This is a genomic window from Nocardia sp. NPDC046473 (assembly GCF_040645995.1).
In the GTDB taxonomy this organism is placed as follows: Bacteria; Actinomycetota; Actinomycetes; order Mycobacteriales; family Mycobacteriaceae; genus Nocardia.
On sequence record NZ_JBEYZJ010000006.1, the window covers coordinates 285,152 to 397,183 of the forward strand.

Annotated in this window: 115 protein-coding genes and 1 riboswitch (2 of these 116 only partly in view); of the genes, 55 read left to right on the forward strand and 60 right to left on the reverse strand. The window is 67.0% G+C overall.

What is annotated here, in order from left to right; genetic code table 11:
• Both ABZ942_RS22785 and ABZ942_RS22790 read right to left on the reverse strand, forming a co-directional pair.
• On the reverse strand, window positions 1–454 hold the 5' portion of the coding sequence (locus tag ABZ942_RS22785; protein ID WP_357385056.1) for an SDR family NAD(P)-dependent oxidoreductase. The gene continues 395 nt to the left of window position 1, outside the view; the window shows 454 of its 849 coding nt (coding positions 1–454); the start codon lies at window positions 452–454; its stop codon lies off the left edge, out of view.
• Window positions 451–2,040, reverse strand: coding sequence for an NAD(P)/FAD-dependent oxidoreductase (locus tag ABZ942_RS22790; RefSeq protein ID WP_357385058.1), 1,590 nt, complete (start codon window positions 2,038–2,040; stop codon window positions 451–453). Before ABZ942_RS22790 ends, ABZ942_RS22785 begins: the two co-directional genes overlap by 4 nt.
• A 141-nt stretch (window positions 2,041–2,181) precedes the next feature.
• Between ABZ942_RS22790 and ABZ942_RS22795 the strand changes: the two genes are divergently transcribed.
• Entirely contained in the window at window positions 2,182–2,904 is a 723-nt protein-coding gene (locus ABZ942_RS22795; protein WP_357385863.1) for a TetR/AcrR family transcriptional regulator, read from the forward strand.
• Between the two features lie 201 nt (window positions 2,905–3,105).
• Here ABZ942_RS22795 and thiD read toward each other — a convergent pair whose 3' ends face one another.
• Window positions 3,106–3,951, reverse strand: coding sequence for a bifunctional hydroxymethylpyrimidine kinase/phosphomethylpyrimidine kinase (gene thiD, locus ABZ942_RS22800; protein WP_357385060.1), 846 nt, complete (start codon window positions 3,949–3,951; stop codon window positions 3,106–3,108).
• Window positions 3,952–4,042: 91 nt separating this feature from the next.
• Between thiD and ABZ942_RS22805 the strand changes: the two genes are divergently transcribed.
• Window positions 4,043–5,191, forward strand: coding sequence for a GTP-binding protein (locus ABZ942_RS22805; protein WP_357385062.1), 1,149 nt, complete (start codon window positions 4,043–4,045; stop codon window positions 5,189–5,191).
• A 72-nt stretch (window positions 5,192–5,263) separates the two neighbouring features.
• Here ABZ942_RS22805 and ABZ942_RS22810 read toward each other — a convergent pair whose 3' ends face one another.
• Together ABZ942_RS22810 and ABZ942_RS22815 are read right to left on the reverse strand one after the other, a co-directional pair.
• The gene (locus ABZ942_RS22810) at window positions 5,264–5,887 is read right to left on the reverse strand and encodes an SDR family oxidoreductase (protein ID WP_357385064.1); all 624 of its coding nucleotides are present in this window, start codon (window positions 5,885–5,887) and stop codon (window positions 5,264–5,266) included.
• A 113-nt stretch (window positions 5,888–6,000) separates the two neighbouring features.
• Entirely contained in the window at window positions 6,001–7,110 is a 1,110-nt protein-coding gene (locus ABZ942_RS22815; protein ID WP_357385066.1) for an epoxide hydrolase, read from the reverse strand.
• Between the two features lie 85 nt (window positions 7,111–7,195).
• Here ABZ942_RS22815 and ABZ942_RS22820 point away from each other — a divergent pair, with 85 nt between their 5' ends.
• Entirely contained in the window at window positions 7,196–7,843 is a 648-nt protein-coding gene (locus tag ABZ942_RS22820; RefSeq protein WP_357385068.1) for a TetR/AcrR family transcriptional regulator, read from the forward strand.
• An 82-nt stretch (window positions 7,844–7,925) separates the two neighbouring features.
• The gene (locus ABZ942_RS22825) at window positions 7,926–8,333 is read left to right on the forward strand and encodes a VOC family protein (protein WP_357385070.1); all 408 of its coding nucleotides are present in this window, start codon (window positions 7,926–7,928) and stop codon (window positions 8,331–8,333) included.
• 4 nt (window positions 8,334–8,337) lie between these two features.
• Here the strand turns inward: ABZ942_RS22825 and ABZ942_RS22830 are convergent, their stop codons facing one another.
• Entirely contained in the window at window positions 8,338–9,132 is a 795-nt protein-coding gene (locus tag ABZ942_RS22830) for a thioesterase family protein (RefSeq protein ID WP_357385072.1), read from the reverse strand.
• 112 nt (window positions 9,133–9,244) lie between these two features.
• Window positions 9,245–10,489: a KasA/KasB family beta-ketoacyl-ACP synthase gene (locus ABZ942_RS22835; RefSeq protein ID WP_357385074.1), complete on the reverse strand. Its 1,245-nt coding sequence runs from the start codon at window positions 10,487–10,489 to the stop codon at window positions 9,245–9,247.
• A 39-nt stretch (window positions 10,490–10,528) separates the two neighbouring features.
• Between ABZ942_RS22835 and ABZ942_RS22840 the strand changes: the two genes are divergently transcribed.
• Complete coding sequence (locus tag ABZ942_RS22840; RefSeq protein WP_357385076.1) at window positions 10,529–11,086, forward strand: TetR/AcrR family transcriptional regulator; 558 nt, start codon at window positions 10,529–10,531, stop codon at window positions 11,084–11,086.
• 74 nt (window positions 11,087–11,160) lie between these two features.
• Window positions 11,161–12,699: an MFS transporter gene (locus ABZ942_RS22845; protein WP_357385078.1), complete on the forward strand. Its 1,539-nt coding sequence runs from the start codon at window positions 11,161–11,163 to the stop codon at window positions 12,697–12,699.
• Here the strand turns inward: ABZ942_RS22845 and ABZ942_RS22850 are convergent.
• Complete coding sequence (locus ABZ942_RS22850; protein ID WP_357385080.1) at window positions 12,696–13,151, reverse strand: MarR family winged helix-turn-helix transcriptional regulator; 456 nt, start codon at window positions 13,149–13,151, stop codon at window positions 12,696–12,698. The two genes, ABZ942_RS22845 and ABZ942_RS22850, sit on opposite strands and share 4 nt — an antisense overlap.
• A gap of 56 nt (window positions 13,152–13,207) precedes the next feature.
• Between ABZ942_RS22850 and ABZ942_RS22855 the strand changes: the two genes are divergently transcribed.
• Complete coding sequence (locus ABZ942_RS22855; protein WP_357385082.1) at window positions 13,208–13,615, forward strand: VOC family protein; 408 nt, start codon at window positions 13,208–13,210, stop codon at window positions 13,613–13,615.
• A gap of 74 nt (window positions 13,616–13,689) precedes the next feature.
• On the opposite strand, the gene ABZ942_RS22860 is transcribed toward ABZ942_RS22855, so the two are convergent.
• On the reverse strand, window positions 13,690–13,920 hold the full coding sequence (locus tag ABZ942_RS22860; protein WP_357385084.1) for a DUF2510 domain-containing protein: 231 nt from the start codon (window positions 13,918–13,920) through the stop codon (window positions 13,690–13,692).
• An 86-nt stretch (window positions 13,921–14,006) separates the two neighbouring features.
• Between ABZ942_RS22860 and ABZ942_RS22865 the strand changes: the two genes are divergently transcribed.
• Complete coding sequence (locus tag ABZ942_RS22865; protein WP_357385086.1) at window positions 14,007–14,498, forward strand: tetratricopeptide repeat protein; 492 nt, start codon at window positions 14,007–14,009, stop codon at window positions 14,496–14,498.
• 10 nt (window positions 14,499–14,508) lie between these two features.
• Here ABZ942_RS22865 and ABZ942_RS22870 read toward each other — a convergent pair whose 3' ends face one another.
• Window positions 14,509–14,640 (reverse strand): hypothetical protein, encoded by a 132-nt coding sequence (locus ABZ942_RS22870; protein ID WP_357385088.1) that lies wholly within the window; start codon window positions 14,638–14,640, stop codon window positions 14,509–14,511.
• Between the two features lie 46 nt (window positions 14,641–14,686).
• Window positions 14,687–15,097, reverse strand: a complete 411-nt coding sequence (locus ABZ942_RS22875) for a hypothetical protein (protein WP_357385090.1) — start codon at window positions 15,095–15,097, stop codon at window positions 14,687–14,689.
• A 212-nt stretch (window positions 15,098–15,309) separates the two neighbouring features.
• On the opposite strand from ABZ942_RS22875, the gene ABZ942_RS22880 reads away from it, so the two are divergent.
• Window positions 15,310–15,981, forward strand: a complete 672-nt coding sequence (locus tag ABZ942_RS22880; RefSeq protein WP_357385092.1) for an SDR family NAD(P)-dependent oxidoreductase — start codon at window positions 15,310–15,312, stop codon at window positions 15,979–15,981.
• Here ABZ942_RS22880 and ABZ942_RS22885 read toward each other — a convergent pair.
• Complete coding sequence (locus tag ABZ942_RS22885; protein ID WP_357385094.1) at window positions 15,959–16,360, reverse strand: hypothetical protein; 402 nt, start codon at window positions 16,358–16,360, stop codon at window positions 15,959–15,961. The genes ABZ942_RS22880 and ABZ942_RS22885 overlap by 23 nt on opposite strands.
• Before the next feature lie 204 nt (window positions 16,361–16,564).
• On the opposite strand from ABZ942_RS22885, the gene ABZ942_RS22890 reads away from it, so the two are divergent.
• Complete coding sequence (locus tag ABZ942_RS22890; RefSeq protein WP_357385096.1) at window positions 16,565–17,362, forward strand: LLM class flavin-dependent oxidoreductase; 798 nt, start codon at window positions 16,565–16,567, stop codon at window positions 17,360–17,362.
• A gap of 140 nt (window positions 17,363–17,502) precedes the next feature.
• Window positions 17,503–18,366 carry a hypothetical protein gene (locus ABZ942_RS22895; RefSeq protein ID WP_357385098.1) on the forward strand — a complete coding sequence of 288 codons (864 nt, stop codon included), beginning with the start codon at window positions 17,503–17,505 and terminating at the stop codon, window positions 18,364–18,366.
• A 60-nt stretch (window positions 18,367–18,426) separates the two neighbouring features.
• On the opposite strand, the gene thiC is transcribed toward ABZ942_RS22895, so the two are convergent.
• Together thiC and ABZ942_RS22905 are read right to left on the reverse strand one after the other, a co-directional pair.
• Complete coding sequence (gene thiC, locus ABZ942_RS22900) at window positions 18,427–20,076, reverse strand: phosphomethylpyrimidine synthase ThiC (protein ID WP_357385100.1); 1,650 nt, start codon at window positions 20,074–20,076, stop codon at window positions 18,427–18,429.
• Window positions 20,069–20,177, reverse strand: a riboswitch (TPP riboswitch). Its footprint overlaps the gene before it by 8 nt.
• Before the next feature lie 131 nt (window positions 20,178–20,308).
• Window positions 20,309–21,712, reverse strand: a complete 1,404-nt coding sequence (locus ABZ942_RS22905) for a lipase family protein (protein ID WP_357385102.1) — start codon at window positions 21,710–21,712, stop codon at window positions 20,309–20,311.
• A 97-nt stretch (window positions 21,713–21,809) separates the two neighbouring features.
• On the opposite strand from ABZ942_RS22905, the gene ABZ942_RS22910 reads away from it, so the two are divergent.
• Complete coding sequence (locus ABZ942_RS22910) at window positions 21,810–22,499, forward strand: TetR/AcrR family transcriptional regulator (RefSeq protein WP_357385104.1); 690 nt, start codon at window positions 21,810–21,812, stop codon at window positions 22,497–22,499.
• A gap of 65 nt (window positions 22,500–22,564) precedes the next feature.
• Here ABZ942_RS22910 and fahA read toward each other — a convergent pair whose 3' ends face one another.
• From fahA to ABZ942_RS22925, 3 genes are all read right to left on the reverse strand, one after another.
• Window positions 22,565–23,746: a fumarylacetoacetase gene (fahA, locus tag ABZ942_RS22915; protein WP_357385106.1), complete on the reverse strand. Its 1,182-nt coding sequence runs from the start codon at window positions 23,744–23,746 to the stop codon at window positions 22,565–22,567.
• Window positions 23,743–24,939 (reverse strand): homogentisate 1,2-dioxygenase domain-containing protein, encoded by a 1,197-nt coding sequence (locus ABZ942_RS22920; protein ID WP_357385107.1) that lies wholly within the window; start codon window positions 24,937–24,939, stop codon window positions 23,743–23,745. Before ABZ942_RS22920 ends, fahA begins: the two co-directional genes overlap by 4 nt.
• Window positions 24,940–25,245: 306 nt before the next feature.
• The gene (locus tag ABZ942_RS22925; RefSeq protein ID WP_357385109.1) at window positions 25,246–25,872 is read right to left on the reverse strand and encodes a TetR/AcrR family transcriptional regulator; all 627 of its coding nucleotides are present in this window, start codon (window positions 25,870–25,872) and stop codon (window positions 25,246–25,248) included.
• A 183-nt stretch (window positions 25,873–26,055) separates the two neighbouring features.
• On the opposite strand from ABZ942_RS22925, the gene ABZ942_RS22930 reads away from it, so the two are divergent.
• Window positions 26,056–27,978 carry an acyl-CoA dehydrogenase family protein gene (locus ABZ942_RS22930; RefSeq protein ID WP_357385111.1) on the forward strand — a complete coding sequence of 641 codons (1,923 nt, stop codon included), beginning with the start codon at window positions 26,056–26,058 and terminating at the stop codon, window positions 27,976–27,978.
• A gap of 172 nt (window positions 27,979–28,150) precedes the next feature.
• Window positions 28,151–28,750, forward strand: a complete 600-nt coding sequence (locus ABZ942_RS22935) for a Uma2 family endonuclease (RefSeq protein ID WP_357385113.1) — start codon at window positions 28,151–28,153, stop codon at window positions 28,748–28,750.
• An 18-nt stretch (window positions 28,751–28,768) separates the two neighbouring features.
• On the opposite strand, the gene ABZ942_RS22940 is transcribed toward ABZ942_RS22935, so the two are convergent.
• Genes ABZ942_RS22940 through ABZ942_RS22950 form a run of 3 tightly spaced genes read right to left on the reverse strand, consistent with a single transcriptional unit; the run spans window position 28,769 to window position 31,202 of the window.
• Entirely contained in the window at window positions 28,769–29,584 is an 816-nt protein-coding gene (locus ABZ942_RS22940; RefSeq protein ID WP_357385115.1) for an exodeoxyribonuclease III, read from the reverse strand.
• A gap of 33 nt (window positions 29,585–29,617) precedes the next feature.
• On the reverse strand, window positions 29,618–30,622 hold the full coding sequence (locus tag ABZ942_RS22945) for a GNAT family N-acetyltransferase (protein ID WP_357385117.1): 1,005 nt from the start codon (window positions 30,620–30,622) through the stop codon (window positions 29,618–29,620).
• On the reverse strand, window positions 30,612–31,202 hold the full coding sequence (locus ABZ942_RS22950; RefSeq protein WP_357385119.1) for a peptide deformylase: 591 nt from the start codon (window positions 31,200–31,202) through the stop codon (window positions 30,612–30,614). Before ABZ942_RS22950 ends, ABZ942_RS22945 begins: the two co-directional genes overlap by 11 nt.
• A 188-nt stretch (window positions 31,203–31,390) precedes the next feature.
• On the opposite strand from ABZ942_RS22950, the gene ABZ942_RS22955 reads away from it, so the two are divergent.
• From ABZ942_RS22955 to ABZ942_RS22975, 5 genes are all read left to right on the forward strand, one after another.
• Complete coding sequence (locus ABZ942_RS22955) at window positions 31,391–31,735, forward strand: DUF3263 domain-containing protein (RefSeq protein WP_357385121.1); 345 nt, start codon at window positions 31,391–31,393, stop codon at window positions 31,733–31,735.
• Window positions 31,736–31,754: 19 nt separating this feature from the next.
• Complete coding sequence (locus ABZ942_RS22960) at window positions 31,755–32,336, forward strand: LytR C-terminal domain-containing protein (RefSeq protein ID WP_357385123.1); 582 nt, start codon at window positions 31,755–31,757, stop codon at window positions 32,334–32,336.
• Window positions 32,337–32,495: 159 nt separating this feature from the next.
• Window positions 32,496–33,182: a superoxide dismutase family protein gene (locus ABZ942_RS22965; protein ID WP_357385125.1), complete on the forward strand. Its 687-nt coding sequence runs from the start codon at window positions 32,496–32,498 to the stop codon at window positions 33,180–33,182.
• 13 nt (window positions 33,183–33,195) lie between these two features.
• Window positions 33,196–34,341 (forward strand): glutamate--cysteine ligase, encoded by a 1,146-nt coding sequence (locus ABZ942_RS22970; protein WP_357385127.1) that lies wholly within the window; start codon window positions 33,196–33,198, stop codon window positions 34,339–34,341.
• A gap of 163 nt (window positions 34,342–34,504) precedes the next feature.
• A complete protein-coding gene (locus tag ABZ942_RS22975; RefSeq protein WP_357385865.1) occupies window positions 34,505–35,809 on the forward strand; it encodes a DUF5933 domain-containing protein in 1,305 nt (434 codons plus the stop codon).
• A gap of 41 nt (window positions 35,810–35,850) precedes the next feature.
• On the opposite strand, the gene ABZ942_RS22980 is transcribed toward ABZ942_RS22975, so the two are convergent.
• The 14 genes from ABZ942_RS22980 to ABZ942_RS23045 form a co-directional block, all read right to left on the reverse strand.
• Window positions 35,851–36,132 (reverse strand): type II toxin-antitoxin system prevent-host-death family antitoxin, encoded by a 282-nt coding sequence (locus tag ABZ942_RS22980; protein WP_357385129.1) that lies wholly within the window; start codon window positions 36,130–36,132, stop codon window positions 35,851–35,853.
• A 56-nt stretch (window positions 36,133–36,188) separates the two neighbouring features.
• Complete coding sequence (gene mnhG / locus ABZ942_RS22985) at window positions 36,189–36,521, reverse strand: monovalent cation/H(+) antiporter subunit G (RefSeq protein ID WP_357385131.1); 333 nt, start codon at window positions 36,519–36,521, stop codon at window positions 36,189–36,191.
• A 46-nt stretch (window positions 36,522–36,567) separates the two neighbouring features.
• Window positions 36,568–36,828 (reverse strand): monovalent cation/H+ antiporter complex subunit F, encoded by a 261-nt coding sequence (locus ABZ942_RS22990; protein ID WP_357385133.1) that lies wholly within the window; start codon window positions 36,826–36,828, stop codon window positions 36,568–36,570.
• Entirely contained in the window at window positions 36,825–37,370 is a 546-nt protein-coding gene (locus ABZ942_RS22995) for a Na+/H+ antiporter subunit E (protein ID WP_357385867.1), read from the reverse strand. The genes ABZ942_RS22990 and ABZ942_RS22995 overlap by 4 nt, the downstream gene beginning before the upstream one ends.
• Window positions 37,371–37,375: 5 nt before the next feature.
• Complete coding sequence (locus tag ABZ942_RS23000; RefSeq protein WP_357385135.1) at window positions 37,376–38,989, reverse strand: Na+/H+ antiporter subunit D; 1,614 nt, start codon at window positions 38,987–38,989, stop codon at window positions 37,376–37,378.
• Window positions 38,986–39,369, reverse strand: coding sequence for a Na(+)/H(+) antiporter subunit C (locus ABZ942_RS23005; RefSeq protein ID WP_357385137.1), 384 nt, complete (start codon window positions 39,367–39,369; stop codon window positions 38,986–38,988). The genes ABZ942_RS23000 and ABZ942_RS23005 overlap by 4 nt, the downstream gene beginning before the upstream one ends.
• Complete coding sequence (locus ABZ942_RS23010) at window positions 39,366–42,296, reverse strand: Na+/H+ antiporter subunit A (protein ID WP_357385139.1); 2,931 nt, start codon at window positions 42,294–42,296, stop codon at window positions 39,366–39,368. Before ABZ942_RS23010 ends, ABZ942_RS23005 begins: the two co-directional genes overlap by 4 nt.
• Window positions 42,297–42,408: 112 nt before the next feature.
• Window positions 42,409–43,758, reverse strand: coding sequence for a hypothetical protein (locus tag ABZ942_RS23015; RefSeq protein ID WP_357385141.1), 1,350 nt, complete (start codon window positions 43,756–43,758; stop codon window positions 42,409–42,411).
• Between the two features lie 81 nt (window positions 43,759–43,839).
• Window positions 43,840–46,140 (reverse strand): AAA family ATPase, encoded by a 2,301-nt coding sequence (locus ABZ942_RS23020; RefSeq protein WP_357385143.1) that lies wholly within the window; start codon window positions 46,138–46,140, stop codon window positions 43,840–43,842.
• A 53-nt stretch (window positions 46,141–46,193) separates the two neighbouring features.
• On the reverse strand, window positions 46,194–46,631 hold the full coding sequence (locus ABZ942_RS23025; protein ID WP_357385145.1) for a hypothetical protein: 438 nt from the start codon (window positions 46,629–46,631) through the stop codon (window positions 46,194–46,196).
• Window positions 46,632–46,715: 84 nt separating this feature from the next.
• A complete protein-coding gene (locus ABZ942_RS23030; protein ID WP_357385147.1) occupies window positions 46,716–47,069 on the reverse strand; it encodes a UBP-type zinc finger domain-containing protein in 354 nt (117 codons plus the stop codon).
• Window positions 47,066–48,577 carry an ATP-binding protein gene (locus ABZ942_RS23035; protein ID WP_357385149.1) on the reverse strand — a complete coding sequence of 504 codons (1,512 nt, stop codon included), beginning with the start codon at window positions 48,575–48,577 and terminating at the stop codon, window positions 47,066–47,068. The genes ABZ942_RS23030 and ABZ942_RS23035 overlap by 4 nt, the downstream gene beginning before the upstream one ends.
• Before the next feature lie 15 nt (window positions 48,578–48,592).
• Window positions 48,593–50,260, reverse strand: a complete 1,668-nt coding sequence (locus ABZ942_RS23040; protein ID WP_357385151.1) for an FAD-dependent oxidoreductase — start codon at window positions 50,258–50,260, stop codon at window positions 48,593–48,595.
• Between the two features lie 65 nt (window positions 50,261–50,325).
• Window positions 50,326–50,490 (reverse strand): hypothetical protein, encoded by a 165-nt coding sequence (locus ABZ942_RS23045; RefSeq protein ID WP_357385153.1) that lies wholly within the window; start codon window positions 50,488–50,490, stop codon window positions 50,326–50,328.
• A gap of 206 nt (window positions 50,491–50,696) precedes the next feature.
• On the opposite strand from ABZ942_RS23045, the gene ABZ942_RS23050 reads away from it, so the two are divergent.
• The gene (locus tag ABZ942_RS23050; RefSeq protein WP_357385869.1) at window positions 50,697–51,152 is read left to right on the forward strand and encodes an SRPBCC family protein; all 456 of its coding nucleotides are present in this window, start codon (window positions 50,697–50,699) and stop codon (window positions 51,150–51,152) included.
• Between the two features lie 49 nt (window positions 51,153–51,201).
• Window positions 51,202–51,909, forward strand: coding sequence for an SIMPL domain-containing protein (locus tag ABZ942_RS23055; RefSeq protein ID WP_357385155.1), 708 nt, complete (start codon window positions 51,202–51,204; stop codon window positions 51,907–51,909).
• Between the two features lie 111 nt (window positions 51,910–52,020).
• Here ABZ942_RS23055 and ABZ942_RS23060 read toward each other — a convergent pair whose 3' ends face one another.
• Window positions 52,021–53,058 carry a beta-ketoacyl-ACP synthase III gene (locus ABZ942_RS23060; RefSeq protein WP_357385157.1) on the reverse strand — a complete coding sequence of 346 codons (1,038 nt, stop codon included), beginning with the start codon at window positions 53,056–53,058 and terminating at the stop codon, window positions 52,021–52,023.
• Window positions 53,059–53,319: 261 nt separating this feature from the next.
• Here ABZ942_RS23060 and ABZ942_RS23065 point away from each other — a divergent pair, with 261 nt between their 5' ends.
• The 6 genes from ABZ942_RS23065 to ABZ942_RS23090 all read left to right on the forward strand — a co-directional run bounded on the left by ABZ942_RS23065 (window position 53,320) and on the right by ABZ942_RS23090 (window position 58,500).
• Window positions 53,320–53,592 (forward strand): GlsB/YeaQ/YmgE family stress response membrane protein, encoded by a 273-nt coding sequence (locus tag ABZ942_RS23065; protein WP_357385871.1) that lies wholly within the window; start codon window positions 53,320–53,322, stop codon window positions 53,590–53,592.
• 102 nt (window positions 53,593–53,694) lie between these two features.
• Window positions 53,695–54,429, forward strand: coding sequence for a phosphatidylserine decarboxylase (locus tag ABZ942_RS23070; protein ID WP_357385158.1), 735 nt, complete (start codon window positions 53,695–53,697; stop codon window positions 54,427–54,429).
• Window positions 54,429–55,331, forward strand: a complete 903-nt coding sequence (locus ABZ942_RS23075; protein ID WP_357385873.1) for a phosphatidylcholine/phosphatidylserine synthase — start codon at window positions 54,429–54,431, stop codon at window positions 55,329–55,331. Before ABZ942_RS23070 ends, ABZ942_RS23075 begins: the two co-directional genes overlap by 1 nt.
• A gap of 62 nt (window positions 55,332–55,393) precedes the next feature.
• Entirely contained in the window at window positions 55,394–56,473 is a 1,080-nt protein-coding gene (locus ABZ942_RS23080) for an RNA polymerase sigma-70 factor (RefSeq protein WP_357385160.1), read from the forward strand.
• 98 nt (window positions 56,474–56,571) lie between these two features.
• The gene (locus ABZ942_RS23085; RefSeq protein ID WP_357385162.1) at window positions 56,572–57,660 is read left to right on the forward strand and encodes an FAD-dependent oxidoreductase; all 1,089 of its coding nucleotides are present in this window, start codon (window positions 56,572–56,574) and stop codon (window positions 57,658–57,660) included.
• 111 nt (window positions 57,661–57,771) lie between these two features.
• Window positions 57,772–58,500 (forward strand): Clp protease N-terminal domain-containing protein, encoded by a 729-nt coding sequence (locus ABZ942_RS23090; protein WP_357385164.1) that lies wholly within the window; start codon window positions 57,772–57,774, stop codon window positions 58,498–58,500.
• Between the two features lie 166 nt (window positions 58,501–58,666).
• Here the strand turns inward: ABZ942_RS23090 and ABZ942_RS23095 are convergent, their stop codons facing one another.
• Entirely contained in the window at window positions 58,667–59,341 is a 675-nt protein-coding gene (locus ABZ942_RS23095) for a suppressor of fused domain protein (RefSeq protein ID WP_357385166.1), read from the reverse strand.
• Window positions 59,342–59,468: 127 nt separating this feature from the next.
• The gene (locus ABZ942_RS23100) at window positions 59,469–61,526 is read right to left on the reverse strand and encodes an NAD(+) synthase (protein WP_357385168.1); all 2,058 of its coding nucleotides are present in this window, start codon (window positions 61,524–61,526) and stop codon (window positions 59,469–59,471) included.
• Between the two features lie 89 nt (window positions 61,527–61,615).
• Between ABZ942_RS23100 and ABZ942_RS23105 the strand changes: the two genes are divergently transcribed.
• Both ABZ942_RS23105 and groL read left to right on the forward strand, forming a co-directional pair.
• Window positions 61,616–61,909, forward strand: a complete 294-nt coding sequence (locus ABZ942_RS23105; protein ID WP_357385170.1) for a hypothetical protein — start codon at window positions 61,616–61,618, stop codon at window positions 61,907–61,909.
• 212 nt (window positions 61,910–62,121) lie between these two features.
• On the forward strand, window positions 62,122–63,747 hold the full coding sequence (gene groL, locus ABZ942_RS23110; RefSeq protein ID WP_357385171.1) for a chaperonin GroEL: 1,626 nt from the start codon (window positions 62,122–62,124) through the stop codon (window positions 63,745–63,747).
• Between the two features lie 94 nt (window positions 63,748–63,841).
• Here groL and ABZ942_RS23115 read toward each other — a convergent pair whose 3' ends face one another.
• The gene (locus ABZ942_RS23115; protein WP_357385173.1) at window positions 63,842–64,870 is read right to left on the reverse strand and encodes a superoxide dismutase; all 1,029 of its coding nucleotides are present in this window, start codon (window positions 64,868–64,870) and stop codon (window positions 63,842–63,844) included.
• Window positions 64,871–64,988: 118 nt separating this feature from the next.
• On the opposite strand from ABZ942_RS23115, the gene ABZ942_RS23120 reads away from it, so the two are divergent.
• From ABZ942_RS23120 to ABZ942_RS23130, 3 genes are all read left to right on the forward strand, one after another.
• On the forward strand, window positions 64,989–65,453 hold the full coding sequence (locus ABZ942_RS23120; RefSeq protein ID WP_357385175.1) for a MarR family transcriptional regulator: 465 nt from the start codon (window positions 64,989–64,991) through the stop codon (window positions 65,451–65,453).
• Between the two features lie 683 nt (window positions 65,454–66,136).
• Complete coding sequence (locus ABZ942_RS23125; RefSeq protein ID WP_357385177.1) at window positions 66,137–66,769, forward strand: TetR/AcrR family transcriptional regulator; 633 nt, start codon at window positions 66,137–66,139, stop codon at window positions 66,767–66,769.
• A gap of 50 nt (window positions 66,770–66,819) precedes the next feature.
• Window positions 66,820–67,680 carry an alpha/beta fold hydrolase gene (locus tag ABZ942_RS23130; RefSeq protein WP_357385179.1) on the forward strand — a complete coding sequence of 287 codons (861 nt, stop codon included), beginning with the start codon at window positions 66,820–66,822 and terminating at the stop codon, window positions 67,678–67,680.
• On the opposite strand, the gene ABZ942_RS23135 is transcribed toward ABZ942_RS23130, so the two are convergent.
• Together ABZ942_RS23135 and ABZ942_RS23140 are read right to left on the reverse strand one after the other, a co-directional pair.
• Window positions 67,677–68,333: a TetR/AcrR family transcriptional regulator C-terminal domain-containing protein gene (locus ABZ942_RS23135; RefSeq protein ID WP_357385181.1), complete on the reverse strand. Its 657-nt coding sequence runs from the start codon at window positions 68,331–68,333 to the stop codon at window positions 67,677–67,679. The two genes, ABZ942_RS23130 and ABZ942_RS23135, sit on opposite strands and share 4 nt — an antisense overlap.
• Before the next feature lie 77 nt (window positions 68,334–68,410).
• The gene (locus tag ABZ942_RS23140; protein WP_357385183.1) at window positions 68,411–70,468 is read right to left on the reverse strand and encodes a prolyl oligopeptidase family serine peptidase; all 2,058 of its coding nucleotides are present in this window, start codon (window positions 70,466–70,468) and stop codon (window positions 68,411–68,413) included.
• A 180-nt stretch (window positions 70,469–70,648) separates the two neighbouring features.
• Here ABZ942_RS23140 and ABZ942_RS23145 point away from each other — a divergent pair, with 180 nt between their 5' ends.
• Window positions 70,649–71,623 carry a membrane dipeptidase gene (locus ABZ942_RS23145; RefSeq protein ID WP_357385185.1) on the forward strand — a complete coding sequence of 325 codons (975 nt, stop codon included), beginning with the start codon at window positions 70,649–70,651 and terminating at the stop codon, window positions 71,621–71,623.
• Here the strand turns inward: ABZ942_RS23145 and ABZ942_RS23150 are convergent.
• Window positions 71,620–71,958, reverse strand: coding sequence for an MmcQ/YjbR family DNA-binding protein (locus ABZ942_RS23150; protein ID WP_357385187.1), 339 nt, complete (start codon window positions 71,956–71,958; stop codon window positions 71,620–71,622). The genes ABZ942_RS23145 and ABZ942_RS23150 overlap by 4 nt on opposite strands.
• A 242-nt stretch (window positions 71,959–72,200) precedes the next feature.
• Between ABZ942_RS23150 and lpdA the strand changes: the two genes are divergently transcribed.
• Together lpdA and ABZ942_RS23160 are read left to right on the forward strand one after the other, a co-directional pair.
• Window positions 72,201–73,604: a dihydrolipoyl dehydrogenase gene (gene lpdA / locus ABZ942_RS23155; protein WP_357385189.1), complete on the forward strand. Its 1,404-nt coding sequence runs from the start codon at window positions 72,201–72,203 to the stop codon at window positions 73,602–73,604.
• Window positions 73,605–73,711: 107 nt separating this feature from the next.
• A complete protein-coding gene (locus ABZ942_RS23160; protein ID WP_357385191.1) occupies window positions 73,712–74,440 on the forward strand; it encodes a polysaccharide deacetylase family protein in 729 nt (242 codons plus the stop codon).
• Here ABZ942_RS23160 and ABZ942_RS23165 read toward each other — a convergent pair.
• Complete coding sequence (locus ABZ942_RS23165; protein ID WP_357385193.1) at window positions 74,417–74,833, reverse strand: PPOX class F420-dependent oxidoreductase; 417 nt, start codon at window positions 74,831–74,833, stop codon at window positions 74,417–74,419. The two genes, ABZ942_RS23160 and ABZ942_RS23165, sit on opposite strands and share 24 nt — an antisense overlap.
• Window positions 74,834–74,879: 46 nt before the next feature.
• Window positions 74,880–75,278, reverse strand: coding sequence for a helix-turn-helix domain-containing protein (locus ABZ942_RS23170; protein WP_357385195.1), 399 nt, complete (start codon window positions 75,276–75,278; stop codon window positions 74,880–74,882).
• Between the two features lie 99 nt (window positions 75,279–75,377).
• Here ABZ942_RS23170 and ABZ942_RS23175 point away from each other — a divergent pair, with 99 nt between their 5' ends.
• Window positions 75,378–76,226 carry an SDR family oxidoreductase gene (locus ABZ942_RS23175; protein ID WP_357385197.1) on the forward strand — a complete coding sequence of 283 codons (849 nt, stop codon included), beginning with the start codon at window positions 75,378–75,380 and terminating at the stop codon, window positions 76,224–76,226.
• A gap of 67 nt (window positions 76,227–76,293) precedes the next feature.
• Here ABZ942_RS23175 and ABZ942_RS23180 read toward each other — a convergent pair whose 3' ends face one another.
• Window positions 76,294–76,671 carry a VOC family protein gene (locus tag ABZ942_RS23180; protein WP_357385199.1) on the reverse strand — a complete coding sequence of 126 codons (378 nt, stop codon included), beginning with the start codon at window positions 76,669–76,671 and terminating at the stop codon, window positions 76,294–76,296.
• Between the two features lie 124 nt (window positions 76,672–76,795).
• Between ABZ942_RS23180 and ABZ942_RS23185 the strand changes: the two genes are divergently transcribed.
• A complete protein-coding gene (locus ABZ942_RS23185; RefSeq protein WP_357385201.1) occupies window positions 76,796–77,584 on the forward strand; it encodes a TetR/AcrR family transcriptional regulator in 789 nt (262 codons plus the stop codon).
• Between the two features lie 92 nt (window positions 77,585–77,676).
• Here ABZ942_RS23185 and ABZ942_RS23190 read toward each other — a convergent pair whose 3' ends face one another.
• Complete coding sequence (locus ABZ942_RS23190) at window positions 77,677–78,210, reverse strand: carboxymuconolactone decarboxylase family protein (RefSeq protein ID WP_357385875.1); 534 nt, start codon at window positions 78,208–78,210, stop codon at window positions 77,677–77,679.
• Between the two features lie 317 nt (window positions 78,211–78,527).
• Between ABZ942_RS23190 and ABZ942_RS23195 the strand changes: the two genes are divergently transcribed.
• A complete protein-coding gene (locus ABZ942_RS23195; protein WP_357385203.1) occupies window positions 78,528–79,397 on the forward strand; it encodes a nuclease-related domain-containing protein in 870 nt (289 codons plus the stop codon).
• An 87-nt stretch (window positions 79,398–79,484) separates the two neighbouring features.
• Here the strand turns inward: ABZ942_RS23195 and ABZ942_RS23200 are convergent, their stop codons facing one another.
• The 6 genes from ABZ942_RS23200 to urtA form a co-directional block, all read right to left on the reverse strand.
• Window positions 79,485–80,189: a GntR family transcriptional regulator gene (locus ABZ942_RS23200; protein WP_357385205.1), complete on the reverse strand. Its 705-nt coding sequence runs from the start codon at window positions 80,187–80,189 to the stop codon at window positions 79,485–79,487.
• Window positions 80,190–80,199: 10 nt separating this feature from the next.
• On the reverse strand, window positions 80,200–80,892 hold the full coding sequence (urtE, locus tag ABZ942_RS23205; RefSeq protein ID WP_357385207.1) for an urea ABC transporter ATP-binding subunit UrtE: 693 nt from the start codon (window positions 80,890–80,892) through the stop codon (window positions 80,200–80,202).
• Window positions 80,892–81,719: an urea ABC transporter ATP-binding protein UrtD gene (urtD, locus tag ABZ942_RS23210; RefSeq protein WP_357385209.1), complete on the reverse strand. Its 828-nt coding sequence runs from the start codon at window positions 81,717–81,719 to the stop codon at window positions 80,892–80,894. Before urtD ends, urtE begins: the two co-directional genes overlap by 1 nt.
• Window positions 81,716–82,864, reverse strand: a complete 1,149-nt coding sequence (gene urtC / locus ABZ942_RS23215; RefSeq protein WP_357385211.1) for an urea ABC transporter permease subunit UrtC — start codon at window positions 82,862–82,864, stop codon at window positions 81,716–81,718. Before urtC ends, urtD begins: the two co-directional genes overlap by 4 nt.
• The gene (gene urtB, locus ABZ942_RS23220) at window positions 82,861–83,745 is read right to left on the reverse strand and encodes an urea ABC transporter permease subunit UrtB (RefSeq protein ID WP_357385213.1); all 885 of its coding nucleotides are present in this window, start codon (window positions 83,743–83,745) and stop codon (window positions 82,861–82,863) included. Before urtB ends, urtC begins: the two co-directional genes overlap by 4 nt.
• Window positions 83,746–83,945: 200 nt before the next feature.
• Window positions 83,946–85,226: an urea ABC transporter substrate-binding protein gene (gene urtA / locus ABZ942_RS23225; protein WP_357385215.1), complete on the reverse strand. Its 1,281-nt coding sequence runs from the start codon at window positions 85,224–85,226 to the stop codon at window positions 83,946–83,948.
• 327 nt (window positions 85,227–85,553) lie between these two features.
• On the opposite strand from urtA, the gene ABZ942_RS23230 reads away from it, so the two are divergent.
• Window positions 85,554–87,380 carry an acyl-CoA dehydrogenase gene (locus ABZ942_RS23230; RefSeq protein ID WP_357385217.1) on the forward strand — a complete coding sequence of 609 codons (1,827 nt, stop codon included), beginning with the start codon at window positions 85,554–85,556 and terminating at the stop codon, window positions 87,378–87,380.
• A 90-nt stretch (window positions 87,381–87,470) separates the two neighbouring features.
• Here the strand turns inward: ABZ942_RS23230 and ABZ942_RS23235 are convergent, their stop codons facing one another.
• A complete protein-coding gene (locus ABZ942_RS23235) occupies window positions 87,471–88,313 on the reverse strand; it encodes a TetR/AcrR family transcriptional regulator (RefSeq protein WP_357385218.1) in 843 nt (280 codons plus the stop codon).
• A gap of 75 nt (window positions 88,314–88,388) precedes the next feature.
• Between ABZ942_RS23235 and ABZ942_RS23240 the strand changes: the two genes are divergently transcribed.
• Entirely contained in the window at window positions 88,389–89,624 is a 1,236-nt protein-coding gene (locus tag ABZ942_RS23240) for an MFS transporter (protein WP_357385220.1), read from the forward strand.
• 73 nt (window positions 89,625–89,697) lie between these two features.
• Here ABZ942_RS23240 and ramB read toward each other — a convergent pair whose 3' ends face one another.
• Window positions 89,698–91,104 (reverse strand): acetate metabolism transcriptional regulator RamB, encoded by a 1,407-nt coding sequence (gene ramB, locus ABZ942_RS23245; RefSeq protein ID WP_357385222.1) that lies wholly within the window; start codon window positions 91,102–91,104, stop codon window positions 89,698–89,700.
• Between the two features lie 93 nt (window positions 91,105–91,197).
• Between ramB and ABZ942_RS23250 the strand changes: the two genes are divergently transcribed.
• From ABZ942_RS23250 to ABZ942_RS23275, 6 genes are all read left to right on the forward strand, one after another.
• Window positions 91,198–92,709 (forward strand): ATP-dependent DNA ligase, encoded by a 1,512-nt coding sequence (locus ABZ942_RS23250; RefSeq protein WP_357385224.1) that lies wholly within the window; start codon window positions 91,198–91,200, stop codon window positions 92,707–92,709.
• A gap of 189 nt (window positions 92,710–92,898) precedes the next feature.
• Entirely contained in the window at window positions 92,899–94,134 is a 1,236-nt protein-coding gene (locus tag ABZ942_RS23255; RefSeq protein WP_357385876.1) for a lipase family protein, read from the forward strand.
• Between the two features lie 113 nt (window positions 94,135–94,247).
• Complete coding sequence (locus ABZ942_RS23260) at window positions 94,248–95,513, forward strand: inorganic phosphate transporter (protein ID WP_357385226.1); 1,266 nt, start codon at window positions 94,248–94,250, stop codon at window positions 95,511–95,513.
• Between the two features lie 11 nt (window positions 95,514–95,524).
• Window positions 95,525–95,809 (forward strand): hypothetical protein, encoded by a 285-nt coding sequence (locus tag ABZ942_RS23265; protein WP_357385228.1) that lies wholly within the window; start codon window positions 95,525–95,527, stop codon window positions 95,807–95,809.
• A 10-nt stretch (window positions 95,810–95,819) separates the two neighbouring features.
• Window positions 95,820–96,155, forward strand: coding sequence for a DUF3349 domain-containing protein (locus ABZ942_RS23270; RefSeq protein WP_357385230.1), 336 nt, complete (start codon window positions 95,820–95,822; stop codon window positions 96,153–96,155).
• Between the two features lie 16 nt (window positions 96,156–96,171).
• Window positions 96,172–96,486, forward strand: coding sequence for a DUF3349 domain-containing protein (locus ABZ942_RS23275; RefSeq protein ID WP_357385232.1), 315 nt, complete (start codon window positions 96,172–96,174; stop codon window positions 96,484–96,486).
• Here ABZ942_RS23275 and ABZ942_RS23280 read toward each other — a convergent pair.
• On the reverse strand, window positions 96,483–96,929 hold the full coding sequence (locus tag ABZ942_RS23280; protein ID WP_357385234.1) for a DUF4254 domain-containing protein: 447 nt from the start codon (window positions 96,927–96,929) through the stop codon (window positions 96,483–96,485). The two genes, ABZ942_RS23275 and ABZ942_RS23280, sit on opposite strands and share 4 nt — an antisense overlap.
• A 75-nt stretch (window positions 96,930–97,004) precedes the next feature.
• Window positions 97,005–97,307: a hypothetical protein gene (locus ABZ942_RS23285; protein ID WP_357385236.1), complete on the reverse strand. Its 303-nt coding sequence runs from the start codon at window positions 97,305–97,307 to the stop codon at window positions 97,005–97,007.
• 142 nt (window positions 97,308–97,449) lie between these two features.
• On the opposite strand from ABZ942_RS23285, the gene ABZ942_RS23290 reads away from it, so the two are divergent.
• Both ABZ942_RS23290 and ABZ942_RS23295 read left to right on the forward strand, forming a co-directional pair.
• A complete protein-coding gene (locus tag ABZ942_RS23290; RefSeq protein WP_357385238.1) occupies window positions 97,450–98,328 on the forward strand; it encodes a helix-turn-helix transcriptional regulator in 879 nt (292 codons plus the stop codon).
• On the forward strand, window positions 98,325–98,519 hold the full coding sequence (locus ABZ942_RS23295) for a DUF397 domain-containing protein (protein ID WP_357385240.1): 195 nt from the start codon (window positions 98,325–98,327) through the stop codon (window positions 98,517–98,519). The genes ABZ942_RS23290 and ABZ942_RS23295 overlap by 4 nt, the downstream gene beginning before the upstream one ends.
• Window positions 98,520–99,009: 490 nt before the next feature.
• Here ABZ942_RS23295 and ABZ942_RS23300 read toward each other — a convergent pair whose 3' ends face one another.
• From ABZ942_RS23300 to ABZ942_RS23320, 5 genes are all read right to left on the reverse strand, one after another.
• Window positions 99,010–99,837, reverse strand: a complete 828-nt coding sequence (locus ABZ942_RS23300; protein ID WP_357385242.1) for a class II fructose-bisphosphate aldolase — start codon at window positions 99,835–99,837, stop codon at window positions 99,010–99,012.
• Window positions 99,838–99,882: 45 nt separating this feature from the next.
• The gene (locus ABZ942_RS23305; protein WP_357385244.1) at window positions 99,883–100,836 is read right to left on the reverse strand and encodes a hexose kinase; all 954 of its coding nucleotides are present in this window, start codon (window positions 100,834–100,836) and stop codon (window positions 99,883–99,885) included.
• Window positions 100,833–101,987, reverse strand: coding sequence for an amidohydrolase family protein (locus ABZ942_RS23310; protein ID WP_357385246.1), 1,155 nt, complete (start codon window positions 101,985–101,987; stop codon window positions 100,833–100,835). The genes ABZ942_RS23305 and ABZ942_RS23310 overlap by 4 nt, the downstream gene beginning before the upstream one ends.
• A gap of 88 nt (window positions 101,988–102,075) precedes the next feature.
• On the reverse strand, window positions 102,076–103,137 hold the full coding sequence (locus ABZ942_RS23315; protein WP_357385248.1) for an ROK family protein: 1,062 nt from the start codon (window positions 103,135–103,137) through the stop codon (window positions 102,076–102,078).
• Window positions 103,138–103,216: 79 nt separating this feature from the next.
• The gene (locus ABZ942_RS23320) at window positions 103,217–104,131 is read right to left on the reverse strand and encodes a sugar isomerase (protein ID WP_357385249.1); all 915 of its coding nucleotides are present in this window, start codon (window positions 104,129–104,131) and stop codon (window positions 103,217–103,219) included.
• A 158-nt stretch (window positions 104,132–104,289) separates the two neighbouring features.
• Here ABZ942_RS23320 and ABZ942_RS23325 point away from each other — a divergent pair, with 158 nt between their 5' ends.
• From ABZ942_RS23325 to ABZ942_RS23355, 7 genes are all read left to right on the forward strand, one after another.
• The gene (locus tag ABZ942_RS23325; RefSeq protein ID WP_357385251.1) at window positions 104,290–105,540 is read left to right on the forward strand and encodes an extracellular solute-binding protein; all 1,251 of its coding nucleotides are present in this window, start codon (window positions 104,290–104,292) and stop codon (window positions 105,538–105,540) included.
• A 1-nt stretch (window position 105,541) separates the two neighbouring features.
• Window positions 105,542–106,423: a sugar ABC transporter permease gene (locus ABZ942_RS23330; RefSeq protein ID WP_357385253.1), complete on the forward strand. Its 882-nt coding sequence runs from the start codon at window positions 105,542–105,544 to the stop codon at window positions 106,421–106,423.
• Window positions 106,420–107,328 (forward strand): carbohydrate ABC transporter permease, encoded by a 909-nt coding sequence (locus ABZ942_RS23335; protein ID WP_357385255.1) that lies wholly within the window; start codon window positions 106,420–106,422, stop codon window positions 107,326–107,328. The genes ABZ942_RS23330 and ABZ942_RS23335 overlap by 4 nt, the downstream gene beginning before the upstream one ends.
• 144 nt (window positions 107,329–107,472) lie before the next feature.
• On the forward strand, window positions 107,473–108,870 hold the full coding sequence (locus ABZ942_RS23340) for a lipase family protein (RefSeq protein ID WP_357385257.1): 1,398 nt from the start codon (window positions 107,473–107,475) through the stop codon (window positions 108,868–108,870).
• 68 nt (window positions 108,871–108,938) lie between these two features.
• A complete protein-coding gene (locus ABZ942_RS23345; protein WP_357385259.1) occupies window positions 108,939–109,592 on the forward strand; it encodes a TetR/AcrR family transcriptional regulator in 654 nt (217 codons plus the stop codon).
• Window positions 109,593–109,730: 138 nt separating this feature from the next.
• Window positions 109,731–111,353, forward strand: coding sequence for an AMP-binding protein (locus ABZ942_RS23350; RefSeq protein ID WP_357385261.1), 1,623 nt, complete (start codon window positions 109,731–109,733; stop codon window positions 111,351–111,353).
• A gap of 164 nt (window positions 111,354–111,517) precedes the next feature.
• A protein-coding gene (locus ABZ942_RS23355) for a CocE/NonD family hydrolase (RefSeq protein WP_357385263.1) crosses the window boundary here: on the forward strand, window positions 111,518–112,032 show its start. It continues 1,600 nt past the right edge of the window; the window shows 515 of its 2,115 coding nt (coding positions 1–515); its start codon is at window positions 111,518–111,520; its stop codon lies off the right edge, out of view.

Below are 112,032 nucleotides of genomic sequence, written 5' to 3' on the forward strand. Positions count from 1 at the left end.
GGGAGGGCACACCGACGAGGCCGAACACCGAGGACACGTTCACGATGTGGCCGTCGCCGGAGGCGATGAGGTCGGGCAGGAAGGCCTTGGTGCCGTGCGCGACGCCCCAGAAGTTGATGTTCATCAACCAGTCGAAGTCGTCCCACTCCATGTCCTCGACGTCGGCCCCGAGGGCAACGCCCGCGTTGTTGAAGACCAGGTTCACCCGCCCGAATTCGCCGCGCACATCCGCGGCGTGTGCGTACACCGCCGCCCGGTGCGCGACATCCAACTCGTACGGAATCGCTGTCGCACCGAGCTTTTCGCATCGACCGGCGGTATCGGCGACCGACTCGGTGTTGATGTCGGACAGCGCGAGCTGCGCGCCGCGCCGAGCGAGTTCCAGCGCGAGGCCACGGCCGATGCCGGAGCCCGCGCCGGTGATCACGGCGACTTTGCCGGTGAAGTTCTTCACTGAACGTCCTTGGGGTTACTGGCCGGGATCGGCCGGCCATTGGTCAGAGCTGTGGGAAACGTTTGTGCCGGACGGTCTTCCACTATCAAGGTGGGACGCGTCGGTGAACTCGGTGCGGGACTGAAGAATTCGTACTCTGCGGGGTCGAGCCTCCTGGTCTGCAGCCAGTACTGCCAGGTGAACCCGGACCACAGTGTGCGGTTGTTCCCGTGCTCGTCCAGATACCAGCTCTGGCAGCCGCCGGTGTTCCACACCGAGCGGGCCAGTCCGTCTTGCAGCCGGGCGTTGAATCGATCCTGCGCCGCCCGTCGCGGCGCCAGCGCGACCGCGCCCTGCTCGCGCACCTGCCGAATCGCCTGCAGCACATAGTGGATCTGCGCCTCGATCATGAAGATCATCGAGTTGTGGCCGAGGCCGGTGTTCGGGCCGACCAGGAAGAAGGCGTTGGGCATGTCCGCGACCGTGATCCCGCGATGCGCCTGCACCCCTTCCCTGGCCCAGCGCTCGCTCAGGTCGACGCCGTGCAGACCGACCATCGGCAGATTCTTGAACGAATCGATGACGTGAAAGCCGGTGCCGTAGATGATCACATCGACCTTGCGCTCGACACCGTCGGCGGTGACGATGCCGTCCGAGGTGAAACGTTCGATGTGCTCGGTGACCAGCTCGGTCTTGGGGTCGGCGAGCGCCGGATAGTAGGTGTCGGAGCCGAGCAATCGCTTACAGCCCGCCCGATAGCTGGGTGTAACCTGTTCTCGCAGAACAGGGTCGGCGATCTGCCGTGCGATGTGCCGCCTACCGACCCGCTCCAGCACCTTCAGCAGCGCGGGCCGCCAGTTCATCGCGTACCCGCCGACCTCGGCACCCCAGTAGATTCCATTGCGCAGTGCGGGGCGCAAGCCGGGCACCCGCGCGAGCGCCCGGCGCAATCGCGCGGAGAACTCCACATCGGCGCGCGGCAGCACCCACGGCGGGGTGCGCTGGAACACGGTCAGCTCCGCCACCTCGCCGACGATCTCCGGCACGAATTGGATTGCGCTGGCGCCTGTTCCGATCACCGCGACCCGTTTGCCCGCGAGCTCGACTCCGTGATCCCACTGCGCCGAGTGAAACGCCGGACCGGTGAAATCCGCACTGCCCCGGAACTCCGGAACGCTCGGAATATGCAGCGCCCCCACCGCGGACACGAGGAACTGCGCGACATACTCCTGGCCGTCGGCGCTGAACGCATGCCAGCGCCGCTCGGTCTCGTCCCAGTACCCGTGATCCAACTGCTGCCGGAAGCGGATCCGCGGCCGCAGCCGGTACTTGTCGGCGACTTCCTTCAGATAGTCGAAGATCTCCGGCTGCCCCGAGAACAGCCGCCGCCAATTCGTGCGTGGCTCAAAGGAATACGAATACAGGTGGGTAGGCACATCGCAGGCGCAGCCGGGATAGGTGTTGTCCCGCCAGGTGCCGCCGATCTCATCGGCCTTCTCCACGATGAGGTAGTCGTCGATGCCCGCCTGATCGAGCGCGATGCCCATGCCGAGGCCGGAGAACCCGCTGCCGACGATCAGGACGCGGGTGTGGATCGCGGACGCCATCGTCCCCACCGGCTCTCTCTGTTAAGTATCCAATACCACCGGTTCCGTGTACTTTTCCGAGTGTGTCCCACGCCTCATCCGATGTCAACGCCTCGACCCGGTCATCGGTACCGCTGGTAGCAGGTAGCATCCGGAATTGTGATGCGCAGCGGCCGGAAAACAGACGAGGTGCCACGCAAGCGCGTCGACGCACGCACGGAACGCTGGCGTGAGCACCGGCTGAAGGTACGCGAGGAGTTCGTCGACGCGGCGTTCCGTGCGCTGGACAAGTTCGGGCCCGAGGTCAGCATGGGCGATATCGCCAAGGAGGCCGGCGCGGCAAAGCCCAAGCTGTACCGGCATTTCGAGGACAAAACCGACCTCTACAACGCGATCGTCGATCGGGTCCGCGACATGCTGTGGGAGCAGCTGATCACCGGCGTCGACCTGACCAACGACTCGGCCCATGAACTGGTGCGCCGCGGTGCGGCGGAGTACGCGCTCGTGGTGTCGGAGCACCCCAACGTCTTCCGCTTCATGCTGCACAGCCATTTCGCGCAGCAGTCCGACGATTCCGAACGCGCGCTGCAATCCGCTCGTCAGTCGGCGAAGCGGGCCGCCGACCTGTTCGCCGAGCTGGCCGCCGACACTCCGGTGGACGTGGACAGTGTCGAACTGGTCATCTATTCGATCTTCGGCGCGGTGGGCTCGGCCACCGACTGGTGGCTCGGCGCGAACCGGTTGAAGACGCAGCCGATGCCGATCGAGAAGTTCGTCGCCTATCTCGCCGAAACCATCGCCGCGCTCACGGCGGCCAATGCCCGGCTCAACGGCATCGTCATCGACACTGATCTGCCACTGCACCTTGCCTTTTCCGGCGAGTAACGCCCTGTTCCGCCGACCGCGGCATGGTCGGCGCTGAAGCTGTCGTCGCATCCACCCGAACGACGCTGTTCTGGTCGGGCCGCTTCGTCGAGGCCAACCGCGTTTGCGATACGTCTATTGTCGCAGCACCCACCGACAAGAATCGGCCCATGAGGGGCATTTGAAGTGGGGAATCAGGAGGTTCAGGGGGCGCCCCGACGGTCAGTCGTTGTGCAGACGCCAGAGCGGGGACACCGGGCCGTGGCCCGCGCCCAGATCGTACGAGGCGGCTAGGCAACGGTAGGTCCAGTCCTTGGCGAATTCCACCGCTTCGGGCACCGAGTAGCCATTGGCCAGCGCGCACGCGGTCGCCGCGGCGAGGGTGTCGCCGCCGCCGTGGTCGTTGGTGGTGCTGATCCGGGGCGCGGTGAATTCCAGGAACGTCTCGCCGTCGAAAAGCAGGTCGGTGCTGTATTCCGAGGACCGGAGATGTCCGCCCTTCACGATCGCCCACTGCGGGCCGAGCTGGTGCAGGGCCCGCGCGGCCTGCCGGGCCGACGCGTCGTCGGTGACGTCGATGCCGGTGATCAGCCTGACCTCGTCGAGATTCGGTGTCACCACCGTCGCCAGCGGGAACAGCGTGTGCCGCACCGCGTCCAAGGCTTCCTCGTGCAGCAGTGGGTCGCCGTGCATGGACGCCGCGACCGGATCGACGATCAGCGGAATCCGCCCGTTGCGGCCGATGCCGACCTCCTGGCAGACGTCGACGACGGCCTCGATGATGGCGGTCGAGGCCAGCATGCCGGTCTTGACCGCGCCGACGCCGATATCGGTGACCACGGCGCGCACCTGACCGGCCACGATATGCGGCGGGATCTCGTGGAAGTCGCTGACTCCCTTCGAGTTCTGCACGGTCACCGCCGCGACGGCCACACAAGCGTGTACCCCGCACAGGGCCATGGTGCGCGAATCGGCCTGGATTCCGGCGCCTCCACCGGAATCGGTCCCGGCAATGGTGAGCACCCGGACGGGAGTCTGCCCGTCGGGGGTCAATGGCAGCAGCTTCACGAGACAAACCCTACGACCGTTCGCCCGCGCTGCCACGGGCAACCGGCAACCCCGGGTGTCAACAGTAAATGAAAACCATTATCATTAAGATATGAACCCTGCACCGACCTCCGACCTGCTCCCCGTCACCGTGCTGTCCGGTTTCCTCGGTGCGGGCAAGACGACGCTGCTCAACCACATCCTCGCCAACCGGGAGGGCCGCCGGGTCGCGGTCATCGTCAACGACATGAGCGAGGTCAATATCGATGCCGCGCTCGTCGCGGGGCAGGGTCAGCTCGACCGGACCGAGGAGAAGCTGGTCGAGCTGACCAACGGCTGCATCTGCTGCACGCTGCGCGAGGACCTGATCGAGGCGGTGGGCAGGCTGGCACGGGAGGGGCGGTTCGATCAGCTGGTCATCGAGTCGACCGGTATCTCCGAGCCGATGCCGGTGGCCGCGACCTTCGACTGGGAGTTCGAGGACGGATTCAAGCTCGGGGATATCGCGCGGCTGGACACCATGGTGACGGTGGTCGACGCGTCCACCTTCCTGGCCGAGGTAGCCAAGGGGCAGGCGCTGGCCGAGCGGAATCTACAAGCGGGCGAAGGAGATACGCGCACCATCGCCGACTTGCTGGTGGACCAGATGGAATTCGCCGATGTGCTGCTGGTGAACAAGGCCGATCTGGTCGGCGCGGCGGCCGCGGGTGCGGTGGAAGCTACTGTGCGCAAGCTCAATCCGCGTGCTCACGTACTGCGCACGTCCAACGGTGTCGTCGACTTGGCCGATGTGCTCGACACCGGTCGCTACAACCCCGTGGTCGCCGCCGAGGCCGAGGGCTGGGAGGAGGAGCTGGCAGGCGGGCACCCGCCGGAGACCGAGGAGTACGGCATCCGCAGCCTCACCTACACCGCTGACCGGCCGTTTCATCCGCAGCGTCTGTCCGACGCGCTCGGGGAACTGCGCGGGCTGTTGCGCAGCAAGGGTTTCTGCTGGATCGCCAGCCGCGCCACCTTGGCGGCCGTTTGGTCCCAGGCCGGACCCAATCTCGTCTTCGAGCCCGCCGCATGGTGGTCGGCACTGGAAGTGCCTGCCGGACAAGAGATCGTCTTCATCGGCATCAAGCTCGATCGGGACAGGGTCCGCGCCTTGCTCGACAACGCGCTGCTCACCGATGCGGAGTTCGCCGAGGGGCCCGCCGGATGGGCCGCCTATCCTGACCCGTTTCCGGCCTGGGGTGAGCTGCACGAGCACGCGTGATGGCAGAGGGTGACCCACGCTCGGTGCGGTCGGAGCGTGGGTCGCGGTCGAGGGCGGCACGGTGTCGCGCCCTCAGTTCGAGATACCCGGAGCCTGGTGCAGATAGGTTGTGTCGCTCAGCTGCTCGAGCATGAAGTCGGCGATGTCGGCGCGGGAGATCTTCAACGACAGCCCGCGCTCGTCGGCGGGGAAACCGCGGCGGAAGGCCCGGGTGCGCGGGCCGTCGGTGAAGGCGCTCGGCCGCACGATGGTCCAGTCCAGGTCGCTGGCCCGCACGTACGCCTCCTGCTGCAGGTGGTCGGCGTAGGCCTGGCGCAGCAGCATCCCGAACATCAGGTATTTCCACACGAAGTTCAGGTTGCCCCTGCTGTCGCCCGCGCCGAGCGTGGTCTGCACGATCACCCGCTTCACGCCCATCCGGGCCATCGCCTCCAGCACCGCGAGGGTGCCTTCGGCCCGGATCACGCCTTTGCGTCCCGCGCCGAGCGAGATCAGCACGGCATCCTGGCCGACGATCGCCCGGCCGACCGAATTGGTGTCCAGCACATCGCCTTCCACGATGTGCAACCGTTCGTGCCGCTGCTCGAGGCCCGCCGCGTTACGGGTGAAGGCGGTCACTTCGTGACCCTCCTCGATGGCCTGCGCGACCACCAGGCGACCGACCGTGCTGGTGGCTCCGAAGACTGCGAGTTTCATGGTGTTCTCTCCCTGTCGAAAGCTGTTGGTGAATCCAGTACAACAGCGCTGACTGAGACGAACCATGGCCCTGAGTCTCGATGACATAAGAGACTGTCTCGCCCGACCCCGGTTCAGCGGTACTGCGCGAAGAACTCGCTGATCTCGCCGGACATCAGTGCGGGCGCGACGTGGTGCAGGTAGTGCGTGTACACATCGTGGGTCCGCCACGAGACGATGTTGCTGTGATCCCGCTCGGCGAAGCGGCGGATGCCGTGGAAGTCGCCGTTGGAACCGGACAGGGACAGCGGGACGGCGATCGGCTCGGTGGGCTGGTCGGCCTTGGCCTTTTCGAAGTAGTGCCTGATCGCGGAACCTGCTGTGCCGGTGAGCCAATGGATAGCGATGTTGGTCAGCACGAAGTCGTCGTCGAGGTCCGGCCCGAGCAGTTGACTGTTCCAGCCGACGAGCCCGGCCGGTGAATCCATCAGCGCGTGCGCCAAGGTCTGCGGCTGCTGCGACTGCAAAATATTGAAGCCCATCTTGTTCTTGACGAACCAATCGAGCGTCGCCAACGACTGCGCCTCTTCCGCGGTGAGATCGGCCATTTCGGCCGGGTCGCCCGTCGGGAACGAGTAGATCTGCGAAACCTGCACGGCGACAACATGGTTCGGGTCGACGCGGCCGAGCTCCGGCGAGATCTGCGCGCCGCCGTCATTGCCGACCGCGCCGTACCTGGTGTACCCGAGTCGCGCCATCAGCTCGGCCCACGCCTTGGCGATCCTGGTGTCATTCCATCCGGCTTCTGTTGTCGGACCGGAGAATCCGTAACCCGGCACCGAGGGGATCACCAGGTCGTGCCCGGCCGCGGTGAGCGGCTCGATGACCTCGAGGAACTCGATGAACGTGCCCGGCCAGCCATGGGTCAGGATCAACGGCAGTGCCGGGGAAGTCGCCGCGCTGCCTGCGTTCTCCTGCTTCGACCGCACGTGCAGGAAGTGAATCCGCTGCCCGTCGATCACCGTGGTGAACTGCGGGTAGGTGTTGAGTTTCGCCTCGACCTCGCGCCAGTCGAACCCGTCGCGCCAGTAGTTCACCAGATGGCGGACCCGATCGACGCTCACGCCGTAGGTGTCGTCCGAGCCGGGGATCTGATCGGTCCAGCGAGTGCGGGCCAGTCGCTGCTGCAGATCGTCGAGGTCGGCCTGGGGGACGTCGATGCGGAAGGGGGTGATGGCGGTCATCTGAACTCCTTGTGAAACGGAATGCTTCGTTCTGTTTGAACCGTATCAGAACGGATCGTTCCGTTTCAAGTGTTATGCTGAAGTCATGCCGAAACCGCCCGATGCTCCAGCTCGGAAGGCCTTGCCCGGCCGGAAGGCGCAGGCGGCCCGCAACGACGGGCTGATTCTGGACGCCGCGCGCGCCGTGTTCCTGGCCGACGCCAATGCCCCGATCGCCGCCGTCGCCGAGCGGGCCGGGGTGGGGATCAGCGCGCTGTATCGCCGCTACCCGAGCAAGGAAGTGCTGCTGCGCACCCTCTGTTACGACGGGCTGCGCCGGTACAACGTGGAAGCCGATGCGGCACTGGAGGATTCGGACGGCTGGCAGGGGCTGGTCGGCTTCCTGGAACGGGTCGTCGACGCCGACGTGCACTCGCTGACGGTGCACCTCGCCGGGACCTTCACTCCGGACGAGTCGATCCTGCCCGCCGTGACGCATTCGGCCGAGGCGAACGACGAGATCGTGCGCCGTGCGCGGGCCACCGGACGGCTGCGTCCGGGTGTCACCTCGGAGGATCTCGGCCTCATCTTGGAATCGTGTGCGGCCATCTCGATGCCCGATCCGGATCGCACCGCGCAGCTGCGCCGCCGGGTGCTGGCCATGCTGGTGGCCGGGCTGTCGGTGGACGGTGAACTGCCCGGCCCCCCGCCCAAGGCGGGCGAGTTCGCCTGGCGTTGGGAGCGGCGGCAGTGAGCCGTCGCGCACCGTCGACGAATTCGCCCGCCACGCGCCGTCCGCGCTGGTAGGAATACTGCAGACGCGAAAGGACCCCGCTATGAACTGGACGCTCGAAGTAGTGATCGTCCCGGTGTCGGACATCGACCGGGCGAAGGACTTCTACTCGCGAAAACTGGGCTTCGTCATCGACCACGACGTGGTGCCCGGCGAGGGGATGCGCATCGTGCAGCTCACCCCGCCCGGCTCCGGCTGCTCCATCGTGATCGGCGAGGGTGCCGTCCCGAAAATGGTGCCCGGCTCACTGCAGGGCCTGCAACTGGTCGTGCCCGATATTCGAAAGGCGCACGCCGAGTTGGTGTCTCGTGGAGTGGAGGTGAGCGACGTGCAGATCCTCGGCGCGAACCCCGCCGACGTGGCCGATCCGCTCGACAACATCGGCTTCGTCTTCTTCGCCGATCCCGACGGCAACGGCTGGACCGTCCAGCAGATCTCCACTCGCTCCTGACCTACTACCGGGTGCTGAGGAACAGGGTCTGGGTGCTGCGGCCCAGCGGCCCCTTCTCGTCGAAGAGCGCGGATTCGGCCAGGCCGATGCCGTGCGGTTGCGGGTAGGTGACCGCGTCCAGGCAGACCCATTCGCCGGCCGGTTGCCGGTGCAGGGTGACCGTGAGGTCGGTATTGATGAAAAGGTAGTCGGACCAGTCGAGTACGGAACTGACACCGTTCCCGGAATCGGCGGCAGCCAGGGTGCGTTCCAGCGGGCTCGGGTCGCTGCCCGCGACGATCGGGTACTTCAGCCTGATCCAGCAGATCGCCGGTCCCGCTTCGACGAAAGAGCCGGTGACGAAGCGGTATTCGATGCCGGTGTGGAAGCCGACGGGCTGGTCCGACGGGAAGAGCGTCGCGCCGGGTGCGTGCTCGGGGCCGGGGCGCGCACCGGTCGGCAGAATATGTTGGGGGAGTTGGAGTTCCGGGTCTGCTCGCTTGAATCGCCATGCGTTGGCTTGCATTACCGGACCGCGATCGGTGGACAAGGTCGCCTCGACGAGCTCCACGCTGCGGCCCGCTCTGGCGACGCGAGTCTGGACGATGAGTGGCTCCAGCGGAATCGGGCCCAGGATCTCGACGGCGACACGTCCCACCTGGAATCCCTCGCGCGGCTCGCAGCGTTCGATCGCGTGGCCGAGTAGCGCCGACGGCGGACCGGCATGCTGCGCGTCCGGCGACCACGGTCCCCGGGTCAGTTCGGTCGAGACGAACCGAGTCGGGTCAGCGTCGTCCGGTAGGTAGAAAGCGTTGCTCACATCGTCGTCCGTCCGTCGGACCAGCAACGCTGCCGGTCTGCGAGTTGTTCGGTCTACGAATTCTGCAACGAGGGATTCGAGTGCGGGATTCCGGCCGGTGCCGGCGGCGGAACTAGGCCCGGCCGAAGGCCAGCGCCACGTTGTGCCCGCCGAAGCCGAACGAGTTGTTCAGTGCGTAGTCGATGCGTTGGGCACGCGGCGCGCCGCTGACGATGTCCAGGTCGATCTCCGGATCGCGGTTGTCGAGATTCAAGGTGGGCGGGACGATTTGGTCGCGCAGCGTCAGCATCGTGACCAGCGATTCGAGGGCGCCGACCGCGCCGATCGAGTGTCCCAGTGCGGATTTCGGGGCGTAGATCGACGCGTTCGGTGCCACGGCGGCGATCGCATTGGCCTCCGACGCATCGCCGATCGAGGTGGAGGTCGCGTGCGCATTGATGTGCTGAATGTCGGAAACCTGAAGTCCCGCAGTCTGTATCGCCTTGCGCATGGCCCGCGCCGCGCCCACGCCGCCTGGCTCCGAGGCGACGATGTGATAGGCGTCGGAGGTGATGCCCGCGCCGAGCACCCGGCCGTGGATCGCGGCGCCGCGGGCCCGCGCGTGCCGCTCCGATTCGAGTACCAGCAGCGCGCCCGCCTCGCCGAAGACGAACCCGTCGCGGTCTCGATCGAACGGCCGCGACGCTCGCTCCGGTTCGTCATTGCGGGTGCTCATCGCCCGCATCATGGCGAAACTCGCGATGGGTACCGCGTGGATGTGCCCCTCGACGCCGCCGGTGACCACGACATCGGCCTCGCCGGTGCTGATCAGCCGCCAGGCCTGCGCGACCGCCTCCGAGCCGGACGAGCACGCCGACACCGGCGCGAAAACACCTGCCTTGGCGCCGATTTCGAGGCCGACGGTGGCCGCGGGTCCGTTCGGCATCACCATCGGCACCGACATCGGCGATACCTTTCGATAGCCGCCGGCCCGCATCGCGTCGACCGCGTTGATCAGTGCGTCCCCGCCGCCGAGTCCGGTGCCGATGGCGACCGCGAGCCGCTCGCCATCCAGCTCCGGAGTGCCTGCGTTATGCCAGGCGGCACGGCCGAGCACCAATGCCAGCTGTTCGACATAAGACAGTCGCCGCTGCTCGACCCTGGTCAACTGCTCGCCCGGGTGCGACTTCAGTTTCCCGCCGATGCGCACCGGCAGGTCGTACTCGGCGACGAAGTCCTCGGCGAGCACGCCGATGCCGCTGTGCCCGAGCAGCAGCTCGGACCAGGTCGTATCCATGTCCTCGCCCAGCGACGTGCTGGCCGCGTAACCGGTGACGACGACGCCGGGCCGAGTTTCTGAAGCGATTGTTACAGTCACGATGTCATGAATACCTGTACCAATCGCTACAGTCAACTCATGGCTCGCCCCCTCGACCACGCGAAACGCGCCGAGTTGCTCGCCGCCGTCGTGCGCTACATCGCCGACCACGGCCTCGCGGAGCTGTCCCTGCGCCCGCTCGCCGCGGCGCTCGGCACCAGCTCACGCATGCTGATCTACTACTTCACCACCAAGGAGGAGCTGCTGGTCCAGGCGCTGGCCACCCAGCGCCCCGACCTCGCGGCACTGTTCTCGGACGTCGCCGACGCCACCGAGCTGCGGGCGCAACTGTGGGAGTTCTGGCAGGCCAACACCTCCGGCGAGGGCCGCACCAGCGTCCGGGTGATGCTGCAGGTCCTGGGAGCGTCGTGTGCCTCGCACAGCCCGTACGCGGATTACGCAAAGACGGCCATCGCGACCTTTATCGACTCGCTCGCCGACGGCCTACGTGGATTGCCTGCCATCGAAGATCCGGAACTCGTGGCGACACTGCTTGTTTCGGGCCTGCGCGGCATCCTCCAGGATCGCCTGATCACCGGCGACGTCGACCGTACCGACCGTGCCGCCCGTCTGTTGATCGACCAGGCCCTCCGCTAGCTAACCGGCGGCGCGGTTACTTGGTGTTTGCTATAGCACGGTGGATGCTGAGTTGGGGCGAGCGAGGAGGCGGGATGGCTGCGAGCGGGCCTGGGCCGGAGACCGGCACATCGACGGTGGGTGGCGTGCGGTGGGTGATGCTCGCCGTGCTCTGCGCCAGCCTGTTGCTGGTGGCGATGGATGCCACCATCCTGAATGTCGCGCTGCCGTCGCTGATCGCCGATCTGCGGGTGGGTCAGCTCGAACAGCTGTGGATCATCGACGTCTACGGGCTGGTGCTCGGCGGTCTGCTGATCACCACGGGCGCGGTGGGTGACCGGGTCGGCCGAAAGCTGTTGTTCCTGATGGGTTTCGTGCTCTTCGGCGTGGCCTCGGTGGTGGCGGCGACATCGCAGAGTTCGTGGCAGTTGATCGCCGGGCGGGTGCTGCTCGCCATCGGCGGCGCGATGGTGATGCCGTCGACGTTGTCGCTGATCAGGAACATCTTCACCGATGTGCGCGAGCGCACCCTGGCCATCGGCATCTGGGCCGCGGTGGCGGGCGCCGGCGCGACCATCGGCCCGATCGTCGGCGGTGTGGTGGTCGAACAGTTCGGCTGGGCCTCGGCGTTCTGGTTGAACGTGCCGGTCGTCGTGCTCACCGTGGCGGTCGGCGCCTGGCTGTTGCCGGAATACCGTGCGCCACAATCGGGTTCGCTCGATTGGCGGGCCGCCGTGCTGTCCATCGTCGGCATCGTCGGATTGGCGTGGGGCATCAAGCATGTCGCCAAGGGCACACCCGCACCGGTGGATTGGGTCATCCTGGTGCTCGGTGTGCTGCTGCTCGCCTGGTTCGCCCGCCGCCAGCTCGCCGCCGCCGACCCGCTGCTCGACGTGCGATTGTTCCGCAACGGCGCCTTCTCCGCCGCCGCCCTCGCCACGCTGCTCGCCATGCTCGCGATCGGCGCCGCGTTGTTCCTGATCTCGCTGTGGCTGCAGTACGTGCACGGCTACTCGCCGTCCGAGGCGGGCCTGCGCACCCTGCCGTCGGCGCTGACGCTGCTGGTCGCGTCGCTGGCGACCCCGTGGTTGATGCAGTACATCGGCGTTCGCGCCGTGCTCGCCATCGGTCTCGGCGCGCTGGCCATCGGCTTCCTCGGGCTGGCGCTGAGCCCCGAGCCGACCACGTATCCCGTTGTCGCGCTGGTGCTCGCGTCCTTCGGCCTCGGCGACGGTCTGGCGATCACCGCGGCCGCCGCCGTCCTGGTCTCCGCGGTGCCGCCCGAACGTGCCGGGCAGGCCGGTGCGGTCTCGGAGACCAACTACGAACTCGGTATCGGCCTCGGTGTCGCCTTGCTCGGCAGCATCCACGGCCGCATTTTCACCGAGAACATGGTGGGACTCCCGCTGCGTGGTGAAAACCTCGACGAGGCAAGGGAATCCATCGGTGGTGCGGTGGAAGTAGCCGGCCGCCTGGACGACGCGACCCGCGAGCAAGTCCTCGACACCGCCCGTCACGCCTTCGACACCGCCCTCACCACCACCGCCTACGTCTCGGCGGCCATCGTCATCATGGTCGCTGTGGTCGCAGTCTGGTTGGTTCCCAAAGGATTCCGAGTAACCGGCTCCCATTAGCTCTCGGGCGGGTAGGTGTGGTCGAAGAGGCGGCGCATCAGGTCGGACAGTTGGGCGCGTTCCTTCGGGCTCAGCGGGGCGAGAAGATCATCGCTGACCCGGTGCGCTTCCTTGTCGAGGGCGGTCAGGGCGGCGCGACCGGGGCGGGTGATTCGCACGGTCATCCGTCGTCGATCGTTGTCGTCCCGCGTCCGCTCGACCTGCCCGGCCGCGGCGAGCTCGTCGACGATCTTGGCCACATCGCTGGGGTGAATGGTGAGCCGCTCGGCCAGATCTCGCTGCGCGTGCGGCCCGAAGTCGGCCAGCGCGGCGAGTATCGCCATGTGCCACAGGCGAAGTCCGCGCGCCGCCAACCGGTCCGCGAACCGCCCGCGCGCGGCCTTGCCGACCCGCGACAGCAGGTAGATATCCAACCCGAGCAGGCTCGGCGGCAATGCGCGTCCAGCGTCCATCGCCTTATTGTAGGGTCAGACCTATAATAGGTCGACACCTATCAAATGAGGACATGATGGACGCCCTACATCCGAGACTGCTCGTCACTCGTTTCGCCGACTGCTTCACCTTCTACGCCGCCGTGCTGCCTGACCTGATCGGCGCCGAATTGATCAAGGGCACCGCGGCGGGCCCCTACGCCAACTGGGACGTCGACGACCAAGCCGTCCTGGTCCTGTTCGACCGCGCCGCGATGGCCGACATCGCGGGCACCACCGCCCTGCCGGCGCAATCCGCCCCCGCCCAAGACGCGGTCATGTTCGTCTGCCGCGTCAAAGACGTAGACGCCGGCCTGGACCTCTGCGTCCGATACGGCGCAATCGTGGTCGCCGCTCCCACCGACCGCGAACAGTGGGGCCCCAACCTGCGCACCGCCCACCTCCGCGACCCCGACGGCACCTTGATCGAACTGCAGTCCTACTGACGGTGCTCGGCAGGCCCCTTCGGCCGCAGCACAATTCGGCTATCAACGCGACGAGCCAACCGGATGCCGAGGGTTCACTGGCGCGGCTGGGTCTGCGCGGTCCACTGATGTCCGTCGAACCAACGCAGAATTGCCGGGTTGGCGTTGTCGGGGTACCAGCCGGGCGCGATCGCGCCGGGTGGTTGAAGTCGCGGTTGCGGGGTCGAGCCGGACTTCACCACCAGGTACGTGAACCCGCCGATCCCCGCCATGATCGCAAAGAGGACAAGCAGGATGAGAATGTGCCAGACACTGATTGCTCCCATCTGATCAGTATTCACCGGGTTGGGCCGCTGGTGGTAGGTGTCGTGATGTCGTCACCATTGCGGCAGTCTGTGCGAAAGTGGGCAGCGTGAACCGAGATTGGGAAGAGCGAGTAGCCGCGGCCTGGGCCACGTTCGACGACTACGACGAAGGCCGGGCCGGCGAGTTCCGTGCGGTGATCGACGCGTTGGTCGCCGAGTTGCCCGGCGACCACCCGCTCGGCCCCTTCGAGCAGGCGGGTGCCTGGGATTCAACGGGCCACTCCGACAAGGCGATTCCGCTGTACCGGGAGGCGTTGGCGCGCGGGCTCGACGGTAGCCCGCGGCGGCAGGCCACCATCCAGCTGTCGAGTTCGCTACGAAACATCGGTCAGGCGGAGGAGGGCGTAAAACTCTTGACCGAGGAACTCGCCGCCCGCTCCGACGAATTGGACGACGCCGTACGCGCGTTCCTGGCCTTGTGCCTGTCCACTCTCGGCCGCGACCGCGAGGCACTCTCGCTGGCGCTCGGTGCGCTCGCCCCGCACCTGCCCCGATACCAGCGCTCCACCGCGAACTACGCCCGCGAATTGGTCGAGTAGGGCCGTCCGCTCAGCCCGCCGCGTCGGGTTCCTCGCCGATCGCCTCGAGTGCGAGCCGATGCAGCGTGCGCCGCTCCTGCTCGTCGTGGCTCACCGGTGCGACCACCACCTCATTGGTCGCATCGATGTGGTTGTGGCGCACAGAAGTTGGATTGCGTCGCTGATGGGTCGTCAAGTCTGCCTGACTACTATGCGATGCCGTCGGCCGGAACCGTAGCGAACGACCCATTTTCGACGAGGTCGGACTCCGCTGAGCCCTCGGGGGGCGTGGCCTTGATGGTGATCTTGCTGCTGACCTTGTTGCCATGAGTACCGGGGCCGAGATCGGTCTTGATGGTGACGAATGTCGGTTCCCCGCTACATTTCAGGTTCTCGATCTTCCCGCTGCGCTCGGGGCCGTTCGCATAGGACACCTTGACTTCGATAGTGGCCGTATCGCCCTCGGTGCAGTCGTATGCGGCGATGACGGAACCATCGCTGTGGGACACCTTGAATACTGCGACATTCGCGTCGCCGTCGGAAGATTGAGCGTGCGCGATCGGCGCTATCATCAGCGCGGTAGCACTCGAAAGCGCGAGCGTACCGAGGAATTTCTGCACAGAAGTCTTCCCTCTCGTCGGGTGAAGTGGGCGTGCATCCCGTAGCGGTTGAGTCAGCCGGCGGCCGCGCCGTATACCCATACATTCGATGCCGCAGCGATCCCGGATGGCCATAGCCATTCCAGCACCGTGGGCGCTGTCCAGAGCCACCCGCGCTCGGGCCGGCGTGTCGATTGCTGCGCCGCAGGCCTTACATTCGGGTTCAGCGTGCAGTGCTGAGGTGCCGCAAGGCGTGGGCCGGCGGCGACGCGCGTCCGCTACTCCTCGATGTGACCGATGCGGCGAGCATCGCCGCGGCCGCGCTCGCCATCGCCGCCGTGGACGTGCTGGTCAACAATGCCGGGATCTCCGGCGAGAACGAGACACCGGACCGGGTCGACACCGACACCTTCCGCCGTGTCTACGAGACCAACGTGTTCGGCACGGCCGCCGTGACCAATGCCTTCCTGCCCGCGCTGCGCCGCTCCGCGCACCCCCGAATCGTCAACGTCTCCAGCGGTACCGGTTCGCTGACCTGGGCAGTCGGCGCACAGTTCCCGCACTTGGGCTCCTATGCCGCCTACCGATCTGCCAAGACGGCACTCAACGCCTTGACGGTCTTCTACGCCCATGCGCTGGCCGACGACGGCATCAAGGTCAATGCGTCGGCACCAGGCCTGCGTCGCACCAACCTCAATGTGAATGCGGCGGCCAGCGACGGCGATCCCGCCGAGGCCGCTGCGGGTTCGGCTGGCCCTGCTGCCGGACGACGGCCCGTCCGGCAAGTTCCTGTCCTGAGACGGCACCGAGGTTCCGTGGTAGCGCGTCGCGGGGTCCAGAGCGGACCCCGCGACCAGATGCGCTGCGCCGAGCCGGCATTCGTCAGGCGTCGAGGGCTGCGGTGATCTTGCGGGCCATCGCCGCCACGGCGGGGCTGGGCTCGCCCTTGCGGGGCTGAGCGGCGGCTTCGACGGCGACGAGAACCGTGTCGCGGAAGTTGTCGTCCTCGCCCGGGTACTGCTTGCCGAGCAGGTGCACGGCCGCAGTCAGGCTCGGCAGCACATGTTCGGCGAGCTCGGCGACCGACTTACCTTGCAGGTGAATATCTTTGGACTTGGCGGAGAGCACATGCCCGACCAGTCCGGTCGCCGAGGTCAGGGCGATGGAACCGTGGGAGGTGCCCTTGTGCGGCGCACCTGCGGCGGCCATCAGTGCGACGGCTCCGTAAGCGGCGGTGCGCAGGGTGCTCTTGTCCTGGTCGCTGAGGGTGATGGTGTTGGACATGTCGTGTACTCCTCGAAATCGGTTGTGGCACTGACTCTGTCGGTGCCGTTCGTTTTGTTCGATGTACACACTCTGGCCGGGCTCGCTGACATCGACCTGACACCCGCCTGACACCTACTGTCACCAGTCCTGGGGTGTGCCGATGAGTTTCCGGTGGCTCGGCCGTCAATATGGCTAGATGAACCTATGGAGAGGAATTCAGGCATGACACGACCGTTTCGATTCGGAGTTGTTGCCCCGCTGATGACCGACCTGCCGACGTGGCGAGATCGCGTGCGTCGCATCGCCGACAGCGGCTATTCGACGCTGCTGGTGCCGGATTTCCCGCTCACGCAACCGGCGCCCGCTCCGCTGCTGGCCACGGCCGCGTCCCTCACCGACATGCGCGTGGGCACCTGGGTGTACGCCTCGCCGTTCCGCCAGCCCTGGCTGACGGCGTGGGAAGCGCACTCGCTGTCGCTGCTGACCGACGGTCGTTTCGAGATGGGCATCGGCACGGGCAGGCCAGGAATCGAGGACGAGCTCCGCGACAAGGGGCTGCCGGTGCTCCCGCCGAGCGAGCGGCTGGCCCAGATCGGTGAAACCGTCAGGGCGCTACGCGATCTCGACGGCCCCGACCTGCACACGCCGGTGGCGATGGCCGTACTCGGTCCGAAGGCCAGGGCGCTGGCGGCCGAGGTCGCGGACACGGTCACCTTCGCGCTGGGGGATCAGTCTCGGGCCGAAGTCACGCGGTTGGCCCAGGACTTCCGCGCGGTTCCGGACATCGAGCTCGCGCTCGCCGTGCCGGTGATCGGCGACAGGGTCGCACCGCATATGGCGCCGCCCGACACCGACCCCGCAGCGCTCCGCGCGGCGGACGCGATGGCCGTGCTGCCGGACGACCCGGCCGCCGCCATCGAGGAAATCCAACGCCGACGAGAGGAGATCGGCTTCTCCTACTTCATCTTCGGTGCCGACATGGCCGAAAGGTTCGCTCCTGTCGTCGCGCAGCTCGTGTGACGGCAGGGCGTAGTCGGCACCAGCGACCGGTGCCGGTCAGAACGCGCTGATTCGGTCGCGTAGGTGCAGGAGATTCGCGCACTCTCGAACATATGTTCGATACACTGGACCTAGTGGGTATCGGACGAGAGCGAGGGGTTATGCGCGAGTCGTCCTCGGGTCTGTTGAAGTTACTGGTCAACGAGGTTGCGGTGCGGCATGGGTACGGGTGTGCGGAATCCGATGGCGAGTTCGTGCTTTCGGGGCGCGGGGCCGGTCGGATCGTGCTGCCGTGTACTCGGCTGGAGCGTCGGGTCGCCCGGGCGCCACGGCAACTCTGGGCGAACCTGGTCGGTGATCGGTTGGATATGCAGATCGCCGACCTTGCCGCAGGGCACCTCGATACGTCTCGACTGGAGTCCGTGCGGACGCTCTTGCGAACGCGGCTCTGTTCGGCGCGCACGAAAGGCCTGATCAACGATGTGCGGCGATTGGTCGCGCCCGGCCTGCTGCAACGGGTACTGATCGATTTCGGCGACATCGTGACGCCGGTGACCTACGCCAACGTACAACGTTGGGGTGCAACGGAATCCGATCTGTTCGAGATCGCCGAGCGCAACACTCGTGCCGACGGCGGGCTCGATCTGACGGCCGCCGAGATCGATGGCATGAACGACGTCGACATCCACATGCTCTACGGTGCCTCGGATTTCGTCACCGCACATGTCCGCTGGCTCGATGACTATCCGGTCGTCGGCCCCTGGGGCGCGCTGCTCGTCATCCCGGGTCATACCCACCTGCTGGTCCATCCGATCACCGGGCCCACCGTTTTCGCGGGCACCAGCCTGCTCGCCCAACTGCTTGTCGCGGGCGAGACCGATTCGAGGCCGGTCAGTCGCTCGATCTACTGGTGGCGCAACCGATTTGCCATCGATATCGCCGCCACCATCCGCGGCGGCGGCGACCGGATGGAAGTCGTGCCCACCGACCACCTCGAGTCATTGCTCGAGATCATGCGCCGGTAACGCATATCCGGCCCCCGCAGGCGCGGGGGCCGGATAGGTTGCTGGACAGGCGAACTCGACCTACGTGACGATCGGCAGGTAGACCGCGTTCCCGCTGTCGGCGAACTCGGCGGACTTCTCCGCCATCCCGGCCTCGATCGCCTCCACATCGGTGAGCTGGTTGCGCGCGGCGTACTCGCGCACGTCCGCGGAGATGCGCATCGAGCAGAACTTCGGCCCGCACATGGAGCAGAAGTGCGCGGTTTTGGCGGGCTCGGCGGGCAGGGTTTCGTCGTGGTATTCCCTGGCCGTGTCCGGATCCAGCGACAGCGCGAACTGGTCGCGCCAGCGGAATTCGAAACGCGCCTTGGACAACTCGTTGTCCCGGTCCTGCGCGTGCGGGTGCCCCTTGGCCAGGTCGGCGGCGTGCGCGGCGATCTTGTAGGTGATCACGCCGACCTTGACGTCGTCCCGATTGGGCAGCCCGAGATGCTCCTTCGGCGTGACGTAGCAGAGCATGGCCGTGCCGGCCTGCGCGATGATCGCGGCGCCGATCGCCGAGGTGATGTGGTCGTACGCGGGCGCGATATCGGTGGCGAGCGGGCCGAGGGTGTAGAACGGCGCCTCCTCGCACAACTCCTCCTCGAGCCGCACGTTCTCCACGATCTTGTGCATCGGCACGTGCCCCGGGCCCTCGATCATCACCTGCACGCCAAAGGATTTCGCGATCTTCGTCAGCTCGCCGAGGGTGCGCAGCTCGGCGAACTGCGCCTCGTCGTTGGCGTCGGCGATGGAGCCGGGCCGCAGACCGTCGCCGAGGGAGAACGTCACGTCGTACTTCGCCAGGATCTCGCACAGCTCCGCGAAGTTGGTGTACAGGAACGATTCCTGGTGATGCGCCAAACACCAAGCGGCCATGATGGATCCGCCGCGCGAGACGATGCCGGTGACCCGCTTGGCGGTGAGCGGCACATAGCGCAGCAGCACGCCCGCGTGCACGGTCATGTAGTCGACGCCCTGCTCGCACTGCTCGATCACGGTGTCGCGGTAGATCTCCCAGGTGAGCTGGGTCGGATCGCCGTTCACCTTCTCCAGCGCCTGATAGATCGGCACGGTGCCGACCGGGACGGGGGAGTTGCGCAGGATCCACTCGCGGGTCTCGTGGATGTTCTTGCCGGTGGACAGGTCCATGATGGTGTCCGCGCCCCAGCGGGTCGCCCACACCATCTTCTCCACCTCCTCGGCGATCGACGACGAGACGGCCGAGTTGCCGATGTTCGCGTTGATCTTCACCAGGAACTTCTTGCCGATAATGGTCGGCTCCAGCTCCGGATGCTTGTGGTTGGCGGGAATCACCGCGCGACCGAGCGCGACCTCATCGCGCACCAGCTCCGGTGTCACCCCTTCGCGAGCGGCGATGAAGCGCATCTCGGGCGTGATGATGCCCTGCCGAGCCCGCGCGAGCTGGGTCGGTGGCCCTTCGACCTCGGGCTTGGCCCAGGTGTCACGCAATTTCGGTAGGCCCGACTCCAGGTCGATCTGGGCTGTGTCGTCGGTGTACGGGCCGGAGGTGTCGTAGACGTCGAAATGCTCACCGTTCGTCAGGTTGACTCGACGGACAGGAATGCGCAGCCCGTCCACCTCGGTGTAGTGCTTGACACTGCCTTCGATGGGTCCGGTGGTGACGGTGTCGATGATCTCGGAGCCGTCTTTGGACGTAGCAGTAGCCATGATTGTTCCTCCCTACGCCGGCATTACCCGGTCAGGTTCATACGGTCGACGGCCCTAGCCGTCCTCTCAGCCCGCTGGTGCGAGCCCCCGTTGGCGGTGTGAAATTTTCCAGGCCGAGACTACAGCCACATCCTGTGGGTCGCCCCATGATCGGACGAGGTCCGCCCGCGGATCCGAAAAGCCCGGCCCCTGACCGGACAATCCGGTCAGGGGCCAGGCGACGGGCGGGCGATCAGCGCTCGCGGGGGCCGATCGGGAAACCCAGTGCGCCGAAGGTGGCGTTCAGGTTGATCTCGATCTGCGTGAGCAGAGCGTTGAAGTCGGCCAACATGGACACCACGTTGTCGGTGCGACAGCCGAACTGGTCGGCTGCGTTCGGCGCGAGCCGGGACTTCAGCCAGTTGAGCGTGTCGGCCATGCCGAGCGACGGCAGGGTCAGATGCTCGCTGAGGTGATCGCGCTTGTAGATGACGGACGCGCCGCCCGCACACCACTGCTGATCCAGCCGGTCATTCGTCCACACCGGCACCGCCTCGTCGAAGACGCCCTGGTACAGGAAGATCGGCGCGGTCGGAATGTTGCGGCCGAGCACCGTCTGCTCGAAGGTTTCCTTGATTTCGGGAACCTGCAGGAAGTCGGGAATCGGAATGGTCAGCAGCCGCCCGTAGTCGACGAACATCTGGGTGACCGCGTTGCGCGGCAGGCAGGTGCGCTCGGTCCGGTCCATCAGCGCCTGCCCCTCGGGCGTCAGGTACCGATCGGCCGCCTCCTTGAACTTCGGGTAGGCCTTGCGCAGCGAGGAGATGCCGATGCCGATCAGCGACGAGAACATCGACCCGTTGACGTGCAGCAGTGACACCACATCCGAGGTCGGCGCGCCGAGGGCGATGCCCTTGACGTTCAATTCGGGTGCGTAGGTCGGCTGCATTTCGGCGGCCCAGCCGGAGCCCATGCCGCCGCCGGAGTAGCCCCACATGGCGACCGGAGTGTTCGTGCCGTCCAGGCCGAGCGGCTGGAAACCCTCGGCGGCGCGGATGCCGTCGAGGGTCATATATCCGGGTTCCTTCGGCACCGTGAGGTGACCGTCGAGGCCCTCGTAGTCTGGCACCGAGATCGCCCAGCCCTGGCTGATCAGCCCGGCGATCGCGATCAGTTCGCTCTGCGAGTGGATGCCCTCGAGCCCGGCCAGGCCCGAACCCTGTTGCAGCACATACGACGGCGAGCAGTCGTTGCTGGCGCTGTCGTAGTAGAACTGCAGCGAAACCAGCGGCCGGGAGCGGTTCGGATCCGCGCCCGCGGGCAGGATGACCGTGGTGACGGCGACGGTGGGCTGTTCGTTGAGATCGGTGGTGCGGTAGAGCAGCTGCCAGGAACGCACATTCAGCGGCAGCGCGGTCAGCACCGCTAGGTGCACTTCCCGGGAGCGGAGAATCGCGCCGGGGGCCTGGGCTTCGAATCCTTCGGGCGGTTGGTAGAACGAGTCCTCGTGTGGGAGCGGCACCGCGGCGGCGGGCGCGGGCTGGACCGCGCCGTTCAGCAGCACGGTGGCCATGGCGATCGCCATCGTCACCAACACGGCCACCGTACGTTTTCCGGTCCGCGGGCGGCCGGTCGGATCACCATTGATCACTGACACCTATGCGTCCTTCCTCATCAGCGTGACAGCGATTACAACATGGGAACCTGTTACTAACAAGAACTCTTTCTAAACGCCATCGAGCTATGGTCGAGGGATGACCCGCAGCAAATCCGCCGCGCGGCCTGCCGAGGGGCCGGCGCGCCGCCGGATCCGTGGCCTCGACGCCGAACAGCGCAGCGCCCAGCGGCGCAATCAGCTGCTCGACGCGGCCACCGAACTGTTTGCCGAGCACAGCTATTCGGGAACATCGATCGAGCAGATCTGCCAGCGCGCCTATGTCGGAACCAAGGGGTTCTACGACCATTTCGACAGCAAGGAAGCGTGCTACATCGCGCTGCTCGAACAACTCACCGCGCAGATCCAGCAACGGGTGATCACCGGCGCCGTCGCGGCCGCCGAGCTGGCCTGGCCACAGCGGGCCGCGCCGGTGATCGCGGCGTTCGTGCACGCCATCGCCGACGACCCGCGCTTGGCCAAGGTGACTTTCGGTGAGGCGGGCGGTATTTCGCCGACGGTGGAGCGGATTCGGCGCAGCAACCGGCGCTGGTCGGCGGCCTTTCTGGACCGGGAGTGGTCCGGCGAACCGGCGAGCGATCCCGGTGTGCAGCGGGCGCGGCTCGCGTTGGCGCTGGCCGCCATCGGCGGCATGTTCGAGCTCGTCGCGGACTGGCTGCACCATCACGACGACGGCGGCACGCCCGACGGCAAGGACCTGCTCATCGAGGACCTGACCGGGTTCATCGGTGTGGTCTACGCGGGCCGGGGAGCCGTTGCGGGACAATAGATTTCAGAAACGAAGCGAGTCGGGCCGAGTTGATCGGCCCGACTCGCTTCGTTGTGCTGTCCTGCTTATCCGCGCAGGCGCGCGGGCCTGATACGGCCCCTGACCTCGCCGAGGCCGATGCGTCGCACATCGGCGCCCGGCGCGGACGCGGTGATGACCACCTCGTCGCCGTCCTCCAGGAAGGTGCGCTGCTGGCCGTTCACCAGTACGGGTTCGCTACCGCCCCAAGAGAGTTCGATGAACGAACCGCGCTGATCCGGTTCCGGGCCGGAGATGGTGCCGGAGGCGTACAGGTCGCCGGTGCGGGTGATGGCGCCGTTCGCGGTGAGATGGGCCAGCATCTGCGCGGGTGACCAGTACATCCGGGAGAAGGGCGGGTGTGACACCGCCTCCCCGTTCCAGGACACCGTCAGGTCGATGTCGAGACCCCACGGCTCCTTCTCCTGCAGGTAGGGCAGCGGTTCGGGGGTCTGCTCCGGCGTCGGCACCCGGGCGGGTTCCAGCGCGGCCAGCGGCGTGACCCACGGTGCGATCGAGGTCGCGAAGGACTTGCCGAGGAACGGGCCGAGCGGCTGGTACTCCCAGGCCTGGATGTCGCGGGCGGACCAGTCGTTGACCAGCACCACGCCGAAGACGCGCTCGGCGAACTCGCCGGTCTCGACGGGATCGCCGAGTTCGGAACCGACACCGACCAGGAAGCCGAGTTCGGCCTCGATATCGAGTCGTCGGGATGGTCCGAAATCCGGTGTGCCCGAATCTGTTCGGCGCTGACCATTGGGGCGGATCACCTCGGTGCCGGACACCACCACGGTGCCCGCACGACCGTGGTAGCCGACCGGCAGGTGCCGCCAATTCGGCAGCAGCGGTTCGCTGTCCGGCCGGAACAGGCGGCCGAGGTTGGTCGCGTGGTCGATGCTGGCGTAGAAGTCGACGTAGTCGCCGATCGGCACCGGCAGGCCGAGGCGCACCTCGGGCAGCGCATGTATTGCGGCACTGTCGATTTCATTGTCGACCAGCTCGCGGACTCGTTCGCGCACCTCGCGCCAGCGGCGCGGGCCCTGCGCCATGAGGGCGGCCAGGCTCGGTTCGGCGAATTCCGGGTCGCCGAGTGCGGTAGCGAGATCGATGACCGAATCGCCCAATCGCGTTCCGACGCGGTAGTTCTGGCCGTCCGGCGCGAACACGCCGTAGGGCAGGTTGTCGGTGCCGAACAGTGAATCGTCGGGTACCTCGACACGAGTCTTCACGCGGGCCCCCGACCCGACCAGGTCCAGGCGTAGGCCGGATCCTCGCAGGCGAGGGCGCCCTCGCCGAGTTCCAGTGGTCGGAAGGTGTCGACCATGACCGCCAGTTCGTCGAAGTAGTCGAGCCCGATGCTGCGCTCGTAAGCGCCGGGCTGCGGGCCGTGCGCGTAGCCGCCGGGGTGCACCGACACCGAGCCCTGCGCGATCCCGGATCCCTTGCGCGCCTCGTAGTTTCCGCCGCAGTAGAACATGATCTCGTCGGAGTCCACGTTGGAGTGGTAGTACGGCACCGGGACGGACAGCGGGTGGTAGTCCACCTTGCGCGGTACGAAATTGCACACCACGAAGTTGATCCCCTCGAAGGCTTGATGGGCGGGCGGCGGCTGATGGATGCGGCCGGTGATCGGCTCGAAGTCGCTGATATTGAAGGTGATCGGATACAGGCAACCGTCCCAGCCGACCACGTCGAACGGGTGGGTGGCGTACAGCAGCCTGGTGCCGACGACCTGGCCGCCGGGCCGGTGCTTGACCAGCACCTCCACGTCGGTGCCGGTTGCGGTCAGCGTCTCGGCCGGGCCGTGCAGGTCGCGCTCGCAGTACGGCGCGTGCTCGAGCAGCTGGCCGAACTTCGACAGGTACCGCTTCGGCGGGGTGATGTGGCTGGCCGCCTCGATCACGTACGCGCGCAAGGGTTCCGGGCCGGTGGGCAGCCAGCGGTGCGTGGTCGCGCGCGGAATGAGCACCTGATCGCCCTGCCGCGCGGGCACCGGGCCGAAGACCGTTTCGAGCACGGCGGCGCCGGATTCCACGTAGACCAGCTCGTCGCCGATCGCGTTGCGGTACAGCGGCGACGCGCCCTTGGCCACGACATAGGAGATGCGCACATCGGAGTTGCCGAGCAGCAGGCGCCGTCCGGTCACCGCGTCGGTCCTGGCGGGTGTATCGCCGGGGAACAGCTCGTGCAATCGCAGATGTCGGTGCCGCAGTGGATGATTCGGGGTGGTCGATTGATCGGGCAGCTCCCACACCGTCGAGTCGACGATCGCGGGCGGCAGCCCACGGTGGTACAGCAGTGACGAGTCGCCGGAGAAGCCCTCCTCGCCCATCAGCTCCTCGTAATAGAGCTGGCCCTGTTCATCCCGATGTTGGGTATGCCGTTTCGGCGGCACCGCTCCTACCTGTCGGTAGAACGCCATGACCGCACCTCCTTGCCTGGCTTGTGGCCTGGTTCAACTAAGTCCCCATCGTAGTGATGGCCGACCGGGCGCAGTGGCGGAATCCGCCCCCGGCAGGGCGAATTCTGCCGGAACATCGGAGTATCGGGAGGCATTTCGACTAGCTGTTCGGTTAGTAGCCGACGATTTGTCAAACACGACGGCTGACCTCGGACCGGTCGACTGATGTCGAAAGCGCATGGCTAACTCGTCAGGAGTGGATTGGCCCAGCTCTCCTATCCAGCCGGTTGCCAACGTGACTGTTGGCCGGTGAATAGGCGGGAGAGCTCAGGCGTGGCGCAACGCGCGGTATACGGCGGCGCCGACGAAGGCGCCGAGATCCTGTGGTGTCCAAGCGCCTTCGTCCGAGAGCAGGTTGCGCACTGCCCCTTCACCTGCCGATACCCAAAGCTCCACCAGCACCGGCAGTTTGCGCTCGGCGTCCGCGGTGCCCCACGCGCGCAGCGTCGGCCGCAGCAGGGCGCTGCAGCGTTCGATGGCGAGTGCGCGGCCGCGCCCGAACGAATCCGCAACGGCCGGATCGGGATTGCCGTAGAGCAGGCGCCAGGCGTCGGGCCGGGCGGCGGCCTTCTCCAGCAGTGCCCGGAAGCCTTCGATGAACACGGTCTCGCCCGCGTCGACGTCGCGGCGCCGCATCACCCCGAGCAGGTCGTCGACCAGGTAGCTTTCCTCGCGCTGGATGAGCGCCTCGATCAGTTCGACGCGATCGGCGAAGCAAGCGTAGACGACCGGACGGGTCACGTTCATGCGCTCGGCGATGGCGGCCATGGTGATCGCCGCGATGCCGTGCTCGACGGCGATGGCCAGCGCGGTGTCGAGCACCTGCGGGCGGCGGCGTTCCGGACCGAGGTGCGGCGCTCGCTGCCGCGGCTGCACGGCCGAATCGCTACCCATGGGCACCAACATAGCAGCGGAGGTTGCCGAGTTCTCGCTGGTCCCGCGCCTGTAGATCAACTTCCTACATTCGCGAATGTTAATGCTACAGTCGTGCATGAAGTCGGCGGGATGGTGCCGACCGACCTTGTCGAGCGACCTGCACGCAGGCGCCAGCGCGATGCCACGGCCGAGGAGTCAGCGATGACCGAAACCCTGTTCAACCCGAAGACCTGCGAGTTCGCCGAGTTCGACGCGGAAACCCGGCGGCTGCTGCGCGCGACCGTCGATTGGTTCGAGGGCCGCGGCAAGGCGGTGCTCAAGCAGGAGGATCGGGATCGGGTCTGGTACGCCGAATTCCTCGACTTCGTGAAGCGCGAGGGGCTCTTCGCGACCTTCCTCACACCGGCCGCCGAGGCCAACGGTGATCCGAACAAGCGCTGGGACACCGCGCGGATCGCGATGACGAGCAAGATCCTCGGCTTCTACTCCATGCAGTACTGGTACGTCTGGCAGGTCACCATCCTCGGGCTCGGCCCGATCTGGCAGAGCGACAACGCGGCGGCCAAACAGCGCGCCGCCGCCCTGCTGGACTCCGGCGAGATCTTCGCCTTCGGCCTGTCCGAGAAGGAGCACGGCGCCGACGTCTACTCGACCGACATGATGGTCGAGCCGCAGCCGGGCGGCGGCTACCACGCCACCGGCGGCAAGCACTACATCGGCAACGGCAACCAGGCCGCGCTGGTCTCGGTGTTCGGCCGCCGCTCGGACAAGCCGATCATCGACAGCTCCAAGGCGCTGGAAAGCAAACCGACGCAAGAGGATTACGAGGGCTACCTGTTCTTCGTCGCGGACAGCAAGCACGAGAACTACCACCTGCGCGGCAACGTCGTCGACAGCCAGATGTACGTGGCCGCCTTCGATCTCGACGGGTATCCCGTTGCCGAGGAAGACATCCTGCACCGCGGCGAGGCCGCCTTCCACGCGGCGATGAACACCGTCAACGTCGGCAAGTTCAACCTCGGCTTCGGTGCCGTCGGCGCGTGCGAACACGCCTACTACGAGGCGATTACGCACGCGGAGAACCGAATCCTGTTCGGGCACCGGGTGACCGAGTTCCCCCAGGTGCAGTCGCTGATGACCGACTCGTACGCGCGGTTGATCGCGATGAAGCTCTACAGCGAGCGGGCCATCGACTACCTGCGCTCCGCCTCCCCGGACGACCGGCGTTACCTGCTGTTCAACGCGATCGAGAAGATGACCGTCACCCGACAGGGCCAGCGGATCATCGAGGACCTCGCCGACGTGATCGCCGCCCGCGGCTTCGAGAAGGACATGTACTTTCCGATGGCGATGCTCGGCCTGTTCGGCCTGCCTCGGCTCGAGGGCACCGTGCACGTGAACATGGCGCTGTCACTGAAGTTCATGGCCAACTACATGTTCCACCCCGCCGACGCCGGTCTCGCGGCCCTGCAATTCCTGCCCGGCGCCGGTTCCGCGCCCAAGGGCACGGTGCGCGCCGTCTCCGGTGCACTGAGCTGGTCGAGTCGCCGCCTCGCGCCCCGTGCCGGTGCCGCGGTGCCGCGGCTGCGCGCCGAATTCGCCGGTGCCACATACACTCCCGTGCCGACCCGCCGCGACGCCGCCGACGACGCATTCCTCTTCCGGCAGGGCCCGAGCAGCGGCCTCGGCCGCATCCGCTTCAGCGACTGGCGTCAGGTCTTCGAAAAGTTCACCCACATCCCGAATGTCGCCGTCTTCCTGGAACAGGCCCTCGCCTTCCAAACCCTGCTCGCCGCCGCGGCCCCCACCGCCGCCCAGCAACGCGACGTCGACTTCCTCTTCGCCCTGGGCGAACTCTTCACCGCCCTCCCCTACGCCCAACTCATCCTCGAACAAGCCGAAATCGAAGGCACCGGCGAAGCCGTCCTCGACCAAATCTTCGACAACTTCGTCCGCGAGTTCGCCAAGAACGCCCTGACCCTGCACACCAAACCCGCAGCCACCAAAGCCCAGCAAACCCGAGCCCTCGACCTCATCCGCCGCCCGGTCGCCGACCGAGCCCGCTTCGATCAGGTACTCGCCCAGGCCAGGTCGCTGGCCGGCACCTACGAGATGAACCCGTAGAAACGGGAACATCCGGCTAGCCGTCATAGCGATCGAAGCGCCCGAGGACCGTGGGCGCGTCGATCAGCCGAATCGCTGACGATCACGGAAATGGGCGATGACCTCGACGGATTGGCGGTCGAGCCAGGTAAAATCCGTTGTAGTTGTCGGTGTGGTCCGATATCCTTCCGCTATGACTGCTGTCGAGGAGTCTCTTATGGCCGCTGAGTCTCTAATGACTGCCGAGGAGTTCGAAGAACTCGCTCGGGCGGCTGATCATATTGCGGAGGGTGTGCGGCTCGAGTTCATCGACGGACAACTGGGGGCAAAGGCAATGCCGGATGGGGATCACGCTCGGATCATTCAGTGGCTGATCCGCACCTTCATGATGTTCCGTCCTGAATTGTTCATGACCCCAGAGCAAGGACTGAAGGTGGAGCGCTACCGGAAGGGACGCGCTCGACCGGACGGTGCCTTGGCGGACGCAGATGCGTTTGTCGGCCAAGGCGAGTGGGCTGATCCCGAGCCGGTTCTCATGGTCGTCGAGGTGACGTCCGATGACCAAGACACTGAACGCCGCGATCGTCAGGAGAAGCCACGGGCCTACGCCGAGACCGGCATACCTGCATACCTCCTGATTGATCGAGATTCATGTGAGGTGACGGTGCACAGCAGTCCTCGTGGAGGCCGCTACGAGCAGGTCTTGAAGGTGCCGTTCGGTGCATCGGTGAAGATTCCCGACCCAGTGAACGTCGACCTCGACACTGAACCATTGAAGGATTGGGTGCGTTGAGCTCAGACCGGCTGATACTCAGTCGGTGAAGTCGGCGATTACGGGGGCGTGGTCGCTGGCGCCCTTGCCTTTTCGTTCTTCGCGGTCGACTACGGCGTCGGTTGCTCGGGTGGCGAGGGCGGGGGAGGCGAGGATGAAATCTATGCGCATGCCCTCTTTGCGGGGGAAGCGGAGCTGGGTGTAGTCCCAGTAGGTGTAGACGCCGGGGCCGGGGGCGTAGGGGCGCATGACGTCGGCGAAGCCGGTGTCCAGGAAGGACTGGAAGGCGTCGCGTTCGGGTTGCGAAGTGTGGGTTTTGTTTTCGAAGAACTCGGGGGACCACACGTCGTCGTCGGTGGGGGCGATATTCCAGTCGCCGACGAGGGCGATTTTGGCGCGGGGGTCCTCGGCGAGCCAGCGGGCGCCGTTGTCGCGCAGGGCGGCAAGCCATTCCAGCTTGTAGGTGTAGTGCGGGTCGTCCAGGGCACGGCCGTTGGGGACGTACAGGCTCCAGACCCGGACACCGCCGCAGGTGGCGCCGAGGGCGCGCGATTCGATGACCGGCGCGCTGATCAGCGATTCACCGGCCTCCTTGTCGAAACCGGGCTGGTTCGGGAAGGCGAACTCCACGTCCTTCAGGCCGACCCTGGACGCGATGGCGACGCCGTTCCACTGGTTGATACCGAGGTGGGCGACCTCGTAGCCGAGTTCGTCGAACCGCTCGAACGGGAACTGGTCGTCGCGGCACTTCGTCTCTTGGATGGCCAGCACGTCGATGTCCTGGCGGTCCAGAAACTCCGCCACCCGATCGAGCCGGGAGCGGATCGAATTGACGTTCCAGGTCGCGAGGCGCACAGCTGCCTTCCTTCGTAGGGATATAGGTCCGTTCTACCGGAGGCCGGCGGACCGGTGGGGATGGTTCGTCGGGGACGCGTACCGATACATGTGGTGCTCGACGAAACCCAGCTCGCGATACAGCGCGAGTGCCCCGCTGTTTCCGGCTTCGACCTGAAGGTACGCGTGCGTCGCACCGCGACTGTGACCCCACCGGATCAGCTCGGCACACACCAGCGACCCGAGCCCCTTCCTGCGATGCTCCGCGCCAACTGCGACACAGGTCAGACCGATCCACCGCCGCCCGTCCGGTGCGGTGGTGACCGCACCACGCCCGATCGCGATCGGCGTCGGCACACCGAGCGAGGCGAACCCCAGCTCGCCGTCGCGCACGGCGGTCAACACCTCGACATCCGGTTCCCGTGCCGAAAGTCGCTGCGGCGTAGGCGCTTCACCTTCGTAGCGGTTCAACTCCAGCCAGGCATCGTCTGGTGCGCTAGCGACGCGCACCATCGACGGCCCCTGCGGGAGCACGAAATTCTCGATGTCGATGGCCAACATGATGGTCTCGCGCCAGCTGTCCCAGCCCGGTGGAATGGGAGCCAGTCGATCGGGCAACGCGAGCAGCAGCGGCAACCCGTGCCCGGTGTACCACTCGCCGATGCGGTGGATCGCGTCCGGTGTCACTGCTGCGGGCCCATCGGAACCACCCAGCGGCACAGCGGAATTCGCGCGACCGGTGTACCCGTGCCCGGCCCGCACCAACCACCCGTCGATCCAGGTGTGCTCGATGCCGGGCCAGGCATCCGCCGCCGCGGCTTCCAGCGACCTGATCTCGCGAGTACGAATCGGCCTCGGCCCCAACGCTTTCAACGCGACCACCCGATCCGGTGTCACCGAAACGACCTGCCCGTCGGCCCCGCGCACGGTCGGCGGATCCAGCGAGACCAGTTCACCGATCACATCGGTGAGTGGTTGTGGATAACCGGCGGGCAGCCGATAACGCAGGACCACGCGACGGCCGAGCGGGATCTCCGGAAAATCTGGGTCAGTCGTCATGGCCGAACGGATCCGCGACAGTCCCGGGAATCCAGCTGAGTCCCGGTGTGCCCCAACCGTTGCGCTTGATCGCCTTCTTCGCCGCGCGGGCATTGCGCCCGATCAGCACGTCCACGTACAGGAAGCCGTCCAGGTGCCCGACCTCGTGCTGCAGCATGCGGGCGAAGAAATCCTTGCCCTCGATCTCGACCGGATTGCCGTGCTCATCGGTGCCGGTCACCTTGGCCCATTCGGCACGACCGGTCGGATACTGCTCGCCGGGCACCGACAGGCAGCCCTCTTCGTCGTCGTCCGGGTCCGGCATGGTCTCCGGGATCGCCGAGGTCTCCAAGACCGGGTTGATCACCGCGCCGCGGCGCCGGGTCGCGGTGCCGTCCGGCGTGACGTCGGGGCAGTCGTAGACGAACAGCCGCAGCGGCACGCCCACCTGGTTGGCGGCCAGGCCGACACCGTGCGCGGCGTCCAGCGTGTCGTACATATCCGCGATGAGCTCGGCCAATTCCTCCGGTGAATGGGTGACCCGCTCGGTCGGGTTGTGCAGAACCGGGTCGCCGACGATCACGATCGGGAGGATAGCCATGGGACCAATTATTGCCGCGCCGCCCGGTCGCCGACCGTGCGGGGGCGGCAACCTTCCCGCGACACGCCTACCGGCAGGTAGGGAACACGCCGCGCCGTACCCCCGGCGATCCCCCGCTCTCATGGTTGAATGATCCGCGACGTACAAGCACCATTTTTCGTCTGGTGGTAACTCGGCGAGGGAGCAAGATGGACGGCGCAGCGGCACGGAACTTTTCCGCGATCCAGGGCGACCCTTCCGCGAGCGACGATGTCACGGCAGCGGAAACGACCGGCGACGGCGACGGGCTGAGCCGTCGCGAACACGACATCCTGGCCTTCGAGCGCCAGTGGTGGAAGTACGCGGGGGCCAAGGAAGAAGCCATCCGGGAGCTGTTCGGCATGTCGCCCACCCGGTACTACCAGGTGCTCAACGCCGTGGTCGACCGGCAGGAGGCGCTCGCCGCCGACCCTATGCTCGTCAAGCGGCTGCGCAGGCTGCGGGCGAGCAGGCAAAAAGCCAGGGCCGCGCGACGGCTCGGTTTCCAGGTATGACCGGGCTAGGCTCGACTAGGTGAGCTACCCGAATCCCACCTCCGGTGGGCCGCCATTGCGAGCGTTGGCGATGGTGTTGATCGCACTGGCCATCGTGTTCGGTGGCCTTGGGGCGATGTCGCTGTCGAAGTCCGATGCCGACAGCTCAGGATCCGGTCCATCGGAGTCGGCCACCTCGACCAGCGCCAAGCCGGTACCGCAGGTGCCCGCGGCCACCACGGCCCCGAAGACCCCCGACGCCGCGTCGTCCACGAGCGTCGCCCCGTCGTCCGCGGCGACCACCACGCCGTCGACCACCGCCCCGGCGACCACCACGGCCGCCGCCAAGGCGGTTCCGGTGACCGTGCTGAACAACAGCATGATCGTCGGGCTGGCCGGCAAGACCGCGGGCCAGCTCACCGCCGACGGCTGGAATGTCGTCGAGACCGGCAACTACCCCGGCGCGAATATCCCGAAAACCACCGTGTACTACGGCAATTCGCCGGGCGACAAAGAGGCGGCCCAAGCCATCGCGCAGCAGCTCGGCATCGCCGCGGAACCGAAGTCGAGCGGATTGGGCGAGTCCTCGCCCGGTGTAACCGTCATCGTGACGGGTAACTGACAACTGGCGACCTGGCCGCGTCAACTGGCGACGTGCCGCTGAACGGGCCTGTCACGGCGCGACACGGCGGACGTGGCATCATCTTGTCCGGTAACGAACGTGTCCACCCAGCTTTACTCGTAAACTTCGTAAACTCGGTACTCATAAAGGAGTTCCCCGATGGCCCCGTCCACAACTCGTCGCCCGTCCTGGCGGACTGTGACCCCGGTGCTCGCGATCGCGGTCCTCGGCCTCGCAGGCTGCACCAACAGCCAGGAGTCGAGTGACGTGCAGGGGACGACCCCGCCGGTGTGGAGCGGTTCCGCCGCCCCGCCCGCGAGCGAATCCGGCAAGGAAACCGGCAGCGCCGAAGCGAACCCGGGCGTGAAGGTCGACCTGAAGGACGCCGCGGGCGCCTCGGTCGCCACCGCGAACATCGTCAAGGACGGTAACCACCTGCAGTTCACCGTCGAGGCACACGGCCTGCGCCCCGGCTTCCACGGCCTGCACGTGCACTCGATCGGCAAGTGCGAGGCCAACTCGGTCGCGCCGACCGGCGGCCCGTCCGGCGACTTCCTTTCCGCCGGTGGCCATCTGCAGGTCGGTAGCGCGAACACGCACCCGGCCAGCGGCGACCTCACCTCGCTCGAGGTCCGCTCGGACGGCACCGCCAAGCTGGTCACCACCACCGACGCACTGACGCTCGACGACCTGAAGAACAAGGCGTTGATGATCCACGCCGACGCCGACAACTTCGGCAACATCCCGAACCGATACCTCCGGGCCGACGGCGTTGCCGGCCCGGATGATACGACGCTAGCGACAGGCGACGCGGGCGGCCGCGTCGCCTGCGGTGTGATCCAGTAGCGCAGGAGCCGATATGGCCGGGGCAGGCAGAGAACACGTTCCCTTCCATGGATCGCCCCGGCCCACCATAGGCATCGAGTGGGAGATCGCACTCGTCGACAAGGTGAGCCGCGATCTGTCGAATACCGCTGCGGCGGTGTTCGATTCGCTCGGCGACCTGCATGCGCACGACGGCACCCCGCAGGTGACCAAGGAGCTGTTGCGCAACACGGTCGAACTCGTCACGGGCGTGCACGAAACCGTCGGCGACGCGGTCGAGGACCTGCACGGCACCATGACCGCGGTCCGGCGCGCCGCCGACCCGCTCGGGGTCGACCTGTTCTGCGCGGGCACCCATCCGTTCGCGCAGTGGTCGGCGCAACAGCTGACCCGCTCGGAGCATTACGACGAGCTGATCGAGCGCACCCAGTGGTGGGGCCGCCAGATGATGATCTGGGGCGTGCACGTGCACGTCGGAGTTTCGCACCGGGACAAGGTCTTTCCGATCCTGAACGCGCTGCTGATGCAGTATCCGCACCTACTATCGCTGTCCGCGTCCTCCCCGATGTGGGCGGGCTCGGACACCGGCTACGCCAGCAACCGGACGCTGATGTTCCAGCAGCTACCCACCGCCGGTCTGCCGTTCCAGTTCGAAAACTGGCGTGGCTTCGAGCATTTCGTGCACGACCAGTTCAAGACGGGGGTTTTCGAACAGCTCGGCGGCATGCACTGGGACATCAGGCCCGCGCCGAAGTGGGGCACGATCGAGGTGCGGGTGTGCGACGGGGTGTCGACCCGCGCCGAGCTGGCCGCGATGGCCGCGCTGATCCACTGCCTGATCGTCGACCTGGACCGCAGGCTGGAAGAGGGCGAGACCCTGCCCTCCTTGCCGCCGTGGCACGTGCAGGAGAACAAGTGGCGGGCCGCCCGCTACGGGCTGGACGCGATCATCATCGTCGATGACAAGAGCAACGAGCGATTGGTCACCGACGACGTGACCGACCTGCTGAACCGGTTGGAGCCGACCGCGAAACGGCTCGGCTGCGCGGACGAATTGGCGTTCGTCGCGGAGATCCCGGAGCGAGGTGCGTCATACCAGCGGCAGCGAAAAGTCGCCGCCGCGGCGCAAGGTGACCTGGTCGCGGTGGTAGACGCGCTGGTCAAGGAGCTCGAGCAGTAATTCGCCCGCTGGGTTCGGTCGCCCAGCATTCACCCACCCCGCCGGCTGCCGACCCCCAATGTTCAGTCGGCAAGTGAGATGGCGTTCACCCCCCGTTTACTATGGTCGAGTGCTTGTCGAAGACCCGGGACCCAGAGTAGGAAGTGCCGCTCCTCGGTTGCGTGTGCCGCCGACCCGGGTTTGGGTCGCGGCGGGCGTTGCCGCAGTGCCGGTACTGCTCATCGCGCTGCAAATCGTGGCGCTGCGCGAAGGGTTCCAGGGCCCGCTCGGCAGCCTCTGGCAGGACTATGTCGGCACGCCCAAGTCGATGTCGGTGCCGTGGGCGGGCTTGGTCCTTGCGCTGGTTGGCATTTCGACGCGCCGCCGGATCATCGCGCTGAGTGTGGCCGTGACCATCGACCTGGTGTGGTTGGGTGTCCGGCTGCTGGCCGGTGAGTCGTTCGCGATCGGCAACGGCCCGGTGATCGTGCTCACCGGGCTCGCGGTGTTCGCCTGGCTGCGCTGGGACGGCACCGAACGGCGCAACGCGCTGCACGCCGCCGCGCTCGGTGCGCTGCTCATCCTCGCCACCAAGGTCGGCGACGTGTGGTTGCACGTCACGGTGCTGAGCAGGCCGACGGTGCTCGACGAGTACGTGCTGCTGGCCGATCACGCGCTGGGCGATCCGTCCTGGGTGATGGGTCGGGTGCTCGACGTGCTCGGCCCGGTCGTCTACGGGGTGCTGCACTGGGTCTACATCGAGTTGCCGGTCGCGGCGATCGTGGTGGCGGTGTGGCAGCTGCGCCGGGTGGTGTCCAGCGGCCGCTGGCCGAGCCACTATCTGGTGCGCACGTTTCTGGTGCTCGGGCTGGTCGGCCCGATCGTCTATGTGATCTTCCCGGTGGTCGGGCCGATGTTCGCCTTCGGCGCGGACGGGCACGGACTGCAGCTCGGCAACTATTGGCCGAGCGTGGTGCCGCCACTGGACCGAAACCCGATGCCGATGCCGTTCGATTCGGCGACGCCGCGTAACTGCATGCCGTCCATGCACACCGCCTGGGCACTGTCGGTGTTCCTGCACACCCGCCGCGACACCGACGGCGGCCCCGCGCCCAGCCTGGTGCGCTGGGGCGGCGCGTTCTGGCTGCTGGCCACGGTCACCGCGACCCTCGGCTTCGGCTACCACTACGGCGTCGACCTCGTCGCAGGCGCGGTCCTGTGCCTGACCGTCGAATCGGCCCTGCGCGACCCCGAACGCGGCTGGGGCTGGTTCCGCATCCGCCTCGTCGCAGGCGGCACAGCAGTCCTCGCCATACTCCTGCTGTCCTACCGCTACCTACCGGTCTCCATGGCCGAATACCCGGTCCTCGCAGGCACTATCGTGCTCGCCCTACTCGCGGGCTTGGCCGCCGCCTTCCACGCCACCTGGTTCGCGGGCCAGCGCCAGACCACGGCCGCACAACGCGAGGTGGAGACCGCAGCGCGCTGAGGTTCACAGTGCGGCGGTGTTATTCGTCCACGCCGTTGTGGTTACCGAGGGTTATGCTCCGTCTCGAGGGATGCGATCGATCGCGCCAGGTGTTGCACATTAGCCGGATTGCCGAGTAGGTAAAGGGTTTCCTTCAAGGACTCGTACTCGCGAAGAGCGATTACGACGGCTGGTTCGTGTCCGGTACGGGTAATGACAACTTCCTCGAGGTCTTCGGCCGCCGAGTCGAGGACTGCGGTCAAGTCGGCGTATGCCTCGGTTATGGGTACGACTCGCATGGTTGATCCCCTTCTGCACGTCCGGGGTGTCAGGCCCCAGTGCATAGTCCACTACGACCGAGATAGATCTTCGTGTTTCGGTAGAAATCGAGTGGCTGCGCTCAGTCGATGCTGTCGCCGAGTTCGTTGACGGTGAGTAGGCCGTCGCGGTGGCTTTGTTCGCGGTAGGCGGTGCGGCTGATCAGGTGGGCCACCACCGGGGCGGTGAGCAGGGTGAAGAGGCCGACCAGGACCAGGGCCCAGACGTTGCCGTGGCCGAATAGCTCGATGCCTGCGCCTGCCAGGACCAGGATCAGGCCGATCACTTGGGGTTTGGTGGCGGCGTGCATGCGGGTGAGGGTGTCGGGGAAGCGCACGATCGCGATCGATGCGGTCAGGGCCAGGGTTGCGCCGAAGAGGATGAGTGCGCCGGAGATCCACTGCCACACGGTCATCGGTCACCTCCGGCCCGGAATGCCGGTCGTCTCAGCAGCATTGGGTTCACTGTTCGTCCTTCACGCGGAAGCGGGTGACGGCGGCCGAGCCGAGAAAGCCGACCAGGGCCAGCGCGATGATCGCCGGGATGATCGTGGTGTCCTCGCTGTAGGCGGCCCAGACGGCCAGCCCGGAGGCGGCGATCGCCATCAGCGAGTCGATGCCGACGATCCGGTCCAGGGTGCTGGGCCCGGCCAGAATGCGATAGCTGGTGATCACGGCGGCGGCCGTCAGCAGCACACCCGCGATGACGGCGACAACGGTCATGGCGACACCTCCGGCGGCCTGGTCGGGGTCGAGCGCCATTCGGAGTGGCGCTCGAACGACGAGATGAGCAGCTTCTCCAAGCGCCGGGTGGTCCGGTAGAACTTGTCCACCGCCGCGTCGCTGCTCACGTCGAGCACGTGCACGTAGACGACGCAGCGCCGTCGATCGATCTCCAGCACCATGGTGCCCGGGATCAGGTTCAGCAGGTCGGTGCACAGCACAAGCACCAGGTCGGATTTGGTGCTCAGGTAGACGCGCAGCACCCCGGAGACCGGCGGCGGCGCGGGCCGGATCGCGAACCACGCCACCTGCAGGCTGGATTCGATCGCGTAATACGAGGCCACCACGATCAATTCGATCATCGACAGCGGGTGCCAGCGCCCGTTGACCGGCACTCGCGGCAGCGGCAGCGCCACCATGATCAGCGCGCCGACCGCAAGCCCGGCCAGCACATTGGCGATGCTGAGATCGCCCCACAGCGCGATCCAGACAACGGTCAGCCAACACAGCACGCCGATCCGCACGACGGTCTCGCGACTCACCCCACTCATTTGCCCGCTCCCGGCTCCGGAGGCGAATTACCAAGTACCGCAGTGATGTACACGCCGGGATCGCGCAGATCCGCCGCCGCCCGGTCGGCGATGCGCAGGATCGGACCCGCGAGCACCGTCAGGCTGAGGCCGACCGCGACCAACGCCGCCGTCGAACCCACCATCAACAGCGGCATCCGGCCGGGGTGTGTGCGCTCGTCATAGAGCACGTCCGTCGAATCCTCGATCAGCGACGGCGTTTTCGCGGCGGTGAGGTGCCCCTCAGGCGCCTCCGCTCGTGGCCGCCAGAAGGCCTTGCTCCACACCCGCGCGATGGCATACAGCGTGAGCAGGCTGGTGAGCACCGATCCCGCCACCAGTGTCCAGGCCAGCACGCTGCCGTCCTCCGCACCCGCCTGCAACAGCGCGACCTTGCCGATGAACCCCGAGAACGGCGGAATACCACCGAGATTCAGCGCGGGAATCAGGAACAGCACGGCCAGTAGCGGACTCGCCGTCGCCAGGCCGCCGAGCCTGCGCAGCGAGGTCGAGCCCGCCTGCCGCTCGATCAGGCCGACCACCAGGAACAGCGCGGTCTGCACCAGAATGTGGTGCGCCACATAGAACACCGCGCCGGACAGCCCGGCCGTACTGGCCAGCCCGACCCCGAAAATCATGTACCCGATGTGACTGACCAGAGTGAACGACAGCAGTCGCCGGATATCGCTCTGCGCGATCGCGCCGAAGATGCCGACCAGCATGGTGAGCAACCCGCACACCAGCAGGATCGAGTCGAACTCACCGCCGGGGAACAGCAGCGAGTGCGTCCGGATGATCGCGTACACACCGACTTTGGTGAGCAGGCCGGCGAACACGGCGGTCACCGGTGCGGGCGCGGTGGGGTAGGAGTCGGGCAGCCAGTTCGACAGCGGGAACACCGCCGCCTTGATGCCGAACGCCACCAGCAGCACCGCGTAGATGGCCGTGCGGGTGCCCTCCGGCACCGCACCGATCCGCTGGGCCAGCTGCGCCAGGTTCAAGGTGCCGGTGGCCGCGTAGGTCATGCCGATGCCGGTCAGGAAGATCAGCGACGCCAGCATCGAGACCATCACATAGGACACTCCCGCGCGGATCCGTTCCTCGGTGCCGCCGACGGTGAGCAGCACGAACGACGCGGCGAGCAGGATCTCGAAGCCGACGAACAGGTTGAACAGGTCACCGGCCAGGAACGCGGCCGAGACACCGCCGGTCAGCACCAGATAGGTGGGCCGGTAGATCGAGGTCGGCTGCCGCTCGTCGCCGTCGCGAATGTTCTGGCCGGAACCGTAGAGCGCGACGGCGAGCAGCACGATCGAGGAGACCAGCAGCATCCCCGCGGACAGCCGGTCCACCACAAGCGTGATGCCGATCGGCGTCTCCCAGTTGCCGATCTGCAGCGCGGTGGTGCCGTCGCGGTCGGCCAGATACAGCAGCAGCCCGCAGATGACGACGACGGCGCTGAGCGCGCCGAGCATGAACGTGCGCTGGGTCCGTGGCCTGCGCCCGAAGACCAGGGTGCCCGCGGCCGCGAGCAGCGGCACCAGCACGGGCAGCGGCATGAGGATCGGCAGCAGGCCGGGGGAGAGGTTCAATCTTCCGGGTCCTCTCGCTCGCGCCTGCGGGCGATATCGACGTCTTCCTGGTCGTTCTCGACATCGTCGGTGGTGGTGATGGTGTAGGAGCGGTAGGCCAGCGCGAGCACGAATGCCGCGAGGCCCATGGTGATCACGATCGCGGTGAGCACCATCGCCTGCGCGAGCGGGTCGGCGGTGTCGCGATGGGTGGTGTCGGTCTGGCCCTGGATCGGCGCGCGGCCGTCCGGGCCCGCGAGGGTGATGATCAGCAGGTTCACCGCGTTGCCGAACAGGATCATGCCGAGCAGCATCTTCGACACCGCGCGCTCCAGGATCAGGTACACCCCACAGGCGACCAGGACCCCGATGACGATCAGCAGCGTGAGGTTGGCGGTCATTTGACGGAACCTCCAGCGGTCGGGGAGGTTTCGCTGACCGCGAGCTCGCTGTCGAGTCGCGCGCCGAGGCTGCGCAATACATCGAGCACCAGGCCGACGACGATCAAGTAGACGCCCAGATCGAAGAACAGCGCGGTCACCAGCTTGACGTGGCCGAGCAGCGGCAGCGTCACCTCGAAGATCGCCGAGGACAGCGGGGGCACGCCGAAAAACAGTGAGCCGACCGCGGTTCCGGCGGCCAGGGCCAGTCCGGCCCCGAGCAGATGACCCGCGTCGACCGGCAGCGCCTCGCCGAGTTCGTACCGGCCACCGGCGAGATAGCGCAGCGTCAGCGCGAGCCCGGCGGTGAGCCCGCCCGCGAAACCGCCGCCCGGCGCGTTGTGGCCGGAGAAGAAGAAGTACACCGACAGCACCATGATGGTCGGGAACACCAGCCGGGTGGTGATCTGCATGACCATCGAGCGGTCCGCGCGATCGACCAGCCGCCCGGCGGGCAGCCAGCTCACCAGATCCGGGTCGTAGTTCGGCGAATCGGCGGCGCGCGGGGCGCTGCCGAAGCGGCGGCTGCGGAACACCAGCGAGGCGACGCCGGTCGCGGCGACCACGAGCACCGAGATCTCGCCGAGCGTGTCCCAGGCGCGGACGTCGACGAGCAGCACGTTGACGGCATTCTTGCCGCCGCCGAATTGGTAAGCGGCGTCGGGGATTCGGTGCCAGATCGGTTCGGCGGTGCGGGCGGCGACGGCGAAGGCGCCGAGCACCGTGACGGCCGTGCCGACCAGCGCGGCCAGTACCGCCCGGCGTGCCTTGAACGGGGTGGCCCGGCCCGCCTCGATCTCCGCCGGAAACGCGCGCAGCACCAGCACGAAGATCACCAAAGTCAGTGTCTCGACCAGGAATTGGGTCAGTGCCAGGTCGGGCGCGCCGTGCAGTGCGAAGATCACGCCGCAGCCGTAACCGGTGACCCCGACGACGAGCACGCTGGCCAACCGGTTGCGCAGCACCGTCGCACCGAGCGCCATCGCGATCAGGATCCCGCCGATCACCGCCTGCAACGGCGAATCCCACAGGCGCAGTTGCACTCCGGTGCGGGTGCCGATGGCGAGCAGCACGGTCGGCAGGATGATCAGCGTGCCGAGGATCGTCGCCTGACTCAGCGGCAGCGACCCGCGCTGCACCGCGCCGGTCATCCGCAGCGACAGCTGATCCATGCCGCGCAGCGCCGCGTCGTAGGCCCGGTCCGCGTTGCCGAGCCGCGGCCGGGTGGGATCGCGGAGCCGATCACGCAGCCGGAACAGCGCGACGCCGCCCGCGATGATCACGACCGTCAGCGCCAACGGGACCGTAAAGCCGTGCCACAGCGACAGATAGGACAGTAGATCTTCGGAAAACGTTTCCGCGTAAGGACTCAGCAGCCGATCCGTGCCCGGTGCCGCCAGCCCCGCGGCCAGGCTCGCCACCGCGAGCACGGCGGGCGCGGCCAGGAACAACGCACTCGGCGCGTGCCAGCCGCCGTCTTCGATACTGTGCGCTGCCTCGCCGGAATCCGCTGTCGGCCCGGCGCTTTCGGTGGCATAGTCGGATACTCTGCGCACCCGGTGCGCGCCGTGCGCCGTCGGCCGCGCGACTCCGGGCTTGTCCGCGAAGGCACCCCAGACGAAGCGAATGCTGTAGCCGACGGTCAGCATCGACCCGAGCACCACGCCGACCGCAAGCGCCACCCGCGCGGGCCCGGCGAGGGTGTCGGCGTCCAGGATCGCGCCCAACGCGCTTTCCTTGCCGACGAACCCGACCAGCGGCGGAATCCCGGCCATGCTCAACGCGGCGAGTATCGCGATGGCGCACAGCACCGGGGCGCGGCGGCCGAGCCCCGAGAGCCGACGCAGGTCCCGGGTGCCCGCCCCGTGATCGATGATCCCGACGACCATGAACAGGCACGCCTTGAACATCGCGTGCGCCACGATCATCGCCACCCCGGCCAGCGCCGCGTCCGGCGTGCCGATGCCGACCAGCACGATCAGGAAGCCGAGCTGGCTCACCGTGCCGAAGGCCAGCACCAGCTTCAGATCGACCACCTCGAGCGACCGCAACCCGGCGAGCAGCATCGACGCCACGCCCAAGGTGAGCACCAGCGGATGCCAGACCGGGTTCTCCGCGAACACCGGCGCGAGCCGCGCCACCAGATACACGCCCGCCTTGACCATGGCCGCGGCGTGCAGATACGCGCTGACCGGCGTCGGCGCCGCCATCGCGCCGGGCAGCCAGAAGTGCAGTGGCACCACGGCGGACTTGCTGAGCGCGCCGATCAGGATCAACACCACCGCGACGTTCACCGCGAGCCCGTGCGGCGGATGTGCCTGCGCCAGCAGGTCGGAGAGCAGGTAGCTGTGGTTGATCTCGCCGAGGATGATCAGCCCGACCAGCATCGCCAGCCCGCCCGCGGCGGTGACCAGCAGCGCCTGGATGGCCGCGCGCCGGCTGTTCGCCTGCTCGGCATTGTGGCCGACGAGCAGGAACGACAGCACCGTTGTCACTTCCCAGAAAACGAAGAGCAACAGCATGTTGTCGCTGGTCACCAAGCCGAACATGGCTCCGGCGAAGCCGACCATCTCGGCCGCGAACACGCCGAGGCGCGGCTCGTCGTCCTCGAAGTATCTGGCGCAATAGCACAGGACCAGCGCGCCGATGCCGAGCACCAGCGCCGACATGATCGCGGCGAGCGAGTCGAACCGCAGATCGATGTTCATCTCGATGCTCGGCGCCCAGTCCAGCCGAACCCGCTGTGTGCTACCCCAATTCGCGACGACCCAGACCAGGCCGCCGAGCGGGACCAGGGCAAGCACGTAAAAAGCGTTGCGTCCCAGTGCCCTTACCCACAGCGGTGCGGCGAGCGCGGCTGCGGCGAGGGCGAGCAGGATTGCGAGCAAACTACACTCCGTCGGGTAGGGGCGGCGGGGTGGTGCGGGACAATCTTACGTGGAGCCTGGGGATTTCCGCGTCCTCGTCGAGTATGGCGTCGGGTACACGGCGCCGCCGGGGCTATATATCCGCTAACGCTTCGTCGCTGGTGGGGTCGGTCGACTGCGGTCGGCCGCGCGGCCGGAAGTGGTGCAGCACGGCGAGACCGACCGCGCTGCCGAGCACGATCGCCAGTGCGGCGCGGCCGGGTGTGGTGTCGTGCGCCGCGCCGTCGGGCACGTGCCAGCTCTTGGTGTCATCCGGCAGTACCGAAATGACCGTCGGCAGGTAGAGGGCGGCGAGCGCGAGCACGCCGCTCGGGGCGAACTGCGGCCGGGCGGTGGCGCAGCAGTAGCCCGCGGTGACCGCGAGCACCGCGCTCCCGGCGGAGAAGAGGACCCAGTTCGCCTCCGGCGGCGTGATGATCGCGAAGGCGGCGATGCCGGCCAGCAAGGCGACGGCCAGCGGCACGGAAGGCCGCCTGGTGCCGGCGAACAGGCCGACGGCGGTGAGCGCGAGCAACACCCAGACGCTCCAGCCGGGCCGGGCGGCGTACCCGAAGGCGTCGGCGGCCGCGGTCAAACTGACCGCGAGATACACGCCGTATCCGTCGCGGCCGGGCAGCAGCATGGCCGCCGCGGTCGCGGCGAACACGGTGGCGGCGGCGGTGAGCCCGATATCGACCGCGTGATTGATCGCGGGCGCGTTGGTGTACTGCCGTTGCAGCCATTCGGTGACGGCGAGGATCACCAGGGCGAGCACCATGGCCGCGAGGATCGGTGCCACCGGCAGTTCGATGGACGATCGCGCGGGCTCGGGCTCGCCCGCCTTGGTCCGATTCCGCAGGGTGCTGATGACCAGCAGCACCATCGCCAGCCCGATCAGCCAGCTGGGCGGCGTCTCCAGCACGTCGAACGGGTCGTCTTCGATGTCGAGGAAGTCCGCGAGGTCGCTGAACACGAAGAACCCGGCACAGCCGAGCGCGTAGCCGCCGGCGAGCACTGGCTTGCGCAGCGCGGCGACACCGAGCCCGCCGAGCAGGATCCCGGCGCACGCCGCGTCCACGTAGTTCTGCGTGGTGAGCATGTCGGCGGACGAAACATGGCGGCCGGCAACGTGATTGACCAGCTGCGCGATGATGCCGAGCAGGGCGACCGCCCACGCGGTGGCCGGGCGGAAGGCGGTGCCGACCAGCACCGCGACCGCGACGGCGACGATCACGCCGATGGCCGCGCCGCGCGGCACGCTGTCCCACAGGTTGGTGATCTGATACGGCGTGCTCTCCCGGATCGAGGAGAAGGTCACCGGCAGGAACAGCGTCACACCCGCGACCGCGGCTCCGAAGAAGGCCGTGACCGCGTCGAACGCATCACCCATCCGCCGCACGTGCCGAACATACCTGCGCGCGACCTGCGATTCTGTGATTGCCATCACTTCGCGGGGGTATGTCGAAATGGGTGAAATGCCAGAAAGCTGCGGTTTACAGTGCGTTTGCCGCCCGGTCGGCAAGCGTTAGAGGTACCGGCCTTCGTTGCCGGTCGGCTGGCCTCGCGTCTCCGCGTACCGGCGCAGCGACTCGACCTGTAGCGCGTCCAGCGACGGCCGGACCGTCGCGCGGGCCGCCGCCACATCGGCCGCGGTGACGTCGGCGGCGTCGAGGTCGCGGCGCATCGCCGTGAGCGCGGCCTCGCGCAGCAGCGCGGCGCAGTCGGCCGCGGAGTAGCCGTCGAGCTTGCGGGCCAGTGCGGCGAGGTCGACGTCGCGGGCCAGCGGCACCGAGCGCCCGGCCGTCCGCAGGATCTCCAGCCGGGCCGCGCCGTCCGGTGGCGGCACGAAGACCAGTCGTTCCAGCCGGCCTGGCCGCAGCAGCGCCGGATCGATCAGCTCCGGCCGGTTGGTCGCGCCGAGCACCACCACATCGCGCAGCGGTTCCACCCCGTCGAGCTCGGTGAGCAGCGCGGCGACCACCCGGTCGCCGACGCCGGAGTCGCCGCTCTGGCCGCGCCGCGGCGCCAGTGCGTCCACCTCGTCGAGGAAGATCAGCGACGGCGCGGAATCGCGTGCGCGCTGGAACAATTCGCGCACCGCGCGTTCGGAGGAGCCGACCCACTTGTCCATCAGCTCGGCGCCCTTCACTGTGTGCACGCTGAGCTGCCCGGTGCTCGCCAGGGCCCGCACCAGGAAGGTCTTGCCGCAGCCGGGCGGACCGTAGAGCAGCACGCCGCGCGGCGGGTCGATGCCGAGGCGGGCGAACGAATCCGGGTGGCGCAGTGGCCATAACACCGTTTCGGTCAGCGCCTGCTTGGTTTCCACCATGTCGCCGACCTCGTCCAAGGTGAGGCTGCCGATGGCCAGTTCGTCCATGCCCGAACGCGATAGCGGCCGAATCACTTTCAGTGCGTCGACCAGATCCGGTTGGGTCAGTTGCGGATCGGTGTGTCCCCTGCTGGCCCGTGAGGCCGCCCGCAGTGCGGCTTCCCGGCACAGCGCGGCCAGGTCGGACACCACGAATCCCGGTGTGCGCGCGGCGATCTCGTCGAGCTTCAGCTCGGCCGTGGGGACTTTGCGCAGCAACTGCTCCAACAGCGACTTGCGCACCGCGGCGGTGGGCAGCGCGAGGGCGAGTTCGCGGTCGCACAGATCGGGCGCGCGCAGCCTGGGGTCGATCCCGGCGGGGTGCGCCGTGGTGGCGAGAAAGGCGACGCACGGCTCGGCGACCGCGGCCCGCAGCTGATCGAGGATGAGGGTGGCCACCGGCTCGGCCTGCGCGGGCAGCAGTGCGTCGATATCGGTGATCAGCAGGATGCCGCCCTGGCCGGAACAGACGTCGGCCACCGCCTCGGCCACCGCGCGCAGTCGGGTGCCGCTCTCGGCGGCCCCGATCGTCGGGCCGTCCAGCTCGACCATCCGGCGCGGCGCGGTGACCGCGCGGGCCAGGGTGGCCTTGCCGACGCCGGCCGGGCCGGTGATCAGGACGCCGAGATGCGGTGTGGCGCCGAGGGTTTTGAGCAGTTCGGGCTCGTCGAGGGCGAGGCTGAGCCACTCCGCAAGCTTCGTTGCCTGGCTGTGCGCACCCGCCAGATCCTTGACGGTGATCTGCGGATCGGTATCCCGAATGGCCGCGCTCCGGCTATCCGATGCGCCGTTCGCGGCCGCCGCACCATCGAACGCGGCCGCCTCGGTCGCGGCACGGGAGGCCTCGCCCGACGGGATCGGGCTACCCGCCAGCGCCCGGTCGGCGGCGTCCCTGGCCGCGACCACCCCGGCGCCCCAGACGACCGCGGTGTTCGGCTGCACGCTGACCGGGCCGCGCAGATCGGTCGCGGTGACGGTGAGCAACTCGGTGGTCCACGCGATCCCGAAGGTGCGCGAAAGTGCTTGGGAGGCAGCGGCGGAGCTGATCTCCGGGCCGAGATCGCGGGGCAGCAGCGAGACCGTGTCACCGACGGTAACCACCTTGCCGAGCAGCGCCTGGCGCAGCGTCGCCGCCGGAATGGTGCGGGTGGCGTGCACCGAGCCGCTCACCGAGATCTGCTTGGCGCCGTACACCGTCACCGGCGCGACGACCACCGTCGCGTCCTCACGCAGGCCCGCGTTGGACAGCGTCACGTCATCGAGCAGCGCGACCCCGGCCGGGGTGTCCGCCGGGGCCACCCCGACCACCGCCGCGGTGCGCCGCGCACCGACCAGCGCGATGCCGTCCCACTCACGCAGCCCGAGCGCGGTCAGCGCCTCCGGGTGCAGCCGCACCACGCCGCGGCGGGCGTCGGCAGCGGACGGATTGAGCCGAGCGGTGAGCGCGAGTTCTGCCACCGTGCCATTCTGCCGCGCCGACGCAAGGTCGTGGCCGGGGATGGCGGGTGCTACTAGTTCTTCGGGACGATCCCGGCGGCCTGGGCGACCGTGGTATCGGCCACGCTGCCGGACAGACAGACCAGCTTGGCGGTGCCGAGCGCGACATTCGGGCTGCCCGCGAACTTGCTGTCCGGGTGGGCCGCGAGGATCTGCTCGATCACGGTCTTCTCCGCCTCGGTATCCAGCTTCTTGAACTCACCGCAGGTGGTCTTCGCCGGATCGGTGGCCGCGGGTGCGCTCGGTTGCGCGGTGGCGGGCGCGCTGTCCGGCGTGCCGATGCTCGGCGCGGCGGCCGCGGACGGCGACCGCGGCGCCGCGGTCGCGCTCGCGCTCGAGTCGCCTTTGCGTAATCCGTTCGCGTCGGCGGCATCGTTCGAGGACTGGCCGCAGCCTGCCAGCAGCAAAGCCACCGTCCCGGTGACCAGGACGATGGCGGAAGTTCGCTTCATACCGTGCTTTCCCCGGTGGATGTGTGTCTGATTAGCACCGGAGCACCCGGCACGTCGGGTGCAGCGTACCGGGTGCGCGGGGTTTCAGTGGATGTGTGCCTGCCAGTCCGCGGGCACCCGGCCGCGCGGGCCTGGCGCGCCCTGGTCGGCCGGATGGCTGGTCGGCGGCGTGAGTTCCGGTCCGTCGCCGTACATTTCCTCGGTCGTGAAGTTGTAGTACCAATCCTCGCCCGGCTCGAAGCTCTGAATGAACGGGTGGCCGGTCTCTTTCGCGTGCAGGCTGGCGTGCTGGGCGGGCGAGGTATCGCAACAGCCGATGTGGCCGCACTGCGCGCAGCGGCGCAGATGTACCCACCAGCCTTGCGCGGCATCGCATTCCACGCAGCCCGCACCGCTTGGCGGCACCGCGGTGTCGATGCCCTCGAGCTCCTGCGTCATCGTTGACCTCCTGAAGTGGTTTCCGGTTCGGGCTGATTCTGCTCCGCCAGATCGTCGGGCGTGCGGTTCAGCGGCAGCCAGACGGTGAATCTGGTGTTGCCCGGCTCGGAATCGACCTGGATGTCGCCGTCGTGCTTGTTCACCACGATCCGGAAGGAGATGTCCAGGCCGAGACCGGTGCCCTCGCCCATCGGCTTGGTGGTGAAGAACGGCTCGAAGATGCGGCTGCGCACGTCCTCCGGAATGCCGGGGCCGGTATCGCCGATTTCGATTACGGCGCAATCGTTTTCGTGCCTGGTGCGGACCGAAAGGGTGCCCTGGCCGCCCATCGCGTACACCGCGTTGTCGATCAGGTTGGTCCACACCTGGTTCAATTCCGCTGCGTAGCAAGGCACCTGGGGCAGCGAGCGGTCGTACTCCTTGACCACCTCGACTCCGTCGCCGATCTTGCGGCTGAGCATCACCAGTGTGCTGTCGAGCAGATCGTGGATGTCGACCACCTGGAACGGCGCCCGGTCCATCTGCGAATACTGTTTGGCCGCATTGACCAGTGACGAGATGCGCGTGGTGGAGTCGGCGATCTCGTTCATCATCAGCTCGGTCTCGATGGTGTAGTTCAACCAGCGGATCGCGCCCTCGAACACCTTTTCGGTACAGCCCTCGAGCGTGGCGGACACCCGCTCCAGCCAGTCGACATCGAACCCGGCCTGCACGAAGTTCGGTGCGAGGCTCCAGCCGTCGCCGATGTTGTGTTCCTCGAGCCACTCGCCGAGCACGTCCTCCCGATCGGCGGCCTCCATCGGCGTCAGCTCCGGCGCCTTGGCCACCTGGGCGGCCGCCTCTTCCTGCAGCCGCACCAGCGCGCCGAGGGAGGCGGTGTCGAACTTGCCGTCGGCCATCATGGCCAGCTTGTGCCGCATGCCCGCGACCCGCTCGCGCAGGCCGGAGGTGGCCCGCACCGCGGCGGCGGCCGGATTGTTCAGCTCATGGGTCAGACCCGCCGACAGCGAGCCGAGGGCGAGTAACCGCTCGCGCTGGCCGACCCGCGCATTGGCGTTGCGGTTGCCGAAGAACACACCCTCGAGTAGGTGCACCGCCATCGGGAACCATTCGTTCATCATCTGGGCGAAGATGGTGGCGTCGAGCACGAAGAACCGCGACGGCACCGTCACCTTCAGCGATCCGTTGTAGGTCTGGTCGACCTTGTCACCGATATAAGCCATCCAGGCGCCCGAGTAGGCGCCGTGGTGCTGGGTGCGGACCAGCTCGATCTCGGTGCCGCCGGAGAGCTTGGTCAACACGACCTCGCCCTCCATCAGCACGTAGAAGCAGGTGGCCGGTTCGCCCTCGCGGAAGACCAGGCCCGGCTCGATGGTTTCGATGCGCCCGTCTCGGCACAGCCAGTCCAGCTGTTCGTCATTGAGCTTCTCGAACAGGAACAGGGTGCGCAATTCCGCTGGGTCGCAAACCATTCGGCTGCTGCGGTCCGCGTTTTCCGTTGAATTCATTTGCCAGCCTCCTGTTTAGGCTAGGTACCGGTGCACCAGCATGACCGCCATCGCACCCTCACCGACCGCCGACGCGACGCGCTTGGCCGAATCGGCGTGCACGTCGCCCGCCACGAAAACGCCGGGCACGTTTGTCTCCAAATGGTGTGGCGGACGGGGCAATTCCCAGCCCGCCGGCCGCGCGCCGTCGATCATCAGATCGGGCCCGGCCAGCACATAACCGGCCTGGTCGCGCTTGACCATGCCGTCGAGCCAGTCGGTTTGCGGTGCGGCGCCGATGAACAGGAACAGGCGCTCGGCCTCGGCCTTTTCCTCGTTGCCGGTCTCATTGTTGCGCAACACGATCTGCTGCAGGTGCTCGTCGCCGTCGGCGGCGATCACCTCGGTATTGGTGTGCACCTTGATATTCGGCAGCTGCGCGATCTGCTGGACCAGGTAGTGCGACATCGAGTTGTCCAGTGAGCCGGCCCGCACCACCAGATGCACCGTTTTCGCGTTGCGCGACAAGAACACCGCCGCCTGGCCCGCCGAATTCGCGCCGCCGACGATATAGACGTCGCGGTCGGCGCATTCGGAGGCCTCCGTCATCGCCGAGCCGTAATACACACCGCGCCCGGTGAAGTCGTCGACGCCGCGGGCGGGGTGCCTGCGGTAGTCGACGCCGGTCGCGATGATCACCGTGTGCGCGCAGAGCTTGCCGCCGTCGGCGAAGCGCACCGTGCGCGCCGAACCGTTCACCTCCAGCGCGACCACCTCGCGGGTGGTGATCACCTCGGCGCCGAACTTCGCGGCCTGCCGCCGCGCCCGGTCGGCCAGCTGGCCGCCGGACACCCCGTCCGGGAAGCCGAGGTAGTTCTCGATGCGCGAGCTCTGCCCGGCCTGGCCGCCGGTGGCGGTGCGCTCGACCAGCACGGTGCGCAGGCCCTCGGAGGCGCCGTACACCGCGGCGCCGAGGCCGGCCGGTCCGCCGCCGACCACGATCAGGTCGTAGAAGTCGCCCGTCGCGTTGACGGTGAGCCCGACGTTCTGCGCGAGCTCGTTGTCCGACGGCTGCACCAGGGTGTCGCCCGCCGCGGTGATCACCACCGGGCAGCGCTCGGGATCGGCGCCCGCCGCCTCCAGCAGCCGCGCCCCCTCCGGCTCGTCGGCCAGGTACCAGCGGTAGGGCAGTTGATTACGGGCCAGGAACTCGCGCACCTCCGAGGAGCGCGGTGACCAGCGATTGCCGACCACCTTGGTCTCGGTGACCGGCCGGTGCTCGCTGCCGCGCCAGGCGTCGAGCAGGCCGTCCAGCACCGGATACAGCTTCTCCTCCGGCGGATCCCACGGCTTGAGCAGGTAGTGGTCCAAGTCGACCACGTTGATCGCATTGATCGCGGCGCTGGTGTCGGCGTAGGCGGTCAGCAGCACGCGGCGCGCGAACGGGTGCAGGTCCATCGCCTGCTCCAGGAATTCGATGCCGTCCATGCCCGGCATCCGGTAGTCGGCGATCAGGACGGCGACCGGCTGGCCGCGCAATTTCATCTCACGCAGTGCGTCGAGCGCCTGGGCGCCCGATTCCGCGCGCAGAATCCGGTATTCGGCGCCGTAGCGGCGCCGCAGGTCGCGCACGACCGCGCGGGAGACACCCGGATCGTCGTCGACGCTCAGGATGGCCGGTTTCGTGGCAGCGGGTGAAGTCACCTAACGAGTATGAATCCTCGGTGCAAACCGTGTCGTCGGTGTTTCACTCGTGGCGGACAAGCCGGTCACAACATGTCGTGCCGGATCAGGTCGAGTTCGTTGGGGGTGAGCAACCGCTCGAGTTTCTCGGCGGCGGGGCCGCGGGCGGGCGGGCCGCCGTCGGAGTCGTCGGCGGGCAGCAGCGGCACATGGTCGGCATGTCGCCGGTGTAAGAGGGAGCGCAGGTTCACGGCCGATCACCTCACGTTGGACGGAAGATATCTGGAGGCAGTGTCTTTGCTTCTTCTATCCGGCATTGTGCGCTGGCCATTACCGAGATCGATGGACAACATGCGGAATGTGACCCAACTGTCTTCCCGATTAAAATGTGCATTACCCATCACACGCGCTCGGCCGGACACCAGTCGGCTCGCTCGCATGGATCCCGGAGGCCGCGTTGCCGAAGAATCTCGAAGCCGTCATTGATATCGCCGCCCCGCCGGACCGCGTGTGGGCGGTGGTCTCGAACCTCAAGCGGATGCCCGAATTCAGCCCGCAGTGCGTGCGGATGCTGCCGCTCGGCGCCCCGAAGGCCGGTACCTGGGTGCTCAACCTGAACACCGACGGCAAGAAATACTGGCCGACCACCGCGCGCATCGTTCGATACGAGCCGAACCAGGTGTTCGCCTTCAAGATCAACGAAAATCGCTCGATCTGGAGTTACACGCTGGAGCCGACCGAGCACGGCACCCGGCTGATCGAGCGGCGCGACGTGCCCAATGGCGTCAGCTGGTTTTCCCGCAGGTCGATCAATGCCGCGCTCGGTGGTGAGCTGCCGTTCGAGGAGGAATTGGTCCGCGGTATGAACGAGACGCTCGGCAAGATCAAGACCGTGGTCGAGGCGCACAACTAAGTTCGCGTGTTCGCGCTCGGGTGCCCTATCAGGTGCGTAGGTTGCGAGTATGCGACGAATGACGCGCTGGCCCACGCTGGTTGCCGCACTCGCGGCGGCCACTGCGGTGGTGACCGGTTGTGGTAGCTCCGATTCGGGACCCGAGCGCGAAGTCACCGTGGTCGGCAGCGGTCAGGTGCGCGGCGCACCCGACATCCTGAATGCCGACATCGGCGTCGAGGTGACCGCCGACAACGTCTCGGCCGCGATCTCCCGCGCGAACGACCGGGCCAAGGCGATGACCGATGCCATCGTCGGCGCGGGTGCCACCAAGGAGGACGTGCGCACCACCGACGTCTCGATCCAGCCCCAATACGCGGGCGGCACGGACAGCAACACGGTCGTCGGCTACCGCGCGAACAACTCGGTCCGCGTCGTCGTGCGGGACCTGAGCAAGGCGTCCGGTGTGCTGGACAGCGCGATCAAGGCCGGTGGCAACGAAACCAGGCTGCGCTCGGTGTCTTTCGCGATCGACGACAATTCGCAGCTGCTCGCCGACGCGCGAGCCCGCGCGTTCGCGGACGCTAAGGCCCGCGCCGAGCAGTACGCGGTGCTCGCCGGGGTGAAGCTGACCAAGGTCATCACCATCTCCGAGGCGAACAGCCGCGACGACAGCGCCAAGATGTCCGCGCGGGACGCCGCACCGCAGTCGGTGCCGCTGGAACCGGGCACCCAAACGGTGACCTTCACCGTGAAGGTCACCTGGGGGCTCAGCTGAATCGCGCGGGCGCGGGGTGCTGAATCGCGCGGGCGCGGGGTGTTGAATCGCGCGGGCGCGGGATGCTGAATTGTGTGGGCGCGGAACCGAATTCGCGCGGATCTGGTTGAACTAAACCGTGATCGCGTACTTCGGCAACGTCACCACCTGCGCCGCATAGGAAAGCCCCGCACCGAACGCGATGAGCAGCGCGGTGTCGCCCGGCTTGGACTGCCCCTTGCGCAGCATCGCCTCCATGGCCAGCGGGATCGACGCGGCCGACGTGTTGCCGGTCTCCTCGATGTCGTTGGCCAGCGCGCAGTTCTCCGGCAGCTTCAGCACCCGCGCCATGATCTCGATGATCCGGCCGTTGGCCTGGTGCGGAATCATCGCGTCCAGGTCGTCGGTGGCCAGGCCGGCCCGGTCGATGGCGTCGCGGCACACCTTCTCCAGCGAGTGTGCGGCCCAACGGAATACCGCCGTGCCCTCCATCGCCAGGTAGGGGCGCACCGCGTCGGTGCCCTTTTCCTCGATCTCGCGGAAGAACTCGACCCAGTCCTTGTCCTGCCGGATCGCGTGATGCTGGGTGCCGTCCGAGCCCCACACCGTCGGGCCGATGCCCGGCTCGTCGGCCGGGCCGACGATGACCGCGCCCGCGCCGTCGGCGAACAGGAACGCGGTCGAGCGGTCCTTCGGGTTGATGGTGTCGGTCAGCTTCTCCACGCCGATCACCAGCACGTGCCCGGCCGTACCGCCGCGGATCAGGTCCGAGGCCAGCGCGAGCGCGTGGCAGAAGCCCGCGCAACCGGCGGAGACGTCGAAGGCGGCCGAGCCGTTCATGCCGAGTTCGGTCGCGATCCGCGGTGCGGCGGCGGGGGTGAGCAGCAGGTGGGTGGACGTCGCGACGATCACGCAATCGACCTGATCGACCGCGATTCCCGACGATTCCAGTGCGCCCTGCGCGGCGGCGACGCTCATGCTCTGGACGGTTTCCGACTCACCGGCGAAGCGCCGGGTCTTGATCCCGGACCTCGTCTGGATCCACTCGTCGCTCGAGTTGATCGGGCCCGCCACCTCGTCGTTGGTGACGACCCGGACCGGGCGGTATACGCCGAGCCCGAGGATCGCCGTGTGCTCTGCCCCGGTGGTCTGGGCGATTCGAGCAGCCATGTGCGTCTCCTATGTACCTGCGGCACCGCCGCCGGGTTGTCCCCGAACCTTCGAAATGGATCCCTCATCAGCCACCACCTACGGAGCCGTAGACATGAGGCACCCTCATATTAGCCCGAGAATCGGCGTTTCGCCGTGCGTATTCTCACAAACCCTGGGTATATGCCGGTTAGCATGCTGAATGCTCAGTCCAGCGTGCCCCAACTATGTGTCTGCATCCTTACGGTTCGGCGGACGGCAGGCGCGGATTGCGAGGACACCATGCTCGGTCTCGGGATTATCGGGTGGATCATCATCGGCGGTCTGGCCGGATGGATCGCCAGCAAGATCATGAAGACGGACGCTCAGCAGGGCATCCTGCTGAACATCGTGGTGGGTGTCGTCGGCGGTCTGCTCGGCGGCTTCCTGCTGAAGCTGCTCGGCGTCGACGTCGAAGGCGGCGGCCTCTGGTTCAGCTTCTTCACCTGCATCGCCGGTGCGGTGATTCTGCTGTTCCTGGTCGGTCTGGTGACAGGACGTCGAGTCCGAAGCTGACGACACCGTGCCACAGGCTCCTTTCCCGTAAGGTGTGAACGCTTGCGCCGGTCTGATGCTCGACGGCGCGATCCGACTGCATCTAGCACGAAAGAGGAGCCTGTGGCCCGCCGTCCCACGCCGCCCGGCACGCCTGAACGCACCGGAGTCGGCCACGTCGCCGACCTGGTTCGCAACGCGATTCCCCCGCTGCATCCCGCCGGGCTGCCGTTCGTCGCCGCACCGCTCGCGGTCGCCGTCCTCGGCGGCAAGCGCAAGTGGGTGCGCCGGACGGGCCTGCTGGCCGCCGCCGCGTGCGCGACGTTCTTCCGCCACCCGAATCGGGTGGCGCCGAGCCGCCCCGGCGCCGTTGTCGCGCCGGCCGACGGCGAGGTCGCCCTCGTCGATACCGCCGCGCCGCCAGCGGAATTGGGCCTCGGCGACCAGCCGGTGCCGCGGGTGAGCATCTTCCTTTCCGTGCTCGATGTGCACGTGCAGCGCACGCCGGTGTCCGGCATCGTCCGCACGGTGCTGCATCAGCCGGGCCAGTTCCGTTCGGCGGATCTGCCGGAGGCCAGCTCGGTGAACGAGCGCAACACCATGGTGCTGGACACCCCGGCCGGACAGCAGGTGATCGTGGTGCAGATCGCGGGCCTGCTGGCCCGCCGCATCGTGTGCGACGCGAAGGTCGGCGATGTGCTGACGATCGGCGACACCTACGGCTTGATCCGGTTCGGCTCGCGCGTGGACACCTATTTCCCGGCGGGCACCGAGCTGCTCGTCGAGCCGGGGCAGCGCACTATCGGCGGCGAGACCGTCCTGGCGGTGCTCGGGTCCACCTCATCCGCCGCTTCATGATGGAGGCGGCTGCTCCGACCCAGCGACAGCGCCGCCGCCCGATCCGGCTGCTGCCGAGCGTGGTGACCATTCTGGCGCTGTGCTCCGGACTGTCCGCGGTGAAGTTCGGCCTGGACAATCGCCTCGATATCGCGCTGGCGATGATCGGCGCGGCGGCGGTGCTCGACACGCTCGACGGTCGGCTGGCCCGAATGCTGGACGCCACCACCAAGATCGGCGCCGAACTGGATTCGCTCTCCGATGCCATCTCCTTCGGCGTCGCGCCCGCGCTCGTGCTCTACGTGACGTTGCTACACACCGAGACCGCGGGCTGGATCATCGCGCTGCTCTTCGCGGTGAGCATCGTGCTGCGGCTGGCCAGGTTCAACACCCTGCTCGACGACGACACCCGGCCGGAGTGGTCCCGCGAATACTTCGTCGGGGTGCCCGCGCCCGCGGCGGCGCTCATCGCGATGGTGCCCGTCGCGTTGTCCGTGCAGTTCGGTGACGGCTGGTGGGTCGGCTTCTACGGAGTCGCCGCGTGGACCGTGCTCGCGGCGGCCTTGGCCGTCAGCACCGTGCCCACGCTGGCCATGAAGTCGGTATCGGTGGCGCCGCAGGCGGCCGCCGGACTGCTGGTGCTCGTCGCGCTGGCCGCCGCGCTGCTGGTCACCTATCCGACCGTGCTGCTGCTGATCCTGGTTGCGCTGTACCTGGTGCACATCCCGTTCGCCTGGCATTCGCAGCGCTGGGTCGCCGCCCGCCCGGAGACCTGGACGCACAAGCCCGCCGAGCGGCGCGCGCAACGCCGGGCGCAGCGTCGCCCGGTGATCCGGCGCCCCGCCATCCGCGGCTCCACCGCCCGGCTGCGTTTGCGCAGGCCAGGCGGCAGGCAGCGGGACACCAACGACCTGTCCCGCTGACGCTGTTTCCTACTGGGATTTCTTAAGGTCTTGAAAAGCCAGGGCGAGAATGCTCTTGGAGCATGGGCACTCTGGCAGCAGTGGGTGGCTTCGGCTTCAGTGGATGGGGTATCGGCGGCTTCGGTGCCGCGAGATTCGGCCTGAAGCGGTTGCTCGGCATCGCGGATTCGGCGAGGGCCGAACGTATGCGGCTGCCCGCACGGGCGAGCGGTACGGTCATATCCGGTGGGTGGGCGCGGAAGAAGGTAGCGGTGGAGCCGGACGGGTTGGGCGTATTCGTGACGCATCGTCCCCGGCTGTTCGCACTCGCCTACCGGATGCTCGGCTCGGCCGGCGAGGCCGAAGACGCCGTGCAGGAGACCTATCTGCGCTGGGATGCCGCCGACCGCAGCCGAATCCGATCCGCCGAGGCCTGGTTGACCACCGTGCTGGTGAATCTGTGTCGCACCTGGCTGGTTTCGGCGCGAGCGCGCCGGGAGACCTATGTCGGGCCGTGGCTGCCCGAGCCGGTGTCCACCGAGCTCGGTGAGCTCGGACCTTTGGAGACCGTCGAAGAACGCGAGCTGGTTTCGTTCGCGCTGCTCACCGCGCTGGAGCGGTTGAGCCCGGTCGAGCGGGCCGTGTTCGTGCTGCGTGAGGCGTTCGGCTACGCGCACCGCGAGATCGCCGACATGCTCACCATCAGCGAGGCCAACTCGCAGCAGGTCTATCGGCGGGCCGGGGTGCGGGTGCGGGAAGGCCGGGCGCGCTTCGACATTCCGAACGAGTACGCCGGTGAGCTGATCAAGCGGTTCCTGAAGGCGGCGCGCACCGGGGACATCGAGTCGCTGGAGCAGATGCTGAGCGCCGATGTCGTCTCGATCGCGGACGGCGGCGGTCAGGTCAACGCGGCCCGGCGACCGGTCGTCGGCGCGACGAAGGTCGCGCGGTACCTGTCCGGCCTGTTCCGGTGGGAGGTGCCCGGCATGGAGATCTTCATCGAGGAGGTCAACGGCGCGCCCGCCGCGGTGGCCCGGGCCAACGATGTGCCCGTGGCCGTCGTCGCGGTGGAGTTGGTCGACGGCGCGATCGCCACGCTGCGGCTGGTCGTCAATCCCGCGAAGCTGGCCTATTTCGCCAGGTCGGCGGGGTCGTCGAGGTAGCTCCGCGCAAGAGTGACGTGCTTCACGGCCCGTAGTTGTCAGGGATCGTGGCGCTGTTCGGTCTAAAGGGTGTCGGCCGATCGAAAAGGAGCCACATCATGACCGGACAGCATCGGATCGTTGTACTCGGCGCCGGATACGCGGGCCTGGCGGCAGCGGGCCGCCTCGCGAGCAAGGCGCCTGACGCCGAGATCACCGTCGTGGACGCGCGCGCCCACTTCGTCGAGCGGGTACGGCTGCATCAACAGGCGGCTGGGCAACGGATTTCGACATGGGATCTGCGGGAGCTGTTGGCGAGCAAGAAGATCCGCTTCGTGCGTGCTCGTGCGACGGATATCGATACCGAGGGCAAGCGGGTATTGCTGGACACCGCAACGGCTCTCGACTACGACACTCTCGTATACGCACTGGGTAGCATCGGCGACCCGAACGGTGTTCCCGGCGTAGCGGCACATGCCTACTCGGTGTCGACGCCCGAGGATGCGGACCGCTTCGAGGCTCCGCATGGCACCGTCGTTGTTGTCGGCGCGGGGGCGACAGGGATCGAACTTGCCGCGGAACTGGCTGAATCGCAGCATGATTCGCGTGTTGTGTTGCTCAGCCCCGAGGAGCCCGGTGCGTGGCTGTCGCCGCGGGCGCGGGCGCATATCCGCCGCGTACTCGAGCGGCTCGGTGTCGAGATCCGTTCGGATGCCAAGGTGATCGAGGTGACCGACGGTGGGGTACGGCTGGCCGACGGCACATTGCTCGAGTCGGCCGCGACCGTGTGGACCGCAGGCTTCGCGGTGCCGGATCTGGCTGCGCGAGCAGGCCTTTCGGTCGACGGCGCGGGTCGGGTGCTGACCGGCCCGTCGTTGCGGTCGATCTCGCACCCGGACGTCTACGCGGCAGGCGACAGCGCGGTGATCGCCGGTCCCGGCGGCCGGGAACTGCGGATGGCCTGCGCGACCGCGCTGCCCACCGGCAAGTACGCCGCCGACGCCGTTGCCGCGCGACTGCGCGGCGTGGAGCCGGGGCAGCTGCGGTTCCGGTACGCGTTGCAGTGCCTGAGCCTCGGCCGCCGGGACGGGCTCATCCAGTTCCTGCACGCCGACGATGCGCCGGGACGAACCGTGCTGACCGGCCGCACGGCGGCCTGGGTGAAGGAACGGATCGTGCGCGGCGCGGGGTGGGCCGCTCGACCCTGAATTCTCGTGTCGCCGAGGTGCTTTCCGGGCGCCGGTGCCGTTTCCGCACCGGCGTCCGACATCGTCAACTCGGGGTTGACGATCGCAAATCGTCAACCTATCGTTGACGGCATGACCATCCCATACCGCCTCGACGATCTGATCGACGGCATCAAGAAAGCCCGCCCCGACAACGTGCTCGACCAACTGTCCGACGCAGTGGTCACCGGCAATCATCTCGGCGAACTGGCCGATCACCTGATCGGCCACTTCGTCGACCAGGCCCGCCGGGCCGGCGCCTCGTGGACCGACATCGGCTCGAGCATGGGCGTCACCAAGCAGGCGGCGCAGAAGCGTTTCGTGCCGAAGGGACCCGGCGATGTGGCCCAGGCCGCCCTGATGGATCCCAATGCGGGCTTCGCCAGGTTCACCGACCGGGCCCGTTCGGTGATCGTGGCCGCGCAGGAATCCGCGCGCACCACGAATCATCAGGAGATCAAAACCCCGCACCTGGTGCTCGGCCTGCTGGCCGAACCCAACGGCATCGGCGCGAAAGAGATCCTCACCAGCGGCATCACCCTGGACACGGTGCGCGCCGCCGCGCTCACCGCGCTGCCCGCGGGCGAAGGCGATGTGCCCCCGCTCATTCCGTTCGATCCGGACGCGAAGAAAGCCCTGGAGCTGACCTTCCGCGAGGCACTTCGCCTGGGCCACAACTACGTCGGCACCGAACACATCCTGCTCGCGCTCCTCGAACAGGAGAACGGCAACGGCCTGCTCACCGGGCTCGGCATGGACAAGGCGAAGACCGAGGCGCACATCGTCGAACTGCTCTCCGCGTTCGTCGCCGACCAGCAGTGAGCCGCGGGCGGCCGGCGTCGGTTCGCAGACGGATCCGCTACCTGCGCAACGGATTACGTGCGGTCAATGCCGCGCGGATGCGTAGGCGGCGGATGCTCCGGGCATGCGGCACGACCGGGCGGCAGGCCGAGCAGCACCAGCTCGACCTGCCACAGGCCGCCTGAACCTAGGCGCGTCCGCGCAGCCCGCCGCCCCAACTCGGCCACTGCGCTTGGGGTTTCGGCTCGGAAACCAACGACGCGCGCTCGATATCGGTGACGTACAGCGGTAGTCGAGGCGCCAGCTCGTCCAGTAACACGAGCGTCTTTCCGCCCTGCGCCGCCCGGTACTCGACCATGGTCAGCCCGACGAGTTGCAGGAATCGCACACGCCCGTGCGGAGTTTCGATGCTGCCGAGTTCTGGATCGACGGTGAAGCCGACGGCGTGGATGGTGGAATTCGGCCGGTCGGCGGCGATCGGCCCGTTCGCCTTGATGGTGTGCCCCGGCTCGAACCACTTGCCGGACTGGAAGACATAGCGGGCGAGATTCTGCAGGAAGTTCACGGGCCACACCGGCGGCTCGGTGTCGGTGGGCTCGCGGACCAGCCGGAACGTGAACTCGAACCCCCAACCGGACTCGTCGGGGTTGTCCCACTCCTTCTCGTACAGCTCGGTCATTCCGTAACTGATGTAGTGCCAGTGCGGTACCGGTTCGGTGCGTGAGTACGCGCTGATCCCGTCGAGCGGATCGGGCCCGCCGAGCGACCAGCGGTGATCGGTGGCCCAATGGAAAGGTTCGATATCGCCGTACAACGGCCGTAGCGCGCCGTCGATGGCATTCCAGCCGGGTGCTTCACTCACCAACCCACCATATGCGGAACCTCCGCATCCGCTCCGGCCATGCGCGGCTGCGGACGGACTTCGTCCGGCTGCGCAGATCCGGTTCACCCGGGCCTCGCGAGTCGGATTGCGTTGGTGGGCAGCCCGGTCAGGCCTCCGGCACGTTGCGGGCGAGTTCGTCCAGCCAGGCTGCGGCCGACGCGTCGCTCGGCGCGCGCCAGTCCCCGCGCGGCGAGAGCGAGCCGCCGGAACCGACTTTCGGCGCGTTGGGCAGCGTCGAGCGTTTGAACTGGCTGGTCTGGATGAACCGGCGCAGGAACTCCGCGAGCCACAGTTTGATGGTGGCGAGGTCGTAGGTGTTGCGCTGGTCGGCGGGAATCAGGTCGGGCCAGCGTCCTCGACTCGCGTCCGACCACGCGTGCCTGGCCAGATAGGCGATGCGGCTGGGACGGTAGCCGAAGCGGAGCAGGTAGTAGAGGTGGAAGTCCTGCAGTTCGTAGGGACCGACGGTGGCCTCGGAACTCTGACTCGGCGCGTCGGAATCGGTGTCGGGCACCAACTCCGGCGAGATCTCGGTCCGCAGAATCGATGACAGCACCTCATCCGCCGCGGGCCCGAATTGCGCGGTGTCGACCGACCAGGCGATCAGATACTTGATCAGCGTCTTGGGCACCGACGCGTTCACGCTGTAGTGCGCCATGTGGTCGCCGACGCCGAAAGTGCACCAGCCCAGGGCGAGTTCGCTGAGGTCACCGGTGCCGATGACGAGCGCGCCGTGCTGGTTCGCCAGCCGGAACAGGTGCGAGGTGCGCTCGCCCGCCTGCACGTTCTCGTAGGTGATGTCGTACTGCGGCGCGCCGTCGGCGGCCGGGTGGCCCAGGTCGCGCAGCATCTGGGTGGCCGACGGGCGGATGTCGATCTCCTGCGCGCTCACCCCGAGTGCGTCCATCAGCCGGTGCGCGTCAGTGCGGGTTCGAGTGCTGGTCGCGAAGCCGGGCATGGTGTAGGCCAGCACATTTGCCCGCGGCAGTCCGAGCCGGTCCATCGTCTTGGCCGCCACGATCAGCGCCAGGGTGGAGTCCAGGCCGCCGGAAACACCGATGACCACCCGCTGCAGCCCGGTGGCGCGCAGCCGGGTGCTCAGCCCCTCCACCTGAATGTGCTGCACTTCGGCGCAGCGTTCGTTGCGCACCGCGGGATCGGCCGGAACGTAAGGGAAGCGTTCGATTTCGCGTCGAAGATCAACCGCGCCCGCCGGAATCGGCAACGCCACCTCGATCCGGCGCAGCCGAGCCAGCCGCTCCCGATGGTCGTGCACATTGTCAGCAAAGCTGGTGGTGCGCAGCCGATCCGCGGCCAGCCGGCGCAGATCGAGGTCGGCGGTGACCAGCTGTGGCCGATCGGCGAAGCGTTCGCCCTCGGCGAGCAGATCGCCGTTCTCGCATACCAGCGCCTGCCCGTCCCACGCCAGGTCGGTCGTCGATTCCCCGTGCCCCGCAGCCGAATACAGATAGGCGGCCAGATAGCGCGCCGAATGCGACGTGCACAGTGCCCGGCGATAGTCGGCCTTGCCGATGACGATATTGCTCGCCGACAGGTTGACCAGCACCGTTGCGCCGGCCAGCGCCGCATAACCACTGGGCGGCAATGGAACCCAACCGTCTTCGCAGATCTCCAGATGGAACACGAACCCGTCGAGATTGCTCGCCGTGAACAGCAGATCGGCGCCGAACGGCACCCGCTGCCCGGCGATCGTGATGTGCGTGTCGAGGTTCTCCCGCGCCGCCGCGAACTGGCGTTTCTCGTAGAACTCCCGATAGTTCGGCAGGTAACTCTTCGGCACGGCGCCGAGCACCACGCCGTGGCACACCGCGACGGCGCAGTTGAACAGCCGCCCCTGGGTCCGTACCGGCGCACCGACCACCAGCACCGTGTCGATGTCGACGCTCGCGGCGATCACCTGTGCCAGCGCCGCCTGCACCGCGTCGTCCAGCGCGTCCTGGTGAAACAGGTCGTCGGCGGTGTAGCAGGACAGCCCGAGCTCCGGGAAAACGGTCAGTACCACCGCGTCGGCCGCGGCCTGCCTGGCGAGCAGCAGCGTCTGCTCGACGTTGTAGGCGGGGTCCGCGACGCGCACCCGGGGCACGGCCACCGCCACCCGCGCGAAGTCGTGCCGGTAGAGCGATTCGAAGGGCAGTTCGTGCACTGCCGTCCCCCTTCGACGAGGATGCTGGAGATGATCATGATTTTCTCCTCCGGAACCTACCCTCGATGCTCGCCCGCTAAGCTATAGCAATGGCGGATGAAACGGATTCCGACCTAATCGCGGGGGAACTGCGCGCCGACCTGCTGCGTGCGCTTTCTTATGTGTCCACAGAGTCACAGCCGGACGGCAGCTATGTCGTCAACGGAGATCTTCCCCCCGAGGTGGCGCCCCCATTTATTCGGGCGATCATGCGGGTCGAGGCGGAGTTGTTGTTGCACGATGCGGAGCTGGTCACCGTCGAGGGTGGCGAGCCGAGGTCCCCGGAGGAACGTCGGACCGACGCGTTCGTCGCGTTGGTGCTCCGAGTGGACGACCGGGCCTAGAACACCAACCTTGCACTCGGCACCCCCGAGTGCTAGAAATGGCTTTGGCACTCTCGACCTGTGAGTGCCAGGTCGGGACGGTGAGATCGGGTTCCATCGACACCCTCGGTCGTCCGTCGCGGGCACCGCACCTGGCCAGCGTAAATAGGGCGACCCAACCTGCGGTCGTTCCTGTGTGTCAGCCCCATATACATGTGGAGGATCTCAACGCAATGGCCAAGACAATTGCGTACGACGAAGAGGCCCGTCGCGGTCTCGAGCGGGGTCTGAACGCCCTCGCCGACGCGGTCAAGGTGACGCTGGGGCCGAAGGGTCGCAACGTTGTCCTGGAGAAGAAGTGGGGCGCCCCCACGATCACCAACGATGGTGTTTCCATCGCCAAGGAGATCGAGCTGGAGGACCCGTACGAGAAGATCGGCGCCGAGCTGGTCAAGGAAGTTGCCAAGAAGACGGACGACGTCGCTGGCGACGGCACCACCACCGCCACCGTGCTCGCCCAGGCGCTCGTGCGTGAAGGCCTGCGCAACGTCGCGGCCGGCGCCAACCCCCTCGGCCTGAAGCGCGGCATCGAGAAGGCTGTCGAGGCCGTCACGGCTCGCCTGCTGGAGTCTGCCAAGGAGATCGATACCAAGGAGCAGATCGCTGCTACCGCCGGTATCTCCGCGGGCGACTCGTCCATCGGCGAGCTCATCGCCGAGGCCATGGACAAGGTCGGCAAGGAAGGTGTCATCACCGTCGAGGAGAGCAACACCTTCGGGCTCCAGCTGGAGCTCACCGAGGGCATGCGCTTCGACAAGGGCTACATCTCGGGCTACTTCGTCACCGACCCCGAGCGTCAGGAAGCGGTCCTCGAGGATCCGTACATCCTGCTCGTCGGCTCGAAGATCTCGACCGTCAAGGACCTGCTGCCGCTGCTGGAGAAGGTCATCCAGGCCGGCAAGCCGCTGCTGATCATCGCCGAGGACGTCGAGGGCGAAGCCCTGTCGACCCTGGTGGTCAACAAGATCCGTGGCACCTTCAAGTCCGTTGCCGTCAAGGCGCCGGGCTTCGGTGACCGCCGCAAGGCGCAGCTCGCCGACATCGCCATCCTTACCGGTGGCGAGGTCATCAGCGAAGAGGTCGGCCTCTCCCTGGAGACCGCCGGCGTCGAGCTGCTCGGCCAGGCGCGCAAGGTCGTCATCACCAAGGACGAGACCACCATCGTCGAGGGCGCGGGCGACCCGGAGGCCATCAAGGGCCGGGTGCAGCAGATCCGTGCCGAGATCGAGAACTCGGACTCGGACTACGACCGTGAGAAGCTGCAGGAGCGTCTGGCCAAGCTGGCCGGCGGTGTTGCGGTCATCAAGGCCGGTGCCGCGACCGAGGTCGAGCTCAAGGAGCGCAAGCACCGCATCGAAGATGCTGTGCGCAACGCCAAGGCCGCCGTCGAAGAGGGCATCGTCGCCGGTGGCGGCGTGGCCCTGCTGCAGTCGGCGCCCGCGCTCGACGACCTGAAGCTCACCGGTGACGAGGCGACGGGCGCGAACATCGTGCGTGTCGCGCTGTCCGCGCCGCTGAAGCAGATCGCCTTCAACGCAGGCCTCGAGCCGGGCGTTGTCGCCGAGAAGGTCTCCAACCTGCCGGCCGGCCACGGCCTCAACGCCGATTCCGGCGTGTACGAGGACCTGCTTGCCGCCGGTGTCGCCGACCCGGTGAAGGTCACCCGCTCCGCGCTGCAGAACGCGGCGTCCATCGCGGCACTGTTCCTCACCACCGAGGCCGTCGTCGCCGACAAGCCGGAGAAGTCCGCCGCACCTGCCGGCGACCCGACCGGTGGCATGGGCGGCATGGACTTCTGAGTCCAGCCACCCGGCAACACTCGTAGAAACCGAAAGCCGGTCCACCCTCGGGTGGGCCGGCTTTCGGCATTTCGGAGGCCCTGCCATCCTTCGATCAGAGGCCGTCGACGGACAGGATGGTGAAGGGCTCCTTCGGGGTGCCCGGCCCCATCGGGCCGCCCTTGTCGAATTGTGAAGCGACGACCAGGGTTTGGTTGTTGACGCGGACCAATGTGGTTGGCAGGCCCAGGGATTCGTCGGTGATGCGCTGGTCCAGCGTCGCCGCGGCGCCGTCGTCGGTGATGGTCCAGCGGGCGAGGGCGTTGTCGGTGTTCTGTACCGCCCAGAGGGTGTTGTCGCGCAGTTCCAGTCCGTCGCCGTGGATCAGGTCGCCGCCGTGCAGGGCGACCTTGCGGATCGGGTCCGCGGTGTTCGGGGCGAGGGCGATGCGGTACAGCTCGCCGACGTTCATGTCGACGACCAGCAGGTAGTGGCCGCCGGCGTCGGCAACGATGCCGTTCAGGGTGAAGACGTCCGGCGCGTGCGGCGCGACGATCGTGCTCAGGTCGAATTGTGTTGTCATATCGGCACGTCCGCCGTGCGCCGCGGCGGCCGCCACGTCAGCGGCGGTGACGCGGTAGACGACGCTGCGCGTGGTGTCGGTCAGATACGCGGTGCCGTCCGGGGTGATGGCCAGGTCGTTGACGAAGCGCGCCGCCGCGCCCGGCGCGTCGAAGCGGGCGATCAGTGCGCGAGTTGCGATGTCGTACACGGCAACTCCGGCGGTGGAGTCGGTCACCCAGAGCCGTCCCGCCGGATCGACCTTCAGTCCGTTGGCGGTCTTGCGACCGTCTGCGCCGGCCGGCAGGAAGGTCTCGGCCTGCTTGGCGCCGGGGGTGGTGCGGTAGACGGCCCCGGTGGCGAACGAGCCGACGTAGGTGTCGCCGTTGCGCGGATCGGCGGCGATGCCTTCCGGATAGACGTGGTCGCCCGGCAGGTCATAGGCGGTGGTGATGCGCACCGACTGCGCGGCGGGGGCGGGCTGTGCCGCGTTCTCGGTGCTGCCACAGGCCGCGACGGCGGTGCAGGCCACCGCGATGGCGAAGGTCGCCATGCGGCGGCGCGTTGCGTGGGACATGGTCATGCCTCTCATCAGGTCTATCGCTTAGACGTACTCACATCTAAGAATGAATACGAAGATAGATTAGAGTTCTAACATCAGTCAAGAGTCTTATGAAGGGTCGGGCAGATACCATGCGGAGATGACGTCCCTGCACTCCTCCGAGCGCCTCGGCTCGTACGTGAAGCGCGCCGAGCAGGCGCTGCAAACGGCGAAGAACGCCGCGCTGAAGCCTGCGGGCGTCACCGTCCCGCAGTACTCCGCCCTGCTCTTCCTCGGCGAGAACCCGGGCATCTCGGCCGCCGCCCTGGCTCGTCTCTGTGGCGTGACCCCGCCGACGATGAACACCGTGCTGACCAACCTGCAGGACCGCGGCCTCATCGAACGCACCCCGCACGCCTGGCACAAGAACATCCTGGAAACCCGCCTCACCGAAGCGGGCGCCGCCGTGATGAAGGACGCCGACGCCCGCGCGGTCCGAGTGGAGCGCGCGGTGGCGGCCGGATTCACCGATGCCGAACGCGCGACCCTGCAGGAACTGCTGGCGCGCTGCGCGGATCTCTTCGACTCGGTTCGGCCCGAAACCGCTACGGCCCCAAAGAAATAGGCCGAAAGTCTCAGGAGCAGGGCGCCGTCAAGGGTGCGGGACGGACCCGAGAAGCCCTGTCGCGGTGGTCATTTCGATCTACTGGCTGCCGTCGCCGAAGGCCGCCATATCGGTGGGTCTTCGAGGGGTGCTCCCCGTGAACGCCCGCGCTGCGCCACCGTCCACTGTGGTGCCGAGCGCGCAGCTCGCGCAATCGGCATGCGGCTCACTCCAATAGCGCGGCTCGATGAACTCCGTGGTCAGCAGTGGTTAGCCGGGCGAAGGCGGGGGTACGCCTATGTCGTCTATTCGACGCACTATTCGGTACTACCGGTACGCCTCGAACGCCGTTGGCGGACAGGACGAATCAGGCATAACCAGCGGTCCAGTTCGGTTGAGAATTCATTCTATGAATTCCCGTCAAAATCGCGCACGTACATCTCCGTCTATCGGTATGGTCTGTTTTGGCAAACAGTCAGTGACAATGGATTTAGTCGATGCTTATCGCAACTATCGATGTCCCGCAGCGCTATCGAGCGTGCGTGTGCACCTGCCGTCGGCGCAGTGCGCAAACTGCTGAGAACGCGAACGATGAGTTGGCAACAACTCTGCCAACTTTCGGCTAACGGCTGGTCAGTTGCGGGTTGATACCAAGGGCCCGATCCATGTCAGGCGCTTCTTGGGCTTCTGTATTGTCTGGCCCAATGTCACAGGATGCGAATACGGGTCGAATGTATGCCGGGCAACCCGTCGAGGACCGGCAACGTCAGCGGCGTGCGCGTTTTCTGGAATCGGGCCTGACGGTCTTCGCGCGCGACGGCTACGCCAATAGTTCGGTCGGCGCCATCTGTAAGGACGCCGGACTCTCCTCACGACAGTTCTACGAGGAGTTCACCGGACGCGAGTCCCTACTACTAGAGCTCTACGAACAGATCGATCGCGAGTCGCGCGACGCGGTCGCCAAGTCATTGGAAAGCAAGGCCGACGCGAGCGCGCTCGAGATCATCGACGCGTCCACTCGCGCCTACGTCGAGTCCATCGGGTCGGACCCGCGCAAGGCGCGCGTCGCGCTGGTCGAGGTGGTCGGGGCAGGGCCGAAGGTGGAGAAGTTCCGGCTCGAGCTGCGCCGGGTCTGGGGCTCGCTGCTGGCGGGCGCCGCGGAGGACGCGGCCATGCACGGCGAGATCCCGACCGGCGACTACGAGATGCGGGTGCTCGCGATCATCGGCGCGGTCAACTACGTGGTGGACTCGTGGAGCGGCTCGGATCCGCGGCCACCGCTCGACGACGTGATCAGGGTGCTGAGCCGGGTGATCATGGGAGCGGTCGGCGCGTAACCGTCGATCGGTCGAGGCGCGGCGCTCGCGGGACCGGTAGCGTGCCCAGGATGGAGACGGTTCCGATCCAAATGCCGGACGGCAGCACGGTTCCGGTGCGACTGATCCCGGCCAGCGGCGCGCACCGGCATCCGGTCACACCGGACGCGCCGCGCCCGGTGCTGGTGATCGCACCCGGTCTCGGCGTGCCCGCCGGGTACTACGAGGGCTTCGCCGGGAAGCTGGCGGCGCGCGGGTTCGACGTGGCGATCGGTGAGCTGCGCGGCAACGGCGACAGCAGGCCGAAGCCGAGCGCCGCCAGCACCTACGGCTACCACGAGCTGGTCTCGGTCGACTTTCCGGCGATCTTCTCGGTGGTGCGCGACCGGTTCCCGGCCAGCACGCCGTACCTGCTCGGGCACAGCATGGGCGGTCAGTTCGCCGTCATGTACGCCTCGCGGATTCGCGGCAGGCTCGGCGGGCTGATCCTGATCGCCTCCGGAACGCCGTATTACCGTGGCTATCCGGGACTTTCGAGCCCCGGCATCCTCGTCGGCACGGCGGCCGCCTCGCTCACCGCCAGCCTGGCCGGCTTCTGGCCCGGCGACCGGATCCCGGCGGGCGGCTTCGGCCGCCAGTCCAAGGTGCTGATCGCGGATTGGGCGCGGCTGGCCCGCACCGGCCGGTTCCAGCCGGTCGGTGCGGACATCGATTACGAGGAGCGCATCGCCCGCCTGAAGCTCCCGGTGCTGTCCATCACGATGACCGACGACGACCTCACCCCGCCCGGCTCCGCCGAACACCTGTTGGCGAAGCTGCCCAACGCCGACGTGACCACCTGGCATCAGCCGGAACCGTTGGGGCACAACGGCTGGATCCGCGAGTACAGCACCACCATCGACCAGATCGAGAAGTGGCTGCGCGACCGTTAGATGTGTCGGCGACCGGGTTCGAGGTGGCGGCTGAAGCCGTCGAGCATGGCGTCCAGCCCGACGTCGAAATGGTCGGTGTCCGTACCCTGTTCCGGTTCGTCGGTGCGCTGTGCGGCGACCGCGGCGATGGCGTGGCTGAGGATGTGGCCGATCGCGTACTCGCGCAGGCAGCGGGTCAGCTGCAGCGCGACCGTCGCCGAAAACCCGTGACCCTGCAGGTGTTCCACCATCCAGCTGCCGGTTTCGATCGCCAGTTCGCTGCGCACCGGACGAGTCGCGAAGACCGGCACCGCGTTCGGATGCCGCCGCAGCGTGGAACGCAGTCGGTGCGCGTAGGCGCGCATCAGGTCGCGCCAAGGTTCCTGCCACGGTAGGGATTCCATATCCAGCTCGGCGAACATCGCGTCGGCGATGCCGTCGAACAGCTCCTGCTGATCGGTGAAGTGCCGGTAGGCGGCCATCGGATCGGCGCCGAGCGCGGTGCCGAGTTTGCGCATCGAAAATCCGTCGACACCGGTCCGATCTATCAGGGTCAGCGCCACCGCGGCGATATAGTCGCGGTTCAACGTGGTGCGCGTCGTCGGCGCCGGACTCGCCCGCCGGGTGCGGGCGCGCCGCTTGCGACTCGCCTCGACGACGTTGTCGGAATCCACGACTGCTCTCCTCCCGAGCCCAGGTCTACGATGTAGATAATATCTACATCGTAGGTGCCTGGGCCTCGTACCAGCGGTTATCCGCGCCGCTCGATGAGCATCTGGGTGAAGAACTCGTAGATCAGGCCCGCCTGGAACGCCGACTGCTTGTTGTCCGCCGCGCCGCCGTGGCCGCCCTCGATGTTCTCGTGGTACCAGAACTCGTGGCCCTGCTCCTCCAGCAGCGCGGCCATCTTGCGGGCGTGACCGGGATGCACGCGGTCGTCGCGGGTGGAGGTGGTGAGCAGGATCGGCGGGTAGGCCACGTCGGCCTTGGCGTTCTGATACGGCGAGTACTTGCTGAGGTACGCCCACTCTTCCGGCTTGTCCGGGTCGCCGTATTCGGCGATCCACGAGGCGCCCGCGAGCAGCAGGTGGTAGCGCTTCATGTCCAGCAGGGGCACCTGGCAGACGATCGCGCCGAACAGCTCCGGGTAGCGGGTCAGCATCACGCCCATGAGCAGTCCTCCGTTGCTGCCGCCCACCGCGCCGAGCTGATCGGCGGTGGTGATGCCGCGTGCGACAAGGTCTTTCGCGATCGCCGAGAAGTCCTCGTACACCTTGTGCCGGTTGGCCTTCTGCACCGAGGTGTGCCACTGCGGGCCGTATTCGCCGCCGCCGCGGATGTTGGTCATCACCCAGGTGCCGCCGCGTTCCAGCCAGCCCATTCCGGACGCGCCGCTGTAGGCGGGCGTGCGCGAGACCTCGAAGCCGCCGTAGCCGGACATCACCGTCGGGCCAGGGGTGCCCTTGCGGTCGCGATGGCGAATCACGAAGTACGGCACCTGCGTTCCGTCGTCCGAGGTGGCGAAGAACTGCTCGGTCTCGATGCCGTCCGCGTCGAAGAAGCCGGGCTCCTGCTTGAGCTGCTCGGTGTCGCCGCCGACCGAGCTGGCCAGCAGCGTGGCGGGTGTGGTGAATCCGCTTGTGGTGAGCATGAATTCGTCGCCGCCCTCGAGCGGGTCGAGGTTCAGCACGCTGGTGGTCGCCATCGGCGGGGTGTCGGCCAGCGACTCCCTGCGCCAGCCGTCCGCGCCCGGCGTCACCACATAGAGCTTGGTCTGCACATCCTCGAGGGTGATCAGCACCAGGTAGTTTTCGGTCCAGCCGTAGCCGTGTAGCGAGGTGTGCGCGTCAGGGGTGAAGATCACCTCGAAATCCCGTGCGCCGGAGAGGAACTTGTCGAAGTTCATGGCCAGCAGCGCGCCCGCCGGGTAGGCGTTGGCGCCGACCTCCCACGGCGACTTCAGCCGGACCAGCAGCCAATCCTTGTACCAGGACTCGCTGGCATCGGTGGGTGTGTCCAGATGCCGTAGCGTGCCGTCGTTTTCGAGCAGGTACACGTCTTCGTTGAAGAAGTCGGTGGCGCGGCCGATGTAGTGCCGCTCGTAGCCGGGGGTCCGGTCGTAGCCCGCGGAGACCGCGACGTCACCGGCCTCGCCCTCGAAAACGGTGACCGCCTCGGCCAGTTCGGTGCCGCGCTGCCAGCGCTTGGCGATGCGCGGGTAGCCGGAGTCGGTCAGCGAGCCCGGCCCGAAGTCCGTGCCGATGTACACCGAATCGATGTCGATCCAGCGCATCTCGGATTTCGCCTCGGGCAGGAAGAAGCCGCCGTCCGCCGGATCGATGAATTCCCGTGTCGCCATGTCGAACTCGCGCACCACCTTGGCGTCCGCGCCGCCGCGCGACAGGCTGATCAGCGCGCGCGACTGCTCCGGTCGCAGCACCCCGGCGCCGCCCCACACCCAGTTCTCGTCCTCGGCGGTGGCCAGCGCGTCCAGGTCGATCAGCACGTCCCAGTCGGGCGACTCCTTGGCGTACTCGGCGAACGTGGTGCGCCGCCACAGCCCGCGCGGATGCTCGGCATCGCGCCAGAAGTTGTAGAGCCAGCTGCCGCGCCGGCCTGGGTAGGCGATCTTGGTATCGGTGTCGAGCATGTCCAGAATGCGGTGTTCGAGCTCGCTGAACCGGTCGGAGGAGGCGAATCGCTCGACGACCACGCTGTTGTGCGCACGCGCCCAGTCCAGGGCCCGCTCATCGGTTACTTCTTCGAGCCAGAGGTAGGGGTCAGTCACATTCTGCTCAACGCCACTCATCCCCTCATTGTTGCCGACCAGCGCAAATCCGGGCGCCGGGGTCGCTAGAACGTGCTACGCCCTCAGCGAATAGGGCAAATGGGACATGGCGTATTGCTCGACACCCGCGCGGCTGAGGTCCGTCCGCGGACCCGCTCACCTACGATCGCGGTTCGACGCCGATCCGACCGGGAGGTTTCCTTGCCGCACTTTCTCTGGGAGCAGCACTGCTGTCTGCCGTTGGTGCCGTCGGCGCGGATCGCGGACCTCACCCGATATCCACTCGGGTCGTACTTGTCGGTGAATGTCGGGTATTCGCCGCATTCGACCGAGGATTCGGTCAAGCTGACGCGGCAGTATCGCGCGGACGCGCTCGCCGACGGGCGATTCCGCTTGGTGCACAGCCACTCCGACCTCGGCGATCCGGAAACCATCGCGCTGGCCTTCGATTTGGAGGACTCCGGCCCGCTCGGCGGCGACCTGGACAACGTGGAACTGTTCTACGACCTCGGCGTCCGCTCGATGCTGCCGACCTACAACAGCGCCAACAAGGCGGGTTGCGGCTGTCTCGATGCCGACGACACCGGGCTCACCGCCTTCGGCGAAGACCTCGTGCGCAAGCTCAACGAGGTCGGCATGTTCGTCGACGGATCGCACTGTTCGCGCCGCACCGGGCTCGATCTGGCCACGCATACGCGGGTGCCGATGATCTACAGCCACTCCAATTTCGCCGCGCTGTGGGAGCATCCGCGCAATATCACCGATGAGCAGGCGAAGGCCTGTGCCGCGACCGGCGGCGTCATCGGAATCAACGGCGTGGGTATCTTCCTGGGCCACAACGGAATCGACGGCGGTGCCGCGCGTATCGAGGCGATGGCCGATCACGTCGAGCACGGCGTCGAGTTGGTCGGCATCGAGCACATCGGGATCGGTTCGGACTATTCGTTCGACGCCGAGGACTTCAACGGCATGCTCGCCGACCATCCGGAACTCTTCCCCGAGTCATACACCAAATGGGGCCCGCTGCAATGGGTTCCGCCGGAGGAGCTGCTCGGCACGAGCCGGGTGCCCGGGCTCGACGAGGTGCTGGCGCGACGCGGCTTCAGCGAAGCCGATCGAGCGGCGGTATTCGGCGGGAACTTCTCGCGGGTCGCCGCACAGGTGTGGCGCGACTAACCGAGATGCTCGGCGGCCACCCGCTTCGGCACACACATCCGCCACGCTTCGACAATGAGCTCGGTCAGCTCTGCCTCATCGATGGCGTCGAGCCGCACCCGGACCCAGTTGTATCGCTCGTCCGACGGGCGCGGCATCATGAATTTGTCCGGCTCGGCTTCGACCAGCGCCACCCGCTCGGCTTTGGGGAACGCGAAGCCCATGCGTGTTTCGTCCGCGGACAGCGCCAGATAGACGATCCGGCCGATCCGATATTTGACCCGGTCGCGGACCAGCGCCTCGGTTGTTCGCGGCAGGCTCATCGCCACTCGCCGCACGTCATCAGCTGTCACCATCGGCCAAGTATCGCGCCGGGGTACGACAGCTGAGCCGGGCTGGAAACCGGTGCGGTGTTGTCGAGTGCGCTCCCCGCCACCGATCGACCTGTCAGCACGGCCCGACACTAGCGAGCCGATTTGTCTGATTCACCACTCGAGCCCGCTCGCGAGCACCGAACTTCCGGTCAGGTGTGGCCTGCGGCTCATTGTTGTGGGGGACCGGTGGGCCAACTCGTAGCGACAGAGTTAGGCTCGGTGTCGTGACTTCCCATTACGACGTTGTCGTTCTCGGTGCCGGTCCTGGCGGTTACGTCGCCGCCATCCGTGCGGCACAGTTAGGCCTCCGTACCGCGATCGTCGAGCAAAAGTACTGGGGCGGTGTGTGCCTGAACGTCGGCTGCATCCCTTCCAAGGCGTTGCTGCGTAACGCTGAGCTGGCGCACATCTTCACCAAGGAAGCCAAGACCTTCGGGATCTCGGGCGAGGTGAACTTCGACTTCGGTGTCGCGTTCGATCGCAGCCGCAAGGTGGCGGACGGCCGGGTCAAGGGCGTCCACTTCCTGATGAAGAAGAACAAGATCGACGAGTTCGACGGCAAGGGCACCTTCACCGACGCGAACACCCTCTCGGTCGAGCTGTCCAAGGGCGGCACCGAGACGATCACGTTCGACAACGCGATCATCGCCGCGGGCACCATCACGAAGCTGCTGCCGGGCACTCAGCTCAGCGCCAACGTGGTGACCTACGAGGAGCAGATCCTCACCCGCGACCTGCCCGGCTCGATCCTGATCGTCGGCGCGGGCGCGATCGGCATGGAGTTCGGCTACGTCCTGAAGAACTACGGCGTCGACGTGCGCATCGTGGAGTTCCTGGACCGTGCGCTGCCCAACGAGGACGCGGACGTCTCCAAGGAGATCACCAAGCAGTACAAGAAGCTCGGCATCACCATCACCACCGGTGCCGCGGTGCAGTCCATCGACGACGACGGCTCGAAGGTCACCGTCGCGATCAAGGACAACAAGTCCGGCAACGTGGAGACGGTCACCGTCGACAAGGTGCTGCAGGCCGTCGGCTTCGCGCCCCGCGTCGAGGGCTACGGCCTCGAGGCCGCAGGCGTCCAGCTCACCGACCGTGGCGCCATCGCGATCGACGACTACATGCGCACGAACGTGCCGCACATCTACGCCATCGGTGACGTGACCGCGAAGCTGCAGCTCGCGCACGTCGCGGAGGCGCAGGGTGTGGTCGCCGCCGAGACCATCGCGGGTGCCGACACCGTCACCCTCGGTGACTACCGGATGATGCCGCGCGCCACCTTCTGCCAGCCGCAGGTCGCCAGCTTCGGCCTGACCGAGCAGCAGGCCCGCGACGAGGGCTACGACGTGAAGGTCGCGACCTTCCCGTTCACCGCCAACGGCAAGGCGCACGGCCTCGGCGATCCGACCGGTTTCGTCAAGCTGGTCGCCGACAGCAAGTACGGCGAACTGCTCGGCGGCCACCTCATCGGCCCGGACGTCTCGGAGCTGCTGCCCGAGCTCACCCTGGCACAGAAGTGGGACCTCACGGTCAACGAGCTGACCCGCAACGTGCACACCCACCCGACGCTCAGCGAAGCCCTGCAGGAGGCCTTCCACGGCCTCGCCGGGCACATGATCAACTTCTGATCCACGTCTGATCAGACAAACGGTGGCGCCCTGGCCGAAAGGTCCGGGCACCACCGTTTTTCGTGGGGCGGGGTCTGGTGATCCCGCCGGGGGTTTGCTAGACAGCGATGATGCGTAAGTGGCTGATCGGCGGGGCGCTGGTAGTCGTCGTGCTATTGCTGGTGGCGGTCGGTGGGTACTACCTGATGAACTCGCGCAGCTTCCAGTTGGCCGGAATACTGGTGAATCGGGTCGATACCAGCGACAAGGTGGTGGCGCTGACGCTGGACGACGGGCCGACCGACCGGGCGCCCGATGTCCTGAAAACGCTTGCCGAGCAACGGATCAAGGCCACCTTCTATCTGGTCGGCAGTGATCTCGCGGCGCATCCCGAGTACGGCAGGGCGATCGCCGAGGCCGGGCACGAGATCGGCAACCACAGCTACAGCCACCGCCGGATGGTCTTCAGCTCCGCGGGTACCGTCCGCGACGAGATCGAACGCACCGACGCCGAGATCGCGAAAACCGGCTACCGGGGCCCGATTACGTTCCGCCCGCCCTACGGCAAGAAGCTCTGGTCGCTGCCGAAGTACCTGTCCGACCATGACCGGACCTCGGTGACCTGGGATGTCGAACCCGACTCCGGCGAAACCGCGACCGCCGACGAGATCGCCGCGCAGGCCGTGCGCGAGACGCGGCCGGGATCGATCATCCTGCTGCATGTCATGCACCAGTGGGCCGAACCCGCGCTGGCCGCGATCCCGCGCATCGTTGCCGAATTACGTGCCAGGGGCTACGAATTCGTCACCGTCTCGGAACTGATGCGGCACCGATCAGAGCATCCCGTAGGCATGTGACGGGGTGAGGATGGCCAAGGCCCTGCGGTCGGCGACCATGGCGCGGCGGTAGTCGTCCCAGTCGGGGTGTTCGCCGTTCGCGGCGCGGTAGTAGTCGACGAGGGCCTCGACGGTCTCGTCGTGCGGATCCGCGGCCACCGGCGTGACCGAGGCGATGGCCTCGATAACGGCGTAGGCGAAGAAGTCCTCGCGGGTGACGTGGATGGCGGCCCACGGCTCGCGCATCAGGTTGTGGTACTTCGCGCGGTCCGCGGTGATGGAGATGCGGATAAGACCGTCGCCGCCGATCACGTGCAGCACGTTGGACAGTTGCGGGCGGCCGTTGCGGCGGATGGTGGTCAGCACGGACCGGCGATGGTCACGGGCGAAGTCGACTGCTCGGGCGAGTTCCATGCCGGTATTCAACCGGTAGTGATCCGGGTCTCTTCCCCCGCCCGCCTCACTCGCGGTGGTAGGCCGCCTGGGCGTCGCGTACCTGCGGCATGTTCGTCTCGACCACCAGGATCAGCGCATGCAATTGATCGGCGACCTGTGCGCCGAGTTCGGTCAACGTGTACTCGACCCGCGGCGGGATGGTCTCGTGCACCTCGCGATGCACCATGCCGTCGCGTTCCAGCGCCTGCAAGGTTTGCGACAACATCCGCTCGCTGACGCCGTCGACCCGCCGGCGCAGCGCGCTGAACCGGTACGAACCCTCGCGCAGCGCGACCAGGGCGAGGATGCCCCAGCGGCTCGCGACATTCTGCAAAACCGGCCGTGACGTGCAGTTCTTGGCGAACACGTCGGGTTCCAGCGTCGGATCGTCCAGGTCTGGCGACGATGTCGGCTGCGTACTCATGCAACCGATAGTACCCAACTTGACCAAAGTGGTGTATGAATGCATAGTACTTACTATTAGTTAGTGCTTAACGAACCGTACATACCCATGGAGGTAGTTATGACCGTTGCCGTGACCGGTGCCAGCGGACAGCTGGGCCGTCTCGTCGTACAGGCGCTGCTGCGCGAGGGCGTCACTCCGGTCGCGATCGTGCGTGACCCGCAGAAGGTCGCCGACCTGGCCGAGCAGGGGGTCGATGTCCGTCAGGCGAGCTATGACGACGCCGAATCGCTGGATCGTGCGCTGGCCGGGGTCGATCGGGTGCTACTGGTCTCCGGCAACGAGTTCGGTGCCCGAGTGGCCCAGCACACCAACGTCATTCGCGCCGCCGAGCGCGCAGGCGTCGAACTATTGGCCTACACCAGCATCCCGCAGGGTTCGCAGAACTCGATGATCCTGGCGCAGGAGCATATCGGCACCGAGGCGGCACTCGCGGCTTCGACTGTCCCGCATGCGATTCTGCGCAACGGCTGGTACTGGGAGAACTACCTCGGCGGGCTCGCGCACGCCGTCGAGTCCGGCGTCCTGAACGGCGCCGCGGGCGAGGGCCGGGTGGCGGGCGCGGCGCGCGCCGACTACGCCGAGGCGGCCGCGAAGGTGCTCACCACCGACGGGCACGCCGGGCAGGTCTACGAGCTCGGCGGTGACGAGCGCCTCACCTATGCCGAACTGGCCCAGGCGATTTCGACGGCCGCCGACAAGCCGGTCCGCTACCAGAACCTGTCCGAGGCCGACTATGCCGCCGCCCTGCAGCGGTCCGGACTGGACGCCGACTACGCGAAGGTGCTCGCCGACGCCGACGAGGGCATCACCAAGGGCCTGCTCGACGTGACCAGCGGTGACCTGCAGAAGCTGCTCGGTCGTCCGTCGACGCCTGCTGTCGAGGTGTTCCGCGCGGCCCTCGCCTGAGACTCGCACGGCCGCAGTGCTTTTGATTGCCCGCACACGATTTCCGTGTGTGGGCAATCGAGCGTTACTACACCCACTGGACGAGTTGCACGATGATGCCGTTCGGATCGCTCATCTGGAAGTAGCGCTCGCCCCACTCCTCGGTTTCGATCGGCGTGACGATCGGGACACCCTCGCCTTGCAGCCGGGCGTACTCGGCGTCGATATCGTCCACCACGAAGACGACGAGCAGCCCCTCGCCCGCGCTACCCGCCACGCTCGTCGGCTTGAAGGTCGCTGATCCGGTGCGCAGGTAGATCACGTTCAGCCCGGCATCGGGCCGGTCCAGTGAGACGAATCCGTCGGCCGACATCTTCTCGGTGAAGCCGAGGTGGTCGATCAGGAACTTCGCCGAAGTCTGCGGGTCGGCGACGTTGAGCGAGATGGCGGAAGCGGTGATGTTCATGGACTCTCCTCGGTTGCATTAATTCTATACTTAGTACGCTGTACTTTGTAGAAGAATTCCAGGGCGGCTGCACTATGACCTGAATCACGCCGATACGATCGGGACGACCAGGCGAGGAGGCAGGGTGGACGAAGAGAAACCGCAGCGCCGCGGCAAGCAGGATCGCAGCAGCGCGGGCGATCCCGTTCGCACCTTGGAGTTGCTGTGGCGAGTGTCCGGCTCGGCTCCGGTGCGCGGCCCGAAGCAGCGCAGCAGCGTGGATGCCGTGGTCTCAGCGGGCATCGAGCTCGTCGACGCGGAAGGTCTCGGTGCGCTCACCATGCGTGCGGTCGCCACCAAACTTGGACTGACCCCGATGGCCACCTACACCTACGTGCCGGGCAAGGCCGAGCTGATCGACTTGATGGTGGACAAGGTCTACGGCGAGATGGACCGCGCGGACCTCGTGGATCTGCCATGGCGCGATCGGGTCGCCACCATCGCGGCCGAGAACCGCGCCATGCTGGCCCGCCACCCGTGGGTCGCCTACCTGCCGACCACCCGCCCGCCGCTCGGGCCGGGCATGGCCGCCAAGTACGACCACGAACTCCGTGCGTTCGAGGGCCTCGGCCTGGACGACGTCACCATGGACGCGTCGGTCACCTACGTCCTCGGTTTCGTCACCTCGGTGGCCCGCATCGCGATCGACACCGCACGGGCGGCCGCGGACAGTGCGATGTCCGATAGTCAGTGGTGGGAGCGGGCGGTCCCGCTGCTGGCACAGGTCTTCGACGCGGAACGGTTTCCAGTGGGCGCCCGTGTCGGGGCAGCCGCCGGCCAGGCCCACGACTCCGCCTACAGTGCCGACCACGCGTATGAATTCGGCCTCGCCCGAGTACTCGACGGCCTGGCTCGGCTCATCGAAAACCTCTGAATACCAACCTATCTCGTGCACGCCTGCTGATTTCCCGCACCGGAGATCGCATGCGAATTCAGGTGCCGGAGCTCGAGAAGCGTGCGTGTGCGCTAGACCCCGTCGCGCTGAATGCGGAGGGCGGTGATGGTGGAGGCCAAGCCCTCGTACTGGTTCACCAGCAGCACGATTTCGATGAGGCTGCGCTCGTCGTAGTGCTTTGCCAGCGCTGCCCAGTGTGCGTCGTCGAGGTCGCGGGTCTGCACCAGCTGGTCGACGGCCGCGATCAGCGCACGGTGCTTGTCCGACCAACCCGGCGCGTCCGGCCCGGTGCGCAGACGTTCGAGGATCTCCGAGGTCACGCCTGCCCGCTTGCCGAGCCGAATGTGGTGGTCCATTTCGTATTCGCAACCACTCAGGTGGGCGACGCGAATAATGACCAGTTCCGACTCGTGCCGTGGCAGCCGACCGCCGGGCATGAGTTTGCCCGAATAGTGCAGCCAGCCGCGAAACAGTCCCTTGGTGCGGCCGAGGGTGCTGAACAGGTGTGCGTCATCGGTGCCCGCAGCCTTGGAGAGCACCTGCCAGACAACCCAGTTGATCGGACCCAGCTCGCGCAGTCGTCCGGGTGAAATGCGTGGTCGCACCGCTGAAACCATGCTTGGTCGGCTCCTCCGCGTGGATGGGCGAGCGGCCAGGCGGTGCCGGGCCGAGCCGTCAGCCTACCGGCGAGTATGCGCCGGATCGAGGCCATGATCGACATTAAATGGTCCACCGGGCAGCGCGGTGCCGAATTGCCGACGCACGCTGGCGATTCCACCGTTACGATCGAGTTCGTGCGGAGACGGGTAACTCGTGGGGGCGCCCAGAGCTCGCCATGCACTCGATCGCAGGCCGGTCGCGCAGCGAATGCGGCGCGTAGGTAGCACGGCCTGACGAACGTGGAGAGGCGGACGAGCTCGACATGCTGGTGAGGGTCAAGCCCGGGGCGCAGCTCTCCGGTGCCGAACAAGAATTCGTCGAATGCCTGCGCTCCTATCCGTCGGCCGCCCTCGCCATGATCGATCTGCAGGTCGGTGACCGCCAGATCGATGCGGTGATCTGGACGCCGCGCGGACTCACGGTGCTCGAGGTCAAAGGCTTCCGGCGCAGGCAGAGCGGTATTTTGAGCATTGCCGCCGACAGTCCGTGGAAGATCAGCGATGCCGAGGCGGACCTGGACGAGCCGTCCGGCAGCCCGTCCGATCGGCTGGAACACGGCATCGCCGCGGTGAAGACCACGCTCGAGCGGGCGTTGCTCGACCCGGGGCACGTGTGTGGCGCGGTCGTGCTCGTCCCGTTCCGCGGTGCGGTGGTGCGGCCGTCGCGCACCAATCTGCGACCGGGCCTGGACGTGGTCGTCGGCAATGTCGCCGATGCCACCGAACTGCGCATCTACCTCGAGAGTTTCTCGGCCGGACCGCGGAAGTGGACGGCCGACCGGGTGATCGGCGACTGCGCGGCGCTTGGTCTCGCCGAGCTCACGCCGTCCCGGGCCGACCTGGTCGAGGCCGGATTCGAGCAGGTGGCACAGGAGTCCCCGAGCGTCATTCCGCGCCCGCCCAAACCGCGGGTCGAGCCGACACCGGGTGTCGCGACGAAACGGCATTCGTACGCCGGATGGATCGTCGTCGTCCTTGCGGTCATCGGGATGATCGCGGTGATCGGGGTGATCGCTAATTCGCTGGCCCACGACTCCTCGCACCCGAAGCCGCAGGAAACCAGCGTCACCCCGACACCTACGCCGCCCCCGACGTCGTATCACCCCTGCTGGCCGTTCCAACAGGACTGCTGAGCGCACCTCGATCGTCCACTGCCCGAACGTGTTCGGGCACGACGTACCTACCACCCTTCGTCTAGCTAGGCGGATGGCCGACGCGCATCAATCCCGCACGGCCCGAGCCAGTTTGGTGAGTTCGAGCGCGCGTTGGGCGCGGGCGAGGACATGCGCGCGGGAGATGTCGATGTGCGTGGTGAGCGTGTGCAGCGCGCCTTTCACGTTCCCGGACAGGAGCTGTTCGGCGATCGTGATGTGTTCGGCGGTCATGGTGGCGATGCGATCCGGCGTCGGCACGTCCAAGGTGCGGACCGGGCGTACCCGGGTGTGCACGGCGGTAAGTGCTTCTGCCAGTGCGGTATTGCCCGCGGCCGCCAGCAGGGCGGTGTGGAACTGCTCGTCGGCGGCGAGTGCGGGGCCCGGCTCGGGTGGGTTGTCACGCAGCGTGCGCCAGACGTCGAGTTCGGCGCGAATCATGGCGAGATCGTGCGCGGGCCGGGCTGCTTCGGGGGAGTCTGCGCTTGTACGTTGAATTCCCCTGGCCTCCAGTACGATTCGGAGTTCGTACAGGTGGTCGAGCTCGTCGAGACGCGGCCGGTACGGGTACAGCCCGTCGGAGTGCCGCTCGACCAGCCCGTCGGCCTGCAACCGCGCGAGCGCCTCTCGCACGGGGGTGCGCGACACCCCGTATATCTCCGCGAGACGTTCCTCGCCGAGCCGTTCGGTCGGCATGAAGATCCCGGTGGCCAGATCCCGCCGCAACGAGTGATACACGCGCTCGCTCAACGGGATCCGCCCCCGGCGCGGCATGGTGGTCAGCTCAGATCGCCATCGCCGAGCGGACTGCGGTCTCCGCGCCCGCGCCGCCCGCACCCGTGGAGGTGACGCGACCGGACGCCAGGATGTAATAGTGTTGCGCCGCTTGCAGCGCGAAGCCGATGTGCTGCTCCACCAGCAGCACGCTCAGCCCGCCGCGTTGCGTCAGATCGATGATGGTCCGCTCGATTTCGGCGACCACGGACGGCTGGATGCCTTCGGTCGGCTCGTCGAGGATGAGCAGCTTCGGCTCGGTGATCAGCGCACGCGCGATCGCCAACTGCTGCCGCTGCCCGCCGGAGAGCAGACCGGCCTTGCGGCTCAACAGTTCCCGCAGCGCGGGAAACAGATCGAGCGATTCGTCGATCAACGCCTTGCCGCGCTTGCGACCGTCGGCGACCACCTGGAGGTTCTCCGCAGTGGTCAGCTGCGGGAAACTCTGTTGCCCCTGCGGCACATACGCGAGGCCGCGACGGACCCGCCGCGACGGGGCCATCTTGGTGATCGCCTCGCCGTCGAACTTGATCTGACCCGACTTGGTCCCGATCAGCCCGACCGCGGTGCGCAACAAGGTGGTCTTGCCCGCGCCGTTGTGTCCCATGATGGCAACCACGCTGTCGTCCGGAACGGTCACCGACACACCGTGAATCACCTCGCTCCTGCCGTAGCCGGAGTGGATATCGATGAGCTCTAGCATCAGACGGACTCCTTCACGGTGGTTTCATCTTCGAGGGCCGTACCGATCGCCGCCGCGGTGCCCAGATAGACCTCCTGTACCTTCGGATCCGCCTGCACGTGTTCGACGGTGCCCTCGCTGAGCACCTTGCCGCCGGCCAGCACGGTCACCGAGCTGGCGAACGCGCGCATGAAGTCCATGTCGTGCTCGACCACGACGACGATCCGCTCACCGCCGATGCGGCGCAACAGGTTTCCGGTCTCCTCGCGCTCCTCGGCACTCATACCCGCGACCGGCTCGTCGAGCAGCAACACCGACGCGTTCTGCACCAGCAGCATGCCGATCTCCAGCCACTGCTTCTGGCCGTGCGCCAGCACCCCGGCGGGCTTGTCGCGCAGGTCGCCGAGCCCGGTGATCTCCAGCGCCTCCTCGATGCCGGGCAGCACCGACTTGCGGCGCCGCAGCATGGTGCGCGCCGAACGACCCGCACCGGCGGCGATATCGAGATTCTGTAGCACGCTGAGCTGTTCGAACACGCTCGCCGTCTGGAAGGTCCGTCCGACGCCGAGCCTGGCGATCTGGTGCACCTTCTTGCCGAGCAGTTCGACGCCGGTCTTCTGCGCCGAGCCGGACGCCGAGACCAGCCCGGTGATCGCGTCGATCAGTGTCGTCTTGCCTGCGCCGTTGGGGCCGATCAGGAAGCGCAGATCGCCTTGCAGCACAGTGATATCGACGTCGGTCACCGCCTTGAACCCGTCGAAGCTCACGCAGAGACCACGGATTTCGAGATACTCGCTCGACATTCCGGCATTGCCGCCGAGCTTCGGCTCGGGTGTGGTTGTGGTCATCGGGATTCCACCTTCTCCGGCTCGATCTCGGGCTGCGGTTCGACGACTACCGACCCGGGGGCGACCGGTTCAGATCGGCGAAACCTGCTGTCCAGCAACCCCTTCAGCATCGGCCATACTCCCGCCAGCCCGGCCGGGATGAAGCCGATCACCACGATGAACAGCACGCCTTGCAAGTAGGTCCACCCGGACGGGAACGCCTCGGAGAACGCCGTCTGCGCCCAGGCCACCCCGATCGCGCCGAGCACCGGACCGAGCAGGGTGGTCCGCCCGCCGATCGCGACGCCGATGAGGAACGCGATGGACGGCACCACGCCGATATCGGCGGGTGAGATGATGCCGACGATCGGCGTGAACAACGCACCCGCGATACCCGCGAAGAACGCCGCGACCACGTACGCGACGATCTTGACGTTGGCCGGGTCATAGCCGAGGAAGCGCACCCGCTCCTCCTGATCCCGCACCGCGACAAGCAATTCGCCGTATCGGCTGCGCATCAGCTGCCGCACCAGCGCGACCACCACCAGCAGCGTGCCCGCCGCGATGAAGAACAGCATCTTCCGGTTCGCCGGATCGGCGAGCTTGAACCCGAAGAAGGCGCGGAAGTCGGACAGCCCGGTGAAGCCACCGATGGCCTGCTGGCCGGTCAGCAGGATCGCCAGCGCCGCCGCCAGCGCCTGGCTCAGGATGGCGAAATAGGCACCCTTGACCCGCCGCTTGAACACGCCGTACCCCAGCACCGCCGCCACCAGCGCGGGCAACACCAGGATGCCGAGCAGCGCCACCGGTCCGGACGCGAAAGGCCGCCAGAACGACGGCAATTCGCGAATGCCGGAAATCTCCATGAACTCCGGCACATCGTTACCGAGCCGCGAGGCATCGGCCATCTGCAGATGCATCGCCATGATGTAGGCACCGATGCCGAAGAACACGCCCTGCCCGAGCGTGAGCATTCCGCCTCGGCCCCAAGCCAATCCGATGCCCACCGCGACGATCGCGAAGCAGAGGAACTTGGCGAGCAGGTTCAGCCGGAACTCGCTCAGCGCGACCGGCGCGACCGCGAACAACAGGATCGCGGCAATGCCGAAGCCGCCCAATGCGGTCAGGGTCGAGTGTGCGCGCCACCTCGCTATCAGCGTGGTCATGCCAAACTCCTTGTGCGGACTGTGAACAGGCCCTGCGGACGGACCTGCAGGAAGATGACGATGACGACGAACACGATGACTTTCGCGATCGATGCGGTCGTCGAGTATTCGATGTAGGAGTTGAGCAGGCCGAGTGCGAACGCCGCGATCACCGTGCCCTTGATCTGGCCGAGCCCGCCGATCACCACCACCAGGAAGGCGTCGATCAGATAGCTCTGCCCGATGGTCGGGCTGGTCGAGCCGATCAGCGTCAGCGCGACACCGGCCACACCGGCCAGGCCGGAGCCGATGAAGAACGTGCTGATATCGGTGAAACGACTGGATACGCCGCTGGTTTCGGCGAGGCCGCGGTTCTGCACGACAGCGCGGATGTGCCGCCCCATCGGCGTTGTCTTCAGCACCGTGGCCAGGATGATCACTGCGGCTACCGCGAGCACCAGAATGAAGATGCGACTCTTCGGCACCACCGCGCCCAGAATGGTGACACCGCCGCTGAGCCACTCCGGCGCAACGACATTCTTGGCGGGCGCGCCGAAAATGTCACGGGCCAGCTGCTGCAGCACCAACCCGACACCGAAGGTGACCAGCAGGGTGTCCAGCGGCCGGTCGTACATCCAGCGGATCAGGCCCATCTCCAGCGCCGCGCCGAGCAGGCCGCCCACCAGGAAGCCGACGAGCAGCGACACCACCAGCGACACACCGGCCGACGAAATGAACTTCTGCACAACATAAGTCGTGTAGCACCCGGCCATGATGAACTCGCCGTGCGCCATATTGATGACGCCCATCTGGCCGAAGGTCAGCGACAGGCCGAGCGCGGCGAGCAACAGAATTGATCCCAGACTCAGCCCCGTGCAGAGCTGGCCGATCACGACGTCCATATATCGGACTCCTGTGTTATTGGCCGCGCGGGCGCGGCGTGTTCGCGGCCCCTCATGTGTCAGCATCGCGTAGCGATTCGATGAGGGGTGGTGGTCGGGCGGCGGGTGGGCCTCGCGTCCGAGCGGTCGAGACTCGCGCCTGCGGCGCATGCGCTTCGACCGCTCGGACGCGAGACGGGCCGCGAACGGGGGTCGGGTCTTTACTTGAGGCCCTTGGCCCAGTCGTAGGACTTCAGGTACGGGTCCGGCGTCACGGCCTTGCCCGAGTCCCACACGGTGTAGATGAGGCCGTCCGGCCGGATCTCGCCGATCCGCGCGGTCTTGGTGATGTGATGGTTGGAGCCGTCGACGGTGACCAGCCCCTCGGGCGCCTCGAACGTCACGCCGTCGGCCGCGGCCTGAATGTCGGCCACTGCGAACGACTTCGCCTTCTCCACGGTGTTCTTCCACAGGTAGACCGAGGCGTACGCGGCCTCCATCGGGTCCGAGGTCGGCTTGTCCGCGCCGAACGCGGCCTTGTAGTCGGTGACGAACTTCTTGTTCACCGGGGAGTCCACGGTCTGGTAGTAGTTCCACGCGGTCAGCTGCCCGGCGACGTTCTGCGCCCCGATGCCGGCGACCTCCTCCTCTGCGATGGACACCGAAACCACCGGCATCTCAGCGGCTTTCAAGCCCGCGTTGGTGTACTCGCGGAAGAATGCCACGTTCGAGTCGCCGTTGAGGGTGTTGAACACCGCGCCCGCCTTGGCATTACGCACCTTGTTGACGATGGTGGAGAAGTCGGTCGAGCCGAGCGGGGTGTAGTCCTCGCCCTTGATCTCGATGCCGTTGGCCTTCGCGTACGCCTTGATCTCCCGGTTGGCGGTCTGCGGGAAGACGTAGTCGGAGCCGACCAGGTAGAGGGACGTAATGCCCTTCTGCTTCAGGTAATCCAGGGCCGGAATGATCTGCTGATTGGTGGTCGCACCGGTGTAGAAGATGTTCTTGCTGTCTTCCAGGCCCTCGTACTGCACCGGGTAGTAGAGCAGCGAGTTCAGGCTCTCGAACTTCGGCTTCATCGCCTTGCGGCTCGACGAGGTCCAGCCGCCGAACACCGCCGCGACGCAGTCGGAGCTGATCAGCTTCTCGGCCTTCTCCGCGAAGGTCTTCGGGTCCGACGCGCCGTCCTCGAGCACCAGCTCGACCTTCTTGCCGAGGACCCCGCCCGCGGCGTTGATCTGGTCGACCGCCAGCTTGGTCGAGTTGGCGACGGTGACCTCGGAGATCGCCATCGTGCCGGACAGCGAGTGCAGCGAACCGATCTTGATCGAGTCCTTCGACGTGTCCACGCAGGAGGCGGCGTTCGAGCCGGTCGTGGTGGCGTCGTCCTTGGCGCCACAGGCGGTCAGCAACAAACCGGCGAGCGCCACTGCGGTAGGTACCGCCATCGCCTTGACCATGCGCCGGGAGCGGTGTCGATGGATGGCACGGGAATCTGACATGGGGCGGGACCCTTCTTACTTCATCAGGTAGTTCGGCGGCGCGACGTGCACCGCGGCGAATACCTCCGCCTTTGCCCCGGTCAGAGCTGTCGACCGGGATGTATACAGGCGGTGTATTCGTGGTGCGAACGTTAGACAGAAGTTGTTGCGCCGGAATATCTCTCGGTGACGAGTCCGTTGCCTGTGTTTCGGCCGTGTGAACGTTTGCGGTTACCGTCTGGTGAACCTGTGTGAGGTGGCGTGCAGCCTACGGTTGCGTAGCGTGACCGCGGTACGGCAGGCTGCGTTTGTACATCGTCAAAACAGCCGAAACCTGGGAGGACCGTCGTGGGTCACTACAAGGCGAACGTGCGGGACATCGAGTTCAATCTGTTCGAGGTATTCGGGCTGGACAAGCTGCTCGACACGGGCGCCTACGGCGATCTCGACTCCGACACCGTGCGCGAGATCCTGGCCGAGGTGAAGCGGCTGGCCGAGGGGCCGATCGCGGAGTCCTTCGCACCCGCCGATCGCGATCCGGTGGCATACGATCCGGCCAACTACTCCGTCACGGTGCCGGACGCGCTGCGCAAGACCATCACGGCCGTGCACGACGCCGACTGGAGCAGGCTCGGGCTGCCGGAGGGGATGGGCGGCACGCCCGCGCCCGCCGCGGTGGTGTGGGCCGTCCAGGAGCTGATCATGTGCGCCAACCCGGCGGCGAGCTTCTTCAACATGGGCCCGGTGATGGCCGCGGTGCTCTACAACGTCGGCAACGAACAGCAGCGGCACTGGGCCACCCAGGGCTACGAACGCGGCTGGCAGGGCACCATGGTGCTGACCGAGCCGGACGCGGGCTCCGATGTCGGCGCAGGCCGCACCAAGGCGGTCGAGCAGCCCGACGGCACCTGGCACATCGAGGGCATCAAGCGCTTCATCTCCGGCGGCGACGTCGGCGACACCGCGGAAAACATGTTCCACCTGGTGCTCGCCCGCCCCGAGGGCGCTGGCCCCGGCACCAAGGGGCTGTCGCTGTTCTACGTGCCGAAGTTCCTGTTCGATGCCGAGACGCTGGAGCTCGGCGCCCGCAACGGCGTGTTCGCGACCAATCTCGAGCACAAGATGGGCCTGAAGTCCTCGCCCACCTGTGAGCTCACCTTCGGCGGCGACGTACCCGCGGTCGGTTGGCTGGTCGGCGACGTGCACAACGGCATCGCGCAGATGTTCCAGGTGATCGAGAACGCGCGCATGGTGGTCGGCATCAAGTCCACCGGCACGCTGTCCACCGGGTACCTGAACGCGCTCGCCTACGCCAAGGAGCGGGTGCAGGGCGCCGATCTGACCCAGATGACCGACAAGGCCGCACCGCGGGTGCCGATCACCCGGCACCCCGATGTGCGGCGCAGCCTGGCCATGCAGAAGGCGTACGCCGAGGGCATGCGTGCGGTGTACCTGTACACCGCCGCGCATCAGAACGCCGATGTGGCGCAGCTGGTTTCGGGCGCGGACGCCGAATTGGCGCACCGGGTCGACGATTTGCTGCTGCCGATCGTCAAGGGCGTCGGTTCCGAGCGGGCCTACCAGTACCTGACCGAATCGCTACAGACGCTTGGTGGTTCGGGCTACCTACAGGACTATCCGATCGAGCAGTACATCCGCGACGCGAAGATCGACTCGCTCTACGAGGGCACCACCGCCATCCAGGCGCAGGACTTCTTCTTCCGCAAGATCATTCGGGACAAGGGGGTGGCGATCGGGCACGTCACCGGGCAGATCGCCGCGTTCCTGGACACCAAGAGCGGCCGGTTCGAGACCGAACGCGAGCTGCTGCGTACGGCTTTGGGCGATGTGCAGGCGATGGCGGCCACGCTGACCGGGTACCTGATGGCGGGTCAGCAGGATCCGGCCGAGCTGTACAAGGTCGGCCTCGGCTCGGTGCGCTTCCTGCTCTCGGTCGGCGACCTGCTCATCGGCTGGCGGTTGCTGGTGCAGGCCGAGATCGCGGCCGCCGCGCTGGCGGCCGAAGCGCCGGCCAAGGATCGGCCCTTCTATGCCGGAAAGGTCGCTGCGGCAAGCTTCTTCGCGAAGAACGTGCTGCCGGAGCTGACCGCGAATACCGCGATCATCGCCGCGATCGACAACGACATCATGAAGCTGGACGAAGCGGCCTTCTGACACCCGCACCACAATCCGACCGAAGGCGCCCGTCACTCGACCAGACCGAGTGAAGGGCGCCGTCGGTCGATGCGAGGGGGCCCGGGGGAGTCAGTCGGCGAGCAGTTTGAGTACGACGGGACGGGACAGCGTGCCCGAGACATCGCGGGCGAGCTGGTTGGCGCTGGTGCCTGCGGCGTGGGCGTCGCGCAGGGCCGCGGCGAGTTCGTCGCGGGCCGCATCGGCGGCCGCCTGGGCTTCGCGGAGGCGTTCGGCTGCTCGATCGACCCTGGTGGGTGGGTCGACCTGAGTGGTCAAGGTGTTGACCGGAGCGGTTTCCGGTGCTGCTGCCGCCGCGTCCGCCTTCATCGCGGGCGGGAGATTGCGCATCGCCGCCTTGGCGAATTCCTGCATGAACTCGCGCGTCGCGTCCTTGTCCTCGGCGGCGTTGCCGAGCAGCAGCCGGGTGGTCTGCGGCACGGCGAGGCTCCAGTTGGACATGCCGCACAGGGCGAGTAGCAAGCGTCCGGCGTACTGCGCGTCGACGCCGAATTGTTCGATGGCCCTGTCGAATTTCTGCTCGTAGTGCTGCGCGCGCCAGCCGTCGATGTCGTGCGCGTCGACCCCGCGATGCAGGCCCTCCCACAGCAGCAGCCGCAGCAGTTGCGGGTGGTTGTTGTGGTAGTCGAACAGCTTGCCGACATACCGGCCGGGATCGGTCTCGGTCAAGGGTTGGACCACGTCCATGAACTCGCGCATGGTGTCGATCAGGATGACGTCGAACAGCTTGTCCTTGCTGCCGAACAGGCCGTAGATGCGCTCCTTGTTCACCCCGGCCGCCTCGGCGATGCGATCGACCCGCGCGCCTGCCAGGCCGTATTCGGCGAATTCGTCTCGCGCGGCACGCAGTAGCGCCTGTTTGGTCGCGTCGCTGCGCTTGATGGTGGCCGTCATGGCCGCGATTTTACCATCTCATTAAACCAACTATTTGGTTGACAACCGATCTGTCGCAGTCCTAATGTCGTCCTCATGGCAACGCCGACCCTTCCGCTCACGACCGGTACTCCGGCCGCCGCGCCCACCCTGAGCGCATCTCCGCGTGCACACACCGCGCGCACCGTGCCCGTTTTCGTGCTGTCCGCGCTGCTCGCGACCGGCCAGATGTACATCCCGATTCCCCTGTTCACGGCCATGAAAGCGGACTGGAACGTCGGCTCTGGCGTGATGACCTGGATCATCAGCGCGTTCGCCTTCGGCTATGCGGGCGGCTTCGTGCTGTTCGGCCCGCTGTCGGATCGCTATGGACACCGCCGGGTGCTGATGACCGGCATGGTCGTGGCCGCGGTGGTTACCCTGTTGACCGGCCTGGCGTTCAGCGCGCCGATCGCGGTCGGGCTGCGGATCGTGCAGGGCCTCGTCGTCGGGTCCATTCCGCCCGCGATCATGGCCTACGTCGCCACCCGGATCACGCCCGCGCACCGTGCCGTGGCGACCATGTCGGTGGCCACCTCGTTCCTGGCCGCGACGGTGATCGCGCAGATCGTCTCGCAGGCGGTGGTCGCCTCGTTCCCGTGGCGCACCATGTTCATCGGTTCCGCCGTCGTCTTCGTGGCCCTCGCGGTCCTGCTGCGCCGGGTGATGCTCGACGACGCCCCGACCGGGCGCGATCTTCCGCTGCGGCACAGCTACGCCGCGATCCCCGCGGTGCTGCGCATCCGCCCGTTGCTGCCGATGCTGGTCGCGGGCTCGATGAGCATGGCGGTGATGGTCGGCGTCTACACCGGTCTCGAACTCACCGGCGTGGTCAAGGGTTCCGGCGAACTGCTCGCCCTGCGGGCCGGCGCCCTGCCGGTGATGGTGGCGCTGCCGCTGCTGGCGATCCCGCTGGCCCGGCTCACCAAGCACTACCAGATCATGCTCGGCGTCCTGGTCGCGGCGGCCGCCATGGTGGCAGCCACTTTCGAGGGCTCGCACCTGGCCGTCCTGACCATCCTGCTCGCCGTGCTCGTCGGCGGCCTCGGCGTCATCGGCCCCGCCGTGCTGCAGAGTGCCGGCGAGCTCGGCGGCGAATCTCGTGCCGCCGCAATGTCGGTCGCGATGTTCAGCTTCTATGTGGGTGCCACGGTGGGCCCGCTGGTCGCGGCAGCCGCTGCTCCCCACGGCTTCTCGGCTCTGGCCTGGACCCTGGCCACCCTGTTGGTCATCGCTCTGGCCATGACCCTGGTCGGTCTGCGCATCCAACGTCGGGCGCTTGCCGTCGCGTGACCCGACGGCACACCCCGGACACGAAGGCCGACAATGCGATTCAGCGTTGTCGGCTTTTGTCGTCGGCAGCTGACTACTTCAGCACGTACGGCGAGACCGAGCTGCGGTGTTCGCTGATGTCGAGGACCTTGCCCAGCGGCGGGAAGGCGCGCTGCGGGCAATTGAGGCGTTCGCAGACACGGCAGCCCGCGCCGATGGGGGTGGGCTGGACTTCGTCGAGATCGATGCCGTCGGCGTAGATCACCCGGCCCGCGTGCCGTAGTTCGCAGCCGAGGCCGATGGCGAAGGTCTTACTCGGCTGGCCGTAACGGGTGGCGCGGCGTTCGACCGTGCGGGCCACCCACAGGTATTTGCGGCCGTCGGGCATCTGCGCGATCTGCGTCATGATCTTGCCCGGGTAGGCGAAGGTCTCGTAGACATTCCACAGCGGGCAGGTGCCACCGCTGGCGGAGAAGTGGAAACCGGTGGCGGACTGGCGTTTCGACATATTGCCCGCCCGGTCCACCCGGACGAACGAGAACGGGACGCCGCGCAGCTTGGGCCGTTGCAGCGTCGAAAGCCGGTGGCAGATGGTCTCGTAACTCTGCGTGAAGAACGCCGAGAGCCGCTCGATGTCGTACCGGAAGTCCTCGGCGACCTCGTGAAAGTGCGTGTAGGGCAACACGGTTGCCGCCGCGAAGTAGTTCGCCAGCCCGAGCATCGCCAGCTTGCGGGTGTCCTCGGAAGCGAAATTGCCCTCCTCGACCAGCTTTTCGAGCAGGTCGCCGCATTCGAAGTAGGCGAGCTCGGCGGCGAGCTTGAACGTGCGCTGGCCGCCGGACAGATGCGGCGCGATCTCCAGCCGTTGCGTGTCCTCGTCGTAGCGGTGCAGCACGCCCTCGCCGAGGTCGATCCGTTCGACGATCCGCACATCGTGCGCGCGCAGGATCCGGGCGACCTCGCTGTTCACGTCGCCGCCGTGGAATCGGATGCGCGCGGTGAGTTCCTCTGCGGCGGTGTCCAATTCGTGGATGTAGTTCTGCCGCTGGTAGAAGAAGTCGCGCACCTCCTCGTGCGGCTTGCTGATCGCCGCGCTACCCGAGCCGTCGGCGAACCGGTCCTCGGTGGCGGCGGCCAGCTGGGCGGAGGTGTTGCGGTAGCGGTTGTGCATGTTGACCAGCGCGCGCGCCATGCTCGGATGCGCGGACACCATGTCCGCGATCTCCTGGGTGTCGGCCTCGATGCCCAGCTCCTGGTCCATCACGACCTCTTGGAGTTCGGCGATGAGCCTGGTGTCGTCCTGGGAGGAGAAGAAGGTCGCGTCGACCCCGAACACCTCGCTGATCCGCAACAGCACCGGAACGGTGAGCGGGCGCACGTCGTGTTCGATCTGATTGAGGTAGCTCGCCGAGATCTCCAGCTTCTGGGCGAGTGAGACCTGGCTCAGCCCCCGTTCGGTCCGCAGCTGACGAAGCCGCGCCCCGACGTAAGTCTTGGCCATGTGTCCAGTTTATGGGCGTTTTCGCAACCCTGCCAAGGGAGAATTAGCAGCAGTGCTGAGCTATATGTCACAGGCAGGCGTTACCGTCGACGGGTGTTGTTCTCGCATGTCGTCCAGGCTTCGGAGACGGTCCGCGCGACCAGGTCACGCAAGACGAAGATCGCCACCTTCGCCGAGCTGTTGACCACCGCCGCGCCGGACGAACTCGCGCCGGTGGTCGCCTGGGCCTCCGGCGAGCTCCGGCAGGGGCGGATCGGCACCGGGTGGCGCACCCTCACCGCAGTGGACACTACCCCGGCAGCCGTTGCGACACTGACGGTTTCGGCGGTCGATGCCGCGCTCACCGAGTTGGCCGCGACCGCCGGCGCCGGATCGGCGGCGCGGCGCAAGGCCTTGCTCATCGCGCTGTGGACCGCCGCGACCGCGGCCGAGCAGGCGTTCCTGCTGCGCCTGCTGACCGGTGAGCTGCGCCAAGGGGCGCTCACCGCGATCGTCAGCGAGGCCGTCGCGGTGGCCGCGGGCGTGCCGGTCGACCTGGTGCGCCGGGCCTACATGCTGTCCGGTCAGCTGCCGGTAACCGCGATTGCCGCGCTGACCGGCGGTGTCGAGGCGCTCGGCGAGTTCCGGCTCGAGGTGGGCCGGCCGATCCAGCCGATGCTCGCCTCGCCCGGCGCGACGCTGGACGGCGCGCTGACCGAGTTCGACGGCGACGTGAGTGTCGAGATCAAGATGGACGGCGCGCGGATCCAGGTGCATCGCGATGGCGCACGGGTGTGGGTGTTCACCAGGACGCTGCGCGACATCACCGCGAGTGTGCCGGAACTGGTCGAATTGGTCGCCGGGCTCGATTGCGCCAGCGTGGTGCTGGACGGGGAAACCCTGGCGCTCACCGATGCCGGACGGCCACGTCCTTTTCAGGAGACGATGAGCCGGTTCGCCGAGGTGAGTTCCACCCGAGAATTGTTGCTGCACCCGTATTTCTTCGACTGCCTACACCTGGACGGCACGGATCTGCTCGACGCCCAGCTGTCCGAGCGCCGCGCCGCGCTCACGAAAGTGGCTGCCGCGCATAGCATTCCCGCGCTGATCCGGCCCGACGAAGAAGCGGCCGCCGAGTACTTCGACGATGCACTGGCAGCCGGCCATGAAGGTGTGATGATCAAGTCGCTGTCCGCGCCCTACGCGGCGGGCAGGCGCGGCCGGGCCTGGCAGAAGATCAAGCCGACGCACACCCTCGATCTGCTGGTCCTCGGCGCCGAATGGGGCTACGGCCGCCGCACCGGCTACCTGTCGAACCTGCACCTCGGCGCGCGCGACCCGGAAACCGGCGAGCCGGTCATGGTCGGCAAAACCTTCAAGGGCCTCACCGACGCCCTACTGCAATGGCAGACAGCCGAATTCCCGGGTCACGAACGTGAACGCGACGAGCACACCGTCTACCTGTGGCCCGAACTCGTCGTCGAGATCGCCCTCGACGGAGTGCAGGTCAGCTCCCGCTATCCCGGCGGCGTAGCCCTTCGCTTCGCTCGCGTGGTCCGCTATCGCCCCGACAAAGAACCTGCCGAAGCCGACACCATCGACACGGTTCGCGCGCTGCTGCCATAAGTCGTTCGCCGAACGGGAGCGCTCGCGTCGACTCGCGGGAGTCTCGGCGATGTCGAGCGGTTTGGCTGCCTGCGGTGCGAAGATGGCTCTGCCACTGCAAAGAAGGGCTCCTCAGGGGTTCGGGGGCGGGCCGGACTGCAGTGGGTTCGGCAGGATGCTGCTTCGGGATCGGGGAAGACGTTGAGTTCTGTGGTGTGGCGGCTTCGCGTGATCGCGCTGGCCGCGGTCCTGGCGGTCAGCGCGGTGCTTGGCACCATCGCGCACGCGAATCCGATCGATGACCTGCTGTTTCCGCCCCGCGATATCGCCGACGCCATGCCGACGCCGCTCGGCGATCCCTTCTACAACCCGCCGGTCGGCTTCGAAACCCTGGCTCCGGGAACGGTTCTCGCGTCTCGTCCCGGTGGCACCGGCGTCACGGGTGTCCCGCTGATCTCGACCGAACTACTGCTCCGGTCGACCGATGCGAAGGGCAGGCCCGTCCCGGTGGTCGCCACCCTGCTGATGCCCGCGACGCCATGGACCGGCCAGGGACCACGTCCGCTGGTGACCTTGAATCCGGCGATCGACTCCCTCGGCAACCAGTGCGCGCCGTCCTATGAGCTACGCATGGTGTCGAGCAAGTTGTGGATGGCGCAGCTCCCGCTGTCCAAGGGTTTCGCGGTATTGGTGCCCGATCACCAGGGGCCACGTCAGGCGTATGCGGCGGGCCTGATGGCCGGGCACGCGGTGCTCGACTCGATCAGGGCCGCGACGCGCACCCCGGAACTCGGCCTGCAGCCCGAGGCGCCTACCGCGATCACCGGTTACTCCGGCGGCGCGATCGCCTCGGCGTGGGCCGCGCAGCTGGCGCCGAAGTACGCGCCGGAGCTGAATCTGGTCGGCGTCGCGTTCGGCGGCGTGCCCGCCGACTTCGAGATGCTGATACACACCATGAACGGCAGGGACTTGGCCTCCGGCATCTTCCTCGCAGCGACCCTGGGGCTGGCGCGCGAGTACCCGGAGATGCTCGGCCTGATGAACGACAACGGCTGGCGCCTCGCTCGGGTGGGCAAGGACTTCTGTGAGGCCCACGAGGAGACCGCCGGGATCGTCGCGCCCATTCCGGTAGAGGCGCTCACCGATGTGCCCGCGCCGACCGAGCTGCCGTTCATTCGGCAGATTCTGGCGGAGAATCGGCTCGGCGCGATGCCGCCGACCATCCCCGTTTTCCTGTATCACGGCCTGAACGAATGGTGGGTGCCGCTGGCCGGTGCCGAGCACCTCTATCAGGACTGGTGCCGGGGCGGAACTCAGGTGGATTTCCAGGTATATCTCGGTGAACACTTCATCGTCAGCACCAGCGGTATTCCGGGCGCGTACGCGTGGATCGAAGATCGATTTGCTGGTAAGCCAGTGAATGCGGGTTGCACCCGATTCGGCTGATAGACGACGGGATCCAGGCCGATAGAGGACAGGATCCAACTTAACGCATGGGCGACGCGCGGTGAACCGCAACCACCTGGCAATCCTATTGACCTGTGCCGCACACTGGACACGTGACCGTCGAATTACTGGTTCTTCTGATCGTCATCGTCACAGCACTCGCATTCGATTTCACCAACGGCTTCCACGACACCGCGAACGCCATGGCGACCTCCATCGCCACCGGCGCGCTGCGGCCTCGGGTCGCGGTGGCGTTATCGGCGGTGCTGAATCTGGTCGGCGCATTTCTCTCCGTGGCGGTTGCCGCCACCGTGGCCAAGGGCATCGTCCGACTCGATGCCGTCCAGGGCCATGACCTGCTGATCATCGTGTTCGCCGGTCTGGTCGGTGGCATTCTCTGGAACTTGCTTACGTGGCTGTTCGGCCTGCCGTCTAGCTCCTCGCACGCACTCTTCGGCGGCCTGATCGGCGCCACCCTCGCCGCGCTCGGCTGGAGCGGCGTGATCTGGGCCGCCGGCTCGGACGGGGTGCTCACCAAGATCATTCTGCCCGCCGTGCTCGCGCCGATCGTCGCGGCGCTGGTGTCGGCCCTCGGCACCTGGCTGGTCTATCGGATCACCGAGAAGTCCGATCCCGAGAAGGTGGAGACGGGCTTTCGCTGGGGTCAGATCGGCTCGGCCTCGCTGGTCTCGCTGGCGCACGGCACCAACGACGCGCAGAAGACCATGGGCGTCATCTTCCTGGCCCTGGTCGCGCACGGCACACTCACCAAGAACGCCGAGATGCCGATATGGGTGATGGCCGCGTGTGCGATCGCCATCGCGGCGGGGACCTACCTCGGCGGCTGGCGCATCATCCGGACGCTCGGCAAGGGCCTGGTGGAGATCGAATCCCCGCAGGGCCTCGCGGCCGAAACCGCCTCGGCCGCCATCATTCTCAGCTCCGCCCACTTCGGGCTGCCGCTGTCGACCACGCAGACCGCGACCGGTTCCATCCTCGGCACCGGGATCGGTAAGGGCGCCGAGGTGCGCTGGGGCGTGATGGGCCGCATGGTGGTCGCTTGGCTGCTCACGTTGCCGCTGGCCGGGCTGGCCGGTGCGGCGTGCTGGGCCATCGCGCACTACATCGGCGGACTGCCGGGTGTGCTGGTGGTGTTCGCGATCCTGCTGGGGTTGTCCGGGCTGATGTATGTGCGGTCGCGCGAGAATCCGGTCGACACCAGCAACGTCAACGACTGGCCGGATGACACGCCGGGCGGCCCGACCGATCCGGTCGCTGCTGCTGAGCTGACCGGCGCGGCCGGTGAAAATGGTGCAGAATCCGGCACGTCGGCCACGATCGCGGAGCCGGGCACGTCGACCCGGTCGGCGCAGGTTTAGGAGGAGTAGACGTGCATACACTCATCACGAACCTGAACGCGCTGTGGAAGGTCATGCTGGCCGGCCTGATCCTCGGGGCCGGGCTGCCGCTGGTGTTCGCGGTCGGGGTGCGGTTCTGGTCGACCGGTGCCGCGGTCACCGCGGACGGCCGTGTCGCGCAACGCAATTACCCGGCTCTGGCCGTCGCGGTGGTGTGCTTCGGGCTGATCATCGCCGCGATCGTCACCGGAATCCTTTATACCGCTAAGGCTTTCATTGCCGCGAAGTTCGGCATCCACCTGTTCGGACAGGCCTGAAGGGCGAGACGTGACCGATCAAGCGAAACCCGCAGAGCTCAGGCCGAGGGTGCTGGGCCGGATCATCGGCTGGCTGCGTGCGGGCTACCCGCAAGGCATCCCGACCTCCGATTACGTGGCGCTGTTCGCGGTACTGCACCGGCACCTCACCGAATTCGAGGTAGTCGCGATCGCCGAGGAGTTGGCGGCGTCGAACCCGGACAGCGAGATTACCCGCGCCGAGATCGAGGACGCCATCGCGCGGGTCGCGAAGGAGCAGCCCGCCGAGGTCGACGTGGTTCGGGTGGCCTCCCACTTGGCTGCGGGCGGCTGGCCGCTCGCCACCCCGCCACCCGACGTCGACTGAGCGCACGCAGTCGCCGATGCCCCCCTTTCTGAACGCCATCATCGACTGGCTGCGGGCCGGATACCCGGACGGTGTCCCGGAATCCGACTACATCCCGCTGCTCGCCCTGCTGCGCCGCCGCCTCTCCGACGACGAGGTCCGCCAGATCGCCGCCGAACTAGCGGGTTCCGGCGACCTCCCCGCCGACAAGACCGACATCCAGGTGATGATCACCAAGATCACCAACGAGATGCCCTCGGAGGCAGACGTTTTGCGCGTCCAAACCCGTTTGGAGGCGCACGCCTGGCCGCAAGACGGGTCGTCGGCCGGAGAGGCGACACCACCCGGCTAACGGGGACTGGAGGTTCGCGGGCCGCCGAGGTAAGGGAGGCGGCGCAGGCCCGCGGAGACTTCGAAGGCCAGGTCGTGGTAGCCGAGGGCGAGTTCGGCGAGGCGTTCCCAGGCGATGTGGACCGCCCATTCCGGTGCGCTGAACAGGGTTTCGTGGGCGCTGACGGAGAACTGGGCGATCCGGTCGACCACCATGCCGACGGTCTCGGTATGCATGTGCGCGCCGCCGCTCGGCGGCGGTACTTCGGTGGCGATCCACCGATCGATCGCGAGCACCAGCCGGGCCCGATGCGCGTCGATGTCACTGGTCGCACCGAGCTCGATGCGCGCCCGCCGCTCATGCAATCCGGCTAGCAGATGGGCGGATTCCAGCACCGGATGTCCGATGACCGGAGCGGCCCGGCAGGCTTCGAGAATCAAAGCCTTGGCAGGAAGTGGTTCCATAGATGTAACCCCCTGATGCGAATGCTGTTACTGGACAACAGATATGGATCGAATCGCGGGCAACCCGCCACGCATTCAGCGGTGCTGCCGCCCGCCTTGCCGGGGCAGCAGCCGAAGTCGTTTGGGCGTAGTTGTATCCCAAGGCTTTTCGATAACCGCCAATCTGATCGCTTCCAGCGCGGTAAGTCCCATCCGCCGCGCCAACTCATCCATGTACGAAACCCCTTCCGCCACTTGAATGGCCGCCGTAGCCTGCTCGGTGGTCAACAACCGACCCCGCAGATACGACACCACCCAGGCATCATCACTGACCCGCCGAGCCTGATGCGTCGTCCGATCACTGACCATCCAGGCCCTACCAACAACATGCACAGACACGCGAACCCCCTCGCTCCCACCATGCGAGCCCGCCGAGCGAGATCCCGCATGTGATGTGTGACGCGCCTGACTGTAGATTTGTAAAGTATACGAGTCAAACTACGCACTAGGTTTCCGAAGAGTGGGTTGTACGATGCGCGGCATGGCCTTGTCACCTGCGGTTGCGCGCTGGGAGCTGGCTCGACGCCTGCGGCAGCGGCGGCTCGAGCTCGGCATCGGCGCGGCGTCGATCACGAAGGCTCTCGATGTGTCGCCCGCTTACTGGTCGCACATCGAGAACGAGCGCAATCTGTTGCCCGAAGGCAAGCTCGACCAGCTCCTGGAGGTTCTCGAGCTGGACGAGGCGGAGCGAGACGAGCTACAGCAATTGCGGGAGGCCGCGAAGAGACGTGGTTGGTGGTCGCGCAATGCCGTGCTGTTCGGCGATGCGTTGCTCCGGTACTACGGGCTGGAATGGGGTGCGGAAGCCGTCCGGACTTACGAAGGTGTCTTCATGCCGGGGCTGCTCCAGGGCGAGGAATACATCCGTGCGCTGATGGTGTCCGCAGCGGTGACCATCCCCGCTATCGAGATCGAGCAGCGGGTCGCGATTCGATTGCGTCGGCAGGAACGTCTGGACGGCGCGGACCGAGTTCGGCTGGTGGCCGTGATCGGCGAGGCTGCGCTGGTACAGCAGTTCGGTGGCCCCGGCGTGCTGCATCGGCAGCTGCGTCATTTGGCGGATGTTGTTCGATCGCATCCTGACAATGTGGACGTTCGTGTCATCCCGTTCGCATCCTCGAATATCTTGGGCGGCGCGACATTTCACTTGCTCGATTTCGCGAGTACCCACCTGCCGACCATCGCCTGGTACGAGTCGACCGTCTTCGGCGAACTGCTGATCGACGACCTCGAGCGGAAGGAGGCAAGAGTCAGAGACCTGCGGTTCATGCACGACCACGCGATGGACCTCGCCCTCGATCGAGATGCGTCGCTCGCTCGGATCGAAGAAGCTGCGGCACAACTAGAATCGTCGCTGTGAGCACCGTGGATTCTGCCGCCGACGGCTGGTTCAAATCTTCCTACTCGTCCGCGAACCAATCCTGCGTAGAGGTCAGATTCGACGGCGCCCGAGTCCTGGTGCGCGACAGCAAGTATCAAGGCACACCGGCCATCCGACCAATCCTGGCGTTCAGCAACAGCGATTGGTCCGCCTTCCTCTCCACCCTGTGACGAATCCACATTCGTTCCCAGCCGATTCTCAGCTGGGCTGGGGGGAGTCTGGAGGTGGGGCGCGCATGGTGAGGTGGTCGGAATCGCCCTAGTGCTCCGATAGTTCGCCTGGTGGGCACTGCCCGGCTCACCACTCCGCCGGCCGGCGGCGTTGGTCCCTCGCCCGCGCCGCCGGCCCGCATACTTTGGTCTGTCGAGTGGGGCGGCGAAATGCCGAGAGGGTCCCGCTGGTCAGACGTTGGCGCCGTCGTATTCGACACCGACTTGCCAAGTGCGCCAGCCCAGGTCGAGGCGGGCGATAGGAAATCTCGCTATCCACAGGTGGTATCGGGGACGTGAGGTTCCTAGGGGACTCTCAGGTGGGGTAGGGGGTGGGGCTCAGGTGGGGGAGGGAGAGTGGGGGTGTTGGCCTTGGTGGATCGGCTGCCCCGGTTCACCCTTTCCCGCGGTCGGCGGCGTTACTCCTGGCGCCGCCGACCGCCTCTTTTGTTCAGTCGGCGAGCAGGTGGAGGAAGTGTGCTACCTCGGCTTGGATTGCTGCTCGGGCGGGGGTCAGGTATTTGCGGGGGTCGGAGAGGGTGGGGGTGGTGGCGAGGGTGGTGCGGATGGACTCGGTCATCAGGACGTTGAGGCGGGTGGCGATGTTGACCTTGGTGATGCCGTGGTCGACGGCGGCTCGGAGGCCCTCGTCGGGGACGCCGGAGGAGCCGTGCAGGACCAGGGGGACCGGGACCTTGGCGGCGAGGTGCGTGATGAGGTCGTTGTCGAGGGTGGCGGTGCGGGTGTGCATGGCGTGTGCGGAGCCGACGGCCACGGCCAGGGCGTCTACGCCGGTGGTCGCGACGAATTCGACGGCCTCGTCGGGGTCGGTGCGGACACCGGGCGCGTGGGCGCCGTCCTTGCCGCCTACCTCGCCGAGTTCGGCCTCGACGTGCACGCCTCGGTCGTGGCACCAGCGGGTGATGTCGGCGGTGCTGGCGACGTTGGCGGCGTAGTCGAGGGTCGAGCCGTCGTACATGACCGAGCGAATGCCGAGATCGACTGCGGCGCGGACCAATTCGGGAGTCGTCGCGTGATCGAGGTGTACTGCGATGTCGGCGCTGCTGTCCGCCGCGATGCGCAGGCAGGCGAGGGTCAGCGGGGCGAGGCTGCCGTGGTAACTCGCGGTGTTCTCCGAAAGCTGCAGCACGACAGGCCGTTTCGCCGACTCCGCCGCCGCCGCGATAGCCTCGGCATGCTCCAAGGTGATCACATTGAACGCCCCGAGCCCACCCGGTCTCGCAGCAGTGATCAAGTCGGAAACGGGCGTCAGCGGCATCGGTATCTCTCCTGAGGGTTCAGCACGCCCGCCTGCTCGGCAGGTTCACGGGGTGGAATCTTGGCGGGTGGGTAGGTCGAGTCGGGCGACTCGGACGGTGGGGGCTATGCGGGTGCGCAGGCTGCGGTCGATCTCGCCTGCTACGGGGATTACCACGGCGGCGGCGGAGGTGGCGACGGCGTCGGTGAGGATGGCGGGCCAGTCGGGGACCTGGTCCTCGGTGAGGGCGGCGATTACCGCGGCGGTGGCGGAATCGCCTGCGCCGGTGGGGTTTCCGGCCAACGGCTCGGGGAGGGTGGCGTACCAGGCGCCGTCGGCGGTGACGGCGACCATGCCGTCGGCGCCACGCGTGGCGATGACGGCGCGGACCCCGCTCTCGATGAGGGGGTACGCGGCGATGACGACTTCCTCGGCGGTGGCGGGCTTGATGCCGGTGAGATGGTGCAGTTCGTCGCCGTTGGGCATCAGGATGATGCCGGGGATCTGCGCGGCCAGGCGCAGGGCCTCGCCGTCGACGTCGCAGATGGTCGGCACGTCGGCGGCGATCGCGGTGCGGGCGATCTCGGCGGGCAGGGTGGTCGCGATGCCGCCGGGCAGCGACCCGGAGATGACGAGGCCGTCGACGTCGGGCAGCATGCCCGCGACCCGGACCGCGAGTTGTTCGGCGGCGTGCGGGTTGGAGACGCGCGCGCCGGGCTCCCACAGGGCGGTCGCGGTGCCGTCCTCGGATTCGCTGATCACCACCGTGCGCCGCACCCAGGGCAGCGCGTGCACGAAGTCGACCGGCATCTCCAGCTCGGCGGCGGCCGCGAAGGCGTGGTCGGCGAAACCCGTCGCCCTGGCGTACTTGCCGAGCTGATTCAACACCCGCGTGACGTTGATGCCCTTGCCGCCGATGCGCTGCTCGACCGAGCGGACCCGATGTGCCTGGCCTCGTTCGAAGTGCTCGACGCGGTAGGTCATGTCGTAGGCGGGATTCATCGTCACGGTGAGGATCACGGTAACCACTGTCCTCGCCTGAGCACCCGGCGCAACCGCAGGCCCTCGTCAACGATCAGTAGGTCGGCTAAGTAGCTCGTTCGCAGGTCACCGACGTCGGGCAGCCCGAGGGCCGCCGCCGGGGTCGACGTCGCCGCGCGCACCGCATCCACCATCGCCACACCCGACTCGCGCACCGCGCGGGCCACGCCGTCGAGCAGCGTGCTGACACCGCCCGCGATCGAACCGTTCGCGATCCTGGCGACTCCTTGCCGCACCGTGACCGACTGCGGACCGAGCTGATACTCGCCGTCCGACAACCCGGCCGCCTGCATGGCATCGGTGATCAAGGCGACCCGACCGGGCGCGGTCGCGAAGACCAGCGCGGCGAAACCTGGGTCGACATGCACGCCGTCCCCGATGAGCTCGACCGTCACCTGCCCGCCCGCCGCGGCGACCAGACTCGCCCCGACCGGCCCGGGTGCACGGTGGTGCAGCGGCGGCATGCCGTTCGCCAGATGAGTCACGAGAGAACCGAACCCGGTGGGCCGCAATGCTTCAAGGAACGAGGCGTAGTCGGCGTTACTGTGCCCCAGCGAAACCAGCACACCGTGCTCGCTGAGCCGTTGCGCGACAGCGTCATAACCGGATCGCTCCGGAGCCAGCGTCATCACCCGCAGGTGACCACCCCCGGCGGCGAGCAGCTGATCGGTCAGCTCGAGATCGGGATCCCGCAAAAACCGCGGATCCTGTGCCCCACACCGCGCCTCCGACAGAAACGGCCCCTCGGCATGAATCCCGCCGAGCACCCCGTCGGCCGCCAGCTCCCGCAACGTGGCGGTCTGCGCGACCATGTCCGCCGCGGCCGCCGTAACAATGCTGGCAACCACCGTCGTGGACCCGCGCGAATGATGAAACTCCGCCGCCGCCCGCGCTTGCGCCGCGTCGACGGTGTCGAATCGATGCCCGAACCCGCCGTGATTGTGGATGTCCACCAGTCCGGGCAGCAGCGTCCCCGCAAAAGCGGGCTCCGGCGAATCCGGATGCGCCGCAACCCATTCCGCGAACGGCAGCACGCCACCGATCCGATCACCCACGACCGTGACAACGCCGTCATCCAACTGAGCGGTCGCCGAGACGATCCGCCCGCGAACGACCAATTCGGTCACCATACGAGGCCCTCTCCGCAACCGAGCAGGGACACTCGCCGGGACGGCACGGTTTCCGCCGCGAACCGAGCGGTGGGGTTGAATGCGCCGATCATGCGAGGGTGCCCTGCCTGGCGAAGAGCGCGGCCCCGGTCAAACCCGCGCGTGCGCCGAACTCACCGAGCACGACATGCGGAGCCGGGACCAGCCGAAGCCGATCGGAAATGGCTTGGTGGAGTGGCTCGGTCAGCGCGGCGCCGGCGCCGGCCAGCCCGCCGCCGAGGATGATCAGTTCGGGGCAGGCGGCGTGCACGATGCCGATCAGACCGTCGGCGAGCGCGTCGACGGCGTCCGCGAGCACGGCCTTGGCATCGGTGTCGGTATCCACCACGGCGAATACTTCTGCCGCGCCGTTGATTTCACGTCCGGTCCGGCGGGTGTAGGCGCGCGCGATCGATGCACCGGAGGCGACGGTTTCGACGCAACCGGTGTTACCGCACGGGCAGGGCAGGCCGTCCGCGCGAACCGGGATGTGCCCGTATTCGCCCACCTGGCCGTAGCTGCTGCGCACCAAGCGTCCGCCGACGGACAGCGTGCCGGAGATACCGGTGCCGAGGATGACCACGCAGACGTTGTCGTAACCACGTCCGGCCCCGACGCGCCATTCGGCCCAACCCGCCACGGCGACATCGTGTTCGAGTAATACCGGGATTCCCCAGCGATCGAGGAACCGGTCGCCGACCTTGAAGTCTCGCCAGCCGATGTTGCTGCTGAACACGGCGATCGATCGGACGGTGTCGACGATGCCGGGCACCACCACGGCGGCCCGGCCGACACGGCTGCGTTGCTCCTCGGTCAGCTCGGCGAGCAGCTGATCGCCGAGCGTCCCCATCGCCTCGAACGCCGCGTCGCCCTGCGGTGTCAGCATGGTGCCGACGGCGAGCACGGTGCCCGCCGCATCGGTGATCTCACCTTTGATGGTCGTCCCGCCGACATCGAGGCCGAGCACCAGCGCGTCCGCGGACAACGCGTCCGGCTGCGGGAGTACCGCAGCCGAACGCGTCGGTGTGCCGCCGCGGGGTGCCGCGGTCGACCCGGCAGTCTCGGCCGTGGGCCGGGCGGCACTGGTCGAGGACGTTTCGTTGTCGGCCGTCGGGTCCGGCACCACTCCCATGCTTCGCACAGTAGTTCCCGGCGCGTCGCGCAGTGCGGCGCCGGCTAAAGCTGGGTCGAGTTTCACCGGGCCGGTCCGATCACTGGTCGAGGACGACCGAGCGATTGAGCCCACGCGGGTGGTCGGGGTCCAGGCCGAGGTCGGCCGCGCGCAGCACGCAGAGCTGGTGTACGCGGAGCAGATCGGCCATCGGGTCGATGTCGCGGTGCTCGAAGTGCGCACCGGTGCTGGCGATGTCCCTGGCGAAGTTCGGCACCAGCGGGCCGAAGGCCCAGACGGCGCGACCGGGCGCCGAGATGGCGACCGGGCCGTGCCGGTATTCGGTGGCCAGGTAGGACTCGGTCCACGACTGGCAGGATTCGCGCAGCTTCAGCCCGGATTCCTCGGCGATGGCGGCGGCGAAGCCCATGCCGACGAAGCTGATCTCCTCGGCGTGGCGGACGTCGGCGAGCGATACCGCCGGATCCTCGGCGAGCACCTTGCGGGCCTGCTCGATCACCGGGGCGAGATCCTCGCCGAGGTGCCAGCGCAGGATGGCCAGTGTGGTGGTGGCGAAGCGGGTCTGCACCACCGATTCCTCGTCGACCTCATCGATCAGGATCGGGTCGCCGAGCTCGAGCACCGGGGTGCCGGGACTGGAGCAGATGACGGTGCGGGGAATGTGTGCTGGGATGTCCCGCATGGCATTGACCACCTCGGTGGTCGTGCCTGACCGGCAGATCACCAAGTAACGGTCATATTCGCGGCTGGAGCGGACCTCGCTGGCAGGCCAGGCATCGGTCAGACCGTGCCCTGCGCCCTCGCGCAGCGCCGCGATCGCTTTGGACATGAACAGGGAAGTGCCGCAACCGATCACGGCGACTCGCTCGCCCTTGTGGGGGAGGATGTCGCGATGTTCGGCAGCGATCGTTTCGGCGCGCGCCCAGTCGTCAGGCTGGGTGGCGACCTCGTTGGCCAGATGGGTGACGGGCGTGGGTTCGGCGGAGATCGGCACAACAACAGAATCCGCCCGGTGATCGTTCATGTCAAATTTACGAGCGAATCAGTCACATATGATCAAGCTTGGGTCTATGTTGATAGTCGGTCGATCAGTTCGATCCCATCATCGGCTGTCCAGTGGCGCCCGGTGTGCAAATTTGAAAGGTTTTACTCGTGAAAAGACCACTCCACGGCGTGCTTGCGGGGGTCGCGATGGTCACCGGCCTTGCGCTGGCGATCTCGTCCTGTGGGTTCGGCTCGAAGGATAACGCCGACTCCGACACCACGATCAACTTCTTAGCCCCGGCCTACAGTGACGGGGCCAACGGTACGAAGGCGCTGTGGGACGGGATCATCGCGGACTTCCAGAAGCAGAACCCCGGCATCAAGGTGAACCTGCAGATCGAGTCCTGGAACTCGATCAACGACGTGGTGCGCACCAAGCTGCAGTCGAAGTCGACCACCCCGGACATCCTCAACATCGATGCCTACGCCAGCTTCGCCAGTGACGGCCAGCTCTACCCGGCCTCGGAAGTCGTCTCCCCGCAGGTGCTTTCGGACATCCAGCCCGGCTTCGCGAAGAACGCGTCGCTGAACGGCACCCAGTTCGCGCTGCCGCTGTTCGCCTCGACGCGCACCCTGTTCTACAACACGGACCTGTTCGCCAAGGCGGGCGTCACCGCACCGCCGAAGACCTGGGCCGAGCTCACCGACACCGCCAAGAAGATCCAGGCGCTCGGCGGCGGCGTCTCCGGCTACGGCCTGCCGCTCGGCAGCGAGGAAGCGCAGGGCGAGACCTCCATCTGGACCTTCGGCGCGGGCGGCCAGTGGGCCGAGGGTGACAAGCTCACCATCGACACCCCGGCGAACCTCGACGGCGTGCGCGCGATGCGCGAGATCGCCGATGCCGGTGTCACCCAGCCGAATCCGGGCGCGACCGATCGCAAGGACGTCATCAACGCGTTCATCCAGGGCAAGATCGGCATGATCGAGGGCCTGCCCCCGAACATCAGCCAGATCACCGCGAAGAACCCCGGCCTCAAGTATGCGACCGCGCCGACGCCGACCAAGTCCGGCACCCCGGTGACGCTCGGCGTGGCCGATCACCTGATGGCGTTCAAGAAGGACGGCAAGAAGACCGAGACGATCAAGAAGTTCCTCGACTTCTTCTACGGCGCCGACGTCTACTCGAAGTTCGTCTCGACCGAGGGCTTCATCCCGATCACCAACACCGCGGCCACCAAGCTGGCCTCGGACCCGGTGACCAAGGCGTTCGGTTCGACCCTCGCGGTGGCCCAGTTCTACCCGAGCAACAACCCGAAATGGGCTGCGGCGCAAGGCGCTATCCGGCAGCAGATCGGCACCATCGCCCAGGGCACCGACCCGGCCCAGGTCTTGCAGCGCATTCAGGAAGCCGCGAAATAGCGTGCGACGGAAAGGAACTCTGGCGGCGATACCGTGGATCGGGCCCGCGCTGGTCTTGATCGCGGCTATCGTCGCCTTTCCCGCCTGCTACATGGTGTGGACGAGTACCCGGGATCTGAACGCCTACGGTCAAGACCGAGGCTCGGCGGGTCTGGCGAACTTCCGCACCCTGTTCGGGATTTCCGAGCTGGGATCCGTTCTGGCACACACGGTGATCTGGGTTGTCGCCGTGGTGCTGATCACCCTGGTGTTGTCGGCGGCGCTCGCCCAGTTCCTCAACAAGGATTTCCCCGGCCGCACCGCGGTGCGGATGGCGATCCTGGTGCCGTGGGCGGCCTCGGTCGTGATGACGACGACGATCTTCTACTACATGCTCGATCCCGACGTCGGCATCGCCAACCGCTTCCTGGTCGATATCGGCCTGCTGGACCGGGGTTACGGCTTCACCAAGCAGCCGACGCCCGCGTTCCTGGTGGCGATCGGGGTCGCGGTGTTCGTCTCGATCCCGTTCACCACCTACACGATTCTGGCCGGGCTGCAATCGATTCCGGCCGAGATCGGTGAGGCGGGCCGGGTCGACGGCGCGAGTTCGTGGCAGCGCTACCGCTTCCTCACGCTGCCGCAGCTGCGGCCGGCCATCGCGGTGGCGACGATCATCAACATCATCAACTCGTTCAACTCGTTGCCGATTCTGCAGGTGATCACCGGCAGCATCGCGGGTTTCCAGGCCGACACCACAACCACGTTGATGTTCAAGCTCATTCGGCAGAATCAGCAGGTCGATACGGCCGCGGCGATGAGCGTGCTGAACTTCGTGCTGATCATCGTCATCATCGCGATCTATGTGAAGGTGATCCGGCCGACTCAGGAGGTCGACGGATGACCGCGGCGGATATCGCGCACATCGAGAAGGTCACCGGCGCAGTGGATGCCGGTGACTCGGCCGAGCGTCCGGGTGCGCGCACGAAACGGCGTCGGTGGGAACTGACCGCGGTCGGCGTCGTGCTGGCCGCGCTGTTCCTGCTGCCGTTCATCGTGATGGTGCTCGGGTCGCTGAAGAGCCGTGCCGAAATCCTGCGCATCCCACCGACATACCTGCCCGAGGCGTGGCATCCGGACAACTACGCCACCATGTGGGACACCCCGGAAACGCCGCTGCCGTTCAATCTGGCGAGCACGGTGATCATTTCGGTGTGTGCCACGGTGCTGGTGCTGCTCGTCGCCATCCCGGCCGCGTATTATACTGCGCGGCACAAGTTTCCGGGTCGCGCGGTGTTCCTCGGCCTGGTGCTCATCACCCAGATGTTGCAGCCGACCGTGCTGGTGACCGGTCTGATCCGGGAGTTCTTCGCGCTCGGCATCAACGACACCTGGCTGGCGATGATCCTGGTGAACGCGGCGTTCAACCTGTCGTTCGCGGTGTGGATCCTGCACAGCTTCTTCGCCTCCATTCCGGTGGAGATCGAGGAGGCCGCGATGCTGGACGGGCTGAGTCGCTGGCAGATCCTGGTCCGGGTGAGCCTGCCGCTGGTGTGGCCGGGCATCGTCACCGCGACGATCTTCGTCGTGGTCTCCTGCTGGAACGAGTTCGCCGCCAGCCTGGTGGTGCTGACCACCCCGGAGAACCAGCCGCTGTCGGTGGCGCTGACCAAGTTCATCGGCCAGTACGACACCTCGTGGCAATACGTTTTCGCTATATCCACGGTCGGTATCATCCCGGTCGTGATCCTGTTCGCCTTCATCGAGAAGCGCCTCGTCGCGGGTCTTACCGCGGGCAGCGTCAAGTAAGCCGACCCGGCGGGTGGTGTGCCACACCACCCGCCGAGTTGCGCGTTGTGAACCGGCACACTGTCTGGGTCTGGACTTCTCGCCGGTTATCTGAAAATATCCCTTACCAGTATCGGTAACGAGCGGTAACGGGAAGGCACTTCGATGAACGTGCGCAATGGTGGGCGCGTCGTCGTCCTCGGCGTCATCGCGCTGATGGCGGCGTGGACGGCACTCGGTTCGGGGCAGGCGACGCCGGGGGAGCAGGACAGTGTCCGGATCGAACCGGCGCCCGCGCTCACGCTGCCGCCGGAACTCGACGACTTCTACCAGCCCGCGGCGGGAGCGGTCGCCGCGGCGCAGCCCGGCGAGATCCTGCGCGCGCGGGCGATCTATCCGGCGTTCATGGGCATCCTGCAGCTGAATGTCGATGCGTGGCAGTTGCTTTACCGCACCACCAACAGTCATGGCGAGCCGATCTCGACGGTCACCACCATCCTGAAACCGCGCGGCCCCGCGCCCGCGGGCGGGTCGAAGCTGCTGTCCTATCAGATCGCCGAGGACAGCGTCGCGCAGTACTGCGCTCCGTCGTATGTGGCCCAATCCGGTGCCATCCCGGTCGATTACGTGAATGCGGCGGAGACGCTCATCCCGATCGCCGCGGGCCTCGGCCAGGGCTGGACGGTCGCGATGCCCGATTATCAGGGCCCGAATTCGGCGTACGGCGCCTCGCGGATGAACGCGCAGGCCACCCTCGACGGTATTCGCGCCGCCGAGAACTTCGCACCTGCACAGTTGAGCGGGCCGGATACTCCGGCGGCCCTGTGGGGGTATTCCGGTGGCACGATTCCGTCGGCCTTCGTTCCGGAGATCAAGGAAAGCTATGCGCCCGAACTGAATATTGTCGGCATCGCGGCGGGCGGTGTCGCGGCGGGCGACTATGCCGGGGTGGTGCGGCACAACAACGGTGGTGTCTACGCCGGGCTCATCTCGGCCGCGATCGTCGGTATCTCCACCGAATATCCGGAAATGCAGCGGGTGATGCGCGAAAGAGTCGATCTGCTCGGGCAATTCGTCATGGCGTCCAAGAAGGTGCTGTGCCATCCGCAGGGCGCCATCCTGTTCCCGGGATTCAACTACTTCGGCACTTTCCAGGGCGGAGATCCGCTGAGCCTGCCGGAGATTCGCGAAGCGATCGCGGACAACTCACTCGGACAGCAGAAACCGACCGTGCCGATCTACTTCTATCACGCGCAGAACGACGAGCTCATTCCGATCGCGGGCACCGACGCGACGGTGCAGAAGTACTGCAATGAGGGCGCGCCGAGCGTGACCTACGTCCGGGAATTCGCCGCCGAACATATCTCCGGTGTCCTCTCGCACCTGCCCGGCGCGTTCTATTGGCTGAAAGACCGGCTCAACGGCGTCGCGGCACCGCAGGGCTGCTCGATTACCAGTCCGGTGAGCACCATTGGGGAACCCCGGTTCGGGCAGGCGCTGTCGGAGATCCTGCCGCCCATGGCGCAGGCCCTGGTCGGATACGCCATCGGCCAGCAGAAGTGAGCCGCCGACCCCGGCGCGGACCGATGTCCGTGCCGGGGTCGCGCCGGGTCAGCGGGTAGCATCGAACGGTGGCACGGCGGGAAGAAGAATCGAAGGACGGTCGCAGCTACGGCGGGCTGTCACGGGAACAACGGGTGGCGCAGCGGCGGACCCGTTTGATCGATGCCGCCCTCGAATTATTCGGCACCCAGGGTTACGCGGCCACGTCCATCGAGCGACTCTGCGCGGTCGCCAATGTTTCCACCCGCAGTTTCTACGAAGATATGGGCAGCCGTGAGGCTTTGCTCATCGCGTTGGTCAACCGGACCACCTCGCACGCGGTCGAACGGGCCTTGGAGGCCTTGGCGAAAACCGAGAACGATCCGCTGTCGACGAGGGTGGTCGAGGGCTTTCGCGCCTATCTGTCGGTGACCTGTGCGGACCATCGATCGGCCAGGGTCTGTTATGTCGAGGTGGTCGGCGTGAGCCAGGCGGTCGAGGAATGGCGCAGAGATCAACGGCGCCTGCTTTCCGCATTGTTGATCAGCGAAGCCGAGCGGGGTGTCGAGCGCGGCGAGGCCAAGCCGAGGCGTTTCGATCTTTTCGCGCTCGCGGTGATCGGCGCGGTGAACTCGCTCGCCCAGGAATTGGTGCAGAGCACGCTGCCCGATTCGGTCGTCAGCGTGGACGAAATATGCGAGGAGATCGCGTATTTCGTGAACTCCGGGCTCGCACTCACCTGATCTGAAACCAGCGAAACCGACTGCGGGTTCGGCGCGAAGCTAATCTGAAAAGATGCCTTGCCGAATTGATTCAGATCTCCTACAGTCGAGTCGTCGCCCTTGTTCGAGGGCGTCGACGATTCTCTGGACGGAGTGTTCATGTCCTCCATCGGAAGTGCCGTTCGTGCGCTGGTGGTCAATCTGCATTCGGTGGGCGTGCTGCAACGGGCCGGCGTGCTCAATGTGCTCGCACCGGCCGACCTGGTGCGCGCCGCCCGCGCGGTCCGGCAGTTCGGCGGCATCGCCGGGCCGGTGCGGATGTCGGCGCGGCGCGAGCCCGATCGGGTGGCGCTGATCGATGAGCTCGGGCCGCTCACCTACCGGGAGCTGGAGGCCCGCGGCAACGCGCTGGCCCGCGGCTTCACCGGGCTCGGGCTCGGGCCGGGCGACACGGTCGCCGCGCTCATCCGGGACCGGCGCGAGTTGGTGGACACCATGCTGGCCGCCGCGAAGATCGGCGCGCGGCTGGTGCTGCTCAATACCGGGTTCGCCGGGCCGCAGCTGGCCGATGTCGCGGCGCGCGAGGGCGTGCATGTCGTGGTGTACGACCAGGAATTCACCGACTCGCTGCAGGTGTTGCCGCCGGAGGTGCGGCGAGTGCTCGCCGTGCACGACGGCATCGGGGTCGACGGCATCGCGACCGTCGCCGAGTTGATCGCGGGCAACGACACGGCCGAGTTGCCGCCACCGCCGCGGCAGGGCGGGTTCGTGCTGCTGACCGGCGGCACCACCGGAACGCCCAAAGGGGTACCGCGCGAGGTCAAGTCGCCGTTCGCGGCGGCCGCGTTGCTGGAGCGGATTCCGTTGCGGCGCAACCAGACGCTGGTGCTGGCCGCGCCGCTGTTCCACGGCACCGCGCTGAACCAGTTCATCCTGGCGCTGTCGCTGGCCTCGACGGTGGTGCTGCGCAGGCGATTCGACGCCGAGGCGACCATGGCCGACGTCGCCGATCATCAGGCACAGGTGCTCGTCCTGGTGCCGACCATGCTGCGCCGGATCCTCGACCTCGGCCCCGAGGTCTTGGCGAAGTACCACACCGACAGCCTGCGCATCGTTTTCAGCGCGGGCTCGGCACTGCCTGCCGCGCTGGGTGATTCGGCCACCGAGGTGTTCGGCGACGTGCTCTACAACTTCTACGGTTCGACCGAGGTCGGCGTCGCCGCCATCGCCACGCCGGCGGACTGGCGGGCGGCGTCCGGGACGGTCGGCAAGCCGCCGACGGTGTGTACCGTCCGGCTCTACGACGAAGACGGCAAGGTGGTCACCGAACCCGGTGTGCGCGGCACCATTTACGTGCGCAGCCTGCTGTCGTTCGCCGGATACTCCGGCGGCGGCAACAAGGACGTGATCGATGGCCTGCTGTCCTCGGGCGATGTGGGGCACTGGGATTCGGGCGGGCGGCTGTTCATCGACGGACGCGACGACGACATGATCGTCTCCGGCGGCGAGAATGTCTTTCCCGGCGAGGTCGAGGAGCTGCTGTACGCTCATCCGGCCATTGCCGAGGCGGCGATCGTCGCGGTGCCCGACGACGAATTCGGCCAGCGGCTGGCGGCTTTCGTGGTGCGACACCCTGATCAGGAGTTGGATGCCGACGCGGTCCGCGCCCATGTAAAGGCGAATCTGGCTCGGTTCAAGGTGCCGCGCGATGTCACCTTTGTCGATGAGTTGCCGCGCACCAGCACCGGAAAACTCTTGCGCCGCGACCTCACCGCGGGCTGAGCCAAATCGTCTGGGACAGGTGTAGACAACCTGACTTTTATCTGAAAATATAGCTTACCAATATGGCGGCCGAGACCGTCGCTACGTCGGCGGTCCACGCCGTCGAATCGGAAACGATGGTGAGCAGGCGCAATCGCCGCTCGCAGGATCGATGGTGATCAACGATGATGACCGATAGTTGGCTGAAGCAGGCAGCGCGCCGGCCTGGATTCGTCGCGACCGCGGCCCGAATCGTGGTCGCGGTAGGCGTTCTCGCGATTTCCTCGGTGCTGCCGGTGGCCGCACCGTTGGCGCTCGCGGATCCGGCACCTGCCGCCGAGTTTCCAAAAGCCAACGCCCGCACCGGATTACCCGAGGGGTGGAACCCGGGGCCGGAGAGCTATGGCGTCGGCGAGCAGAAGAACGTGGAGCTGCCGATGGCGGACGGTGTGGTGCTGCGCGCGGACGTTCGGTATCCGACCGACGCCACCGGTGCGCCGGCGCCGGGCCCGTTCCCGATCATGTTGACCCAGACGGCATACGGCAAGGACAGCGCGGGCTTCGTGCGGCTGCTGTCCTACGACGGACTCGGCCCGCTGCTGCAGAACGCGCTGCCCAGCGTCATCGACGTGGCGAAACAGATCAGCGATGCGGCGGGATATGGCGACTACTTCGTCAAGCGCGGCTACATCAGCGTGAT

Coding starts and splice junctions, on each gene's coding strand:
- ABZ942_RS23280 (WP_357385234.1), bottom strand. CDS start 96,929: ATGGAACCACTTCCTGCCAAGGCTTTGATTCTCGAAGCCTGCCGGGCC.
- ABZ942_RS22820 (WP_357385068.1), top strand. CDS start 7,196: ATGCCGAAACCGCCCGATGCTCCAGCTCGGAAGGCCTTGCCCGGCCGG.
- ABZ942_RS23290 (WP_357385238.1), top strand. CDS start 97,450: ATGGCCTTGTCACCTGCGGTTGCGCGCTGGGAGCTGGCTCGACGCCTG.
- ABZ942_RS23080 (WP_357385160.1), top strand. CDS start 55,394: ATGGGCACTCTGGCAGCAGTGGGTGGCTTCGGCTTCAGTGGATGGGGT.
- ABZ942_RS22935 (WP_357385113.1), top strand. CDS start 28,151: ATGACTGCTGTCGAGGAGTCTCTTATGGCCGCTGAGTCTCTAATGACT.
- ABZ942_RS23200 (WP_357385205.1), bottom strand. CDS start 80,189: ATGCCGCGCCGGGGGCGGATCCCGTTGAGCGAGCGCGTGTATCACTCG.
- ABZ942_RS22990 (WP_357385133.1), bottom strand. CDS start 36,828: ATGACCGTTGTCGCCGTCATCGCGGGTGTGCTGCTGACGGCCGCCGCC.
- ABZ942_RS23350 (WP_357385261.1), top strand. CDS start 109,731: ATGTCCTCCATCGGAAGTGCCGTTCGTGCGCTGGTGGTCAATCTGCAT.
- ABZ942_RS23055 (WP_357385155.1), top strand. CDS start 51,202: ATGCGACGAATGACGCGCTGGCCCACGCTGGTTGCCGCACTCGCGGCG.
- ABZ942_RS23120 (WP_357385175.1), top strand. CDS start 64,989: ATGACGTCCCTGCACTCCTCCGAGCGCCTCGGCTCGTACGTGAAGCGC.
- ABZ942_RS22845 (WP_357385078.1), top strand. CDS start 11,161: ATGGCTGCGAGCGGGCCTGGGCCGGAGACCGGCACATCGACGGTGGGT.
- ABZ942_RS22860 (WP_357385084.1), bottom strand. CDS start 13,920: ATGGGAGCAATCAGTGTCTGGCACATTCTCATCCTGCTTGTCCTCTTT.
- ABZ942_RS22930 (WP_357385111.1), top strand. CDS start 26,056: ATGACCGAAACCCTGTTCAACCCGAAGACCTGCGAGTTCGCCGAGTTC.
- ABZ942_RS23340 (WP_357385257.1), top strand. CDS start 107,473: ATGAACGTGCGCAATGGTGGGCGCGTCGTCGTCCTCGGCGTCATCGCG.
- ABZ942_RS23170 (WP_357385195.1), bottom strand. CDS start 75,278: ATGAGTACGCAGCCGACATCGTCGCCAGACCTGGACGATCCGACGCTG.
- ABZ942_RS23150 (WP_357385187.1), bottom strand. CDS start 71,958: ATGGTGACAGCTGATGACGTGCGGCGAGTGGCGATGAGCCTGCCGCGA.
- ABZ942_RS22885 (WP_357385094.1), bottom strand. CDS start 16,360: ATGTCCAACACCATCACCCTCAGCGACCAGGACAAGAGCACCCTGCGC.
- ABZ942_RS23175 (WP_357385197.1), top strand. CDS start 75,378: ATGACCGTTGCCGTGACCGGTGCCAGCGGACAGCTGGGCCGTCTCGTC.
- groL (WP_357385171.1), top strand. CDS start 62,122: ATGGCCAAGACAATTGCGTACGACGAAGAGGCCCGTCGCGGTCTCGAG.
- ABZ942_RS23060 (WP_357385157.1), bottom strand. CDS start 53,058: ATGGCTGCTCGAATCGCCCAGACCACCGGGGCAGAGCACACGGCGATC.
- ABZ942_RS22965 (WP_357385125.1), top strand. CDS start 32,496: ATGGCCCCGTCCACAACTCGTCGCCCGTCCTGGCGGACTGTGACCCCG.
- ABZ942_RS23240 (WP_357385220.1), top strand. CDS start 88,389: ATGGCAACGCCGACCCTTCCGCTCACGACCGGTACTCCGGCCGCCGCG.
- ABZ942_RS22805 (WP_357385062.1), top strand. CDS start 4,043: ATGAACCCTGCACCGACCTCCGACCTGCTCCCCGTCACCGTGCTGTCC.
- mnhG (WP_357385131.1), bottom strand. CDS start 36,521: ATGACCGTGTGGCAGTGGATCTCCGGCGCACTCATCCTCTTCGGCGCA.
- ABZ942_RS23035 (WP_357385149.1), bottom strand. CDS start 48,577: ATGAATTCAACGGAAAACGCGGACCGCAGCAGCCGAATGGTTTGCGAC.
- ABZ942_RS22950 (WP_357385119.1), bottom strand. CDS start 31,202: ATGGCTATCCTCCCGATCGTGATCGTCGGCGACCCGGTTCTGCACAAC.
- urtC (WP_357385211.1), bottom strand. CDS start 82,864: ATGACCACGCTGATAGCGAGGTGGCGCGCACACTCGACCCTGACCGCA.
- ABZ942_RS22790 (WP_357385058.1), bottom strand. CDS start 2,040: ATGGCGTCCGCGATCCACACCCGCGTCCTGATCGTCGGCAGCGGGTTC.
- ABZ942_RS23140 (WP_357385183.1), bottom strand. CDS start 70,468: ATGAGTGGCGTTGAGCAGAATGTGACTGACCCCTACCTCTGGCTCGAA.
- ABZ942_RS23180 (WP_357385199.1), bottom strand. CDS start 76,671: ATGAACATCACCGCTTCCGCCATCTCGCTCAACGTCGCCGACCCGCAG.
- ABZ942_RS23125 (WP_357385177.1), top strand. CDS start 66,137: ATGTCACAGGATGCGAATACGGGTCGAATGTATGCCGGGCAACCCGTC.
- ABZ942_RS22945 (WP_357385117.1), bottom strand. CDS start 30,622: ATGACGACTGACCCAGATTTTCCGGAGATCCCGCTCGGCCGTCGCGTG.
- ABZ942_RS23130 (WP_357385179.1), top strand. CDS start 66,820: ATGGAGACGGTTCCGATCCAAATGCCGGACGGCAGCACGGTTCCGGTG.
- ABZ942_RS22925 (WP_357385109.1), bottom strand. CDS start 25,872: ATGGGTAGCGATTCGGCCGTGCAGCCGCGGCAGCGAGCGCCGCACCTC.
- ABZ942_RS23275 (WP_357385232.1), top strand. CDS start 96,172: ATGCCCCCCTTTCTGAACGCCATCATCGACTGGCTGCGGGCCGGATAC.
- urtD (WP_357385209.1), bottom strand. CDS start 81,719: ATGACCACAACCACACCCGAGCCGAAGCTCGGCGGCAATGCCGGAATG.
- thiC (WP_357385100.1), bottom strand. CDS start 20,076: ATGGCTACTGCTACGTCCAAAGACGGCTCCGAGATCATCGACACCGTC.
- ABZ942_RS23065 (WP_357385871.1), top strand. CDS start 53,320: ATGCTCGGTCTCGGGATTATCGGGTGGATCATCATCGGCGGTCTGGCC.
- ABZ942_RS22920 (WP_357385107.1), bottom strand. CDS start 24,939: ATGGCGTTCTACCGACAGGTAGGAGCGGTGCCGCCGAAACGGCATACC.
- ABZ942_RS23310 (WP_357385246.1), bottom strand. CDS start 101,987: ATGGTGACCGAATTGGTCGTTCGCGGGCGGATCGTCTCGGCGACCGCT.
- ABZ942_RS22895 (WP_357385098.1), top strand. CDS start 17,503: ATGCGCGAGTCGTCCTCGGGTCTGTTGAAGTTACTGGTCAACGAGGTT.
- ABZ942_RS23075 (WP_357385873.1), top strand. CDS start 54,429: ATGGAGGCGGCTGCTCCGACCCAGCGACAGCGCCGCCGCCCGATCCGG.
- ramB (WP_357385222.1), bottom strand. CDS start 91,104: ATGGCCAAGACTTACGTCGGGGCGCGGCTTCGTCAGCTGCGGACCGAA.
- ABZ942_RS23300 (WP_357385242.1), bottom strand. CDS start 99,837: ATGCCGCTGACGCCCGTTTCCGACTTGATCACTGCTGCGAGACCGGGT.
- urtE (WP_357385207.1), bottom strand. CDS start 80,892: ATGCTAGAGCTCATCGATATCCACTCCGGCTACGGCAGGAGCGAGGTG.
- ABZ942_RS22980 (WP_357385129.1), bottom strand. CDS start 36,132: ATGCACTGGGGCCTGACACCCCGGACGTGCAGAAGGGGATCAACCATG.
- ABZ942_RS23115 (WP_357385173.1), bottom strand. CDS start 64,870: ATGACCATGTCCCACGCAACGCGCCGCCGCATGGCGACCTTCGCCATC.
- ABZ942_RS23015 (WP_357385141.1), bottom strand. CDS start 43,758: ATGGCAATCACAGAATCGCAGGTCGCGCGCAGGTATGTTCGGCACGTG.
- urtB (WP_357385213.1), bottom strand. CDS start 83,745: ATGGACGTCGTGATCGGCCAGCTCTGCACGGGGCTGAGTCTGGGATCA.
- ABZ942_RS23235 (WP_357385218.1), bottom strand. CDS start 88,313: ATGACGGCCACCATCAAGCGCAGCGACGCGACCAAACAGGCGCTACTG.
- ABZ942_RS23085 (WP_357385162.1), top strand. CDS start 56,572: ATGACCGGACAGCATCGGATCGTTGTACTCGGCGCCGGATACGCGGGC.
- ABZ942_RS23030 (WP_357385147.1), bottom strand. CDS start 47,069: ATGACGCAGGAGCTCGAGGGCATCGACACCGCGGTGCCGCCAAGCGGT.
- ABZ942_RS23195 (WP_357385203.1), top strand. CDS start 78,528: ATGCTGGTGAGGGTCAAGCCCGGGGCGCAGCTCTCCGGTGCCGAACAA.
- ABZ942_RS22840 (WP_357385076.1), top strand. CDS start 10,529: ATGGCTCGCCCCCTCGACCACGCGAAACGCGCCGAGTTGCTCGCCGCC.
- ABZ942_RS22890 (WP_357385096.1), top strand. CDS start 16,565: ATGACACGACCGTTTCGATTCGGAGTTGTTGCCCCGCTGATGACCGAC.
- ABZ942_RS22850 (WP_357385080.1), bottom strand. CDS start 13,151: ATGGACGCTGGACGCGCATTGCCGCCGAGCCTGCTCGGGTTGGATATC.
- ABZ942_RS23090 (WP_357385164.1), top strand. CDS start 57,772: ATGACCATCCCATACCGCCTCGACGATCTGATCGACGGCATCAAGAAA.
- ABZ942_RS23025 (WP_357385145.1), bottom strand. CDS start 46,631: ATGAAGCGAACTTCCGCCATCGTCCTGGTCACCGGGACGGTGGCTTTG.
- ABZ942_RS22810 (WP_357385064.1), bottom strand. CDS start 5,887: ATGAAACTCGCAGTCTTCGGAGCCACCAGCACGGTCGGTCGCCTGGTG.
- ABZ942_RS23315 (WP_357385248.1), bottom strand. CDS start 103,137: ATGGGAGTGGTGCCGGACCCGACGGCCGACAACGAAACGTCCTCGACC.
- ABZ942_RS23105 (WP_357385170.1), top strand. CDS start 61,616: ATGGCGGATGAAACGGATTCCGACCTAATCGCGGGGGAACTGCGCGCC.
- ABZ942_RS22855 (WP_357385082.1), top strand. CDS start 13,208: ATGGACGCCCTACATCCGAGACTGCTCGTCACTCGTTTCGCCGACTGC.
- ABZ942_RS23160 (WP_357385191.1), top strand. CDS start 73,712: ATGATGCGTAAGTGGCTGATCGGCGGGGCGCTGGTAGTCGTCGTGCTA.
- ABZ942_RS22970 (WP_357385127.1), top strand. CDS start 33,196: ATGGCCGGGGCAGGCAGAGAACACGTTCCCTTCCATGGATCGCCCCGG.
- ABZ942_RS23335 (WP_357385255.1), top strand. CDS start 106,420: ATGACCGCGGCGGATATCGCGCACATCGAGAAGGTCACCGGCGCAGTG.
- ABZ942_RS23165 (WP_357385193.1), bottom strand. CDS start 74,833: ATGGAACTCGCCCGAGCAGTCGACTTCGCCCGTGACCATCGCCGGTCC.
- ABZ942_RS22795 (WP_357385863.1), top strand. CDS start 2,182: ATGCGCAGCGGCCGGAAAACAGACGAGGTGCCACGCAAGCGCGTCGAC.
- urtA (WP_357385215.1), bottom strand. CDS start 85,226: ATGTCAGATTCCCGTGCCATCCATCGACACCGCTCCCGGCGCATGGTC.
- ABZ942_RS22825 (WP_357385070.1), top strand. CDS start 7,926: ATGAACTGGACGCTCGAAGTAGTGATCGTCCCGGTGTCGGACATCGAC.
- ABZ942_RS22815 (WP_357385066.1), bottom strand. CDS start 7,110: ATGACCGCCATCACCCCCTTCCGCATCGACGTCCCCCAGGCCGACCTC.
- ABZ942_RS22910 (WP_357385104.1), top strand. CDS start 21,810: ATGACCCGCAGCAAATCCGCCGCGCGGCCTGCCGAGGGGCCGGCGCGC.
- ABZ942_RS22955 (WP_357385121.1), top strand. CDS start 31,391: ATGGACGGCGCAGCGGCACGGAACTTTTCCGCGATCCAGGGCGACCCT.
- ABZ942_RS23005 (WP_357385137.1), bottom strand. CDS start 39,369: ATGACCGCCAACCTCACGCTGCTGATCGTCATCGGGGTCCTGGTCGCC.